Source organism: Thalassobacillus sp. C254 (assembly GCF_001310615.1).
In genome coordinates, this window is record NZ_BAXQ01000001.1 from 164,187 (window position 1) to 279,152 (window position 114,966).

At 41.0% G+C, this 114,966-nt stretch carries 111 protein-coding genes, 29 pseudogenes and 1 riboswitch (2 of these 141 running past the window's edge); of the genes and pseudogenes, 41 read left to right on the forward strand and 99 right to left on the reverse strand.

Annotated features, from left to right (window positions below; all coding sequences use genetic code 11):
* The 3 genes from JCM19033_RS00970 to JCM19033_RS24815 form a co-directional block, all read right to left on the reverse strand.
* Nucleotides 1-88: the 5' end (the start) of an SCO family protein gene (locus JCM19033_RS00970; protein ID WP_054634947.1), read on the reverse strand. Its footprint begins 515 nt before the window's first position; 88 of the gene's 603 nt are visible here — the first part of the coding sequence; its start codon is at nt 86-88; its stop codon lies beyond the left edge, outside the window.
* 80 nt (nt 89-168) lie between these two features.
* Complete coding sequence (locus tag JCM19033_RS24810) at nt 169-657, reverse strand: cytochrome c oxidase assembly protein (RefSeq protein WP_269757901.1); 489 nt, start codon at nt 655-657, stop codon at nt 169-171.
* Between the two features lie 46 nt (nt 658-703).
* Nucleotides 704-1,099, reverse strand: a complete 396-nt coding sequence (locus tag JCM19033_RS24815) for a cytochrome c oxidase assembly protein (protein ID WP_269757902.1) — start codon at nt 1,097-1,099, stop codon at nt 704-706.
* 210 nt (nt 1,100-1,309) lie between these two features.
* On the opposite strand from JCM19033_RS24815, the gene JCM19033_RS00980 reads away from it, so the two are divergent.
* The 4 genes and pseudogenes from JCM19033_RS00980 (at nt 1,310) to JCM19033_RS00990 (ending at nt 3,307) form a co-directional block, all read left to right on the forward strand.
* Nucleotides 1,310-2,137, forward strand: coding sequence for a Cof-type HAD-IIB family hydrolase (locus JCM19033_RS00980; RefSeq protein WP_054634948.1), 828 nt, complete (start codon nt 1,310-1,312; stop codon nt 2,135-2,137).
* Nucleotides 2,138-2,260: 123 nt separating this feature from the next.
* The gene (locus tag JCM19033_RS23020; protein WP_157049683.1) at nt 2,261-2,401 is read left to right on the forward strand and encodes a hypothetical protein; all 141 of its coding nucleotides are present in this window, start codon (nt 2,261-2,263) and stop codon (nt 2,399-2,401) included.
* A gap of 18 nt (nt 2,402-2,419) precedes the next feature.
* Nucleotides 2,420-2,740: pseudogene (locus JCM19033_RS00985) on the forward strand (peroxiredoxin family protein); the annotation flags it as partial.
* Nucleotides 2,741-2,836: 96 nt separating this feature from the next.
* Nucleotides 2,837-3,307, forward strand: a complete 471-nt coding sequence (locus tag JCM19033_RS00990) for a GNAT family N-acetyltransferase (RefSeq protein WP_306301175.1) — start codon at nt 2,837-2,839, stop codon at nt 3,305-3,307.
* 102 nt (nt 3,308-3,409) lie between these two features.
* Here JCM19033_RS00990 and JCM19033_RS00995 read toward each other — a convergent pair whose 3' ends face one another.
* Entirely contained in the window at nt 3,410-3,943 is a 534-nt protein-coding gene (locus tag JCM19033_RS00995) for an XRE family transcriptional regulator (protein ID WP_054634950.1), read from the reverse strand.
* Nucleotides 3,944-4,051: 108 nt separating this feature from the next.
* Between JCM19033_RS00995 and JCM19033_RS01000 the strand changes: the two are divergent.
* The 6 genes and pseudogenes from JCM19033_RS01000 to JCM19033_RS01030 all read left to right on the forward strand — a co-directional run.
* Nucleotides 4,052-4,728: pseudogene (locus JCM19033_RS01000) on the forward strand (AzlC family ABC transporter permease); the annotation flags it as partial.
* Nucleotides 4,729-4,846: 118 nt separating this feature from the next.
* A complete protein-coding gene (locus JCM19033_RS01005) occupies nt 4,847-5,128 on the forward strand; it encodes an AzlD domain-containing protein (RefSeq protein WP_306301176.1) in 282 nt (93 codons plus the stop codon).
* Nucleotides 5,129-5,677: 549 nt separating this feature from the next.
* Nucleotides 5,678-7,036 carry a hypothetical protein gene (locus tag JCM19033_RS01015; RefSeq protein WP_054634953.1) on the forward strand — a complete coding sequence of 453 codons (1,359 nt, stop codon included), beginning with the start codon at nt 5,678-5,680 and terminating at the stop codon, nt 7,034-7,036.
* Nucleotides 7,020-7,328 (forward strand): hypothetical protein, encoded by a 309-nt coding sequence (locus JCM19033_RS01020; RefSeq protein WP_157049684.1) that lies wholly within the window; start codon nt 7,020-7,022, stop codon nt 7,326-7,328. The genes JCM19033_RS01015 and JCM19033_RS01020 overlap by 17 nt, the downstream gene beginning before the upstream one ends.
* Nucleotides 7,329-7,569: 241 nt before the next feature.
* The gene (locus JCM19033_RS01025) at nt 7,570-8,934 is read left to right on the forward strand and encodes an SNF2-related protein (RefSeq protein WP_054634955.1); all 1,365 of its coding nucleotides are present in this window, start codon (nt 7,570-7,572) and stop codon (nt 8,932-8,934) included.
* Between the two features lie 23 nt (nt 8,935-8,957).
* Nucleotides 8,958-10,004, forward strand: a complete 1,047-nt coding sequence (locus JCM19033_RS01030) for a DEAD/DEAH box helicase (protein WP_269757926.1) — start codon at nt 8,958-8,960, stop codon at nt 10,002-10,004.
* A 349-nt stretch (nt 10,005-10,353) separates the two neighbouring features.
* Here JCM19033_RS01030 and JCM19033_RS01035 read toward each other — a convergent pair whose 3' ends face one another.
* From JCM19033_RS01035 to JCM19033_RS01070, 9 genes and pseudogenes are all read right to left on the reverse strand, one after another.
* Nucleotides 10,354-10,827, reverse strand: a complete 474-nt coding sequence (locus JCM19033_RS01035) for a BsuPI-related putative proteinase inhibitor (RefSeq protein WP_054634957.1) — start codon at nt 10,825-10,827, stop codon at nt 10,354-10,356.
* Nucleotides 10,828-10,944: 117 nt separating this feature from the next.
* The gene (locus JCM19033_RS01040; RefSeq protein WP_083465201.1) at nt 10,945-11,790 is read right to left on the reverse strand and encodes a YitT family protein; all 846 of its coding nucleotides are present in this window, start codon (nt 11,788-11,790) and stop codon (nt 10,945-10,947) included.
* A gap of 75 nt (nt 11,791-11,865) precedes the next feature.
* Entirely contained in the window at nt 11,866-12,645 is a 780-nt protein-coding gene (locus tag JCM19033_RS01045) for a prolyl oligopeptidase family serine peptidase (protein WP_054634958.1), read from the reverse strand.
* 171 nt (nt 12,646-12,816) lie between these two features.
* Complete coding sequence (locus JCM19033_RS01050; protein ID WP_054634959.1) at nt 12,817-13,140, reverse strand: hypothetical protein; 324 nt, start codon at nt 13,138-13,140, stop codon at nt 12,817-12,819.
* A gap of 108 nt (nt 13,141-13,248) precedes the next feature.
* A complete protein-coding gene (locus JCM19033_RS01055) occupies nt 13,249-13,791 on the reverse strand; it encodes a hypothetical protein (RefSeq protein ID WP_198153381.1) in 543 nt (180 codons plus the stop codon).
* A complete protein-coding gene (locus JCM19033_RS01060) occupies nt 13,728-14,144 on the reverse strand; it encodes a hypothetical protein (RefSeq protein ID WP_054634961.1) in 417 nt (138 codons plus the stop codon). Before JCM19033_RS01060 ends, JCM19033_RS01055 begins: the two co-directional genes overlap by 64 nt.
* 134 nt (nt 14,145-14,278) lie before the next feature.
* A complete protein-coding gene (locus tag JCM19033_RS23025) occupies nt 14,279-14,422 on the reverse strand; it encodes a lmo0937 family membrane protein (protein ID WP_157049686.1) in 144 nt (47 codons plus the stop codon).
* 185 nt (nt 14,423-14,607) lie between these two features.
* On the reverse strand, nt 14,608-14,985 hold the full coding sequence (locus JCM19033_RS01065) for a rhodanese-like domain-containing protein (RefSeq protein WP_054634962.1): 378 nt from the start codon (nt 14,983-14,985) through the stop codon (nt 14,608-14,610).
* Between the two features lie 19 nt (nt 14,986-15,004).
* Nucleotides 15,005-16,104, reverse strand: a pseudogene (locus tag JCM19033_RS01070) (AI-2E family transporter).
* A 316-nt stretch (nt 16,105-16,420) separates the two neighbouring features.
* On the opposite strand from JCM19033_RS01070, the gene JCM19033_RS01075 reads away from it, so the two are divergent.
* From JCM19033_RS01075 to JCM19033_RS24825, 3 genes and pseudogenes are all read left to right on the forward strand, one after another.
* Nucleotides 16,421-17,476, forward strand: coding sequence for a TAXI family TRAP transporter solute-binding subunit (locus JCM19033_RS01075; RefSeq protein ID WP_054634963.1), 1,056 nt, complete (start codon nt 16,421-16,423; stop codon nt 17,474-17,476).
* A gap of 527 nt (nt 17,477-18,003) precedes the next feature.
* A pseudogene (locus tag JCM19033_RS24820) lies at nt 18,004-19,160 on the forward strand (TRAP transporter permease).
* Nucleotides 19,061-19,618: a TRAP transporter large permease subunit gene (locus JCM19033_RS24825; RefSeq protein WP_269757903.1), complete on the forward strand. Its 558-nt coding sequence runs from the start codon at nt 19,061-19,063 to the stop codon at nt 19,616-19,618. The pseudogene JCM19033_RS24820 and the gene JCM19033_RS24825 overlap by 100 nt, the downstream one beginning before the upstream one ends.
* A gap of 130 nt (nt 19,619-19,748) precedes the next feature.
* Here JCM19033_RS24825 and JCM19033_RS01085 read toward each other — a convergent pair whose 3' ends face one another.
* From JCM19033_RS01085 to JCM19033_RS26965, 3 genes and pseudogenes are all read right to left on the reverse strand, one after another.
* Complete coding sequence (locus tag JCM19033_RS01085; RefSeq protein ID WP_054634964.1) at nt 19,749-20,603, reverse strand: MurR/RpiR family transcriptional regulator; 855 nt, start codon at nt 20,601-20,603, stop codon at nt 19,749-19,751.
* Between the two features lie 81 nt (nt 20,604-20,684).
* A pseudogene (locus JCM19033_RS01090) lies at nt 20,685-21,862 on the reverse strand (aspartate aminotransferase family protein).
* On the reverse strand, nt 21,859-22,086 hold the full coding sequence (locus JCM19033_RS26965; protein ID WP_306301177.1) for a hypothetical protein: 228 nt from the start codon (nt 22,084-22,086) through the stop codon (nt 21,859-21,861). The pseudogene JCM19033_RS01090 and the gene JCM19033_RS26965 overlap by 4 nt, the downstream one beginning before the upstream one ends.
* A gap of 453 nt (nt 22,087-22,539) precedes the next feature.
* Between JCM19033_RS26965 and JCM19033_RS01095 the strand changes: the two genes are divergently transcribed.
* A complete protein-coding gene (locus JCM19033_RS01095; RefSeq protein ID WP_054634965.1) occupies nt 22,540-23,700 on the forward strand; it encodes a KamA family radical SAM protein in 1,161 nt (386 codons plus the stop codon).
* Between the two features lie 92 nt (nt 23,701-23,792).
* Here the strand turns inward: JCM19033_RS01095 and JCM19033_RS24830 are convergent.
* Nucleotides 23,793-24,692 (reverse strand): annotated as a pseudogene (locus JCM19033_RS24830) (fumarylacetoacetate hydrolase family protein).
* A 102-nt stretch (nt 24,693-24,794) separates the two neighbouring features.
* On the reverse strand, nt 24,795-25,388 hold the full coding sequence (locus JCM19033_RS01105) for a hypothetical protein (RefSeq protein ID WP_054634966.1): 594 nt from the start codon (nt 25,386-25,388) through the stop codon (nt 24,795-24,797).
* A 192-nt stretch (nt 25,389-25,580) separates the two neighbouring features.
* On the opposite strand from JCM19033_RS01105, the pseudogene JCM19033_RS01110 reads away from it, so the two are divergent.
* Nucleotides 25,581-27,346 (forward strand): annotated as a pseudogene (locus JCM19033_RS01110) (B12-binding domain-containing radical SAM protein).
* A gap of 334 nt (nt 27,347-27,680) precedes the next feature.
* Here the strand turns inward: JCM19033_RS01110 and JCM19033_RS01120 are convergent.
* Nucleotides 27,681-28,376, reverse strand: a complete 696-nt coding sequence (locus tag JCM19033_RS01120) for an NAD(P)H-dependent oxidoreductase (protein ID WP_054634968.1) — start codon at nt 28,374-28,376, stop codon at nt 27,681-27,683.
* A gap of 159 nt (nt 28,377-28,535) precedes the next feature.
* On the opposite strand from JCM19033_RS01120, the gene JCM19033_RS01125 reads away from it, so the two are divergent.
* Nucleotides 28,536-28,985 carry a hypothetical protein gene (locus JCM19033_RS01125; protein WP_054634969.1) on the forward strand — a complete coding sequence of 150 codons (450 nt, stop codon included), beginning with the start codon at nt 28,536-28,538 and terminating at the stop codon, nt 28,983-28,985.
* Between the two features lie 324 nt (nt 28,986-29,309).
* On the opposite strand, the pseudogene meaB reads toward JCM19033_RS01125, so the two are convergent.
* From meaB to JCM19033_RS01170, 8 genes and pseudogenes are all read right to left on the reverse strand, one after another.
* Nucleotides 29,310-30,336, reverse strand: a pseudogene (gene meaB / locus JCM19033_RS01130) (methylmalonyl Co-A mutase-associated GTPase MeaB).
* Nucleotides 30,337-30,415: 79 nt separating this feature from the next.
* Nucleotides 30,416-32,572: pseudogene (gene scpA, locus JCM19033_RS01135) on the reverse strand (methylmalonyl-CoA mutase).
* A gap of 33 nt (nt 32,573-32,605) precedes the next feature.
* Nucleotides 32,606-34,674 (reverse strand): annotated as a pseudogene (locus JCM19033_RS27850) (methylmalonyl-CoA mutase family protein).
* A gap of 17 nt (nt 34,675-34,691) precedes the next feature.
* A pseudogene (locus JCM19033_RS01150) lies at nt 34,692-36,242 on the reverse strand (acyl-CoA carboxylase subunit beta).
* Between the two features lie 153 nt (nt 36,243-36,395).
* A pseudogene (gene accB, locus JCM19033_RS01155) lies at nt 36,396-36,909 on the reverse strand (acetyl-CoA carboxylase biotin carboxyl carrier protein).
* A 15-nt stretch (nt 36,910-36,924) separates the two neighbouring features.
* Nucleotides 36,925-37,566, reverse strand: a complete 642-nt coding sequence (locus JCM19033_RS01160) for a TetR/AcrR family transcriptional regulator (RefSeq protein ID WP_054634972.1) — start codon at nt 37,564-37,566, stop codon at nt 36,925-36,927.
* 33 nt (nt 37,567-37,599) lie between these two features.
* Nucleotides 37,600-38,941: pseudogene (accC, locus tag JCM19033_RS01165) on the reverse strand (acetyl-CoA carboxylase biotin carboxylase subunit).
* 275 nt (nt 38,942-39,216) lie between these two features.
* Nucleotides 39,217-40,059 (reverse strand): dimethylarginine dimethylaminohydrolase family protein, encoded by an 843-nt coding sequence (locus JCM19033_RS01170; RefSeq protein ID WP_054634973.1) that lies wholly within the window; start codon nt 40,057-40,059, stop codon nt 39,217-39,219.
* 259 nt (nt 40,060-40,318) lie between these two features.
* Between JCM19033_RS01170 and JCM19033_RS01175 the strand changes: the two genes are divergently transcribed.
* The 6 genes from JCM19033_RS01175 to JCM19033_RS01190 all read left to right on the forward strand — a co-directional run bounded on the left by JCM19033_RS01175 (nt 40,319) and on the right by JCM19033_RS01190 (nt 42,220).
* Nucleotides 40,319-40,612: a 4a-hydroxytetrahydrobiopterin dehydratase gene (locus JCM19033_RS01175; protein WP_054634974.1), complete on the forward strand. Its 294-nt coding sequence runs from the start codon at nt 40,319-40,321 to the stop codon at nt 40,610-40,612.
* An 82-nt stretch (nt 40,613-40,694) separates the two neighbouring features.
* Complete coding sequence (locus JCM19033_RS23040; protein ID WP_157049690.1) at nt 40,695-40,871, forward strand: hypothetical protein; 177 nt, start codon at nt 40,695-40,697, stop codon at nt 40,869-40,871.
* A gap of 143 nt (nt 40,872-41,014) precedes the next feature.
* Nucleotides 41,015-41,206: a hypothetical protein gene (locus JCM19033_RS24835; RefSeq protein WP_269757905.1), complete on the forward strand. Its 192-nt coding sequence runs from the start codon at nt 41,015-41,017 to the stop codon at nt 41,204-41,206.
* A 35-nt stretch (nt 41,207-41,241) separates the two neighbouring features.
* On the forward strand, nt 41,242-41,391 hold the full coding sequence (locus JCM19033_RS24840) for a DUF5665 domain-containing protein (RefSeq protein ID WP_269757906.1): 150 nt from the start codon (nt 41,242-41,244) through the stop codon (nt 41,389-41,391).
* 44 nt (nt 41,392-41,435) lie between these two features.
* On the forward strand, nt 41,436-41,891 hold the full coding sequence (locus tag JCM19033_RS01185) for a DUF948 domain-containing protein (RefSeq protein ID WP_054634976.1): 456 nt from the start codon (nt 41,436-41,438) through the stop codon (nt 41,889-41,891).
* Nucleotides 41,888-42,220, forward strand: a complete 333-nt coding sequence (locus JCM19033_RS01190) for a YtxH domain-containing protein (protein ID WP_054634977.1) — start codon at nt 41,888-41,890, stop codon at nt 42,218-42,220. Before JCM19033_RS01185 ends, JCM19033_RS01190 begins: the two co-directional genes overlap by 4 nt.
* A gap of 235 nt (nt 42,221-42,455) precedes the next feature.
* On the opposite strand, the pseudogene queF reads toward JCM19033_RS01190, so the two are convergent.
* From queF to JCM19033_RS01225, 7 genes and pseudogenes are all read right to left on the reverse strand, one after another.
* A pseudogene (gene queF / locus JCM19033_RS01195) lies at nt 42,456-42,952 on the reverse strand (preQ(1) synthase).
* Nucleotides 42,953-42,970: 18 nt separating this feature from the next.
* Nucleotides 42,971-43,690 carry a 7-carboxy-7-deazaguanine synthase QueE gene (queE, locus tag JCM19033_RS01200; RefSeq protein ID WP_054634978.1) on the reverse strand — a complete coding sequence of 240 codons (720 nt, stop codon included), beginning with the start codon at nt 43,688-43,690 and terminating at the stop codon, nt 42,971-42,973.
* Entirely contained in the window at nt 43,687-44,130 is a 444-nt protein-coding gene (gene queD / locus JCM19033_RS01205) for a 6-carboxytetrahydropterin synthase QueD (RefSeq protein ID WP_054634979.1), read from the reverse strand. The genes queE and queD overlap by 4 nt, the downstream gene beginning before the upstream one ends.
* Nucleotides 44,131-44,132: 2 nt before the next feature.
* Nucleotides 44,133-44,798, reverse strand: a complete 666-nt coding sequence (queC, locus tag JCM19033_RS01210) for a 7-cyano-7-deazaguanine synthase QueC (RefSeq protein WP_054634980.1) — start codon at nt 44,796-44,798, stop codon at nt 44,133-44,135.
* Nucleotides 44,799-45,237: 439 nt separating this feature from the next.
* Entirely contained in the window at nt 45,238-45,672 is a 435-nt protein-coding gene (gene dcd / locus JCM19033_RS01215; RefSeq protein WP_306301179.1) for a dCTP deaminase, read from the reverse strand.
* 309 nt (nt 45,673-45,981) lie between these two features.
* Nucleotides 45,982-46,281 (reverse strand): IDEAL domain-containing protein, encoded by a 300-nt coding sequence (locus JCM19033_RS01220; protein WP_054634981.1) that lies wholly within the window; start codon nt 46,279-46,281, stop codon nt 45,982-45,984.
* A gap of 504 nt (nt 46,282-46,785) precedes the next feature.
* A pseudogene (locus JCM19033_RS01225) lies at nt 46,786-47,354 on the reverse strand (peptidase C15).
* Between the two features lie 143 nt (nt 47,355-47,497).
* Here JCM19033_RS01225 and ggt point away from each other — a divergent pair.
* The 5 genes and pseudogenes from ggt (at nt 47,498) to JCM19033_RS21780 (ending at nt 54,119) form a co-directional block, all read left to right on the forward strand.
* Complete coding sequence (ggt, locus tag JCM19033_RS01230) at nt 47,498-49,153, forward strand: gamma-glutamyltransferase (protein WP_054634982.1); 1,656 nt, start codon at nt 47,498-47,500, stop codon at nt 49,151-49,153.
* 30 nt (nt 49,154-49,183) lie between these two features.
* Nucleotides 49,184-50,797 carry an L-lactate permease gene (locus JCM19033_RS01235; protein ID WP_269757907.1) on the forward strand — a complete coding sequence of 538 codons (1,614 nt, stop codon included), beginning with the start codon at nt 49,184-49,186 and terminating at the stop codon, nt 50,795-50,797.
* Between the two features lie 442 nt (nt 50,798-51,239).
* Nucleotides 51,240-51,389, forward strand: a complete 150-nt coding sequence (locus JCM19033_RS24015; RefSeq protein WP_198153382.1) for a hypothetical protein — start codon at nt 51,240-51,242, stop codon at nt 51,387-51,389.
* 184 nt (nt 51,390-51,573) lie between these two features.
* Nucleotides 51,574-52,229, forward strand: a pseudogene (locus JCM19033_RS01240) (TrkA family potassium uptake protein).
* 203 nt (nt 52,230-52,432) lie between these two features.
* Nucleotides 52,433-54,119, forward strand: a pseudogene (locus JCM19033_RS21780) (BCCT family transporter).
* Between the two features lie 172 nt (nt 54,120-54,291).
* Here the strand turns inward: JCM19033_RS21780 and JCM19033_RS01260 are convergent.
* Complete coding sequence (locus JCM19033_RS01260; RefSeq protein ID WP_054634986.1) at nt 54,292-55,704, reverse strand: phospholipase D family protein; 1,413 nt, start codon at nt 55,702-55,704, stop codon at nt 54,292-54,294.
* A gap of 272 nt (nt 55,705-55,976) precedes the next feature.
* Between JCM19033_RS01260 and JCM19033_RS01265 the strand changes: the two genes are divergently transcribed.
* From JCM19033_RS01265 to JCM19033_RS01280, 4 genes are all read left to right on the forward strand, one after another.
* Nucleotides 55,977-56,417 (forward strand): Rrf2 family transcriptional regulator, encoded by a 441-nt coding sequence (locus tag JCM19033_RS01265; protein WP_054634987.1) that lies wholly within the window; start codon nt 55,977-55,979, stop codon nt 56,415-56,417.
* Between the two features lie 171 nt (nt 56,418-56,588).
* On the forward strand, nt 56,589-56,993 hold the full coding sequence (locus JCM19033_RS01270) for a CrcB family protein (RefSeq protein ID WP_054634988.1): 405 nt from the start codon (nt 56,589-56,591) through the stop codon (nt 56,991-56,993).
* A complete protein-coding gene (locus JCM19033_RS01275) occupies nt 56,990-57,319 on the forward strand; it encodes a CrcB family protein (protein WP_269757908.1) in 330 nt (109 codons plus the stop codon). Before JCM19033_RS01270 ends, JCM19033_RS01275 begins: the two co-directional genes overlap by 4 nt.
* Nucleotides 57,320-57,524: 205 nt before the next feature.
* Nucleotides 57,525-58,358 carry an MBL fold metallo-hydrolase gene (locus tag JCM19033_RS01280; RefSeq protein WP_054634989.1) on the forward strand — a complete coding sequence of 278 codons (834 nt, stop codon included), beginning with the start codon at nt 57,525-57,527 and terminating at the stop codon, nt 58,356-58,358.
* Between the two features lie 16 nt (nt 58,359-58,374).
* Here the strand turns inward: JCM19033_RS01280 and JCM19033_RS01285 are convergent, their stop codons facing one another.
* The 9 genes and pseudogenes from JCM19033_RS01285 to JCM19033_RS01320 form a co-directional block, all read right to left on the reverse strand.
* Complete coding sequence (locus JCM19033_RS01285; protein WP_054634990.1) at nt 58,375-58,893, reverse strand: hypothetical protein; 519 nt, start codon at nt 58,891-58,893, stop codon at nt 58,375-58,377.
* A gap of 204 nt (nt 58,894-59,097) precedes the next feature.
* A pseudogene (gene mgtE / locus JCM19033_RS01290) lies at nt 59,098-60,460 on the reverse strand (magnesium transporter).
* Nucleotides 60,461-60,731: 271 nt separating this feature from the next.
* A riboswitch (M-box (ykoK) riboswitch) is annotated at nt 60,732-60,894 on the reverse strand.
* 112 nt (nt 60,895-61,006) lie between these two features.
* Nucleotides 61,007-62,320, reverse strand: a complete 1,314-nt coding sequence (gene aldA / locus JCM19033_RS01295; protein WP_306301182.1) for an aldehyde dehydrogenase — start codon at nt 62,318-62,320, stop codon at nt 61,007-61,009.
* The gene (locus tag JCM19033_RS26975) at nt 62,257-62,439 is read right to left on the reverse strand and encodes a hypothetical protein (protein WP_306301183.1); all 183 of its coding nucleotides are present in this window, start codon (nt 62,437-62,439) and stop codon (nt 62,257-62,259) included. Before JCM19033_RS26975 ends, aldA begins: the two co-directional genes overlap by 64 nt.
* An 83-nt stretch (nt 62,440-62,522) precedes the next feature.
* Complete coding sequence (locus JCM19033_RS01300; RefSeq protein WP_306301184.1) at nt 62,523-64,052, reverse strand: BCCT family transporter; 1,530 nt, start codon at nt 64,050-64,052, stop codon at nt 62,523-62,525.
* A gap of 116 nt (nt 64,053-64,168) precedes the next feature.
* Nucleotides 64,169-64,900, reverse strand: coding sequence for a hypothetical protein (locus tag JCM19033_RS01305; protein ID WP_054634991.1), 732 nt, complete (start codon nt 64,898-64,900; stop codon nt 64,169-64,171).
* A 119-nt stretch (nt 64,901-65,019) separates the two neighbouring features.
* On the reverse strand, nt 65,020-65,811 hold the full coding sequence (locus JCM19033_RS01310) for a P-II family nitrogen regulator (RefSeq protein WP_054634992.1): 792 nt from the start codon (nt 65,809-65,811) through the stop codon (nt 65,020-65,022).
* Nucleotides 65,783-66,533: pseudogene (locus tag JCM19033_RS01315) on the reverse strand (DUF1538 domain-containing protein). The gene JCM19033_RS01310 and the pseudogene JCM19033_RS01315 overlap by 29 nt, the downstream one beginning before the upstream one ends.
* A pseudogene (locus tag JCM19033_RS01320) lies at nt 66,530-67,221 on the reverse strand (DUF1538 domain-containing protein). Before JCM19033_RS01320 ends, JCM19033_RS01315 begins: the two co-directional pseudogenes overlap by 4 nt.
* Nucleotides 67,222-67,384: 163 nt before the next feature.
* Here JCM19033_RS01320 and JCM19033_RS01325 point away from each other — a divergent pair.
* From JCM19033_RS01325 to JCM19033_RS01335, 3 genes are all read left to right on the forward strand, one after another.
* The gene (locus JCM19033_RS01325; protein ID WP_054634993.1) at nt 67,385-68,059 is read left to right on the forward strand and encodes a DUF4328 domain-containing protein; all 675 of its coding nucleotides are present in this window, start codon (nt 67,385-67,387) and stop codon (nt 68,057-68,059) included.
* 162 nt (nt 68,060-68,221) lie between these two features.
* Nucleotides 68,222-69,187 (forward strand): LCP family protein, encoded by a 966-nt coding sequence (locus tag JCM19033_RS01330; protein ID WP_054634994.1) that lies wholly within the window; start codon nt 68,222-68,224, stop codon nt 69,185-69,187.
* 102 nt (nt 69,188-69,289) lie between these two features.
* On the forward strand, nt 69,290-70,048 hold the full coding sequence (locus JCM19033_RS01335; RefSeq protein ID WP_054634995.1) for a (S)-benzoin forming benzil reductase: 759 nt from the start codon (nt 69,290-69,292) through the stop codon (nt 70,046-70,048).
* Between the two features lie 122 nt (nt 70,049-70,170).
* Here JCM19033_RS01335 and JCM19033_RS01340 read toward each other — a convergent pair whose 3' ends face one another.
* The 5 genes and pseudogenes from JCM19033_RS01340 to JCM19033_RS01360 all read right to left on the reverse strand — a co-directional run bounded on the left by JCM19033_RS01340 (nt 70,171) and on the right by JCM19033_RS01360 (nt 75,176).
* Nucleotides 70,171-70,485 carry a thioredoxin family protein gene (locus tag JCM19033_RS01340; protein ID WP_054634996.1) on the reverse strand — a complete coding sequence of 105 codons (315 nt, stop codon included), beginning with the start codon at nt 70,483-70,485 and terminating at the stop codon, nt 70,171-70,173.
* A gap of 16 nt (nt 70,486-70,501) precedes the next feature.
* Nucleotides 70,502-71,098, reverse strand: coding sequence for a CPBP family intramembrane glutamic endopeptidase (locus JCM19033_RS01345; RefSeq protein ID WP_054634997.1), 597 nt, complete (start codon nt 71,096-71,098; stop codon nt 70,502-70,504).
* Nucleotides 71,099-71,188: 90 nt separating this feature from the next.
* A pseudogene (resA, locus tag JCM19033_RS01350) lies at nt 71,189-71,726 on the reverse strand (thiol-disulfide oxidoreductase ResA).
* A gap of 159 nt (nt 71,727-71,885) precedes the next feature.
* Nucleotides 71,886-74,359, reverse strand: a pseudogene (locus JCM19033_RS01355) (heavy metal translocating P-type ATPase).
* 172 nt (nt 74,360-74,531) lie between these two features.
* A complete protein-coding gene (locus tag JCM19033_RS01360; protein WP_054634998.1) occupies nt 74,532-75,176 on the reverse strand; it encodes an SDR family oxidoreductase in 645 nt (214 codons plus the stop codon).
* 135 nt (nt 75,177-75,311) lie between these two features.
* On the opposite strand from JCM19033_RS01360, the gene JCM19033_RS21790 reads away from it, so the two are divergent.
* The 3 genes from JCM19033_RS21790 (at nt 75,312) to JCM19033_RS01370 (ending at nt 76,037) form a co-directional block, all read left to right on the forward strand.
* Nucleotides 75,312-75,452 carry a DUF1659 domain-containing protein gene (locus JCM19033_RS21790; RefSeq protein ID WP_083465207.1) on the forward strand — a complete coding sequence of 47 codons (141 nt, stop codon included), beginning with the start codon at nt 75,312-75,314 and terminating at the stop codon, nt 75,450-75,452.
* Nucleotides 75,453-75,554: 102 nt separating this feature from the next.
* Complete coding sequence (locus JCM19033_RS01365) at nt 75,555-75,773, forward strand: DUF2922 domain-containing protein (RefSeq protein WP_054634999.1); 219 nt, start codon at nt 75,555-75,557, stop codon at nt 75,771-75,773.
* A gap of 78 nt (nt 75,774-75,851) precedes the next feature.
* Nucleotides 75,852-76,037 carry a YvrJ family protein gene (locus tag JCM19033_RS01370; protein WP_054635000.1) on the forward strand — a complete coding sequence of 62 codons (186 nt, stop codon included), beginning with the start codon at nt 75,852-75,854 and terminating at the stop codon, nt 76,035-76,037.
* Nucleotides 76,038-76,095: 58 nt separating this feature from the next.
* On the opposite strand, the pseudogene JCM19033_RS01375 reads toward JCM19033_RS01370, so the two are convergent.
* From JCM19033_RS01375 to JCM19033_RS01400, 7 genes and pseudogenes are all read right to left on the reverse strand, one after another.
* Nucleotides 76,096-77,087: pseudogene (locus tag JCM19033_RS01375) on the reverse strand (FtsW/RodA/SpoVE family cell cycle protein).
* On the reverse strand, nt 77,021-77,272 hold the full coding sequence (locus JCM19033_RS24020) for a hypothetical protein (RefSeq protein ID WP_054635002.1): 252 nt from the start codon (nt 77,270-77,272) through the stop codon (nt 77,021-77,023). The pseudogene JCM19033_RS01375 and the gene JCM19033_RS24020 overlap by 67 nt, the downstream one beginning before the upstream one ends.
* Before the next feature lie 145 nt (nt 77,273-77,417).
* Complete coding sequence (locus JCM19033_RS21800; RefSeq protein ID WP_083465210.1) at nt 77,418-77,576, reverse strand: DUF1540 domain-containing protein; 159 nt, start codon at nt 77,574-77,576, stop codon at nt 77,418-77,420.
* 109 nt (nt 77,577-77,685) lie between these two features.
* Entirely contained in the window at nt 77,686-78,039 is a 354-nt protein-coding gene (locus JCM19033_RS01385) for a hypothetical protein (RefSeq protein WP_054635003.1), read from the reverse strand.
* A gap of 44 nt (nt 78,040-78,083) precedes the next feature.
* Nucleotides 78,084-79,208: a cell wall-binding repeat-containing protein gene (locus JCM19033_RS01390; RefSeq protein ID WP_054635004.1), complete on the reverse strand. Its 1,125-nt coding sequence runs from the start codon at nt 79,206-79,208 to the stop codon at nt 78,084-78,086.
* A 177-nt stretch (nt 79,209-79,385) separates the two neighbouring features.
* Nucleotides 79,386-80,177 (reverse strand): FixH family protein, encoded by a 792-nt coding sequence (locus JCM19033_RS01395; RefSeq protein ID WP_054635005.1) that lies wholly within the window; start codon nt 80,175-80,177, stop codon nt 79,386-79,388.
* A 202-nt stretch (nt 80,178-80,379) separates the two neighbouring features.
* On the reverse strand, nt 80,380-81,198 hold the full coding sequence (locus JCM19033_RS01400) for a polysaccharide deacetylase family protein (protein ID WP_054635006.1): 819 nt from the start codon (nt 81,196-81,198) through the stop codon (nt 80,380-80,382).
* 291 nt (nt 81,199-81,489) lie between these two features.
* Between JCM19033_RS01400 and JCM19033_RS01405 the strand changes: the two genes are divergently transcribed.
* Nucleotides 81,490-82,704: a DUF418 domain-containing protein gene (locus tag JCM19033_RS01405; protein WP_083465211.1), complete on the forward strand. Its 1,215-nt coding sequence runs from the start codon at nt 81,490-81,492 to the stop codon at nt 82,702-82,704.
* 48 nt (nt 82,705-82,752) lie between these two features.
* Here the strand turns inward: JCM19033_RS01405 and JCM19033_RS01410 are convergent, their stop codons facing one another.
* The 15 genes from JCM19033_RS01410 to JCM19033_RS23045 form a co-directional block, all read right to left on the reverse strand.
* The gene (locus JCM19033_RS01410; protein ID WP_054635008.1) at nt 82,753-82,950 is read right to left on the reverse strand and encodes a hypothetical protein; all 198 of its coding nucleotides are present in this window, start codon (nt 82,948-82,950) and stop codon (nt 82,753-82,755) included.
* Between the two features lie 3 nt (nt 82,951-82,953).
* A complete protein-coding gene (locus JCM19033_RS01415; protein ID WP_054635009.1) occupies nt 82,954-83,277 on the reverse strand; it encodes a gas vesicle protein in 324 nt (107 codons plus the stop codon).
* 41 nt (nt 83,278-83,318) lie between these two features.
* Nucleotides 83,319-83,618, reverse strand: a complete 300-nt coding sequence (locus JCM19033_RS01420) for a gas vesicle protein K (protein ID WP_054635010.1) — start codon at nt 83,616-83,618, stop codon at nt 83,319-83,321.
* Nucleotides 83,619-83,631: 13 nt separating this feature from the next.
* Entirely contained in the window at nt 83,632-83,865 is a 234-nt protein-coding gene (locus JCM19033_RS01425; RefSeq protein ID WP_054635011.1) for a gas vesicle protein, read from the reverse strand.
* Nucleotides 83,855-84,694 carry a GvpL/GvpF family gas vesicle protein gene (locus JCM19033_RS01430; protein ID WP_054635012.1) on the reverse strand — a complete coding sequence of 280 codons (840 nt, stop codon included), beginning with the start codon at nt 84,692-84,694 and terminating at the stop codon, nt 83,855-83,857. The genes JCM19033_RS01425 and JCM19033_RS01430 overlap by 11 nt, the downstream gene beginning before the upstream one ends.
* Before the next feature lie 10 nt (nt 84,695-84,704).
* On the reverse strand, nt 84,705-84,899 hold the full coding sequence (locus tag JCM19033_RS01435; RefSeq protein ID WP_306301185.1) for a gas vesicle protein GvpG: 195 nt from the start codon (nt 84,897-84,899) through the stop codon (nt 84,705-84,707).
* Nucleotides 84,900-84,954: 55 nt separating this feature from the next.
* Complete coding sequence (locus JCM19033_RS01440; protein ID WP_054635013.1) at nt 84,955-85,716, reverse strand: GvpL/GvpF family gas vesicle protein; 762 nt, start codon at nt 85,714-85,716, stop codon at nt 84,955-84,957.
* An 11-nt stretch (nt 85,717-85,727) separates the two neighbouring features.
* Nucleotides 85,728-86,861 carry a gas vesicle protein GvpN gene (gvpN, locus tag JCM19033_RS01445; RefSeq protein ID WP_269757909.1) on the reverse strand — a complete coding sequence of 378 codons (1,134 nt, stop codon included), beginning with the start codon at nt 86,859-86,861 and terminating at the stop codon, nt 85,728-85,730.
* Nucleotides 86,858-87,055: a hypothetical protein gene (locus tag JCM19033_RS01450; protein WP_054635014.1), complete on the reverse strand. Its 198-nt coding sequence runs from the start codon at nt 87,053-87,055 to the stop codon at nt 86,858-86,860. The genes gvpN and JCM19033_RS01450 overlap by 4 nt, the downstream gene beginning before the upstream one ends.
* Nucleotides 87,056-87,059: 4 nt before the next feature.
* Nucleotides 87,060-87,338, reverse strand: coding sequence for a hypothetical protein (locus tag JCM19033_RS01455; RefSeq protein ID WP_054635015.1), 279 nt, complete (start codon nt 87,336-87,338; stop codon nt 87,060-87,062).
* 108 nt (nt 87,339-87,446) lie between these two features.
* Nucleotides 87,447-87,716, reverse strand: coding sequence for a gas vesicle structural protein GvpA (gene gvpA / locus JCM19033_RS01460; protein ID WP_054635016.1), 270 nt, complete (start codon nt 87,714-87,716; stop codon nt 87,447-87,449).
* On the reverse strand, nt 87,716-88,153 hold the full coding sequence (locus JCM19033_RS01465; protein ID WP_054635017.1) for a YtxH domain-containing protein: 438 nt from the start codon (nt 88,151-88,153) through the stop codon (nt 87,716-87,718). Before JCM19033_RS01465 ends, gvpA begins: the two co-directional genes overlap by 1 nt.
* Nucleotides 88,104-88,283: a hypothetical protein gene (locus JCM19033_RS24025; protein ID WP_198153384.1), complete on the reverse strand. Its 180-nt coding sequence runs from the start codon at nt 88,281-88,283 to the stop codon at nt 88,104-88,106. The genes JCM19033_RS01465 and JCM19033_RS24025 overlap by 50 nt, the downstream gene beginning before the upstream one ends.
* A 246-nt stretch (nt 88,284-88,529) precedes the next feature.
* Entirely contained in the window at nt 88,530-89,072 is a 543-nt protein-coding gene (locus JCM19033_RS01470; protein WP_054635018.1) for a YtxH domain-containing protein, read from the reverse strand.
* Between the two features lie 64 nt (nt 89,073-89,136).
* Nucleotides 89,137-89,283: a hypothetical protein gene (locus JCM19033_RS23045; RefSeq protein WP_157049692.1), complete on the reverse strand. Its 147-nt coding sequence runs from the start codon at nt 89,281-89,283 to the stop codon at nt 89,137-89,139.
* A gap of 288 nt (nt 89,284-89,571) precedes the next feature.
* Here JCM19033_RS23045 and JCM19033_RS01475 point away from each other — a divergent pair, with 288 nt between their 5' ends.
* Complete coding sequence (locus JCM19033_RS01475) at nt 89,572-90,210, forward strand: hypothetical protein (RefSeq protein WP_054635019.1); 639 nt, start codon at nt 89,572-89,574, stop codon at nt 90,208-90,210.
* A gap of 60 nt (nt 90,211-90,270) precedes the next feature.
* Here JCM19033_RS01475 and JCM19033_RS01480 read toward each other — a convergent pair whose 3' ends face one another.
* From JCM19033_RS01480 to JCM19033_RS01490, 3 genes and pseudogenes are all read right to left on the reverse strand, one after another.
* Entirely contained in the window at nt 90,271-91,191 is a 921-nt protein-coding gene (locus JCM19033_RS01480; RefSeq protein ID WP_083465212.1) for a glycine betaine ABC transporter substrate-binding protein, read from the reverse strand.
* Between the two features lie 70 nt (nt 91,192-91,261).
* Nucleotides 91,262-92,104: a proline/glycine betaine ABC transporter permease gene (locus tag JCM19033_RS01485; RefSeq protein WP_054635020.1), complete on the reverse strand. Its 843-nt coding sequence runs from the start codon at nt 92,102-92,104 to the stop codon at nt 91,262-91,264.
* Nucleotides 92,101-93,245 (reverse strand): annotated as a pseudogene (locus JCM19033_RS01490) (glycine betaine/L-proline ABC transporter ATP-binding protein). The gene JCM19033_RS01485 and the pseudogene JCM19033_RS01490 overlap by 4 nt, the downstream one beginning before the upstream one ends.
* A gap of 364 nt (nt 93,246-93,609) precedes the next feature.
* On the opposite strand from JCM19033_RS01490, the gene JCM19033_RS23050 reads away from it, so the two are divergent.
* Both JCM19033_RS23050 and JCM19033_RS01495 read left to right on the forward strand, forming a co-directional pair.
* Nucleotides 93,610-93,759, forward strand: coding sequence for a hypothetical protein (locus JCM19033_RS23050; protein WP_157049693.1), 150 nt, complete (start codon nt 93,610-93,612; stop codon nt 93,757-93,759).
* A gap of 29 nt (nt 93,760-93,788) precedes the next feature.
* Nucleotides 93,789-94,169, forward strand: a complete 381-nt coding sequence (locus JCM19033_RS01495; protein ID WP_054635021.1) for a GbsR/MarR family transcriptional regulator — start codon at nt 93,789-93,791, stop codon at nt 94,167-94,169.
* Nucleotides 94,170-94,256: 87 nt separating this feature from the next.
* On the opposite strand, the gene JCM19033_RS26980 is transcribed toward JCM19033_RS01495, so the two are convergent.
* The 25 genes and pseudogenes from JCM19033_RS26980 to JCM19033_RS01625 all read right to left on the reverse strand — a co-directional run.
* Nucleotides 94,257-94,628, reverse strand: a complete 372-nt coding sequence (locus JCM19033_RS26980; protein WP_306301186.1) for a topoisomerase C-terminal repeat-containing protein — start codon at nt 94,626-94,628, stop codon at nt 94,257-94,259.
* Nucleotides 94,628-96,423 (reverse strand): annotated as a pseudogene (locus JCM19033_RS27855) (DNA topoisomerase 3). Before JCM19033_RS27855 ends, JCM19033_RS26980 begins: the two are co-directional and overlap by 1 nt.
* A 146-nt stretch (nt 96,424-96,569) precedes the next feature.
* A pseudogene (locus tag JCM19033_RS24845) lies at nt 96,570-97,411 on the reverse strand (undecaprenyl-diphosphate phosphatase).
* Nucleotides 97,412-97,489: 78 nt separating this feature from the next.
* Nucleotides 97,490-98,216, reverse strand: a pseudogene (locus JCM19033_RS01515) (response regulator transcription factor).
* 202 nt (nt 98,217-98,418) lie between these two features.
* A complete protein-coding gene (locus tag JCM19033_RS01520) occupies nt 98,419-99,345 on the reverse strand; it encodes a phosphate/phosphite/phosphonate ABC transporter substrate-binding protein (RefSeq protein ID WP_054635024.1) in 927 nt (308 codons plus the stop codon).
* Nucleotides 99,346-99,479: 134 nt separating this feature from the next.
* Nucleotides 99,480-100,280 carry a Cof-type HAD-IIB family hydrolase gene (locus JCM19033_RS01525; protein ID WP_054635025.1) on the reverse strand — a complete coding sequence of 267 codons (801 nt, stop codon included), beginning with the start codon at nt 100,278-100,280 and terminating at the stop codon, nt 99,480-99,482.
* Nucleotides 100,281-100,292: 12 nt separating this feature from the next.
* Nucleotides 100,293-100,655, reverse strand: a complete 363-nt coding sequence (locus JCM19033_RS01530; protein ID WP_054635026.1) for an ABC transporter permease — start codon at nt 100,653-100,655, stop codon at nt 100,293-100,295.
* 17 nt (nt 100,656-100,672) lie between these two features.
* A complete protein-coding gene (locus JCM19033_RS01535) occupies nt 100,673-101,107 on the reverse strand; it encodes a hypothetical protein (RefSeq protein WP_054635027.1) in 435 nt (144 codons plus the stop codon).
* Nucleotides 101,104-101,352, reverse strand: coding sequence for a hypothetical protein (locus tag JCM19033_RS01540; RefSeq protein WP_054635028.1), 249 nt, complete (start codon nt 101,350-101,352; stop codon nt 101,104-101,106). The genes JCM19033_RS01535 and JCM19033_RS01540 overlap by 4 nt, the downstream gene beginning before the upstream one ends.
* On the reverse strand, nt 101,349-101,963 hold the full coding sequence (locus JCM19033_RS01545; protein WP_054635029.1) for an ABC transporter permease subunit: 615 nt from the start codon (nt 101,961-101,963) through the stop codon (nt 101,349-101,351). Before JCM19033_RS01545 ends, JCM19033_RS01540 begins: the two co-directional genes overlap by 4 nt.
* Before the next feature lie 18 nt (nt 101,964-101,981).
* Nucleotides 101,982-102,728 carry a phosphonate ABC transporter ATP-binding protein gene (phnC, locus tag JCM19033_RS01550; RefSeq protein ID WP_054635030.1) on the reverse strand — a complete coding sequence of 249 codons (747 nt, stop codon included), beginning with the start codon at nt 102,726-102,728 and terminating at the stop codon, nt 101,982-101,984.
* Nucleotides 102,729-102,955: 227 nt separating this feature from the next.
* Nucleotides 102,956-103,909, reverse strand: a complete 954-nt coding sequence (locus JCM19033_RS01555; RefSeq protein ID WP_054635031.1) for a sugar phosphate isomerase/epimerase — start codon at nt 103,907-103,909, stop codon at nt 102,956-102,958.
* Nucleotides 103,906-105,108, reverse strand: a complete 1,203-nt coding sequence (gene phnM / locus JCM19033_RS01560) for a phosphonate metabolism protein PhnM (protein WP_054635032.1) — start codon at nt 105,106-105,108, stop codon at nt 103,906-103,908. Before phnM ends, JCM19033_RS01555 begins: the two co-directional genes overlap by 4 nt.
* A gap of 12 nt (nt 105,109-105,120) precedes the next feature.
* Nucleotides 105,121-105,519 carry an ATP-binding cassette domain-containing protein gene (locus tag JCM19033_RS24850; RefSeq protein ID WP_054635033.1) on the reverse strand — a complete coding sequence of 133 codons (399 nt, stop codon included), beginning with the start codon at nt 105,517-105,519 and terminating at the stop codon, nt 105,121-105,123.
* Nucleotides 105,516-105,809, reverse strand: coding sequence for an ATP-binding cassette domain-containing protein (locus tag JCM19033_RS24855; protein WP_054635034.1), 294 nt, complete (start codon nt 105,807-105,809; stop codon nt 105,516-105,518). Before JCM19033_RS24855 ends, JCM19033_RS24850 begins: the two co-directional genes overlap by 4 nt.
* Before the next feature lie 15 nt (nt 105,810-105,824).
* Nucleotides 105,825-106,679: an ATP-binding cassette domain-containing protein gene (locus JCM19033_RS01575; protein ID WP_054635035.1), complete on the reverse strand. Its 855-nt coding sequence runs from the start codon at nt 106,677-106,679 to the stop codon at nt 105,825-105,827.
* A 24-nt stretch (nt 106,680-106,703) separates the two neighbouring features.
* Nucleotides 106,704-107,581 (reverse strand): annotated as a pseudogene (locus JCM19033_RS01580) (alpha-D-ribose 1-methylphosphonate 5-phosphate C-P-lyase PhnJ).
* An 11-nt stretch (nt 107,582-107,592) separates the two neighbouring features.
* On the reverse strand, nt 107,593-108,663 hold the full coding sequence (locus tag JCM19033_RS01585; protein ID WP_054635036.1) for a carbon-phosphorus lyase complex subunit PhnI: 1,071 nt from the start codon (nt 108,661-108,663) through the stop codon (nt 107,593-107,595).
* Nucleotides 108,664-108,667: 4 nt separating this feature from the next.
* The gene (phnH, locus tag JCM19033_RS01590; RefSeq protein ID WP_054635037.1) at nt 108,668-109,267 is read right to left on the reverse strand and encodes a phosphonate C-P lyase system protein PhnH; all 600 of its coding nucleotides are present in this window, start codon (nt 109,265-109,267) and stop codon (nt 108,668-108,670) included.
* A 215-nt stretch (nt 109,268-109,482) separates the two neighbouring features.
* Complete coding sequence (locus JCM19033_RS01595) at nt 109,483-109,692, reverse strand: phosphonate C-P lyase system protein PhnG (RefSeq protein WP_157049694.1); 210 nt, start codon at nt 109,690-109,692, stop codon at nt 109,483-109,485.
* A 24-nt stretch (nt 109,693-109,716) separates the two neighbouring features.
* On the reverse strand, nt 109,717-110,430 hold the full coding sequence (locus JCM19033_RS01600) for a GntR family transcriptional regulator (protein WP_054635039.1): 714 nt from the start codon (nt 110,428-110,430) through the stop codon (nt 109,717-109,719).
* Nucleotides 110,431-110,630: 200 nt separating this feature from the next.
* The gene (locus tag JCM19033_RS01605; protein WP_054635040.1) at nt 110,631-111,017 is read right to left on the reverse strand and encodes a response regulator transcription factor; all 387 of its coding nucleotides are present in this window, start codon (nt 111,015-111,017) and stop codon (nt 110,631-110,633) included.
* Between the two features lie 94 nt (nt 111,018-111,111).
* Nucleotides 111,112-113,245, reverse strand: a pseudogene (locus tag JCM19033_RS01610) (RNA degradosome polyphosphate kinase).
* Between the two features lie 507 nt (nt 113,246-113,752).
* Nucleotides 113,753-114,625, reverse strand: a complete 873-nt coding sequence (locus JCM19033_RS01620; protein WP_054635042.1) for a ComEC/Rec2 family competence protein — start codon at nt 114,623-114,625, stop codon at nt 113,753-113,755.
* Between the two features lie 134 nt (nt 114,626-114,759).
* A protein-coding gene (locus tag JCM19033_RS01625) for a chemotaxis protein CheW (RefSeq protein ID WP_054635043.1) crosses the window boundary here: on the reverse strand, nt 114,760-114,966 show its 3' end. Its footprint extends 234 nt past the window's final position; only the last 207 of its 441 coding nucleotides appear in the window; the start codon falls outside the window, past its right edge — the gene reads right to left on this strand; the stop codon is at nt 114,760-114,762.

Consider the following 114,966-nt stretch of genomic DNA (forward strand, 5'->3'; position numbering starts at 1 on the left):
TTTCTGCAGCCGGGCTGGCGTAAAGCCATCCGCATCCACTTAGGAGAAAAATCATTCCCATAAATATCAATAGTTGCGTGTTGCGCATAAGTCTCCCCCTGTATCTGCAATGACTGCCCATGTACCTCTGAAGCCAGGGCAGCCGTTGTTGCTTTTGTAGTATACGGTTTATTGACCCTTTAGCTGATTCAAATTGGCGGTAGGTAAATCACTAATCGTCAGTTCACCGTCTTGTGTCTTTTCTTTTGTAAGCCATTGTTTAAAAATCACTCCCATCATTACTCCATAGGTGATTTCCTGGACAATCTTCATTGTGACACCTGCCAGCTGCTGGTCGTTCAATGTATCAAGATATTGAAATCCATCTGACCAGTTAAACATTCCAGCCGGAACAGTGGCACCAGCCGGTAAACAATAGGCCATCACGTTTGCCCAGAAAGCAGAATCTGTATAGGTAGCATACAAAGGCTCCCCGGCAAAAATAATAAGAGCACACGCAGGAGTGATTAACACAGAGTTTCCAAAAATATATGCTATCCTGCGAAGCTCCGGAAGCTGGTCTTTGTCAGGCAGCGGGGCAATCATGTGCCACCACATAAGCCATGCACCGGCAAAAAGTGCTATTTCATAAACACTGTGCCAACCTGGAGAAAGCATAAGAGTATCAAAAACAAACGGAAAGTGGTAAAAAGAAAAGAGAGCATTAAAGGTAATCAGCTACGATCGGGCTCATAATAATTTTGTAGCTTACCGGTGACCGCTTTTTCCAGCGATGCATCACGGTCTGCAAAAACCACTTAGGCATCGAAGCAATGAACAATGGCACAGCTACAAAGTAAGCAAATAGCATTTGAGCCATATGGAGAGACAATATCATGTGTCCGGCTACATACAACGGGCTTCCCCATCCTAAATAAAGCGCCGTAAGAGCCAGGCCGAAATATACTTTTTGTTTCATCGGTACAGGCTTTGAATTGATAAAGTGAACGCTCCATTTTTCGATAAGTAAATAATATAAAACAATAAGCCCCAGCAATATGATGAAAAGTTCCGGAGTCCAAAGGGCTCGGATTGAAAAAGTAGAAAAGAATTCTCCCATCCTTTTTTCGCCTCCTTAATGTATGGTATGGAAGGTTACAGGTTAGACAAGGCTAACTCCATGTACTACTATAGCACATTTTTTAATTACTTCTGATAGGATTCTGCCCTATTTCTTTCTCGTTTTTTTACAATCCATTGAACAAGATGGGGCCAGCTTATTATCAGCAAATTCTTTGCTAAATCAATAAACAACAACGGAGGTATAATTATGGATAGACATTTAATTGTCCTTGACCTGGACGGAACTCTGCTTACTGACAATAAGACAATTTCAAAACGCTCCCTTCATACATTACGAGAAGCCAGAAAAGCCGGACATGCTGTGGCCATTGCAACTGGAAGGCCTTTTCGAGCAAGCCAGATGTATTACCAGGAGCTTGCTCTCGATACTCCTATCGTCAACTTTAATGGTGCTTTTGTACATCACCCAGCCGATTACTCTTTCAAAGGGAGACATTCCCCGCTGGATTTAAATGTCGCTCAGACCATTATTGATACGTGCCAGGCATTTAACGTCCAAAACATTATGGCCGAAGTAGTCGATGACGTATACGTTCATGACTACGATGAGCAGTTTGTTGACCTTTTTTCCATGGGAACAAGCCCGGCAGCCTATGGGAATCTAAAACATATCCTTGATAAAGACCCTACTTCTCTTCTCGTTTATCCAAAAGAAAAAGAAGACGCTGAACATTTACAAAGCCTTCTGGGCAACAAGCATGCAAAAGGTGTTCATCAAAGATCCTGGGGAGCTCCTTTTCACATGCTTGAAATTATCAAAACAGGAAACAACAAGGCCGCAGGCTTGGAATTGGTCACCGAATACTGCAACGTTTCAATGGAAAACGTTATCGCTTTTGGAGATGAGGATAACGACTTGGAGATGATAGAGGAAGCAGGAATAGGAGTGGCGATGGGTAATGCAATATCTGACTTAAAAAACATCGCCAATGAAGTGACCCTCACAAACGAGGAAGATGGGATTGCTCTTTTTCTTGAAGATCGTTTAAGCCTGCCATCCCCTTCTAAAAGATGAGAGAGAAGGGACTTTCTTTGTTCCCAGCCTATATCATTCACTTAAAATAAGAAGTCAGGCTTCATTTTTAATAATGAGACTTGTACTATAGGAAGAGAAGGATAAGAGAGGGGAGAATATGGAATGTTTGGCAAAACTAAAGGACTGAAGCAAGGAGATCCATGCCCGCCTTTTAGTCTCCCGGACATACACGGGGAGAAACATAATATTGAAGGTTTTCGCGAAGAGGCTGTTCTTCTTTATTTTATGCGAGGAACATGGTGACCGAACAGCCGAAAAGAGCTCGGGAAGCTCTCTGAGATTTATAATGAAATACGCAAGGAAAATGTTCAACTTTGGACTGTTTTTGGGCAAAAGCCGGATCCAGTACAAGAGTATGCTCAAAAACATAAAGTCCCTTTTCCTATGCTGATTGATGAAGACAGGTCCGTTATTAAAAAATTTGATGTCTACCAAAGCATCGGCATAGACGGGGCTAACATTGCAAAGCACAGCTTGTTCCTCATATCAAACGACGGTTTCATAACATACCGTTATGTGGGGAAAAGCCAATTTGATTTTCCTTCTGCAGCTAAAATTAAAGAAGTGATAAAACAATCCTGACCCTTTCCTTCAACCTGTGATAAGATAATAATGTTTGCTTATACTACTATTTTTCTCCTATATATTGCCTAGAATGCCTTTTGATCGATTTTCTTTATGAAGAGAGGGAGCAGGAATGAAAATTTACGAAGTGCCCAAGGATGCAGAACAGCCATTACGCGAGGAAATCGCCCGATTACTTATGGGCAGATGGATGCCCTAGGAGAAGAGAATGCTTACGACCTTCTCCTGAATGCAATCAATTTAGCTTTGGAAGAAGGATCACAAGCTCATATTTTCGTAGCTGAAAGTAATGGAAATGTGCTTGGGGTTGCTTTTTTAAATATTGGAGTAGGATTAAACAAAGGTGGATATTACCTTTGGCTTAATGATCTGTATGTCCATAAAGAGCATCGAAATCAAGGAATTGCAAAGCGTCTTCTCCTAAAAATAATTTATTGGGCTGAAAACAATGATATTAAAGGAATAGAGCTCGAAACAGGAGTTAACAATGCGGCTACTAAAGCCCTGTATAATTCACTTGGCTTCTACGATGTTGTTTCCAAGCGGTATGGATTCCGGTTTTAATGAGGCGGCCTTTTACAATGGCTGCCTTTTTTAGGATTGTTATGGGATCTTTAACAACTCCTCTTTATAGAAATCTCTCTTTTTGATAGTGAATAATCAACGTCATAACTGCCTGTTCTTCCCCCCCGTTTTTGTAAGAATGGTCAACGTTTGCCTGGAACCTGAAAGCGTTCCCTTTCTTAAGCGTATATACCTTTCTTGAATCATTACCTCTACTTCTCCCTCACTAATGAATAAGCTTTCTTCTACTCCATCCTGATGAGCATGAGAGTGATAGTGCCCGCCCCTTTTTAGTTTGATATAAAAGACTTCAAAGGACCGATCACGTTCCTTTGGCAATACAGGCTGAACGACAAAACCACCATGGCCTCCGTCCAGCTCTTGCAGCTCCTCTGCTCTAATATGTATAATGTCAGGCTTAGGCTCTTCAATGAATGTACTAAACGCTTCATCAAGGCCGGACGCAATCTTCCAGAGAGTACTAACTGTGGGATTGGAGATTCCCCTTTCAATTTGACCGAGCATTGGTTTGCTTACCCCTGTCATTCCTGAAGCTTGTTCCAACGTTAACCCTTTTCTCTTGCGTACTTCTTTTACCTTTCGTCCGATCAATGTATTTAGTTGATTTTTTTCCACTTCTATCACCTTGTGAAAATGTATGCTATAACATACAATAATATGGTATATTGTAACATACTTTTCTCTACATATAGAACAACAAAACGACTTGAGAGGAGCCTTGTCATGAGAACTGCTCTTGCCTTTCCCGAAAATACGCTTGCGTCGGGAATAAGAGATGGGCTGCCTATTGCGTTAGGTTACCTACCCGCAGCCGTAACATTTGGTTCTTGGCTGAAACCACAGGCTTATCGATGGGGGAAGCCCTAGCGATGAGTATTTTTGTATTTGCTGGCGCAGCACAGTATATGGCTCTTAGTCTCCTTGCCATTGGGACCGGCGCCTTGGAAATCATTTTCACTACGTTTATCGTCAATATCCGCCACTTTTTAATGAGTGCTTCTTTGAATGAGAAAGCAGTGCCTGACCATCCTTGGAAGAAGGCGGCCTATTCGTTTGGATTAACCGATGAAGTATTTGCTGTTACCTCCACAAAAGAAGGGAATGTAACCTCTTCATATATATTTGGTGTATTTATCGTTTCCTACTTAAGCTGGGTGATTAATACAGGAGTGGGCCACACCGTAGGGTCACTTTTACCTGAAACGCTCCAGCAAAGCTTAACCTTTGCCCTATATGCTTTGTTTATTGCCCTTCTCGCTCCTTCGCTCAAAAAACACAGGAAGGTCCTGGCTCTTGCGGTCTTTGCAGCTGTATTAAACGGGACGTTAGGTTTGTTTTTAGCCGAAGGATGGTCCATTATTTTAGCAACACTTCTTGCCTCTATTGCTATTGAATGGCTTGAACCTAAGAAAACGTCTCAGCAAAGATCAGATACTATTAAAGAAAGGGCTCATAAACATGTCATCTTCTCTTTTGCTTATCATTCTAGGAATGGCAGTAGTAACCTATATTCCCAGAATGGTCCCTCTCGTCTTTTTAAACGCTAAAGCCATACCCCCAAGACTTGAGGGTATTTTAAAAAACGTCCCCTTTGCAGCACTGGGGGCTCTTATTTTCCCTGGGATACTCTTTATACACGAATCCCCCTGGTTTGGCGTTCTTGGAGCAGCTGCTGCATTCACTCTGGCTTTTTTGGGCGGGAACCTTATCATCGTGGTCTTAGGGTCAATTTTAATTCTTACGCTTCTTACGCCTTTTTTTGATAGAACCACTGTCCCCTATGTAAATAGGTTCAGTTAATGACTAATGTTGATAAAATAAAAGCATGAAACTCCTTCGGGAATAGCATGAACAGAAGATCCCCGGGGTGTTTTTAAGCTGAAGACATGCACGTGCCCGTACTTGTACCCTAAGTTGCAAGCGAACATCTTTTTAGGAAAATCACCAACCATATGTAACAAAGTTATAAGAATAAAAAAAGAGAGAAAGAGAGACGAGATCTCGCCGAAACCCGTCTTTCCTGCCGCTGAAAAAGGCAGTCTACTTTCTTTTTCAGCCAAACAGACATGAATAAGCGGTTGAGTATTTCCTCCCAGATGACTAAAATATAACTACTGAACAAATAGGCAGGTGAACAAGAATGGTTTTCTCTTCCCTACAAGACGATCGTATCTCCCCATCAATCAGGCAGTTATTTACAGATCAGATTAAACAATCAGGGGAAAAACTCTTACATAAACAATTGCTTTTCATGGTCCATACTTCTTCATCTGTCTTTTCGGGACACGTCTTACAAGACTGTGAACATCATATCCCTGTCTTTGACCGTAAGGAGTTTACGAACTCCACATGCACGTGCAGTGCCCCGTTCCCATGCTCACACCTGTGGCTCTTGTGTTATCCAGCACACATTTAGGCGACGAAGAAAAATATGCACCTTATCATTCTTTCATGCTCCACGAGGCAGCAAGACAAGAAAAAAGGGTCGCTAATATTTTCCAAGGTTTTCAAGCACAAGAACATAACGGTGAAAAAAACAAAGATCTGGCTGGAGACTGGCGTTTTATTTACAATGGGCAAAGTGAACCCAGCAAGAAAATTATAAGCTGTCTTACTTTCATAGAATCTATCTTCTCTTTATTCCATTCTTTTCCTGACAATGGAAGAGGTACACAAGACAAACACCTGAAGGAATTATTGTCGTCTTTCTTCCTTGAATGTGAGATTTTGTTTTTCCAAACAGAGGATGAACCAGACGAATTTCATGAATGGCTGACAAACTATTTATTTGATCAATACGCTCTTTCTTTCTCTTTTTCCTATACTCCTTACCAGGCGTTACTGCTTTTATGGGCTGTCTCGCGTCAACAGCAAACTCAGCTACATAAGATCCAGGAGCGGACAGCAGCTATTTCTAAAGAATTTCCGTTTGATTTATCTCCTGCCCTGGCTGCCTCGGCAATGGCCATGCACAAAGGCGAAAAAGAAAAAAGCCTGAAATACCTCGTTCCCTGGAAAGGCAGGCTGGAGCCGGATGTAGTCTTATTTCACTTACAATCCATGTATGCTTCAAGTGATTGGAGCTTCTTAGAAGCCTTTTTACATGAGCTTTTTACTGATCAAGCAATTTATCATAAGACCCAGCTTCTTTTTTATAAGAGGGAGTTATTTTTACAAAAGTACAATCTTCCTCCAGAAGAGCTTGACCTATGGGATAAGTGGGTCGCCCGGCCGGGAGTGCTGAAGTTTAACAAACAGCAAAAAAACTCTGCACTTTCCAAAGAACGAATCCTTGAGTATATTCTTCCAAGGTTAGAAGCCAGCCTTCAAGAAGTCGAAACCAAAAAGCTGTATGTCCGGCTTATCTCCCAGGAAAAGTTATACTCTAGAGGATTAAGACATTTATTGAGCATTCAAAAGTCGCCAGGAAACATGACTGATGAAGAAAGGCAGCTGCTGGCAGCTGCTGAACAAGATTTTCCGGAACAAACGCTGGCCTTATATCACCAATACTTTTTACAATGCATAAAAAAGAAAAATATTACTGCATACCAAGAAGCCATCGTCCTATTAAAGAAAATGAAGCGAATCTATATTTCTCTCGAACGACCGGAAGCTTTCCAGATTTTTTTAAAACAAGTCAAACAAAGATACAGTACGTATCAAGCCCTTATCAGGGAGTTGAAAGCCATTGAGCCAGCTAAATAATATGAGTCTCCCTATCCTTCATATAACATACAGCCAGCCGGGCAAATGGGTGGCCTGGTGCGAGAAAGGGTCCATGTCTCCCGCCACTGCCTACGGCAGGTTTCCCTTTCTTTTTCCTATACAAGAATGGGCTCCATTAGTTTTTTATGAAGAAACAGAAAGTTATTTTGGGACAATGATCTCATCTGTGGAAACAAAAGTAACAGTACCGGTTAAAAATGGCGAGGGGGAAAGTGAATCAGGGTCTTTCAAACCCTTCTTTCCTTCAATCCCACAAGCAATCATAGTGTAGAAAGCCTGTCTTCTTTTTTGATAGAAGGCGTCGCAATAGAATATAATGACCTGTTTTAAAACGAACATCTGCTCTTAGAAGCCAGGCGGCACAAGGAAACATTCTGTTAGGAAAGGACGCTCAGTACTGGCTTGACTTCTTCCAGGAAATTATTTCACTTTTAAAAGACAAGTCGTTTTTTCCGGGACAAGACGGACATTGGTACCTGAAAGGCATAAACACCCAAAAGTGGTTTGAAGCTATGCCTCCTGCTGCGGCAGCGGCCGAAATATCTGACTCTCAAGAAAAGCGTTTTCCTCCATTTCTCTCTGGTAGCTCTTTTACACAGCTTACTCATCGGACGGCGGACTTCATTATAAGAAATACGTTAGGTAAAAACGATACACTGCGGTCATCGCTTATAAACGATATGGAGCACATGGATGCCCAACGGCATCTTGACCCTGGCTTTTCAAAAAATACCCCGTGTGAGCCTGAGCAAAAGCCGCTATTTTCTTGGTTTCAAACGTATCCATTCCAACTTGCTGTTTCTATTACTGAACCCGTAAACATGGCTAAAGAGTGGGAGATGGAAATCTTTTTACAGGATAAAACTTCCCCTGATGTTACAGTAAATATAGAAGACATTTCTCGTGGGCTTCACCCTTGGAAAGAAAACCCTGTTCCTTACTTTATCCGGATGCTGAAGGATCTTAAAGAGATTGCTCCTTCCCTTCGTGAATTTTCTCTCCATAAAGGAAGGATACGCTTATCAAGGGCTGAGGTTGGCATCTTTTTATTTCAAGAAGCGGGTGCATTGAAGAAGCAGGATATTGCTGTCCTGGTCCCTAAATCTGTCACGGTTAAAAACCAGCCCGATAACATAATCATGAAAGGGCAGCCTTACCATTCGACAGTAGACCCCCTGATCAACTGGGATGACCCAGAGTCTTTACAATATGACATTCAAATTGGGGATTTCCGGCTGACAAAAGAAGAATTTCTTCTTCTTATTGAGCAGCAGGAACGAATTCTTACCTGGAATGATCAATGGGTTGTATGGGATCCAGGCCTCATGGAAGCATGGTACAAGAAGATTCAGCAGCAACCTATGCAGCAAGTCATGAAAATGGCAGTACGAGACATGGAAAGCTCTTCCTCTGTTTCTAAAGAGGAGTGGTACTCTGCCTGGGAAGGAGATATATCAACGTTGTTGGAAAGAGCTTACCGGCAGGATCCTGTGCTACTATCTCCTCCAGCATCATTTAAGGGAAAACTTCGACCTTATCAGCTTGCCGGATACTCCTGGCTTATCCAGCAAAGGCAGCTCGGTCTTGGGTGCTGTCTTGCTGATGACATGGGGCTTGGAAAAACAGTACAGACGATTGCATATATGGTTACTGTTCTTTCCCAAAATAGCCGTCTCTTTTCCTCCCCTTTTCTATTACTTGCACCTACTTCTTTAATTGAAAATTGGAAGGAAGAATTTCAACAATTTGCTCCTTTTACAAATGTTCTTCTTCACTATGGAAAAGACAGGGCTGTGACAAGCGAGGAACTTCTCAGCCAGAACGCTGATGTGATCATTACTTCCTATGGCTGGCAGCTCGAGACGAGAACATCCTGAAAGCAATTATCTGGAACGGTCTTATTTTTGATGAGGCCCAATATCTTAAAAATCTGCAGTCAAAACAAAGAAAGAGTGCTGCAAAGCTGAAGGCTGTCCATAAAGTCGCGTTAACCGGTACGCCAGTTGAAAACCGCCTCCATGAGCTGTGGTCGATTCTTGACCTGTTAAACAGAGGATACCTTGGTTCAAAAGCTCAATTTGAAAAAAACATTATCCAACCCTTGCAAGATGATAATGAAGTAAAAAAGCAGCAGGCATTACAAAAACTGCAAACTCTTATTACCCCCTGCCTATTACGAAGAAAAAAGAGCGATGAATCCTTACACCTTCAGCTTCCAATGAAAAAGGAACAAACTCATTTACTTGGCTTAACAGAAGAGCAGGCGGCTTTATATCAAGCCGTTGTTAATAACTTACTCCGGGGAGTACAGGGAAAAAATGAGACAGCACGAAGAGGAGCTGTTTTTGCAGCCTTCACACATCTTAAGCAAATATGTAATCATCCAGCACAATATTTAAAACAAGAAAGATTAGAATCTCACCGTTCCAAGAAATGGGATTATTTTCTTTATCTCCTTGATAACATTAAACACCTGGATGAAAAAGTCCTTGTCTTTACACAATATACAGAAATGGGCTCCTTAATAGAAAAAGAGCTCAATCATCACATGGATATACCTGTATTCTACTTGTATGGTTCTTTGTCCAGGCATGCAAGAGAAAACCAAATTAAGATGTTCAAAGAACACGAGGGGTGTGCAGTATTCATTCTTTCCTTAAAAGCCGGTGGCGTGGGGCTTAATTTGACAGAAGCTACTCATGTTATTCATTATGACCGCTGGTGGAATCCTGCTGTTGAACAACAAGCAACAGACAGAGCATATCGCCTTGGCCAAACTTCAGACGTTACCGTCCACACTCTCGTTGTAAAAGGTACCATTGAAGATAAAATTGATCGGCTGATCAAGGACAAAAAAACACTAAATGATGAAGTACTTGCTAATGATCTTCCGCTGTTTGACAAATCAACAGAAGATGAACTAGCAAGATGGTTTCAATTGGAATAAGTGAGGAGGCAGGCGAATGAATAATATAACAAAAGAGCCTGGAAAACTTATTGGTATGGCACAAAACCTATTCCGTCACCCCACTCTGATGATAAAAACAATGGAAACCTTCCCCAGCCAGAAGATATAAATAGGCTTTGGAGCTCCTGCATAGAAAAGATTGCAAAGCATATATAAATAGTTTCCAGCCATCAATCGAGATTAAAAATGTTGTAACATAACCCAATGAAAAAAAAGGGGCTGTCTCAAAATGTTTTGAGCACGGCCCCTTTCTTCATCTAAATCACTGACAAAGACTAGCATTCGTTATCACTGACGCTTCTCGCATGCGCATTACTTAATTTTCACCTTATTCTATTGCGACTGTCTTGTGGATGGTCATTTCTTCTTCTTGAACAGCTTCATCATTCACTTCAGATGCGGTTACTGATAAGCGTACTTTATTCTCCCCGGGAGACAGCTTCCGTTTTTCAATATTTCCTTCCCAGGTATGACCTTCTTTTCCCTGAATCACTTTCTCTGTTAACACCTGGGTAAACATCATTCCCTCTGAATAGCGATAGAGTTCTTCACCATCTTCCGCTGTTACAACCACTTCCACTTGCTGGCTAGTGCGAAAAAATAAACGAAGAGGTTCTTCTCCAGTATTTTGAAGAGTTAATGACCAATCTACTGTATCTTCCCTTTCGTCGATCTCTGCAGAAAGCTCCCAGCCGTTGCCCATCGCTGTTTCTCCTTCCTTTGAAGAATCATCTTCATTCATTTGTGTTGAACCGCATGCTGCTGCAAGAAATAGTACTAACAACAAGCCCAACTGCTTCATGACGCTCCCCCTCTATCCTCTCCTGTTTCTCTATCATATCATGTGTAAAAACAGAACAATGCCTTCCCCCTAGATAGAAGAATAATACCCATTGGCTCATTAAGATCGCAATTTCCATTAGTTATCTTTGCGAAACACTCCAAGAATACTAGTTGTAGTAAGGATATTTGTGAACGCATCAGGGTCCACCTCCTGCAAAACCTGTTGCAGGGCATATAATTCATATCTGGTTATAACAATCATCATAACTTCCTTATCCGACGAGTCAAATCCACCCTTGGCAGGAATTCTTGTTATCCCTCTTGTAATGTGTTTATGAATGGCCGCTCTCAGCTCATCTGGTTTCTTCGTAACGATCATTGCTGTTACTTTTACATGTCTAGTATGAATAGCGTCAATAACCCTAGAACTTACATAAAGGGCCACCAGAGTATATAAGGCGCTTTCCCAGTCAATCAGAAAGCCTGCTCCTAATACAATCAAAGCATTGAGCAAAAAGAAATACGTACCAACGGGGCGGTCACTTAATTTTGCAAGAATAAGAGCTATGATATCAAGACCGCCCGCTGAAGCCCCCCATTTCAAGGCAAAGGCTGCCCCTACTGCGGTAATAACGCCGCCAAACACCCCGTTTAACAAAATATCAGGTGACAATTGTATGATCGGTAACGTCTCAAGGAAAAATGTAGTTAAAGCTACATGCATAAAACTGTAAAATGTAAAAAGCTTCCCAACTTTCAACCAGCCCAATATAGCAACCGGCACATTGAGAATAAATAGAAGAATACCCGTTGATAGTGGCAGGAATTGTGCAAGGAGCTGAGCGACACCCGTTAACCCGCTTGCAAAAACTTGAGCAGGAATTAAAAACATATTCAGCCCTATTGCCATAATGATAGCCGAGACTACAATAACTCCTACCTTTTGTACTTCCTGCATTAATGTTGAACTCTTCGTAATCATAAACTGACACCTCGGCAATATAAATAATTCGTCTGCTGCTTCTGTACATTGGTGAAAGAAGAGGACGACTTCACACTAAGTTTCTTCGTTCAAATCTTTCCAGCCATCCCATTTAACCATAGCTAACATGCCTTCTCTTGTAACCTTATGACCTGAAGCTGGTTCAAGGTGAAATACCGCATTGTCTTCCTGAACGACTATGGCTTCATGTAAAGCCTGATAAAATGCATAGGCACTATGATAAGGCACCACATCATCAAGTTTACCGTGCCAAAAAAAGAGAGGCCTGTCCTTAACTTTCTCTACCTGCGTTGATATATCGTAAGGGCGCAGCGCAGCTACCTGCTTTTCCGTTTCCTCAACACTTAGATTTAAAACACCTTCTTGAGTAAGTCGGCTGATTTGTTGATGGGCAAATGTTTCCCAGGACGGGTTTCCCATTAACACAGCTCCTCCTTTAACCCAATTAAATGCGGCAAGCGCACCGCTTGTCAGAATGCCACCCATAGAAGTGCCTGCCATAAATAAACGCCCGTCTGCTATTAACTTCCGCTCTTCTAAGGCATCCCGAACGGCACTTGTATCCCGGATCCCCTGAAGAACAATATCCCAAAATGACAGGCTTAGTTTTTTCTGAGAAATCCCTTCCCCTCTGTCCCCGTGATATAGCGCATCAGGGAGTATAACACGAAGACCTTCTTTAGCCAATAAAAAAGCATAATGAAGGTTATGCTCTTTTGCACTTGTAAAACCATGCCAAAAAATAACAGTTGGTAAAGGCAGCGACTTTCGTTTTTCGTCTGATACGATAAGGGAAGGGATTCCGCGAAGTTTAATATCTTGTACAGCAATCATTCTAGCACATCCCTTTTTCATTAGAATGGTTTTTTTTCTTTTTCTATGTATGGTCTTTGTCCACAAGGAAAAGGGCTGCCTGGTTCAGGCAGCCTTTTGGCTGAATATGAAGAAGACAAGGGAAGTAACTCCCTTGTCTTTTATCCACACGGTCATGGTGTAAAAATTTTATCACACGTCACTTACCTTAGCACCTGCCGGGGATTTAGCCGGATCTTCATCCTCGCGATCTTGAGCTTTATTATAATGGAACACTGAGGTTTGAGCCCCTTCAGCTACCATGTTGTTATCATCAATATCATAAGGATCAGAATGTCCTACCTTTTCATTTAATTCTTCATCTTCATCCTCTTTTGCTTGTCCTTTAGCTTTAGCTACTAACCGCTGTGATGCATGCATAACCTTTTCTTTTCTTTCTTCATTCTTCATTACGTAAGCTACAATTCCAGCAACTGCTGTTGCAATACTTGAAAACATTACTAATTTTTTTGCCATTACTCTATTTCCCCCTATCAGAATATTTATTATTTACTTACCCTACTTGTTTAAATATAAACACTTTTTCCTGACAGGGAAAAAATACTCTGGCTTAGACGCTGTAAACTATTTATCCCATAAAACAATTCTTTGAATGCTTTCCTCTTCTTCATCGCCTATAAACCAAAGGCTGCCATGGTTCACTTCATAGATATAGACTCTGTTTCCGTCTATTAATTCAGTTTCATGAACCCGGCCATAGACTCTTTGTACTTCAAATAGAGGATCCCCAGGAGACACGCCTTTGGATGTAGAATGATCAGCAGACGCTATCATAATATATGTAATATAACCGTCCATTACTTCAAATTGAACATCCGGCACTTGGCCTGTTCTTTTTATCCCATACCTATCTGTATACATAAACTCATTGTTTCCACCATAAAATCCTACATAGTCAGCTGCCTGGCCAAACCCTGTGTTCCAATGAATATCGAAATTCCTATCTACTGCCTGAACTGAATCCCCTACACTTGCTCCCTCAATTCCAAGAAGGTTTCCAGTTTCCAAATGAAGATGATCTGGATTATCATACCATGAGGCCTTCATACCCAGATCCTGCAGTGCTTCAATGTTGACTGCTTCTTGACCTTCCACTTCTTCAACCATTGAACGTTCTTTAATATAATCAAACGGCTCAGCAAATTCTTCCTCCCCGCTTCCATACTCTTCATATTTAGAAAGAGCCTGGATCGCTGCCGGTAATGGCAGGAATAACTCTCCTTCCTTAAAAAAGGGGTGTATATTTGGCGCTGCCCGTCTATGTATAATTCAGGTCCTTCTAAAGAAGATTCATAAAATGACTGTGCTTCTCTCTCATTTATTTCTTCAATTTGTTTTTGGTCCGCTATGCCCTCTCGATCTGCTTCTTTTGCCTGAGTGCTGCCTTCCCAACTAAAAGGAGCTGATAACTGGCCTGAAAACAGGAAAGCAGAAAAGATACCAGATATTATTGCATTCACTTCAATCCCCCCCTCACTTTATTGCTCTATTTAATTTGAGGCTTTTGTCCTCCATACATAAAAAAAAAGAGGGACAGGCCCTCTTTTCATTATAAAACGTTATCCATTTTTTTGAAATGTTTTCCTTGCTTTTATCAAGGCCTTCTTCCAGTTATCATCCTAAAGATTAAAACAACTAAGGCTATAACAAGTAAAATGTGGATTAATCCTCCGGCAATTTCAAATAAGAATCCTAACAGCCATAATGCGATGAGCACTCCAATAATCGTCCATAACATGTTAACCCTCTCCTTTGCTTCTCAGCCATCATAGCAGCAGATCACCTTTATTCTCACAGCTGCTCCAATTATTCCTTACCTTTCTCATTTCCTCTTTTCTTCTCCACTAAACTCACGATACTGAAGAGCTCTCTTACCTAAAAAAGAACCTGACGATAAGCTTAGCTTATCGTCAGGTTCTTATATCATGTCTGCTTGGAGTATAGTCCCTCTATGTCTCTTACTTGCCCTTCCCAGCCGGATTCTGTTTCACTTTCCCAGGCAAGCATTCCACCGGCAAAGTTTTTTACATTTTCAATTCCGTTGTCTTTAAAGTATAAGGCGACATGATGACTCCTTGTCCCGCTCCTGCATATAAAGATGTATTCCGCATCCTTGTGAAATTCTTCTATTCTCTCTGGGATGCTTTGCATTGGGATTAACGGGACGTTGGGAATATGCCGCTCAATATATTCCTCAGGCTCCCTCACGTCAATAAGAATCGGTGAAGACTTCTTTTGGTCAAAGATCTCCTTTAATTCTGCATAATCGAGTTGTTCGACACCATCTAGGTCATAGCTCATTTTTTCACCCTCTTTCCTATTACAATTTGCCGTCCTCCTCAGGGGGCTTTCTTAATTTCAACAATCGGTAAGTATGACTGACAATGACCTTTCCTACGGCATAAGTCGGCACAGCAAGAAGAAGTCCTATCAACCCTGCAAAACGGCCTGCCACCAGGAGCAGGAGGATAATTGTTAATGGGTGAATGGAAAGCTTTCTTCCCATCACCTGAGGGGCAATTACATTGCTCTCTATTTGCTGGACGACCACTACTATAATTATAACTAATAAGCCATTAATGGCGAATGCAACAGACCGACAATAACGCCTGGAAACGTTCCAATCCATGGGCCGATAAACGGAATCACGTTTGTAAACATGGCCACCAGTGCCAGAACGAGGGAGTAATCTAGTCCAATGATTAGATAGCCAATATAGACTAGCACGCCAACACAAAAGCTCACAATAATCTGTCCTTGTATGTAAGAACTTAATGCGTTATCCATATCTGATAACACTTTCCTGCCTTCCTGCTGATGTTTAAGCGGCAGCAGCTTCAACACAAAATTAGGGGCCTTCTCTCCTTCTTTTAACATATAAAAAAGAATGAAAGGAATGATAACAATTATTATAAGGAAATTGGCAATTGCCCCAAAAAGACTCGCTAAATTGCTGCCTAATTGTCCTGCAAAGTCATTTAAATACTCGGCTGCCTGACGTGTAAGTTCTTCAATACTCAGTTCTTCATTTTGTTCAATAACATTATTAATCCATTCATTGTTCTGAAGCTCAATAATCATATACCGTATTTCATTGATAAAAAACGGTACATTATTTACAAAGCTATAAAACTGACGCTGTAATTCGGGACCTACCAGGTAGATTAAAAAAGAAATGAGACTGGCCCCGCCTAAATACAAAAGAAGAATAGCTGCGACCCTTGGCATCCTCCTGCTTAAGACCTTTACAACTGGCCTTCCCAGATAATACAGCACCCCGGCCAGAATAATTGGGGCAAATAAGGTTTGAATCAGCACAACAATCGGGGTAAAAATAAAATCAATCAACGTTCCTAAATATATAATAATAAAAACAACTATAATCCCGTATCCTATTGTAAAAAATTTTCCCTTTGGCATGTTATCACCCACTGATATTATATGATAAAAATATAACTATTATATCATATATAGTAACCTCCTCTGCCTGTCTCACCTACTCTCGGATCATTGTTTTTCCTTCCGCAAATACCAGGAAAATAATGTTCCATGCTACTTTCGTGAAGTTCCTTTTGTAATATTCACAAATATCTGTCAAAAACAATGTATTTAGTGTAAAAAATATCCAAATGGACTAGGTCCTTTGGTAGTAATCCTTTACTTTTATAGGCAATTTTGCTTTAATTAAAGCGTGAACCTATGTTCACTTCAGACAAAATATAAAGGGGGAAACAAGATGAAATCTAAGTTTTCATTTTTGCTTGTCATGCTGCTTACTTTCGGCCTGTTTCTAGCAGCTTGCGGGGAAGCTGAAGACGGTGCAGATGAGGGTGCTGAAGACGCTCCAGACACTGAAGAAACAGAAGATGACGCAGCAGAAGATGATGGAGAAGCTGCCGGGGATGAAATGACAAGACTTCAATTAGGAACTGGGAGCACAGGGGGTACATACTACCCGCTAGGCCAGGAAATGGCTAATGTTATGAATAACCACGTTGAATATGAGGACTTTGATGTAAGTTCTGTCTCTTCTGGTGCCTCTGTGGACAACCTTGCTCAAATCTCAAGAGGAGAAATGCAGCTTGGTATGACTGTTCACCTTCCTGCACAGGATGCTGTAAATGGCGAAGGTGAGTTTGAGGGCCATGCTGTAGAAAACGTTGGATTTATGGGACACATTTACCCGGAGGTTATGCAAATTGTAACTACGGAAGGGTCTGGTATTGAAAGCGTTGAAGATCTTGAAGGAGCTAATGTAGCAATCGGACCTCCAGGGTCGGGAACACAGGAAGCTGCCCGCTTAATCCTTGAAGCTGCTGGTCTTGAAGACGGAGACTACAATGCTTATGAAGAAGGATTTGGCGATGCTGCCGGCCAGATTCAAGACGGTAATATCGATGCTTCCTTTGGATTGTTAGGTCTTCCAGACAGCACAATTGATGAGTTAAGCAATCAGCGTGATTTAAGAATTATTTCAATCTCTGATGATATTCTTGATGAAGTAGAAGCGAACAGCGGCTATGAAAGAATGGAAATCGAAGCTGACAGCTACGACTTTATGGAAGAGTCAGCTATGACTGTAACGGCATACGCAGTTCTTGTAGGATCTACTGATCAGGTAAGTGAAGAGCTAGGCTACGAAATCACTCGTGCCCTTTATGAAAACGCAGATGAAATCAGCCATACTCAAGGTCAGCATACTACAAAAGAAAATGTTATGAATGGATCTGATGATCTCCCTCTTCACCCAGGAGCAGAGCGCTACTTTGAAGAAGAAGGTCTTCTAGACTAATATCAGTAGAAACGGGCCGATCTGGTCCGTTTTTTACTTTCCCCCTTTAAATAATGAGAATATTATGGGAATTAAGGTATTTCCGCCTATTAAAATGAAGAGACATAGCGATTCATTTTTGTTATGATGATTGTGATTCCTTTCTCCTCCATGCTTACTGAAACTTCTACTCTGCAGCCTACATACATTAAAGGTACTTTTATACTACAAAAGGTGGTGAGTGAATGACTGACAAAGATAAACAGAACGAAAATAAATCAGGCAGCGGTGCCTCCATAACCGAACAAGTGGATGCCCAGGAGAACCAGTTGAAAGAGCAGGAAATCATATCTAAATATGATAAAGAGTCTGCCTATCGTCAGAACTTGATGAAATGGGGATGGGTCGTTGCTATTGTGGGGATCTCCCTCACTATTTTCCACTTATATACAGCAGTTAATGGTCCCTATGTTTCGATTGTACAGGGAGCTATCCATCTTGGTACAGGGTTGGCGCTGATTTTTATCTTATATCCGATCAAGCGCTCCATGACAAAAAAGCCGGGTGTCCCCTGGTACGATGTACTCCTTGCTGCCATAGCTTTATATTGTAATTTCCATATCATTTGGAATTATGAAACGTTAGTCAGCAGTTCAATTGTCGCTGGGTATACAGATTTTGATACGCTAGTTGCTGTCACGGCAGTCGTCTTACTGCTCGAGGCTACTCGACGTGCTGTCGGGCTTCCCATTGTTATCATCGCGCTGGGCGCGATTTTGTATGGGGTTTATGGCGACTGGGCCGGACTGGGCGCTTTCTCTCACGGCGGGTTTACATGGGAAAGATTGACAACACGTCTTTTCTTTACTACCGAAGGGATTTTTAGCACCCCGATACAAATTTCATCCACTTTCATTTACCTCTTCTTATTCTTTGGAGTGATGCTCGTCCAAAGTGGTATTGGAAAATTCTTTAACGACCTGGCCTTTGGAGCTACGGGCCGATTTACAGGTGGAACGGCAAAAGCTGCCGTATCAGCCAGTGCCTTCAAGGGATGGTAACAGGAAGTTCTGTTGCCAATACGGTAAGTTCGGGTTCCTTTACAATTCCCATGATGAAACGCGCAGGATTCAAGCCTGAATTTTCTGCTGCTGCAGAAGCCTCTGCATCTACCGGTGGACAGATTATGCCGCCTATTATGGGGGCTGCAGCTTTTATCATGGCAGAATACACAGGTGTGCCGTACAGTGAAATCATTTTAGTTGCTATCGTCCCTGCCATGCTTTACTTTTCTGGTGTATTTATGGGAACGCATTTTCAGGCCAAAAAACAAGGAATCTACGGACTCCCTAAATCGGAGCTTCCGTCCTTTAAGGGTATTTTAAAAAGAATGGACTTGATCGCTCCTCTGGTTGCTATCGTAGCACTGCTATTGATGGGCTACACAGCTACCTTTGCTGCCATGTCAGGTATCGTTACAGCCTTTGTGGTCAGCTTGTTCCGGAAAGATACAAGAATGTCCCTCCGCGATCTGTTATGGGCGTTTGAAAAGGGTGCTCGAATTGCCCTCCTGTCATTGCTGCGTGTGCCACAGCCGGGATCATCGTGGGCGTCGTTACCTTCTCAGGACTGGGCGGTAAACTTGCAGGCGCTATCCTGGATTTGGCTGCAGGGAATTTCTTCTTACTATTGTTCTATACAATGATTGCTTGTATTTTGCTTGGTATGGGTCTGCCAACAACAGCCAACTATGTTGTGACTGCCTCTATCGCTGCTCCAGCATTGATTCAGTTTGGTGTCCCAGATATTGCAGCTCACTTCTTTGTTTTCTATTTTGGTATTGTGGCAGATATTACACCCCCTGTTTGTTTGGCCGCTTATGCAGGGGCCGGGATAGCCAGGGCCAATCCAATGGCAGCCGGGGTAAATGCCTTAAAGCTTGCCATTGCAGCCTTCATCATCCCGTACGCCTTTGTGTACAATCCAGTGCTGGTGCTTGAGGATGCTACGGCTATGACGCTTATTCCAGCAGTATTGACTGCCTTGATTGGTATGGCTGGTGTAAGTGCCTCATTAATGGGTTACTACTTTGCTAAGCCAAATATCATTGAACGGATTTTGTTATTAGCCGGAGGCTTATGGCTATCTACCCTGGAAACTTAATGATTTCTCTACCAGGTATAGCAATTCTGGTTGTTATCGGTATTATCCACCATTTCCGCAACCGTGGAAGCAAACAGCAAACAGCATAACATCAAAAAACTGTGCGGTTTCACTCCGCACAGTTTTTCTATTAATCATGAAAGACATCAAATGTCCCCCATAATTCCTCTAATTCTTTTAAACGACCCTCTACTTTCTCATGCTCTGAGCGGGTGACCGCAGTAATTAAAGCACTCACTATGCTCAAAGGGGCGCTAAACGAGTCTATAAATGAATTAATCTCCGTTGACGCCAGGAGCTTTCGGTCTCCGTATGGTACAAGGGGCGACATTAAGTGGTCTGTAATGACCAATGTTTTAGCACCTTGCTGCTTGACATACTTTAACACTTCTACTGTTCTTTTTGTATATCTGGAAAACCCAAAGCCTATCACAAGGTCTTCATCAGTGATATCAAGCAAATGCTCTGAAACTCCATCAGCCTGTGTCACCATTTCTGTATTCTGCAAGACCAGGTCTAAATAAAATTCTAAGAAAAGACCTAAACTGGCCGCACTTCGATAAGCAATGATATAAATTCGCTTGGCCTGAATGATATCGTTCACTGCTTCATGAAAAACCTTGGAGTCCATTTGTTGAAGAGTTGTATTCAAGTTTTGAATATCATCTGCCAGTATCTCTGTTACAGCATTTTCAGGCTGATCTTCTTTATCAGTTGTTCTTGCAAAGACCTCTGCTGAAGTCCATTTTCTTTGCAGTGCTTCCTGCAAGTGACGCTGCAAATCTGGGTACCCCTTGTAATCTAAGAAGACAGCGAATCGAACTACTGTAGCCTCACCAACCTCCACGTTTTTAGCGAGCTTAGAAGCTGTCAAAAAGGGAGCCGTTTCTGGATTGTTTATTAAATAATTTGCGATTTTCTTTTGAGATTTGCTCATCTCATCCTGAAGATCAATGATGCGCTGATACACTTCACTTTCCAGCATGGTCTCTCATCCCTTTGTTGCCAAAACCTTCTGAACTGGTATAAAAGGAGGGAATCTATTTTTGCTCACACTTTCTGCATATTAAGATTTATAGGCAGGGTGGCTGCTTATCTTGGACAGCACCCGTTCATAGGCTTTAATGGTCTCATCCACTTCTTTTTTTGTATGAGCGGTTGATAGACTGTAACGATTTAAAGGCTTTGTATAAATCCCCTCTTTTAACAGCTCAATATCTATCTTTTTTCTTGTTTGCAGGTCTGTGTTTTGAAGGTCCCGGTAGTGTAAAATTTTCTTCTTATCAGTTAATACTACACTAAAAATTGAGCCCACGCCAACTGCCTTCATTGGAATTTTATAGCGTTTAAATGTTAATTCCAACCGCTGTTTTAAATAGGTGGTTAAGGAGAATACTTCATCACTTTTCTTCTCAAGTATTTCTATGGTAGCTAACCCCGCAGCCAGAATGGAAGGGTGCCCATTGTACGTGCCGCTGTGAAATAAAACATCATTAGCAGTAGAGGCTTTACTTTGACTGCTGTCAAAAACATCAGCTCCTTTTGCCGGCGCACTCATCATCATAATTTCTTTTTTACCTCCAACCATTCCAACAGGGTAGCCGCCTCCTACTGCTTTCCCTAACGTAGTAATATCGGGCTTCACATCATAAATTGACTGTGCGCTCCAAGGGCTACCCGAAAGCCTGTTTTCACTTCATCAAAGATTAATACCATACCGAGCTCTTCAGTAATCTTACGCAGGCCATGGATAAATTCCCTTTCAGCGGGGATAAAACCAGCCTGTACAGGTTCAATCATCACACAACCAATTTCATCTTTTCTCGCTTTTAAAATCTTTTTACAAGCTTTTAAATTATTAAAGGGAAGGACCACCGTATTTCTAACTGTTGATGGACACATGCCTTTTGATTCTGCTATACCTTTTGGTTCGTCTTCTTCTCCTGCGTCGTCGACTGACGGATTTACACTAACAAGCATTTGGTCATAACCTCCGTGGTAATGTCCCTCAAACTTGGCCACTTTTTGTTTGCCAGTAAAAGCTGCAGCAAGGCGTATAGCAAGAAGTGTGGCTTCTGTCCCTGAATTAGTGTAACGAAGAAGCTCCATGCTTGGATAATACTCTTGGAGCTTTTTCCCCATCTTGATTTCCAGCTCATGAGGAGTACCAAACAGCCATGTTCCGTCCTCTTCCATCTGCTTGATCACTGCCTTTTTTACTTCTTCATCCCCATGGCCAGTCATAAGGCTCCGTAGCTCATTAAATAATCAATATACTGATTATTATCTACGTCTGTAAGATAGGCCCCTCTCCCGTGCTTCATGACAATAGGATACGGAGCAAAGTGCTTAATGTTAGCTGTCACACCGCCAGGCATTACTTTTTTTGCCTCTTCCATAAATTCATAAGAGCCTTTCGTTCGTTCTGCCAGCTCCATGACTGGATGCTGCCTCTTCTCAATAGCCATTTTCTTTCATTCCCTCACTTTTTGAAATTAATTTTTCTTTTGATGAAAAGCACGAATTGTTAATTTCATTCTATGATAACACTACCCAAATGTGAAGGCAATTATTCATAATTTCTCAATAAATGAAATTATAATTTCAAAAAAAAGAGAACTTAAATGAAATATTAGTTTCATTGTACAAACAAAAAAGAAAGTCAAACTTCATATGCACATTGTATGTCCAATATACCGAAATTTCCCCTTCATTTTTCCCTTTTTTATTAAAGTTTTCTTTCTTTTTTGACGTTTTTGAACTCATATGTTTTAATCTATATAGCTGTAAATTGACTCCTTACTGAGTCATTTACATATTTTTTAAAGCCTTATAACTCTCTTATTCTATGAAAACAACCGTCTTACTAAGGCGGTTATTACCACAAGGGAAGGTGATCCTATGGCACAGCGAAGTACATTATGGATATCGATAAGATTAAAGAAATCCCAGAAGAAGAGCGGGCAAAACTGAAAAAAATTACTGACAAATTTGTTTTCCGGGTAAATGAGTACTATTTAAGTTTAATTAACTGGGAGGATCCTAACGATCCGATAAAAAACCTTGTTATTCCTAACGAAGGAGAACTTGAAGAGTATGGACGCTGGGATGCATCAGATGAAGATACAAACTATGCAGCACCAGGATGCCAGCATAAGTATAAAACGACTGCTCTTTTGATCTGTTCGGAGGTTTGCGGAGCCTATTGTCGTTACTGTTTCCGCAAGCGTTTATTCAGAAATGATGTAAAAGAAGCCATGTCAGACGTTGATCCAGGAATTGAATACATCCGAAATACTCCTGAAATCAATAACGTGCTGCTTACTGGGGGAGATCCTCTTATTCTTGCAACGAAAAAGCTGCGCTATATCATTGAAAAGCTCCGTGAGATTCCTCATGTAAAAATTATTCGCATCGGTTCAAAGCTTCCTGTATTTAATCCAATGCGTATTTATGAGGATGAAGAATTGTTACAATTAATCAGTGAGTACTCTACGCCAGACAATAGAATTTATATTATGGCTCACGTAAACCATCCTCGTGAAATCACGGCGGAAGCTAAAAAAGGCTTTGATGCATTGCATAAAGCTGGGGCCATTGTCGTAAATCAAACGCCAGTATTAAAAGGGATTAATGATAATCCGGATGATCTGGCAGAATTGCTTGATAAGCTTTCCTGGGCAGGAGTAACTCCTTATTACTTCTTTATTAACCGCCCTGTTGCCGGTAACAATGATTTTGTACTTACCTTAAAAGAGGCGTATGACGCTGTAGAAGCTGCTAAAGCGAAAACAAGCGGACTAGGAAAAAGAATTCGTTTGTCCATGAGTCATACTTCAGGAAAAATTGAAATTCTTGGCATTGAAGACGGAAAAGCATATCTTAAATATCATCAATCCCGAGATGAGGAATATGGTAAGTTTATGGTTCTCGACTATCCTGAAAATGCAGCTTGGTTTGATGATCTGCCAGGAAACGAACAATACTGGACGAAGCCTAAGAAAAAGGTGGAAGAAGTCGTTTCAGTAAATGAAATGCCTGATATGCCTCAAGCCGAAAAGCCCTCAAGAAAAAGAAAGTAACAACACAGTAAGTAAAGCGTAAGCTTGCGCGCTGGCTTAGAAACTTAAACACAAAACAACGTCCCGCTCAATCAATGAACGGGACGTTTGTTTTATTTTTTTATCCGATTTATCAATGTACCAATTTCATTAACAGTAATTTCAATCTCATCTCCTGGCTGCAGAAATTTCGGAGGTGTAAATCCTTTCCTACTCCTGCAGGGTCCCTGTAGCAATTACATCACCCGGTTCAAGTGTCATTCCTTTAGACAGGATATGTATAAGGGTTGGAATATCAAAAATAAGCTGAGAAGTATTCCCTTTCTGGCGTATCTCCCCATTCACTTTTGTTATCAGCTCCAACTTATCAGGATGAGAAACAGCATCTTTATGAACGATATAAGGTCCCATAGGACAGCTTGTATCTAAACTCTTTCCTAGAAAGAATTGTTTATGATTTTGTTGAAGGTCTCTTGCTGTAACATCATTGATGAGCGTATACCCGAAAATATAATCCATTGCTTCCTCTTTCGAGATCCCTCTTCCCCTTCTGCCTATAACTACTCCAATTTCACCTTCATAATCCAATTCACTTGTTACCTCTTTATGGGGATCAATTTCCTCTTCCTGACCAATAATCGTCGTGGGGGCTTTCGTGAAGACAATTGGGTGAGAAGGAAGATTTTCGGCGCCCATTTCTGCCGCATGATCTGCATAATTTTTGCCAATACAAAGGACGTTCTTTGGCGGCTGAGGGATAGACGCACGTCTCTATCTGATAATGAATAAATTCCATTCGTTTTACTTTCTTTCTGGTGAGAAGCCCACTCTACTACTTTCTTAATTTCCACCATCACTTCTGCGCCCTGTTCAATAATCCCTGCGACCGTTTCAGGAATGGAGACTTCATTTTTCATCGCAAACTGAGCCTGTTTTAAATCAATGATCTGCTCCTGTTCTGATACCACACCTGCTGTTTCATATTCTCCGATTCTTGCTGTCACAAACTTCATGTTCTGTCGCACACCTTCCTGTTTTCATATAGTAATAAATTAGCAGTACAAAAAAGGATTCTCTCCATTATGGAAAGAATCCTGCCTTTTTAGCGCTTTTCCTTATTCAGATCCGAGCCCTACTGAAAAATACGGGAACATGCCTTCAATATCTCTTGAGGCTTGTTCTAAAGAATCTTCTTGCTGAAGCTCTTCTACAATTGCTGACTGCCAATGTCCTTCGTAGCATCCTCTAAAATCAAAACGAGCATGGTTAGTAAACACTCCATCCCCTTCAATACATTCTGGAAATTCTTGTAATAAAGAAGGAGGATCTTCAATAAACAAACGGATATTTATCACTTCTCCCTTCACTTCTTCCTGCGCGGCAAAGCCAAATTCATATAATCTTTCGATTACTAAATAAGAAGAAAAAGGAATCAATACCTTCTGACCCTCTTCTACCTGTTCGAATCCTTGCGGAGTAACAATGGTTTCCCCATAGGAAGCCCTGTCTGTAAACCCTTCAGCTATCCAAAAGTAAAACCCAATCATCAGAATAGCGAGGAGAACCGCTCCGCCTCGTTCCCACCGTTTACTGCCTTCCTTCTTCAAATTTTTTATGCCTTTTTGCATGAGCCAGCCTAAACCTGACACGAGAATGATAATGGTTACTGAGAGAAGTAAATAAAAAAACCACGGGGTAAATGTCATCATATGTATCATATCCTTTTCCTTTTTCGCCTTCTTCTATGAAAAACCTCTGTTTTATCATACAGTTAAACAATGCCAGCCTGTAAAGACAACAGAAATATGGTATCATACTCCTAGCATAAATGGCGAACGATCTTCTTTTAAAAACATACCCACCTCTTTAAAAAGGTCGCGTCACATAGAAAGAGGGATCTTATGAAAGTCGTAATTAGTACGTTAAATGCAAAATATATTCATACATGTTTGGCTCTGCGCTGCTTAAAAGCCTATGCTGAACCTGATTATCAATTAGAAATGGCTGAGTATACCATTAAAGACCCGGCAATGAATATCGTAACCAGCCTATTTGAAAAAGAACCGGATGTCATTGGTTTTTCCTGTTATATTTGGAACATAGAAGAAACTATTCAGGTCGTAAGCATGCTTAAAAAAATCCGGCCAGAGCTCACGATTGTTTTGGGCGGACCCGAAGTTTCCTACGACACAAAGTACTGGATGGAAAGGGTTCCTGAGGTTGATTTCATTGTCATGGGTGAAGGGGAAGAATCATTTAAGCACCTTTTACAGGAAATAGAGGGAGAGCAAAAATACCATTTCCTTTTTGGAACAGCCTACCGAAAGGACGGAGAAGTTGTTATTTCACCTCCTCGTCCCAAATTTAACTTAAACGAAATGAATTCGCCATATCGCTTTGCAGAAGATCTTAGTGAGCTAGGAAAACGAATCACGTATTTTGAAACCTCTCGAGGGTGCCCTTTCAGCTGTCAATTTTGCTTATCCTCCATTGAAACCGGAGTCAGATATTTTGATATGGAAAAAATCAAAGACGACCTCTTGTACTTAATTGATAACGGGGCTAAAATGATTAAGTTTGTCGACCGCACGTTCAATATTAAGAGAGACTATGCCCTTGAAATCTTTGATTTCCTTATTAAAAACCATAAAGGGTGTCAATTCCAGTTTGAAATTACAGCAGATATCATGCGCCCGGAAGTCTTGGATTTCCTTAATAAAAATGCCCCCAAGGGCCTGTTTCGCTTTGAAATTGGTGTTCAATCAACAAATGATGCTACCAATGAGCTTGTAAAACGAAAAACAAAACTTCAAAAAAGCTTCAGCGGACAGTAACGATGGTAAAAGAGGGGGGCAAAATCGACCAGCATCTGGATTTAATCGCTGGTTTGCCGGAAGAAGATTATACGCGCTTTAAACAGACATTTAACGACGTATTTGAGATGCGGCCTGAAGAGCTGCAGCTCGGCTTTTTAAAAATGCTCCGGGGAACTGGCCTGCGTCTTCGAGCCGAAGACCACGGTTACGTCTATATGGATCACGCGCCATATGAAATGCTCAAAAACAATATACTAAGCTTTAGTGATATTTCCCGAATTAAGCGAGTGGAAGACGTGTTAGAAAAGTACTGGAATGATCATCGGATGGATCATACAATTGAATACCTGGTAGAACACACCTTTTCAACTCCTTTTGACTTCTTTCAGGATTTCGGTGACTACTGGGAAAAGCAGGGCTGGAGCAGAATAGGGCATCAGCTGGAAGACCTTTTCCTTCGCCTTCATGAATTTTTATTAGATATAGATACAGAACATTTATCTGTCATTGAAGGCTTAATGAAGTATGATTATTTCCTTCATCAAAAGCACAAACCTAGAAAGGTATGGTGGGAGCATACCTTATCAAAAAAAGAGCATTCCTCTCTCCTCAAAAGTCTGGCACATGCTCCGTCGCTGGCAGGGCCTTCCTTTGAAAGTCTTCAGGCGTCGGAAAAAGAACTTCATAAGCATTCGGTAACTGAGCTTCTTGATTTCTCATTAAGCCATTATTTACAAACTGGTACGTTCTTGAAGGAGCCAGAATACTTGATTGTGTATTACCATACGCAAACGAAAGAAAAACAAGTCTTTCATTTGCCCCTGTCCTCTGCAAAGATTGTAGAAGCGTAAAACGTAAAGCATTAATAAACTTCACCTAGTACTTCATTATGAAAAGAGAGGACCTCTCATCATATCCATTTGTCCAAAGAAGATCGTAAAATCCTCAGGGAGGGGAATTATGACCTTCTTTACATATTTAATGAAGCTGATTCCCTTACTGTAAACCTGCTTTTATTTTACGGCCTGGCAACATTCTACTTTTGGCTCTATACAGAAGCTTTTTTCCTTCCCTCCTGTGAAAAAGGGGAAGAAAAAAGCTGTAGGGAAAGTTAGGTATGTAGAAGAATATATTACTTATTTTGCAGACATGTTATTGTAATCAGACTGGAAAATGGGAGCAAGATTAGTTTAAATAATATTTCTTGATGTACTCTTTTGCCTGAGAAAGCATCTCCTCATGTTCTTCTTCACTTGCTAACACTACATTGCCAAAATGAAGAGGTGGGAGGGGAGTAAAGCCGCAAAAGGAAAAGATGGCTTCCTCCATTATTTTATTTACACTATCGGCCATCCCGCTTCCCTCATACTCTTCTTTAGGAGAGCCAGTTGTATAAATAACACCAACTTCCTTTCCTTTCATTTTTCCGATCGGATCCTCTCCGTCCAATTCATAAGCAAACCCATATGAAAGAATACGATCAAGATACCCTTTTCCCGCGGCTGGAAATGTTCCCCACCAAAGTGGAAAAATAATCGTTATCTTGTCTGCCCACTCCATATATCTATGTTCTTCTTTTACTTCTCGAGGATATATGCCTTGAAGAGAATCTTTATATTCTTTTCTTGATAACACAGGAGATAAGGCCAGCTGGTGAATATCTCTTACCATTACTTCTTCCCCGCTGCTTTGAAACGTTTCTTTCACTTTTTGTAAAATGGCTCCGTTAAAACTATCTTTGTCAGGATGCATAAATAATATTAATTGCTTTCCCATCCTCTCAGTCCTTTCTATTTTATCTACCTGGTTCATGATCTGAATTCTTACCGCAAATACCTTCCAGTCAGCTGGCTTTCCTGTTTGCCAGTCAATTTTTATCATTAGCCTGCTGTCATTCACTTTCTTTCCCTTTTTCTCGTTATTTTACCCATTTACGTATGTATGATAGATTTGGCCGTTTATAAGTCTAAAAAGAAGGATATATAACGAACGAATGACACAGATAAAATTTTATAGCTGGTAACGGAGGCGAAGATCATCATGAATAAACTACTAACAGGACTTGCTGTTTGGACACTGTTTATGTTTATTATGGGAATGCTGTTTCCCATCCAGACAACTTCAGGTGCAAACCAATTTGGGATGATTCTGCAAAGCTATACCATCTATGGATTTTTCTCCTTAATACCCATTGTATTCTTTGGCTCTATCGTATCCTTTATCGCTGACTTTCTTGCTCGTCAGGCTGAAAAACATTTCAATACGATTTCTTTTATCCTTCACCTGATCGGAGGATCACTTGCCTATTTATTCACTTACAATATTGACATTACAATTATGGCTATGATTGCAGCTATGTTATTCTTTGTAGCTGACCGAAGCTTTTGGATCATCAGCAGGATGCCCAACCGTCAGTATATGGCCAAAAACCTTCCTATCGTACTAGGTGTAGTAGGTGTAACCGCTATGGTAATGGGGTCTTCAATGTAAGAAATAGTGTAAAGACTGTTCCCAGTGCACCAAACAGTCTTTACGTGCTACATAATTTCTATCAAAACGACTTGGTTGTTTTGTTAGGAAGAGGGTAATAATTGGGCTTTCCCAAATAAAACCCTTGTACATAATGAAAGCCCAGGCTTTTTACAAAGTCTGCTTCTTCTTTCTTTTCAATCCCTTCTGGTACAGCTCGTGCAGCTATAGTCAGCCATTAAGAATACCCTCCTTAAGGTAAGCAGTAATCCTTTTTTCTTAGAACTATTTTACCATTATTTACTGAAGCTGAAACAAAAAAGCAGACCTCTCTATTAGAGAAATCTACTTATTTTTATTATATTCACTAAGCAATTTTTCAGCTGCCTGGGCAGGGGGGAGGGTCCCCTCTGTTACTTTCTTCTTCGTATCTGTTAAGATCTCTTTAATATAAGGGTTTTCATAGAAGTCCCTTTTTAACTGTTCTTCAATCAAAGAGTCCATCCATTCTGAAAGCTGATTTTGCCTTCGTTTCTGAAAAACACCTGACTTCAAAGTCTTTTCTTTATATTTGTTAATTATATTCCACAAGTCATCAATTCCGTTTCCAGTTAAAGCGGAAATTGTATAGGCTTTAGTTTCCCACCCTTGCGTAGCCGGCTGAAGAAAATGAAGAAGGCGATTATATTCAGCCTTCGCATTTTCAGCTGTCTGTTTATTTGGGCCGTCTGCTTTATTAATGAAAAGAGCATCAGCTATTTCCATGACGCCTTTTTTCATTCCCTGCAGTTCATCTCCTGCTCCAGTCAGCATCAGAACTAAGAAGAAATCTACCATGGAACGGACAGTTATTTCACTTTGGCCGACGCCAACTGTTTCTACAATAATAACGTCATAGCCTGCCGCTTCACAAATTAACATCGTTCCCGGCTTTTTCTGGATACTCCCCCAAGTGTCCCCCCAGAAGGAGAAGGCCTTACAAAGGCTTGCTGGTTTTTGGAAAGCTTCTCCATTCTCGTCTTATCACCAAGAATACTGCCTTTACTTACACTTGAAGAAGGATCTACCGCTAGAACTGCTACATGATGGCCCCTGTCACAAAGCTTTGTGCCAAGTGATTCAATCAGCGTGCTTTTACCGGCTCCTGGCACGCCGGTAATTCCTAAACGAATCGAATTTCCTGTATAGGCATTAAAAGCCTTAACACTTCCTGTGATTTATGAAAATACTTGGGTGAATTGCTTTCAACCAAGGTTATGGCCCTGGCGATAGTGGCCCTGTCACCGTTTAATACACCTTCTACATACTGCTCTACTGACAGCGTTCTCCTTCTTTTCGGGTGATTTCGGTTTTCCTGGTATTTATTTTCCATGTACACTTGCCCCTTTCGCTGCATGGACTCTCTTATCCTCCATCCCTTTTCGAAACATACAGGGGACTTTGCCGCTTCATTATATTTCCTCTTCTATTCTTTGATTCACTTCCTCTAGGACTTGTTTAGCTGCTGCTGGAATTACAGTACCTGGTCCAAAGATCGCAGCTGCACCTTGTTTCTTTAAGAATTCATAGTCCTGTGCCGGAATCACACCACCTATAACCACCACTATATCTTCTCGCCCAAGCTTTCTTAATTCAGCTATGACTTCTGGCAGGAGAGTTTTGTGACCTGCTGCCAATGAGCTCATTCCAAGGATATGGACATCATTCTCTACAGCCTGGACAGCTGCTTCTTGAGGGGTTTGAAACAACGGACCGATGTCTACATCAAATCCTAAGTCGGCAAATGCTGTGGAAATTACTTTTGCTCCCCTGTCATGGCCGTCCTGTCCCATTTTAGCTACCATAATACGAGGACGCCTTCCTTCTCTCTGGGCAAATTCATCCGTAAGCTCACGCACCTCCTTCATAAGCTCCTCCTCTCCATATTCTGCAATGTAAACCCCGCTGATTGAGCGAGTCACTGCCTGGTGGCGGCCGGCCTTTTCTTCAATAGCATCAGAAATCTCTCCAAGGCTTGCTCTTGCCCTCGCTGCCTCAACCGCAAGCTCTAGTAGATTTCCTTTACCCGACTCAGCGGCATCTCCTAAAGCCTGAAGGGCCTCTTTCACCTTTGCTTCACTTCTCTCTTCCCGAAGCTTTTCCAGCCTTTTTATTTGGGCAGCTCTTACTGCACTGTTATCGATGTCTAATATATCAAGAGGCTCTTCCTGTTCAAGACGGTACTTATTAATCCCAACGACAGTTCCTTGCCAGAGTCAATATGAGCCTGCCTCCTGGCAGCCGCTTCTTCAATTCTCATTTTAGGAAGGCCAGTTTCTATGGCTTTTGACATGCCCCCTAAATCATCCACTTCCTGAATATGATCCCAGGCTTTTTTAGCAAGCCGGGCCGTAAGAGTTTCCACATAATACGACCCACCCCAAGGATCAACCACATTGGTAATCCCGGTTTCTTCTTGTAAGTAAAGCTGAGTATTACGGGCGATTCTGGCAGAAAAGTCTGTAGGCAGGGCAATCGCTTCATCCAAAGCATTGGTATGAAGGGACTGAGTATGCCCTAAAGCTGCCGCCATTGCTTCGATGTTTGTCCGAACCACATTGTTATATGGATCCTGCTCTGTTAAGCTCCAGCCTGAAGTTTGAGAGTGGGTTCTAAGAGCCATTGACTTTTCGTTTTTGGGCTGGAAAGACTTCATTAATTTTGCCCAAAGAAGCCTGGCTGCTCTCATTTTTGCAATCTCCATGTAATAATTCATCCTATAGCCCAGAAAAAAGATAGCCGGGGTGCAAATGAATCAATGTCAATTCCTGCTTTCAATCCTGTTCGAACATATTCCAGACCGTCCGCAAGAGTATAGCCCAGCTCCAGATCTGCTGTAGCTCCGGCTTCCTGCATATGATAGCCTGAGATAGAAATGCTGTTAAATTTCGGCATACGTTCTGACGTGTATTTAAAAATATCTGCAATAATTCTCATAGACATATCAGGAGGATAAATATACGTATTTCTCACCATATATTCTTTTAATATATCATTTTGAATTGTACCGGTCAGTTGTTCCTGACTCACTCCTTGTTCTTCTGCGGCGACAATATAAAAAGCCATTACAGGGAGAACAGCCCCGTTCATCGTCATAGACACTGACATTTCATTTAAAGGAATGCCATCAAAAAGAATCTTCATATCCAGTATAGAATCCACAGCTACCCCTGCTTTTCCAACATCTCCTACCACACGGGATGATCTGAATCATATCCTCTGTGCGTTGCGAGATCAAAGGCAATTGACAGTCCTTTTTGTCCTGCTTCCAGATTTCTCCGGTAAAATGCATTGGATTCTTCAGCAGTCGAGTAACCAGCATACTGGCGTACCGTCCAAGGGCGTGTTTTATACATAGCAGGGTATGGACCTCTTAAAAATGGAGGAATGCCAGATACATAGTCTACATGCTTAAAGTCTTTTATATCCTCCTGACTGTATACCTTTTTTACTGGAATTTTTTCAACAGTTTCAAAGCTGCCCTCAGAAGCAGAAAAGCTTTCTAATTCCGGTTTGGCGGGATTCTCTTGGGGCCGATAGCTTATTTTGGTGAAATCAGGCCTGCTCATATGCTTCAGCTCCTTTCTTTTGTTGAAGTGTTTTCAGAAGTTCATAGGCGTTCGACCTAGAGAAACTGTGCCATCCAGCCCTTTTTCCATAAGAATGGTGTGCAGGGAGTCAGGTGTTTTACCTGCAATCATCACAGTAACGGTAGGATCTGTCTTTTTGATTCCTTCAATAATTTCAGGAGCCATGGTTGAGTAATCCTCTTCTTTTCCACACAAAACAACAAAAGGAGCTTTGGCTTTCATTGCTTTTTCAACTGCCTCTTGAGCGTGCAGTGAACCGTTTTCAGAGATTACTTTAAACCCGCCTGTCTGAAAAAATCCAGTAACAAAATCAGCTCGAGGCTTATAATCGCGAAGTTCTCCTAAGTTAACCAGGAACGTTTTCAATGGTTCTCCCGACTTTTCTTCAAAGGCCAGTGCATTTTTGCGGAGAGTCTCAAATCGTTCTGCTCCTCTTTTTTGTTCAATAGATGTAATCTCATTTCCTGGCACCTGCTTTCCACACCACGTTGCGATCTGGCCAAGGGTCCACCCTTTTTTCGCTCGCTCAATTCCCTCGTAAACGATTGAAGCTCTAGTTTCTCTTTCCTCAATATCTTCCGTTCTCTTTTTTGAGGTCGTCTTCTGCACAAATTCTTCAATCTCTTGACTGTCATCTTCCGGAATGACGCTTACTGGATTTTCCTCTATGTCGGGGTATTGATTCGTGCCAACAAATACCTTTTTGCGGTGATTTATATCAATTTCTTTTCTTGAGGAAATGTCTTCTACCCTTTTTTGTACTGCACCGTTTTCTATCGCTTTTGTCATTCCACCTTTCCGTTCTATTTCCTGAAACAATTTCCACGCTTTCTCTGCCAGTTCATTTGTCATGGTTTCAATATAATACGAACCCCCTGCCGCGTCTGCCGTTTTCCCTATATGTGCTTCTTCCTGCAAAATCACCTGGGTATTTCTTGCTATTCGGCGGGAAAAAGAGGTAGGTTTTTGGAAGCTTTCATCAAATGGGCTCACCTGTATACTGTCTGCCTGACCAATTGCTGCTGAGAAGGCTTCCGATGAAGCTCTTAGTATATTGACATATGGATCATACAGAGTCTTTGTCCAAGAAGAGGTTCTTGCATGGATATTCATCTTCCTTGCCTTTTCGTCCTCTGTATAGCTGCCATAACGTTTGCCCACAAAGAACGAGCTGCTCTCAGCTTTGCTATTTCTAAAAAATAATCTGACCCGATAGAAAATTGAAAACGGATCCTTTTCGCAGCCTCCTCAGGAGGAATTTTCCGTTCCTTTAATTCTTCTATATAAGTTACTGCTGTAGCCAGTGCATAAGCTAACTCTTCAACTGCGCTTGCCCCTCCATTATGATAGGGAGAAGTGGAAACAAGTATCGTTTTCACCGGGCACTCTTGTTCCTGACACCACCGAACGATTTCAGCCATCCCATTAAAAATCTTTTCAAGTTCATAAGTTAACTCTCCTTTTATTACCCAGGCACCAAAAGGATCAGCCGCTATACTTCCTTTCAGTTCTTTAACGCTTCCATCTAAAGCAGCTAAAAAAAGGGAAAAAACAGGAAGAGGATGCTCCCCGGTTTCAACATGAAAAGGAACGTCTGCCGCTTCTATGCTTTGTAAAGCCGTTTTTACATCCTCTGCATTACAAATGGAGAGTCCTTCTTTTCCCGCTGCTTCTTTTCCATCGAATGGATCGATTCCAAGCTTTACATTTTGGTCCAGCATAATGACCAAAGAATTTTGTCCTCGTTGAATATCATGCTTTAATGCACAGTGGAATCTCTCCGGCGTACTCTCTCTTATTTCCTGTGAAATCTCCCAGGGTGTTTTCACAGGAAGCGAAGTTGAAGTACCCCGAGTATAGGGAAATTGTCCTGGCATTACATTTATAAAAGGCAAGCCGGCAATATCCTCTTTTCTGTAAAGGGGATGGATCGTAATCCCTTCGTAAGTCTGGGTAAGAAGCTTGCGTTCATAGGATGCTCCTTTTAACGATTTCTCTGCTGTTTCCTTCCAGGAGACTGTAGCCGGAATAGGAAAGTCGCAAATTTGTTCCATTGTTTTTTTAACATCCTCTTGATTCATGTTTTTCACCTTCTTTCCTAGAGTGGAATATTGCCATGCTTTTTCTTTGGATTTTCTTTCTTTTTATTTTTCAGCATTTCAAGGGCACTTGCCAGTACCTTTCTCGTGTCTCTTGGATCAATGACATCATCCACCATCCCATTTCTCGCAGCAATATAAGTTGGCAAATCGTTCTCTGTATTCTTCTATTTTTTCCTTACGGGTTCTTTCAGGATCGCTGCTTTCCTTAATTTCTTTAGCAAAAATAATATTGGCTGCCCCTCCAGGCCCCATCACGGCTATTTCAGCGTTTGGCCATGCATATACTAAATCCGCGCCTATGGCCTTACTATTTAACGCAACATAAGCTCCTCCAAAAGCCTTTCTCAAAATGACTGTCAGCTTTGGCACTGTAGCTTCCGAATAGGCATAGAGAATTTTGGCCCCGTGACGTATAATTCCCCCGTGTTCCTGCTGCACCCCAGGTATAAAACCGCTTACATCTTCAAATGTAATAAGAGGAATGTTGAAGCAGTCACAAAACCTGATAAAACGAGAGCATTTATCTGAAGAATCAATGTCTAACCCCCCGGCCATCATTTTAGGATTGTTAGCCACCACTCCTACTGTTTCCCCGTTAATTCTTCCAAAGCCTACTACTATATTTTTTGCAAACCCCGCTTGAACTTCCATGAAATCTTCATTATCCACAATCTTGGCAATAACCTTTCGTACGTCGTACACTTTCATGCTGTCTACAGGGACGATATCCAGTAATTCATCCACCCGGTCCTCAGTATCCCTGGCATTGTTTTTTTCTGCCTTTGGCGGCTTTTCTTCAAAATTTGAAGGAAGATAACTGATGAGGCGTCTCACTTCTCCGAGTACCTCTTCTTCTGAAGCTGCTGTAAAATGGGCATTCCCGCTTTTGGTAGAATGAACGGCAGCACCGCCCAGATCTTCACTGTTAATGTTGGCACCGGTGACGCTTTCGATCACTTTTGGACCCGTAATAAACATCTGGCTTGTTTTTTCAACCATGAACACAAAATCAGTAATAGCTGGAGAATATACAGCACCCCCGGCACACGGGCCCATTATGACTGAAATTTGCGGGACGACTCCGGAGTATATAGAATTGCGATAAAAGACTTGTCCATAGCCATCCAAAGACAACACACCTTCTTGAATGCGGGCGCCTCCTGAATCATTCAACCCGATAATCGGTGCTCCGTTCTCCGCTGCCAAATCCATAATTTTCGCAATTTTTAGAGCGTGCATTTCTCCAAGGGCGCCTCCAAAGACCGTGAAATCCTGGGCAAATAGAAATATCGTTTTTTCATTTATTTTCGCGTACCCTGTCACGACTCCTTCTCCAGGTGATTCGGCACCCCCAAAATCCATCCCTCTGTTTTCAATAAAAGGATTCAATCTACGAAACTTCCCTCGTCTACTAACACGTCAATTCTTTCTCTGGCAGTAAGCTTTCCCCTGTCATGCTGGGCATCAATTCTCTTGACCCCTCCGCCTAACTTAACCTTTTCCCGCCGAAGTTCCATTTCTTCTATTTTTGAAAACATATCATCCATGCTGCATCCTCCTTAAAAACTGTAATTGTGTAAGTATTTGAAACCGTGCTAAAAAGCGGATTTGAAAAGCCGTCTCATTCCTTCTTCTTCTCCATAAAGCACGGCTGGGTATAAAAAAGGGCCTGCTTTCATAACAGGCCCTTTAAAGGTGTACTAGTTCGGCTTAACAAGAAAAAGGGGCTGTCCATATTCAACAAGTTCTCCATTTTCCACAAGAACCTCAACAATTTCCCCGCTTACTTCTGCTTCTAGTTCATTCATTAGCTTCATTGCCTCTACAATACAAACTACTGTATCCGGAGAGACTTTGTCTCCTTCTTTTACGTAAGGATCAGACTCTGGATTCGGCGCTTCATAAAACGTTCCTACCATTGGAGAGGTAATTTTCTTTAATGAATCATCATTATGTTTGCTTGCCGCTTCATTTTTTGGCTTTTCACTGCCTTGGTCTTGCTTTGGCTCTTCTGCTTTCGGCTGTTCCGGCTGCGGGGCAGGTACTGGCGCTGGTGCTGTCTGCACTGCTGCTTGCGGTACACTCACTGTCTGTTGGACACCTTCTTTGCGGATGGTGATTTTTTCTTTTATTTTCTCCGCGGATCTCAACCTCGCCAATAGATGAGTTGTCGATGGCTCTGATCAATTCTTTTATTTCATTTACTTTAAACATGTTCATTCACTCCTTTTAAAGGCTGCTGAAATTTGTAGGACGTAAAAATAACCTTTGATAGGCCGGATTTTCCAAAGCTGTTTTAGTGAGCACAGAATGCAAAATTAAATCTGCATAGATGTCAGCTATATCATTAACTGAATATTCTCCTGTATCTTTATACCATTTATAGGTCCAGTTTATCATTCCGAAAATCGCCATGGACATGATCGGAACAGGTATTTCCTTTCTAAACTCCCCTTCGGTAATTCCTTCTCTCACCACTGAAAACATTAGCTCTTTATACTTGTTTCTTTTCTTTTTTATTTCGGTAAAATACTCCGGAGCAAGATATAGACTCTCCTGGTAGAAAACTGTTACATGAGCTCTGTACATTTCAAACATTTTAACAAATGACCTTACAGTTGCGTACAGCTTCTCTGTTGGAGTTCCGTACCTCGAATGAGCTTCTACAGCTTTATCAAGCACATATGTAATAAATGAATCATGGATGGTATATAGAAGCTCGTCTTTTGATTTAAAATTATGGTAAAAGCCGCCCTTTGACGTCCGGCTTTCTCTCACAATTTTGTCCACTGTCACAGCATGAAAACCATATTCTTCAAAAAGTTTTAAAGCAGCTTCTGTGATGCGCTCCTTGGTTGGTTTCTCGGCCATGTTCATCACCTGCTCTTTCCCAAATTACCTCCCTTATAAAAGCTTTGTCTTATCGAGAAAGCTAGTATCAAAGGTGCCGTTTATAAAGTCTTCGTTTTCCATTAGTTTTAAATGGAAAGGGATGGTCGTGTCTACTCCTTCAACGACAAATTCCATCAACGCTCTTTTCATTCGTGAAATGGCTTCTTCCCTCGTTTTTCCTCTGACAATAAGCTTGGCCACCATGGAATCATAGAAAGGTGTAATCGTGAAGCAGGATACATTGCACTGTCAATGCGGACACCTAAGCCGCCAGGAGGAAGGTACATATCAAGCTTCCCTGGTGAAGGCATAAATCCTTTTTCCGGATTTTCTGCATTGATACGGCATTCGATAGCCCAGCCATCAATCACAATTTCTTCTTGACTTACAGAAAGCTTTTCTCCAGCCGCTGCTTTAATTTGTTCTTTTATAAGGTCTATGCCTGTGACTTCTTCGGTTACTGGATGTTCTACTTGTATTCTCGTATTCATTTCCATAAAATAGAAATTTTTGTGTTTATCTAATAAAAACTCTACAGTCCCCGCACCACAGTAATTAACCGCCTGGGCTGCTTTTACTGCAGCAGTTCCCATCGCTTCTCTGATGTCTTCGTCTAAAGCTGGAGAGGGTGCTTCTTCAACCAGCTTTTGATGACGCCTTTGAATGGAACAATCCCGCTCTCCAAAATGAACAACATTTCCGTGGGAGTCAGCCATAACCTGAATTTCGACGTGGCGAGGTTCTTCCACAAATTTCTCTAAATACACACCCGGGTTTCCAAATGCGGTGGCAGCTTCCTGCTGGGCCATAGAAATGGCTTTTTTCAGCTCTCCTGCTTCATAGGCTACCCGCATTCCTTTTCCTCCGCCGCCTGCTGTAGCCTTGACAATCACCGGGTATCCAATTTCTTCAGCGGTTTTGAGAGCTTCTGATTCTTCTTCAATAATTCCGTCTGTCCCTGGAACTATCGGCACTCCGGCCTCTGCCATTGTTTCACGTGCCACGGCCTTTGCTCCCATTTTATTTATCGCTTCAGGCGATGGGCCGATAAATGTAATATCATGGTCAGCACACATTTCGGCAAACTCAGCATTTTCAGCCAGGAAACCGTAGCCTGGGTGGATCGCTTCTGCCCTGTCTTCAGTGCCGTGGCTACAAGGTTCGTTTTCTTTAAGTAGCTTTCAGCTGATGAATGAGGACCAATGCAGTAAGCTTCATCTGCCATGAGGACATGCAGGGCTTCTTTATCCGCTTCAGAGTGAACGGCTACTGTTTCAATGCCCAGCTCTCTGCAAGCTCTGATAATTCTAACTGCAATTTCCCCTCGATTGGCTATTAACACTTTCGTAAACATTCCTTCACCCTCTTTGCCATTTCTATCATTTTTTTAAACGCTTACATCCGGTCAGGTTTAGACCGACTGGTCAGTCTGTAATTAAATTCTATGTAAAATTTTTCACTTTGTCAATTTCTTCTTTCAGGAATTTTTCTCTTATATAAAAAAAGTTGTAGTTTCTTTCTCCATTGTATTCTTTCCTCGTTTTTTGCTCAAGTTTTTTCTAATTTTACGTATCTCCTTACCCGTACACTTTAAAAATGGAAAAGCCTCACCGGAAATTCCAATGAGACTTACTGTCTGGAGATAGGAAAGGTAACACAACGAAAACATCCACCTGACTTAATAATTTCAGAAAAGGATACTTCGTACACCGTAAAGCCTGCATTACGTAACTCTTTATTAATTCTTTTACACTTGTCCTGGCTGATTACTGTATTATGACCGATTGAAAAGATATTGACACCAAGGTTAAACTGCTCTTCCTCTGTGACTTCTATGCATTTATACCTTGAACGTAATGTATCGGCCCACTCTTCAGACATTGCATCGGGATACAACAGCGCATATTCTTCGGAAAAAGGATTAAACACACAGTCTAAATGCAGATACTTGTCTTCGATTGGTACTTTCTCCACACTTCTCCCAGGAAATAAAACAGCAAGCTCTTCTATAGCAGAAGCTTCCGTTCTCCCGCTTTGTCCAACGTAGATATTATTCTTGCTTATTACCACATCTCCGCCTTCTAAGGCTCCTTTTGTAATCTCATAATATTTTATTCCATGTTCCTTCAACCAGCCTTTGAATACTTCTGTCTCTTTCTTCCGAATGTTTTGCTTCATTTTTCCTACAACCAGGATATTGTCAATCACTACTCCTAAATCCCTCGTGTAGACTTGTTCAGGCAGAGCCTCGTCTACAGCCAGTGTATGAACCTTTACCTGTTCTCTTTCAAACACCTCGATCATGTTATTATGCTGTTTAACAGCTTCTTTCTTATCAATATTTGACCCTGCATATTCTTCCTGTGTATCGTTGATGATTTCCTGAATTTCCATCGCTCTAGGAGAACATACGATGACCTCTTTTAATGTATCAAAATCTGTTTTTACCTGCGGCATACTCGCAACCTTCACTGTTTACCCCTCCTTGGTTATTTTATTATTCCTCCCTTCGTACCTTTTCACACTCTTTTTATTCTCATTATTACAGGCAGGAAATATAGGAAAAGAAATACAAGGTGAGTTCCTCTTGTATTTTTCAAAATTTTTTAATTTTTTGAGGCGGAGTAAGAGCTCTTTCGTTTGAAATTCTTTTCTTGGTGGTATAATGAAGATATGAAGAGAAAGCGGAAGCATCAAAGGATAAATTTGGATACTATAAGAAGGGAGACCGATGATATTAGACAATGAAATTGTTGAAGAGAAAGTAAAAAGTCTTAACGGATGGAAACGGGCGGATGAAAAAACCATAGAGCGAGTGTATACATTCTCGGATTTTCTTAATGGTATTCATTTTGTCAACAAAATTGCTGAACACGCCGAAACAGTAAACCACCATCCACATCTTACTATAAACCATACAGAGATCACTGTCCGATTGACCACGGTGGACGCTGGAGGAATCACCGAAAAAGATATCCGCTCAGCTTTTGAATATAATCGATTAATTTCCACAGTTCATGCATAAAATAAACAAGGTACGGAGACGCAAATTGATTTTTTGCATATAGTAGTAGTACAACAAGCTCCGACCAATTGAGGTGATAAAGATGAGCTATCAAGAGAGCAGAATGAAAAAACTTTTGGAGACCGACCGATTTCTCCATCACACGTTTGAAGAGATAAAGAGAAGCATTGGTGATGAGGATGAAGCCTTAAAAATGGTATTTGATGCTTACGTCCTGAAAGAGCCAATGATGAGGAACGCATACGTGCACTTGACGTAATGGCGAGGGTCTCCCTTAAATGGGGTGCCCTCTTTAATTTTTTTGTTCTCCTGCTTGTCCTCTTCTTTCTGTTTGAAACAGGAATGTACAGGGTAAGGAAGCCTTATACACGTCTTTTTGGTTTCAATAAGGAGGAGAACATAGTGGCAGAAGACCAAAATCATCAATCTAACGACAATCCACCTAAAGAGGAAAAACGTCTGGAGAAAACAAGACGACGCCCGGAGCATGAGGAAGTAACACGTCTGGAAAAAATTGCTGATCGTCTTGATGAAGTGACGACAAAAGGGCGCTTTAAGGATATGCTTATCACTTCACAAGTCCCAAAGAAGTAATAAAAACAAACCTGATTGCCGGGATTGCCCGCGGCGTGGGGCTTACGTTAGGGACAGCAATCTTTTTGGCTTTACTTATATTCATCCTTAACTTATTCGTTTCCGCTCCTCTTGTCGGCGAATATATAGCTGATATGTTGGATTTTATCGATGAACAAAGGGAAAATGGAGAACCTGGCGAATAAGTTATATATACCATATTTTAATTATGTGAGCAGGAGGAATTTTTATGGATCTATTAGGCATTGGAGTATTAGTTTTTGCAATCGCGTTTTTAATTTTAGTCATCTTCCTAATTAAAGCTTTGAACTCCCTTACAAAAGTACTCGGGGGAGTTGAGGAGACCGTCGGTAAGCTTCCTGATCAAATGGATGAAATTTCAAAGCAGACTGAAGTTATCCTCCATAACAGCAATGAGACGATTCTAGACTTAAACCAGAAAATGGATGATTTAAATCCAATTTTTCATATTGTAAGAGATACCGGGGAAGCGTCACAAAGACTTTCTTCTTCGTTGGTAGACATCACTAACTCCTTTAAGAAAGACTCCACTGAGGGCTCTTCTAAGGTAAAAGAGAAAAACATGGGCGGGTTGTACGGAGCACTGGCTCTCACTTATTTCCTTGCACAGAAAAGAAAAACGTTAAAGGATGAATTCCAACAACAAGGAGCAGGCAATCCATGATGAAGGAAAGCCATATCCCTAAACAGCCCAGCCGTTTATTTTCTCTCAGTGCCGGCGCAGGTTTAGGTGCTCTTATTGGAGCAGGGCTTACCCTGCTCTTTGCCCCTGCAGACGGCAAGACTTCCAGAATGAAAGCTACTGATACAGCAGGGAAAGTCAAAAATATCCCATCTAGATTAAAATCCAGAATTGAAGAGCAAAAAAGCCAGCTGCTGGTAAGAGGCAGTGAGGTATATGGAAAGATTCATGAAGATATGTCAGTCCTAAAAAAAGAAGCAAGATTATCTTTGCGTAAAGACGAGGAACATGAGCCGGAAAATAAGGAATAAAATAAAGGCAATCCTCTTTTGAGGTCTTCAGGGTGGTAAGAATCTTTTCTTACCACCCTATATTTGTCGTACTGATCCATTGCTTCAAAACAAATGCTTAACATAAATATTCAACCACAAAAAGGTGTCTCATCCAGATCATTAATCATGTGACCTTTCGAGACACCTTTTACTTGTTGTGCTATTTATTTCTGCAAGGTCACGCTCTGAAGAATTCCCTGCATAATGCTCGTTATCAGCGATTATCAACCGTTTCTGGATTCATATCATGGTTCATGAGTCTGTACTCTGCCATTTCTTCATACTTCGTGCCAGGCTTTCCATAGTTCACATAAGGATCTATTGAAATGCCCCCTCTTGGGTGAATTTCCCCCATACTTCGATATACCGTGGATCCATCAAATCCACCAGGTCGTTTAAAATAATATTCATTGCATCTTCATGGAAATCTCCGTGATTTCTAAAACTGAATAAATACAGTTTTAACGACTTACTTTCCACCATCTTAATATCCGGGATATAGCTGATATACACAGTAGCAAAATCAGGCTGACCAGTTTTAGGACATAGAGTGGTAAACTCAGGGCAATTAAATTTTACAAAATAATCTCTTTTCGGATGATGATTATCAAAGGTTTCTAACACAGAAGGATCATAATCAAACTGATATGTTGTATTTTGGCTCCCCAGATGTGTAACCTCAGTTAAGTCAGTTTCTTTTCTCCCTGACATCATAAATCTCCTTTCGTCTTACACTCCCTGCTTATTTCCCCATAACAAAGCGTGAAGTTGAGGCAGCACCTTCACATTATTGAAATCCTCAGATTTGGTCACTGTGTCTACCAGCCATTCATATTTAGTTAACAGCCGGTCCCTCACACTTTGATCATCTGCTTCTTTTACATCTTCATTCCCTGCTTGTAAAAAGAAAGGAATGTGGGGATATCTTTGGTGAACAGCGAGTGCATACTTTAAATCCTCTATATCAAAAATAACAATTTTAAAGCTAGCTTGTCCTTTGCCTTCTTCTTTTAACCTTTCAACATAAAAGTCAAGCTGTTGCCAGTTTGTTTTCATGTTAGAACTTGGAGGCTTGGGCGACAACGTTACTTCATCAATGTCGAGCATCCATTCCTGCCACGTGCTTCCCTGTGTTTCCACAGCCGTCTTGATTCCCTGTTGTTTAAGAGTCTGCACAAGGTGGCCGATCCCTTCATGGAGAGCCGGATTTCCTCCCGAAATCGTTACATGACTGTAACGTCCAGGTGCCAGGTCGTTTAACCGGTCCACAATTTCGTCTGTTTTCATCATGTCAGGTTTTTGGCTTCCATCCCATGTAAAAGCTGAATCACACCAGCTGCACCGGTAATCACAGCCAGATGTTCTCACAAACATTGTTTTTTGGCCAATGACCATTCCTTCTCCTTGAATGGTTGGCCCGAATATTTCTAATACAGGAACTTTCTTCATTCAGAGAAATCCTCCTCCTTCGGCCTGTATACCACGTAACTTGTCGGCGTTTCCCGAACAAAGACCTGGAGGCAGCGCGGCTTATTCAAACGCTGGTCAAGTTCCTTTTGGATTCTTTCCCAGATCACACGAGCCACTACTTCAGTCGTAGGAAATTGATTAGGATCTTCTTGAGAAGCATATTCATCATGGTCATTCAATAATGTATGATCATACCGTTTATGAACAATTTCTTTCAATAATTGAAAATTAACTAAAAATCCTGATTCATCAAGGCTGTCTCCCGCTATCGTAACGTTGATGACATACGTGTGACCATGAATATCCTGACACTTGCCTGCCTGCTCATTAGGAATAAAGTGAGCGGCAGCCATATGCATGTCCTTATTAAGTTCATATCGAAATTGATGGTTTACTTGGGGATAGGATTGGTAAAGCATAATTACTCACTCCCCTTTGCCTCTATATATTGTTGATAGCCTCTTTGACGAAGCACACATGCGGGACACTCGCCGCAGCCATCACCACGAATTCCCTCGTAGCATGTGAGTGTCTTATTCTTTACATAATCAAGTCTTCCCATTTTATCAGCAAGCTCCCATGTCTCTGCTTTATCAAGCCACATGAGAGGCGTATGGAGAACAAATTCATTGTCCATTGATAAGTTTAATGAAACGTTTAAAGACTTGATAAATATATCCCGACAGTCCGGATAACCGCTATAATCTGTTTCACATACTCCTGTAATTACATGTTTTGCGCCCTGCTGCTTTGCAAAAATGGCGGCAAAGGACAAGAATAGCAGATTTCTTCCCTCTACAAATGTATTGGGCGGCTGGCCGTCTTTTCCTTCTTCCATCTCGATATCCGCCCGAGTAAGAGCGCTTGGTGACAGCTGGTTCAGTAATTCCATATCCAGCACATGGTGTTCAACTCCAAGCTCTTTGGCAATATCCTTTGCTACATCAATTTCATTGCTGTGACGCTGTCCATATTGAAACGTAACAGCACTTACCTCTTTAAACCGCTCTAAAGCCCAAAAAAGGCATGTAGTGCTGTCTTGGCCGCCGCTAAAGACTACTACAGCTTTATCCTCCTGGAAACTCATCGCGCTTCCTTCCTTTCTCTCTACAAGTCATGCACTTATACCTAACGCAGTCTTATTCAAAACAAGCTGCCTGAAATTTATAATGGGCCCCGCTAAAAATCAATGGTCGTGCAGTCTTAAGCTTTCAGCCCTCCCTCTCTGTGGAGCATTTCTGCATCCGTAAGAGGTTTCCTGAAAACAGGCAGCCTCAATATCCGGCAAGATTGAAAAGCAGCCAGGTGAAGCTTACAGCAAAACCACAGTGGTTTTTAAGCAGAGCCTTACAATGAAGAGATCACAATTCTCTCTTAGTCAGCATTCTTAAATATTTTTACATCATAACGTAAAAAAACACCATCGTCCATTATAGCATTCTCACGCCTAGTGTTCCTATCAATTTCTCCCCATATGTACCGCTTTTCTAACAAAAAAGAGGCCTCCGCCTCTTTTTCAAGCTTCCCTATTCATTTGCTTCTTTATCTAAATATACCTGGCTTCCAACTGCGTTTCGCTGCCCCTGGTACTTTCCACTGTATGGATGGCCTGCTTTTTTATCCATTAACGCAAACACCAGCTGGGCTATTCTTCGGCCTGAGGTCAAACGGATAGGAAGGCGATTTGCATTGTAGAGCTCTAATGTAATTTCTCCTTCAAATCCAGGATCAACCCAGCCTGCATTTTGAATAAACAGCCCCATCCTTCCTATAGAACTTCTCCCCTCAACAAATGCTGTTAAGTGATCAGGGAGCTTTATGTACTCCGTAGTAGTTGCCAGTAAAAAAGAATTTGGAGGGATGACTACTTCTTCACTTTCAAATTCTACATACTTTGCTGGTTTGTCTAAGGCAATGGATTCAATAGAATTTTCATCTATTTTTAAGAAATGTGTTCCCAAGCGGATATCTACAGAAGCGGCTGAATTTGATGCTCTGTCATTGGAGTAATGGCTAAGCTGCCTTCCTCCATCATTTCTCGTATCGTTTGATCTGATAAGATCATCTTTGTGTCACCTCACCATGTTCTCTATTACCGATTTGCTTTATTGTGATGTATATTTTGGCTATCCAAACAAACCGTGTCACTGATCCACAACCCAATAATCATAGTCTTTGTTACAAGTATATATTTTATTGCTATCCTTTCCAAGAAGAAGAACAAAGCCTCAGCTCAAAAAAAACGCTGCCCCGTGTTAGGGGCGGCGCTTCTAATTAGTATCAAAATCTAGCTCTAATTCATAGCCCTGCTCAGATATTACTTTTCCGTGTTTGTAATTTTCCATGAGGTCGTAATAGCTTTCAGTCAGTACTAAAAATCTAGATTCATCTCTTTCATCCAATGCCTCATCAATCATGCGCTGCAACCGCTCTTTATTAAAGTTAAAGACGGCGTATTCCATCATCATTTTTGCGTACAGTGATTGAAGGACCTGTCTAGTCGGACGTCTGCCATGCTTCATGGACTTTACTTTTTTCATAAAGTGCTGTTCATGTGTTGGATGTAGCATGTTCGTCGAACCCCCTATCTGAACCGAAATATAGTTTCGTTTCCCTATGAATTGGCGGGTGACGCGCGGATGTAGAGGCTCGGATGTTTTTTTAATTGTTAATTAAAAGATACCCGCCTGACGCTTGCCTTAAACTCTTTCATTTGGTCTTCAGGAATAATTACTTAAGCCTCTGGGCTGTTTTTTCATAGATGTAAAATTGTTGTTGTTTATAAAATTATTTCCAATGGGCCTTACTTATACCTGTTCTCTTTACTTTTTTCTAAAAAATTACATGCATAACGAGTGTTGCCATTCCTGAGGTACGTAATTACTTCTCTTTCCAGCTGAATTTTTCCTCTCCTTACCCTGAATATATTCTGGAATTATGAACTTGTTTTGTGTCTACCCTTCTCCTTTCGTTTCAAAACGACTTGTATCTATATACCTGATGCTTGTTTACCTGTAATACCTTCTGCGGCTGCTTGCACGGCTATCATTAATGCTTTTTTTGATAAGTAAATGTCATGGAAGGAAGATGAGGCGGGCCAAGGTCATCTCCGGGGTGGCAGGAAAGTGGATAAACCCTGCTTTGGCCGTTATTTCTTTTTCTCTAAGAAAATAAAGAACCTGGTATAAAGTGGTATTACAAATATATGTACCTGCTGTATTTGAAATCTCAGCCGGTATTCCGTTTTGCTGAAGAGCCTCCAACATCTTCCGAAGGGGAGAGTTGAAAATAAACCGTCCGGACCGTTCATTTGAATAGGTTTGTCCACTGGCTTTTCCCCCGTGTTGTCCCCTTTTTCACCTTCTCCCTTTGTGTCTTGAATATTGATCCCTATCCTCTCAAGACTGATAGCACTTCTGCCATAAGCGAGCCCGCAGGAAATGATAATATCAGGTTTTTCTTTCTCTATTGCCTCAAGCAGTGATTGGGCGCACGTTTCATATATGACAGGCAGCTGTATGCTTTTAAGCTCTATATTGGCCCACGGCTGCTGTTCTTCCAGCTCTTTAACCAGCTGCACTGTTGGATTGACTTCCAAGCCTCCAAAAGGCTCAAACCCTGAACATAAAACTTTTATTTTCATTTTATTTCTCCCTTTCTTAATTTCTAGTTTTTTTCGTTTCAATGTTTTTAATTCTTATAGGAAGGAAATACACTCTGCAGAAAGCACTATAGGAGCAATTTCCTATATTTAGCAATTATTTATGCCATAAGGAGGTTTTTACTATGGAAAGCCACGTAAAAAAAGGAGGCCGTCACGAGTTTACCCAGACGGGACGTCCTGCCGTCCGAGGAACACAGGGAGCTGTGACCTCTCCCCATTATCTTGCCACTCAGGCAGGAAAATCAATTCTTCAGCAAGGAGGACATGCGGTAGATGCTGCGATCAGTATGAATGCAGTCTTATGTGTAGTCCTCCCTCATATGGCAGGTCTAGGCGGAGATTTATTTTCCATCATTTCAGACAGGAAAGAATCAAATATTCAAGCTATCAATGGCAGCGGCAGATCAGGCCTGAAGGCTGCTATTGGTTTTTACAAAGAAAAAGGTTATGACGAAATCCCCGACCGAGGCCCTCTGTCCTCTAATACGGTCCCTGGTACTGTAAAGGCGTGGGAAGACCTTCACCAGCAATATGGACGAATAAAATGGAAGGATTTGTTTACTGATGCCATTCATTATGCCCAAAATGGGTTTCCTCTCTCTTCTAAGGTAGCTCAGTTTATCTTTGATAAACAGGAGGTGCTGAGTCAGCATTCCAAAACAGCTGACATCTTTCTTCCTGACGGGAAGCCTGTCGCTGAAGGAGCGGTTTTCAAACAGCCTGATCTTGCACAATCGCTTGCTTTGATTGGGGAAAAAGGAGCAGAAGTTTTCTACCAGGGAGATCTCGCGGAAAAGATTGTTCAAAGTCTTCAAGAAGAAGGCGGAGTCCTTACACTTGAGGATTTCTCCAATCACGAGTCTACCTGGGAAAAACCAGCCTCGACGTCGTATGGTTCTTATGAAATCCATGAGCTTCACCCTAATACTCAAGGTCTGGCTACATTAATGATGTTAAACGTGTTAAAGAAATTTGACCTTCCCTCCATTGGGGATCACACTCCGGACTATTATCACCTCATGGCAGAAGCCGCCAAGCTGTCTTTTCATTATCGAGACGAATGGGTAACAGATCCTGAATTCTTGTCAATTCCTGTTGAAAAGCTGCTGTCTGAAGAGCATACCGATAAAATCTTTGAAAAACTTGATTGGAGAAAAGCTTACCCATTAGACAAGCTTCCGGAAATGCCAAAGGTGAGTACAAGCAAGGATACAACATTCATGGCAGCTGTTGACAGCGAAGGAAATGCCTGCTCATTGATTCAAAGTATTTACCATGAGTTTGGTTCAGGATTCGTTCCTGAAGATACAGGGATTCTTTTACAAAACCGCGGTTCCTTCTTTGAGCTTGATGCTGAGCATCCAAATGCATTAGAGCCTGAAAAAAGAACCTTTCATACTATTATACCAGCGATGGCTACTAAAGAAGGCAAGCCCTTTATGCTGTTTGGAACCATGGGAGGAGAAGGACAGCCACAGACCCAGGCCGCTTTGTTCACCCGCGTAGTGGAGTTTGGTTATGACATCCAACAGGCTATCGAAGCACCTCGGTGGCTTTACGGCCGCACGTGGGGTGAGGACAGCTCCTCTTTAAAGCTAGAAAGCAGAATACCAGATTCGATAGCGGGGGAACTTGCAAACCGCGGCCACGAAATTGAAAAAACTGAGAGCTTTTCTCAGCAAATGGGACATGCTCAAGGCATTGTGATCGATGAGAAAACCGGAGTCTATAGTGCCGGGGCTGATCCTAGAGGAGACGGGATTGCTTTATCCTGGTAATATTCTAATCTTACATTGGAGGTTTGCATCATGGAAGAACTACCGGTAGATTTTCTGCACTGGGGCGTAGCTGTACTGCCCCTGGTGCTTCTCTTAATCATGCTTGTTGTGCTGAAGTGGTCCGGACAGTTAGCCGGCGGGGTTGCTCTGGCTGTTGCTGCCGCTTCAGCCTTTCTATTATACGAGGCCCCGCTCGATAACGTGGCTGTAGGTGTCGGTCAGGGGCTGTGGGATGCTTTCTTTATTCTTCTTGTCGTCTGGCCTGCCCTTCTTCTTTATCAAACGACAAAAGAAGCAGGAGCCTTTACTGCCATACGAGAAGGAATCCAGGAACATAGCCGTAATTATTTGTTTCTCATCCTCGCTTTTGGCTGGGTGTTTGCCTCTTTTCTTCAGGGAATCGCAGGCTTTGGAGCTCCGATTGCTGTTGTTGCGCCTCTTCTGATCGGTTTAGGCGTGAAACCTGTCACAGCCGTTGTTATTCCACTTATCGGTCATGCCTGGGCCAATATGTTTGGCACGTTAGCCGTAGGGTGGATTGCAACCATTAACGTTATTGAGCTTCAGGAACAAAGTCTTACACTCTTATACACAGGTATACTATTATGGATTCCTAATATTATTGCCGGCTTTATGATCTGCTGGCTGTTTGCGAAATGGAAAGGTGTAAAAGAAGGCTTCTGGGTCGTTATTATCATTTCTGCCATCCATGGCGGCGGCCAGGTTGCCTTGACTCAGATTAACCCGACTTTAAGCAACTTTGTTCCAGCTGCCGTAGCCCTTGGTGTGTTATTTCTAATGGCTAGAAGAGACAAGTACAAGGAAAAAACAGATCTCGAAGATGAATCTGACATTCTCGAAGAAAGTGATTCCGATGACGACGAGCCAAAAGCTGACATGGGACTGCACAAAGCCTTTATGCCCTACTACGTCTTAACAGGGCTTTCCATTCTTATGCTTGGCATCCCGTTTATCCATGATTTTCTTGATCAGTTTGAATTCGGCCCTCCTTTCCCAGCTGTTGAAACAGGGTATGGATTTGAACAGGAAGCTGAAGAAGCCTATTCGCCGATCGCTCCTCTGACTCATCCAGGAATGTACTTGTTCATTTCCGTCATTTTTGGTTACTTCTGGTATAAAAAATTAGGAAAATATAACAACAAAGCAGGCAAGGATATTCTCACCGGGTTTAAGGACAATGCTGTCGGCGCATCACTTGCCATTTCTGCCTTTTTAACGATGACTCAGGTTCTTGAAAACTCCGGGCAGACAACAGTTCTCGCCTTAGGTATTGCTGAAGTCTCCCCTCCTGCTGTTTATGTTGCTTTAGCAAGTTTAATTGGGGTTATAGGATCGTTTATGACATCCTCCAATACTTCGTCCAATATCTTGTTTTCACCGCTTCACGGCTCAGTTTCCCAAACAATGGATGAGCTCAGGCTTTCTCATCTCATTGCAGCTCAGTCTGCCGGCGGGGCTATCGGTAACTCTATTTCACCGGCAAACGTTATCCTGGGGACGAGCACAGCAGGGCTCAAAGGAAAAGACGCGGAAGTATTTAAGCCTACTCTTCTCTTTTCCCTTATTTCTGTCTTCTTTGTAGCCTTGCTTTCTGTTGTGTTTCACTTTGTCTTTCCTGGATAAACGATGCATTGGAACAAAATCATCTCGTATATGACATGGCTCTCACCTAAACAGAGTGAGGGCCTTTTTTTACCTGGTTTTTGACCTACTTACTTATCCTTTCTTCCTCCAATATTTTCCCCTCTTAAATTTTTTCTTGTATAAAAATCTTCACATCGCTATAATAATAAACAAACATACGTTCGTATAATGGGAAAAGGAGTGAGAGTCATGCACGTGAAAGAGGAAGAACATATTATGCTTCACTATAGCATTCTCCTGCCTCTTGTAAAAAAGTGCTTGAGAGGGATCTGCAATTAATTGAAAAAGGTCCCTTTAAGCTGAAGGATCCTTATTATCTCTTGATTAATGAATCTCTTCGCTCCCTTCATGAGGATGCACGAAAAGTGAAATCATTTATGCACCAGCGGAAAATGAAAGCTTTTTTGTAGAGAATGATGGAATGTTTTCCCGTTATACGTACACTTGCCGTGGCTACGAAGGATCAATCAGCTACTTAAACGCCAATTTAAAAAGGCAGGCACGCCATTCGATGGATGCTTATTTCAAAGGAAAATCCCCATTAGAGCAAGAGTCTGTCCTTCATAGCTGACCTTTCCTGAGGAATGACAGCATTACTGAAAAAGGATCCCCTCCAGTCTTAAATTGACAAACCATTGTTTTCCACTTATCGTATCTAGTGGCAGTATTTATTTGACTGTAAGAGCTAGAAGCATGTGACTGGGCCGCACCGTCCCGGACCTGTGCTGCGAGGATGTTTTAAGAAAGAGGGGAACATGGTGAAAAAGCAATTTGCCGTCATAGGATTAGGACGTTTTGGCGTAAGTGTCTGCAGAGAATTATATAGCTCGGGCATGATGTACTGGCAATCGATGTGGTTGAAGACAAAGTCAGTGAGATGGTTAATTATTCTACCCACAGCGCAGTAGCAGATGGAACTGATGAGAAATCACTTCGAAGCTTAGGGGTGGGAAATTTTGACCATGTGATCGTAGCCATCGGCGATAACCTTCAAGCCAGCATTTTATGCACCCTGCTCTTAAAGGATATGGATATAATGCAAGTGTGGGTCAAAGCCCAGAACTACAATCACCACAAAGTATTAGAAAAAATAGGCGCTGATAAGATCATCCATCCCGAACATGACATGGGAAACCGCATAGCCCAGCACCTTATTTCTGATAAGGTTATTGATTCTATCGAACTATCTGAAGAATATGCCATTGTGGAGATAGGCGTTTCTAATTCTATACACAACCGCTCGCTTATTGATTTAGATATCCGAGCCAAATATGGCGTTACTGTTTTAGCAATTAGAAGAGGAAAAGATATTAATATTTCCCCGCTTGCTCATGACAAAATCTATAAAGATGATATTTTAATTGTAATTGGGCACAAAAATGATTTAAAACGTTTTGAAGCAGTTACGTAAGTTCCGTTTGTACTTAATTAAGATAGGGAATACTACAGCCATAATAAAAGAGTAAGTGAACGGTGGTAACACTTATCAAACGAGGCTGTACTATTCCCTTTTTCTTTCCCTTTTTCAAACAATCTGTCCTTTTCCCATTCAGCTCTCTGGTACATTGAATAATAATGCCCTGTTACCTACATCTTAATTATTGGAGGGAGATTATGAGTGAAGAAAAGTATACTTATGAAACAAAAAAGCCGGACATCGTCTTTACAGTGTCGGCTATTTTAGTGGCGGCATTTGTTGCCTGGGGGTTTATCAGTCCTTCCCATTTAGAAGCAACAGCCACGGCCGCCCTTAACTTTACAATCGAAACCTTTGGCTGGTTTTATATGATTGTTGCTGCTTTTTTTGTGGCCTTTGTTATTTTCTTAGCCGTCAGTCCTTTTGGAAAGCTGCGGCTCGGTAAACCAGAAGACAGGCCCGAGTATAAATTCTATACGTGGCTTGGAATGCTGTTTTCAGCAGGTATTGGCGTGGGGTTTATCTTTTGGGGGGTTGCTGAACCAGTACTTTATTATGTAGATACTCCTCTTGGCCAGGACGTAGAAACCGAAGCACAGGCAGCCCAACTGGGGCTTCGATACGGAGTCTACCACTGGGCGTTTCACCCATGGGCCATTTTCTCTCTTGTTGCTCTAGCTTTAGGCTACGTGCAGTTTCGAAAAGACCAGCCGGCCTTATCAGTTCAGCCTTTTACCCATTAGTAGGAAACAGAGCTTACGGAGCCTTTGGAAAAGGCATCGATATCTTTGCTGTTCTTGCAACCTCTACAGGAGTTGCTACCACGTTCGGTCTTAGTGCCATGCAAATCAGCGGAGGGCTCTCCTATTTAACAAACATCCCAAACAACGTTATCACCCAAATGATTATTATTGGGATCGTAGCTTTTTTGTTTATGTTCTCAGCAGCAACCGGCGTAAACAAGGGCATTCGTTACTTAAGCGTTATCAACCTGACAATCGGAGCGATTCTGCTCCTGTTTATGATTGCCGTAGGGCCAACCGTTTATATTTTTGAAAATATTACCACTACTCTTGGCGGCTATATTGCTAACCTTGTCCCTATGAGTTTAACGCTGACACCTTTTACTGACAGTGTGTGGCTGGGATCCTTTACAATTTTCTATTGGGCCTGGCATATTGCTGGGCACCATTCATGGGGCTGTTCATCGCCCGTATTTCAAGAGGACGAACAATCAGAGAATTTGTAGCTGGCGTCTTAATTGTTCCATCTCTTCTGGCTGTCGTTTGGTTTACAGCCTTTGGCGGCTCGGCTCTATATCAGGAGATCTTTCATGATGCAGGCATTGCCGCGATTGTCATGGATACTGTAGAGCTTGCTCTCTTTGCCACTCTGGCTGAATTTCCCCTTGGCGGCATTATGAGTGCGCTGGCGGTTATCCTCATTGTTATTTTCTTTATCACATCTGCCGATTCAGCCTCCTATACGCTGGGAGCCATGACGTCACAGGGAAGCTTAAATCCTACCTTGTATGTAAAGCTGGCATGGGGCTTCTTAATTGCCGGGACAGCAGCGGTCCTGCTTCTTTCCGGCGGCCTTGAGGGACTCCAAACCGCATCTATTGTGGCTGCCCTGCCATTTTCATTAATCATGCTTGTTATGGTTGTCTCTATGATGAAAATGTTTATCCAGGACCTAAAGAAAGAAAAGAACCAGGCTCGAGAACGTGAACGAAGACGATTGAAAGAAGAAATTCTTACGGAGCTTGAGGAAGAAATAGAGGACTTCAACCGTGATACATCGTCTTCACCAGCAGAGCAAAAGAAAAAACCTGGAAAAAAATTAATAAACAAAAAGAACAATCCAGAAGATAAAGAAAAGTAATAAGAAAAGGGGCTGGGACAAAACTGTCTCTAAAAAGGAATAAAAGGTGTCAGTTATCGGTTTTGATAGCTGGCACCTTTTTGTTGATCAGAAATGGGTTGATGGCTATAGCAAAAGCCCTCACCGACGGCGAGGGCCTTCTTATTAGCTGGATTTTGTGCCAGCCTCTTTATTAGTAGGTCGATAATTTCAGGAGCTTTTGGATACGGTAAATGAATTTTAAAAATCGGGAAGAGCTTTTGTATGTTTCATAAGCAGCGGTGTGCAAGCCATCTTCGTTGTTCCAGAGACGATTAAAAAACGCTATGGAATCCTTGATTGCCTCATTGCTGACATTGCCTTGGATCTTAACATTTGACTCCAGATTTAAATTTTTCAGGTTCCTTCGAGTGAAGTTTGCTGATCCTGCAATAATGATCGCTTGTTCACCCCGTTTTAAAATAAGCATCTTAGGATGAAACTGCTCTCCCTTTGTTTCATACCATCGTATCTTGATTTTGTCAGCAGTTCTGTTCTTAAGCTCTTCAGCTACTGGCACATTAGGGAGTCCTATTTTAGACTGACCGAAAGCTTCCATGTTCTGGTCAAAGATTATCTTTATTTTTACCCCGCGCCTTGCTGCATTAACCAGCTGTCTAATCATTTTTCTCTCTGATAAATAGAGAGTTGCAATCAGAAGCTCATCACCAGGCTGAGCATCCTCTATTATCTTCAAGGTATCCTTCCATATTTGCCCCTCGGTTAAGACCTGGACGGAGGATTCCCTTTCTTTTACAGGTGAAGAAGATCCTGGCTTCCAAACCGGAAGCTCATGAACTCCGCAATAATCAACGACTGCTTTTTCAGATTCCAATATGTCTTGAATCATTCTCCCTCTGAAAGAATAGCCAATATTTGCATGGTAGGCACTTGCATCATGAGGATTAGCAGAGGTTATTAGTCCCTCTTTTTCAGTAAGGATTACTTTTCGATGATTGGCTTTTATATTAAACATATACAAATAAGCGCGAAGCGTCAGCTGAGGGTGCACTGAGCTCACTGGATGGGGGAGCCATCCCTGACCTCTCACTCCAAGCCATCGTATATAGCTTCTCCAAAATCCTGAAAACAACGGATTGGAATCCCGGAGAAGTTCAAGCTTTGTTATCACTACCTCTACCCCATGCTCTTTTAACCTTTCAATATGAGGAGACTCATGAAATCCGTACACAGTGTTTACGGGATCAGTGATAAATAAAATTCTCATCTGAGGTTTATCTTGTTTCTTTCGGATAAGTTCCTCTGTTAATTGATCAGCCAGAGGAGGGAACTTTACTTTTTCTTTGTAGTAATCATTAAATAAAAACAAATCACAAACGATAAATTCCTCAGCCTCTTCTATCATTGAACATACTTTGTCATATAATGGTGTTTCCCAATGGCTTTGCTGTTCAGTATCATAACGCAGATTATAATGAAAACGGATAGCACTATCATTATGAATCTTTCCCCGGTAAGAAAGACCTTTGGGCAGCGGCTTATAAATACCGTACACCATGACTGCTAAAGGAATGAGCCAAAAAAGCTTTTTCAGTAATTTCGTCATACATGTAAGGCCGTCCTGGCGGTCCTGTTCCCTCCTTTACAACACCTGGCTATTATTTATTTTTTCACTAAAACTTCTTTTCCCCTTCTCTATCTTTCCCTAAACCCGAGCAAAGAGAACTGAAAAAGAACGTTTTTCCAGTTAAAAACTATGTAAGATAATTATACTTAGTATTGGTAAAAAAATTTTCACTGTATTACACTGATTTTATAGGATACAGGAGTTATTATATACTTTCCTTATCCCGCTTTCTTCGCAAAGGAAGGGATGTTATGCAACTTACAATCTATACCGATTATTCGCTAAGAGTTCTTCTTTATTTAGCTACTGTTCCCCGTCCCTCATTAACAAGTATTCGGGAAATTTCTGATAGCTATAATATTTCCTACCACCATTTAACAAAGGTGGCCCACGAACTAGCTAAAACTGGTCTTATCACTACCATAAAAGGAAGAAATGGAGGTATACGTCTTGCCAAAGATCCTGAGGACATTAACTTAGGATGGGTTGTCAGGCAAACAGAAGATAACCTGGACTTAGTTGAATGCTTTAACGCTGAAAAGAATACTTGCATTTTATCAGGTAGATGCCGCCTTAAAGGAGTACTTAAGGAAGCCCTTCACGCCTATTTAAGTGTTCTTGATAAATATACCCTGGCGGATATGCTTACAAATCCTGAGGAGCTGAGCCTTCTCTTGAAAACGCTGAAATAGTCTATTGTTGAGAATAGACTATTTTTTATTGCTTTTATCCTGTACCTGGTATATCTGAGCCCATCACACACTACCGCTCACGCTCACTTTTGTATGCTGCCTGCTTCCATGGTAATATATATTCTTATGAGGGTATTGTCACCCACATTTTGTGTCTGCAGGGGGAAAACCATGAAATGGATAATCATTGCTGCTGTATTTATTGGCGGGGCAGCAGGGACGTATTTTCGTTATATCATTAACTTTCAAACACTTTTCTTAGGATACCCAATTGGAACCATTATAGAAAATATTTTAGGAAGCTTTCTTCTTGGTTTGTTTGCCGGCCTTATTACATATATCTCCCTCAAAGAATGGGTAAAGGCAGGGTTTGGAGCAGGGTTTTGCGGCGGATTTACTACCATGTCAACTTTGGCTGCTGATACCTTTTTTCTAGCGGGGATTCACCCTGTAGTCCAGCCATTGGTCTATCTATCTATTTCTCTTATCGGCGGTTTGACATTTGCCTTTACAGGTTTCTTCCTTGGTCTGAAAATAGGAAAGAAGCAAAAAAGCCGTGAGGTGACCATACGATGAATATTCTCTGGGTGTTAACAGGCGGTGGATTAGGAGCCGTTGCAAGGTATCTGGCGGGCGTATGGCTTATGAGTCGTTTTCCCGAGCCTCCCTTCCCTGTAGCTATGCTCATCGTGAATCTTGTGGGTTCTCTGGGACTCGGCTTTTTCTTTGGTTTATATTTTCAGGCGATTCCCCTTGAAGCTTATGATGATTCATTGTACCTTTTCCTGGGGTTGGGCTTTTTTGGTGCTTTCACCACTTTTTCCACCTTTAGCACCGAAACAGTAACCTTCTATACAAGAAGAAGAAAAAGCAGGCAGCTTTCTATGTACTTTTCTCTATAGGCGGGAGCATTATTTTATTTTTAGCTGGTTATCTATCATCTTTATTTATGTTAACTGCCTTTTAAAGGTTCTTTTGCATTCCAACAATCTGCTTTGACTGCCAAGTGTGTTGCCCCATATCTTTTTGGAGAGCGTCATGTTTCCTGCCACCGCTTGTATTTATAGAGCTTAAAGAAAAGTTATTATTGGAAGAAGGTCTTTTAGAATGTTTAGAAAAGTATCCACCTCTTTAAAAAAATATAAAGACATTTACTATATACAAGGCAGAGTGGAGTTGTTCGGGCAAGTTTTTCACTTTTACCTGTACGCTCCCCCCGGCTTAATGGTGGATTCAGGGCCTCCCTGCGCGTCTGAGGCAGCCTTTCAGCTTGCTCAGGCTGTCAGGCCCTCCGGCATCTTCCTAACCCATCATCATGAAGACCATTCCGGCAATATAAAGAGTCTGGCAGAAGCAACTGGAGCTTCTGTTTACATGGGTGAGCAGACAAAAGCTGAGTTGAAAAAGGGCTTTGACCTTCCCTTTTACCGTAAAGCAATGTGGGGAAATCCTCACAGCTTCTTCGATGGAGAAGCAGCTGATAAACACTTGCAGATTGATTCAAAAACATTTGAAGTCATTTATACACCAGGACATTCGTTTGACCATTATGTTTTATATGATCCTGACACCACTCATCTCTATACCGGTGATTTATTTCTGGGAACTCATTTAAAATATGGAATGAAGGAAGAATCAGTTCCTGATATGATTGCGTCCCTTGAAAAAGTCCTCGCATTAAAGGTAGGCAACGTATTCTGCGGGCACGCTGGCATTGTACCTAAAGGAAGAGAAGCATTGGAAAAGAAAAAAGAGTTCTTGGAGTGGCTGCAGGAAGAAACACTTTATTACCACTATCAAGGTTTATCCTCCAAGGAGATTACCCGCCTGCTTTTTCATAAAGGCAAGACAAAATCCGTTCTTACGACAGGAGATTTTCTCCTCGCCACCTGGTTAACTCTATATTGTCTGCTAAGCAACTATAAAAAGCCTGCTCTCTAAACGAATGAGCAGGCTTTTAATATACTTTTCTTTTATTCATTCTATAAATTGACCACTTTCCCGCTTCTATACTAAAAATAGCAATATGACTAGGAGAAGAGGACTCGCTGTGTATCATCATTTCCGAAACTGCCTCTGCAATCTGAATTTTAACCTTGGCCTCTTTTTCAAACAAATACCCTTTCAGCAGCCGCTGCTCTCGTACAAGAGGCACTGTCAAATGTTTCGTAGAAAGAGCTCTCGGAAACTCTTTATATTGTACATATCCGGCCAGGTAACCATCTTCATTTTCAATGCGAGGAAGGAGGTGGTTCGCAGCATGGATGAGCCATAAATAGTAAAGGGTATCACTAGTAAACCACAGAGGAGAAACCTTATCTCTCCAATGCTTTTTCATGATGTCTAACAGCTGGATCTCCGTGCGTTGGTCAGGAGCAAGAAGCAATGACTCAGCCACAACGTTATTGACAGCTTCCTGAACAGCAATTTTCCAACTTTCCATGCCTTCGTTTGAAAATTGATTCCTTACGAACAAAAGAATCGCCCCCTTTACTCTTACTCTCATTCTACTTGACAAAAAAACCCTTTGTAAATAAAGATTTTGAACTATTAGCCATTTTTACACAAAAACCAATAAATCTATCCAGCATTTACGTTTTTTTGCATGTTTGGAATGAAAAAAGCCGGAGATTCATTGTAAGAATCTCCGGCTCACGCTTTTCACAATTCGTAGCCATATTTATAAATACTGAAGAAGAGAAGTTGCTATGCTGAAGTAAATCAGCAGTCCAAGTATATCATTTACTGTTGTAATGAAAGGACCAGAAGCGATAGCAGGATCAAGCTTTAATTTATTAATAATCAATGGAACCGTTGCCCCTATAACTGTAGATATGGTTAAAGAAAGGAAAATAGAAGTTCCGACTATAAAGGCTAATAAGATGTTGCCATCATATAAAATAGGGATCAAGCCCATGAGTACGATCGCACATGCTAAACCAATCATCATCAGTGCCAAGCTCTCTTCGAAGGATTTTAAAAAGACCCTTCTTCTCTAAAGAACCTGTCGCAAGACCACGGACCACAACGGCTAGTGATTGAGTTCCCGTATTACCAGCTGAATCCATAATTAACGGGATAAAAGCCGATAGTATTACAATTGCTTCTAATGTTTCCTCAAACTGGCCAATCACTCCAGCAGTTATCATACCAAAAAACATCAGCAGAATAATCCAGGGTGACCTCTTTTTAGCTGCTTCGAAAGCTGTAACATTTACGTCTGTTGCCCCTCTTGAAGCAGAGAATTCCCCAAGATCTTCGGTTGCTTCTTCTTCAATAACATCAATAACATCATCAACAGTTACAATCCCCACAAGTTCATTTGTACTTGTTACCACTGGTGCTGCCAGGAAGTCATATTTCTGGATAAGGTTGGCCACCTCTTCCTGATCAGTGTTCTCATGCACTGAGACCACTCGCGTACTGATGATATTTATAATCGGTTCATCCGTTGCTGCAATAATCAGATCACGAAGAGAAACAACACCTGCCAATTTATTATACTCGTCAGTTACATATAAGTAGTAAACTGTTTCTGCATCGGGTCCTTCTCTTCGTAGTAATTCGATCACATCTGCCACTGTATCAGTAGCCTTAATAGAGATAAACTCTTTGGTCATAATGGCCCCGGCTGTACCTTCCTCATAAGCCATAAGCTCTTTAACATCCTGGGCATCCTCTTTATCCATTGCTTTTAATATAGCAGATACTTTATCCTCCTGCAGTTCACCGAGAAAATCTGCTACATCATCTGCGTACATGTTGTTAAACATCTCTGCAGCATATTCTTTATCCAGCTCCAGGGCGATCTCTTTTTGATCATTTACTTCCAGCCCTTCAAAGATAGCTGCAAATTCTTCGGGGCTTAGGTATTCATAGACACGAGCTCTTTTTTCTTGATCCAGGCGGCTGAAAAGATCCACCTGATCAGCTGGATGAAGCTCTAAAAAAGCATTTCTAAATTGCTCAATGGCTTTGTTTTCCAAAATATCGAGTATATTATTCATATACTCTTCTCTGGTATGATCATTTAACTTAACCATTGCTCTCCCTCCTTCTTAAAAGAGGATAGAGTCCCTGATTCATTAATTTACTTTGTTTTTAAAAGTATCCAAAATGAGGGAATCGATCCTCGCACTGACTTAAAAGCCTTATATACTACACTGCACCTAAAACTGGAATCCGGACTGCTGTCCATAAAATTCCCTCACCTCCTAAAATTTTTCTGAAACGTCTTCTTTAACTGAGTAAAAAAAGCGCCCTCCACAAATGGAGAGCGCTTATTAAATCAGCACAAAGATGCTCAAAACAGAACATGCTACCCATTCGTAGAGCTTTAGCACTGTACGGCATAGGCTATGCCAGCTGCATTAAAAACCACCTTATATCGATGGTTCCTGTTGACCCATTGGCGTCTTTGGACATTTTTGGGCAGCAGCGTCTCTCCGTACAGGAGCCTCACCTAACGAGAAATATTACGTTTTTCCAACACAAACATGAATATACGCTGATTTCAGAAACCTGTCAATGCATTTTCTGCAATTTGCAAAGATTCTCTTTCGCTAGATGTCTTTTTCTTGATCGTTTACTTATCGTTCGTATTCCATATACGCTACGGTAGTAATAAGAAATTCTTCTAATCCACGTTTTCCATCAGCTCCGCCTATTCCTGATTTTCTCCAGCCAGCATGAAATCCTTGCAACGCTTCAAAATTCTCCCGATTCACAAAGACTTCACCAAATTCCAATTCATTAACACCCTGCATCACTTCATGATAATTTTCTGTAAAGATAGAAGATGAAAGGCCGTATTCTGAATCATTTGCCATGACGATAGCTTCTGAAAAAGAATGATACGTCGTAATAGGAAGAACCGGACCAAAAATTTCTTCCTGCATGATATCCATTTCTTGGCCTACATTGGTTAATATCGTTGGTTCAAAGAAATAACCCTTTTCTGTGTCTGCTCTCTGTCCGCCTGCCAGCACTTTAGCACCGGCTGCTTTTGCTTTTTCCACAGCTTCCGAAACAGAATCCAGCTGATTCTTACTTACAAGCGGCCCCATTTCGATGTCTTCCTTAACCAGGGGATTCCCGTAACGTATTTCCTTTGCTTTTGTTACAATTTTATCAATAAATTCATCTGCTACTTCTTCCTGCACATAAACTCGCTCAGCATTCGTGCACACTTGTCCGGAGTTAATAATGCGTGATTCAATTATTTTTTCTGCAGCAAGATCCAGGTCAGCATACTTACTGACGATAGCTGGAGCTTTTCCCCCAAGCTCGAGATTTACTTTTGTTACGTTCCGCGCGGCAGCCTCCATTACTTTTGAACCAGCTGGAGTACTGCCTGTTAAAGAAATCATGCTTACTTTCTTGTGTGAAGCCAGAGGAGTGCCAACAGAAGAACCGGTTCCAGTAACTAATTGAAAGATCCCTGGAGGCAGCTCTGATTCATGAATAACCTCTGAAAATTTAACAGCGGTTAACGGGGTTTGCTGACTCGGCTTAATGATAATGGAACACCCGGTTATCAAGGCAGGAGCAACCTTTCTTGCCAACACAAACATCGGGAAATTCCACGGTACGACTCCTGCAACCACTCCAATTGGTTTCTTTAACAAAATAATATTTTCATTTTGGCGGTCACTATTAATGACATCACCTTCGTATCGTCTAGCCCATCCGGCCATGTACCGGAAGTATTCAATTGTAATATCCATTTCATCGCGGGCAAGTGGCAGTGTTTTTCCTTGTTCCTTAGTGAGGAGCTGAGCAAACTCCTCTTTTCTTTCTTCAAGCCTGTCAGCAATAAAAAGTAAGTACTTCCCCCTTTCTATTGCCGGGCGTTTTCCCCACTCTCTTTGTGCCCGAGACGCCGCCTTAACAGCTTCTTCCACATCATATTCGTTTCCGTTAGGAACCTTCCCAAAATTTCTTCAGTGGCCGGATTTTCTACATCAATATATTCATGGGTTTTACTTTCTACAAAGTTACCATTAATGTACATTTTTTCCACTTTTAGTCCCTCCAAGGAAAGCAATCTGTAGTGTTATTTCCCCAGGACCAGGAAAAGAAAACGGGGAACAAACAGAGAAGTTCTTATTCTTCTTCCTTTTTCACACCAATAGGCTCTTGTTGATAACCCTCTTTCAAAGATCGATGGATAGCGAAAACCATTACTAACAAAATCACAGTAAAGGGAAGAGCGATGGTAATTGCAATTGCTTGTAACCCTTCAATGCCTCCACTTAGCAGTAAGGCTGCAGCGATCGCTGAAATCAATAATCCCCACACGACAAGAATTGTGTTTGCCGGTTCCAGATTTCCACGTGAAGAAAATACACCAAGTACATAGGTTGCTGAATTTGCAGATGTAATAAAAAAGATTGTAATTAATATCAATGCAGCAACACTTAACAGAAAACCTAGAGGCAAGGTTTCCAGGACAATAAACAGTCCCGCTTCCGGCTCCTCACTGATAAGCTGAGATAAACCCGCACCCATGGTAATGTCAAGGTGAAGTCCTGTTCCTCCAAAAGCTACAAACCACAGAGCAGAGACTGCTGTAGGTACTAATAATACCCCGAATATGAATTCCTGAACTGTCCTTCCTTTTGACACTCTAGCTATAAACGTACCAACAAAAGGACTCCAGGAAATAAGCCAAGCCCAATAGAAAAAAGTCCATTCGCCTACCCACTCATTGTCTGTGTAAGGGGTGGTAAAAAAGGACAAAGAAACAAAGTTACTTATATACGAACCGACCGTCATTGTAAAATGTTCCATAATAAATAGAGTGGGACCTACAATAATTACGGTCACCATTAAAATGCCGGCAAGGGTGAGATTTCCTATACTCAGGTATTTCATTCCTTTATTGATGCCGGTAAGTACAGATGTTAAAAACACAAGGGTAATGATGGCAATGATACTCATTTGCAGAAAGTTGTCATTCTCCAGCCCTATAACCTGAGACAGGCCTCCTCCCACCTGCATTGTACTCAGACCAAGAGAGGTAGCAATCCCTATTACTGTACTTACTACCGCAATAATATCTATCCATTTTCCGATAGGTCCTTTTACTTTCTCCCCTAGAATAGGATAGAAGGCTGAACTAATTAAGCCAGGGAGGTTTTTTCTAAACTTGGCAATAGCCAGTGCCAGTGCCACTGTTGCGTATATAGACCAAGGGTGAATCCCCCAATGAAACACCCCATAAAGAAGACCCGTCTCGGCAGCATGCTGTGTCCCCGGCTCAACTCCTTCAGGAGGATTTACAAAATGAGACATTGGTTCAGCCACACCCCAAAACACAAGACCCACACCCATACCAGCTGCAAATAACATTCCGATCCATGTATAGTAAGAATACTCAGGCTCATCGTCTTTTTTTCCAAGCTTAACATAACGATAGGGGCCGAGCCCTAGATAAAAACAGAAAAAAACGAGTACAGCGGTTGCCATTACGTAAAACCATCCAAATGTATCTATCACTACTTCCAAAGCGGAAGCCATGTTCATCTCCATATGCTCAGGCCAAATAAATCCCCACAAGGTGATAAGGGTCACAACTGCAGCAGAAACAATGAAGACCATGCCTGTTAAATTCCCATCTGACTTTTTACCCACCTTACGCTGCCTCCTTTTCAAGTGTTCTCTTTCTTATCTAACCTTCAACACGTCCAGACAAACATTATCAAGAAGCTTCTCATTACGAGAAGCTCCTTCCAATAAAACAGTGACATCTACCATTCAAAGAAAAATTTAATTCCCATAACAAACAGTGTGTACGACATAGCCCCAAGGGCAAACGTTGGAAAATGAGCGTTTCTTTCCGATGGGAGCTCATTCTTGAGGACGTTTAATATAATTGCCCCAGATACAAAAGCAAAGATGATAGAAAGAACAAAAGAAGAAAGGGTTACCATCATACCCATGATCCATCCTGCTATAATGCCTCCAGCCAGAACAAAACGTCCTGTCCGATTGTAACGTTCCTTATCTTCTCGCCATAAATCATGTGCGATGGCCATAAAATGAAGCCCAATCGCTGTAGAATAGAAGACAGCTTGAATGCCTTCCACCTCAGTGGCAATAACGATATAGGCGATCATAAAATTATAGATAGAAAAGAATATAACCTGTACCCAGAAAAAGGAACCTGACTTCCCTTTTTCACCCTGCTTCTCATTACGAGCATCCACAGCTTTTTGCATGCCGTAAAACATCAAAAGGCCCAGCAAACCAAAGAAATAGAGCTCCGACTCCATAACAAATTCTTCAGTGGTCTGGGCGCCAAAATCCTGCTGTTCCTCATGCAAAGCAGGCAGAATATAAACAAATACATAGGCACAAGCAACTCCGCCGGAAAACGAAAGCCACTTTAACTGCCTTACCCTGGCAACAGGCAATATATTATTTGCTAAAAGGTGAATCGTGATAAACACCAGTCCTGTAATAATCGCATCAATAGCCATGGCTTCTTCCCCCTGAAAACATGTCTGCCAAAAGGCTTGCTCTTTTTCTTCTTCCTGTGAAGAGAAAACCTTAAACCTTATTTCGACCTTTGTCAGAGGATGGGATTATTTAGGATGTATTATTTAGTGTTTTTCTTTGCTTTCATCTTCTTATCTGATTTAAATTTTTCATTAACCATCTTATTCAGAATGTGATTAATACCTACGGTCTTGTCCACTCCCAGGACAAAGGCAATTCCCTTTCCCGGCTTATCAAGTTCTGCTTTTTCTGTAATTGCCGTAAGAACCTGCTCAGTCTTGTTCCGGTCGATCAGTGTTAAGATGACTTCTTTTTCTGGTTCGATTGGGATTGAAAAGAGCTTTGCTTTTTCATGAATACCTGTTCCCCTGCCGTTTAAGATGGTCCCGCCTTCTGCGCCTGCCTCCCAGGAAGCATCTACTACTTTTTCTGATTGCCCCTTATTAACAATACTGACAATCAGATCGTAATGAATAGAGCTTTCTAAATACTCTTTTCCAGTATCTTCATTCACTATCCTCTCTCCCTCCCTTTCCGGATTCTTTTGTCCATCCTGAAGCTTATCCATCAAATGTACAATACCGCCTATGCCCTTTGTTGGAAGAACAAAGCTAATTCCATATCCAGGGCGATCCAGTTTTCCTGCAGGCACAATCCTGTTTAATGTTTCTTCTTCCTTCTCGTCTTCTATCAGTATAAGGACGACCTCTTTCTCAGGTTCATTAGTAATGCCCAGAATATTATTCTTTTCATGGATACCGGTTCCTCTTGCAAATAATATGGTCGCACCCTCAGCTCCCGCTTCCTTGGCAGCCTTTACTACTTTTCTTGCATAACCTTTTTTCAGAATCGAAACGACTAATTTATGCCTCAGATTTAATGTCATCTTCATTTTTCTTCTCCTCACGTCCATAAAGTAGGCCTAATGTTAAAACAGCTAAAATTGGAGCAAGGGCTACCATCGCAATCATACCAAATCCATCCAGCAAAGGATCTCTCCCTTCCACTGTCCCGGCGATTCCTACGGCCATCGCGAGAATAAATGTTACTGTCATTGGACCAGTGGCCACCCCGCCAGAATCAAAAGCGACAGATGTAAAAGTTCTTGAGGAAAACCTCATCATAACCAGAGCAGCCAGGTAGCCAGGAATAATAAAATACCACAAGGGTATTCCAACCAGAATTCTAACCATGGACAGGGCAATTGATATACCTACTCCAATTGACAAAGTAAACAATAACACTCTTTGGGAAATGTACCCGCCTGATACCTTTTCTACTTCGTGGTTTAGAATTCGTACGGCAGGCTCAGCAAAGGTAGCCACAAAACCCAGTACAAACCCGACTGGAATCAATATCCACCTGTTTGGCAGCTCGCCGAGAATTGCCCCCATGGCTTCCCCAGCCGGCAAAAACCCTATATGAACACCCTGAAGGAAAAAAGCAAGCCCAAAAGAACGTTAAAATAATACCTACACCGATATTAAGAAGCCTTTTCAAAGGAAGTTTCAGATAAATAAGCTGAAATAAAGCAAAAAATACGACAAGGGGGATTAATGCAAAAAAGACCTCAACTAACACATGGGAAAATCCATAAAATAAATTCTCAATCATCCACCAAACACCCCTATTAGCAAAACAGCAATAATCGGTCCGATAGATGCAAGGGCAACAAGTCCAAAACCATCGCTGGAAGCCGATTTTCCCCGGAGAACCGAAGCAACCCCTATTCCTAAAGCTAAAATAAACGGCACAGTCATTGGCCGGTGGTAACTCCCCCAGCGTCAAAAGAAATCGGAACAAAATGAGCAGGCGTGAAAGCAGCCAGTAAAAAGACAAGGCCATATCCTGCTGCAAGGAGGTAAGTAATTTTTATATTTAATATAATTCTGGCCATTGCCAAAGCGACAAAAACCCCTACTCCGGCTGCAACAGAATAAATAAGAAGGCTTCGAGAGACCTCTCCGCCGGAAACCAAATCCACTTGTAAGGCCAGTACCCTAACATCAGGCTCTGCCAAGGTAACCACAAAGCCTAATAAAAAACCGAAAAAGATAATTAAACTGATCTTTTTTGTCTTAGGCAGTGCGGCCCCTATCATTTCTCCTACAGGAAGCAGTCCTACGTGAACTCCCAGAAGAAATAAAATAAGACCAACACTTACCATCACAACCCCTGCCAAAAATTGAAAAAATATTTCAGCAGGCATCCATAAAAGTGAAAACTGAAGGATAATGACAACAAAAGTAATAGGAAGAACAGCTAACACTACTTCCATTACTGTGTTTTTAATATTTTGCACGTGTACCTCCTCAACTTTCCATTATTATACTCTTCTTACTTCCCCGCACTCCCCTCCACTCCCTGCCAATTATATTTTTTCTCTAACCTAACGACCCAAAATATTGTAGTATGGTCTATGGCAGGAATTTTTCCTGCTATGAAAAAAGTGCAAGGAGGACAATATGAAACAAGAAGCCCTACATAACAAACATTCAAAAGATCCTGGCCGAAGAGCAAAGGTTTCTGTTATTTTTATTGTTTTGACAATTGTATTTTCCATCATATCTATTGCAGCAAGTCTAATTGAAGCTGGTATTTTTAATGCGTACGATCCTGGCACAACGTTTGATCAGATTAGCAGCAGCGACATGGAAACACTCGGGATGATCAGTTTATTTATTCATCTGCCTAACACCCTCATATTTATGGTTTCAATCGTCTTTTACTTATTCTGGCTTTACCGGATGCATGAAAATGCCCGCATCATGGATCTTGAGGGAGTAGTTTATACACCTGGGTGGGGAGTTGCTTTTTATTTCATTCCACTCGTAAACCTGGTTCTCCCCCTCATATCTATGTTCCACCTTTATACCAGCCACCTGAAGCAAAAAAACAACAATCAACCAAATAAAGGACACACTTTGATTATTTTTGTCTGGTGGATCACGTTCATATCTTCTTACTTAGCATCAAATCCGGTAAATTTCTGGACAGAAGGAGAAACGATTGAATTCCTTCTGAACGACACCCAAAACTTTATTGTTTCAGAGGTTCTTTTCGTTCTATCAGGTATTTGTTTACTTATAGTGATGCGCAGATTAACCGCCCTGCAAAAAGAGCTTCTTGCGAAAAGATAAGTCTTGTTTTCTTCTATCCCTCTAATTAAGGATTTATCAAAAGTAAAAAAGGGGATAAGAGTACCATTGATCCTGCTTCTATCATACTTAGAAAAGGACTCTTGGCATGTGACAGTTATCACACAAATACTTAACATACGGTTTTCTTGAAAGGTAGATTACATGTGGAAAAAAATCACTCTTATATTTCTTTTATCATTCACACTGATATTTGGTGCAGCCGCAGGCTATGCTTTCTACCTTTATCAGCAAGCAGAACAAAGCATGGAACAGATGAATGAGAACTTTAGCGCAGAAACAGAACAACAGAGTACTCCCGAAGAAAGTGAATCTTTTTCCAGTGAACAGGAAGACGTGGATAATGACCTTACACAAGCTGACAGTGTAAGCTTCCTTTTAATTGGTATTGGAGACAGACCGGATGATCCAGGAAGAGCTGATGTGATTATGCCTGTTTCTGTGAATCAGGCTGATGAATCAGTTGTTATGTTCAATATTCCAAGAGACACACGAGTGGACATTCCTGGGAGGAATCAGCCGGATAAAATTAACCACACGTATGCCTACGAAGGAACTCCTCTGGTCGTTGAAACAACCGAAGAGTTTCTAGAACATGAGTTTGATTACGTGATCCAATCGAATATGAATGGATTTCGAGAACTTGTAGACGCCTTGGGAGGGGTTGAAGTAGATAATCCCTTTGAATTCGATCAAGGTGATGAAATAGGAGAGAATACTTACCATTATCCTGAAGGAACTATTGAACTAGATGGGGAACGAGCACTCCACTATGTGCGCATGAGGAGAGAAGATCCGAGAGGAGACCTGGGGAGAAACGAAAGACAGCGTCAGGTTATCGAAGCATTAGCTGAACGGGCTTCTTCTTTTCAATCTATTGTCCAGGCGAATCAATTGTTGGATATCCTCGGAAATAATATCGAAACAAATATGACCTTTGATGAGATACAAAGTATTTATCAGCAATACCAAGGGGCAGAAAGTAATATGGAAACATTTGAGCTAAGTGGTGAAAGTACAACAGAAAATGGAATCTATTACTATGACATTCCAGAGGAAGAAAGAAGAAGGGCTATTGCAGCATTTAAAGAACACCAGGAGCAGGAATAAAAGAAAGCTGTCAAACGAACAGCTTTCTTTTTTGGAAAAAGGATGCCAAAATCTGCTACCATGGCAACAAACCACTCTACTACCTCAAAGGAGGAATCGAAAATGAAGCATATTATTATTACAGGAGCTTCAAAAGGGATTGGACAAGCTGTCGCTTCCCGTTTTCTAAAGCCTGGTCATCACTTATTTTTGATATCGAGAACAAAGAGTACGGCTATTGTAGAAGAAGCCAAAGGAACAGGAGCAGCGGTTGACTTCTTTTCTGCTGACCTTTCTGATACTACCCAGACTGAGCAAGTAATGGAAGCTGTCTTTCAAGTTATTTCCCCCGAGGAGTCAAATGAAATTATTTTAATAAATAACGCCGGCATGATTGATCCCGTCTCTCCGGCTGAAAATACAAAACCAGCAGACATAGCAAAAAACATTCAAGTAAATCTAACAGCACCAATGATACTCACATCACAATTTATTAAGCACAGTAAGGAGTTTGAAGCGAACAAGAAAGTTGTAAATATTTCATCCGGCGCTGGAAAGCAGCCTATATATGGATGGACAGCGTATTGCAGCGCTAAGGCTGGTTTAGACCTTTACACGCAGACAGCCGCCCTCGAACAGGAAGAGCAAGGAAATAACCCTGTGCAAATCTATTCCTTCGCTCCAGGGATCGTGGACACTTCCATGCAGGAAGCGATTCGGTCAAGAACAAAAGAAGAATTTAAGGAAGTAGAACAGTTTCGCGCCTACAAGGAAAAAGGCCAGCTGCTTCCTCCGGAGAAAGCAGCTGAAGCGCTGGAAAACCTCTTAAACGATCCTTCTCTAAAAAACGGAAGTCTTCTTGATATTACTCAATTTCTTTAACAGTCTCCCCACCGATGTCAAACCAAACTACACATATCTGTTTGCTATGAAAAACGCTGTTATTTCCTTGGAAATAACAGCGTTTTTCTGAATTAACAAATATTTTTTATCATCCAGCCTCTTTACATGTTACGAAAAACCCTTTCCATCTCATCATAAGAAATAAACCTAGAGCCACGCCATACTTCTTTTCCACCTTTAAAGATCAGAATAGTAGGAGCTGCAAAAACCAGAAATTTCCCGGATACAGAAGGCACCTTTTCCAAGGAAATTTTGTTAACTATTACCGAGGAATACGCGTTCATGAAACTGGTCAGCTGCTGCTCAACTGCTTCACAGACCGTACACCGCGGCGCCTTGATTAAAAGTAAAAAGGCTCTTTGCATGTTATCATCAAGGACGTTCTCAAGTTCTTCTGCCGATGTGATCTCTTGCAAATCACTTCCCCCTTCCCTATCTTTCACTTTCTATAGGTAGAATTCTATATTTAATTGCATAAGAGATTACTCCGTTATATACAGCATGAGCCATAATCGGAGCCCATAACGTTCCTGTCTGAATAAAAAGCCAGCCAAGAAATAATCCCATCATCAGAACAATGGTATGCATAACCAAACTACCTTTGTATTGGGGAATATGCAAAGCCATAAAAACAAGAGAAGATATCAAAAGTGCCCATATTTCATTAAAGTGAATCCAAAGTAAGCCAAGAAGAACTCCTCGAAATAAAAACTCCTCAGAAACCCCTGCCCCCCAGGCGATGGTAGCTATGCCGAACCTTTTATTCATTAATTGCAGAATCAAGGTTGTTTGTTCATTTTTTGGAAAGGAAGCCCGGCTGAACTTATAGACAAGCCAGGTAAGGCCCGCAAAAATTCCTCCGCCGGCTATCCCTGCGATAAGCTCAAAAAAAATATTCTCCACGCCAAAAAGAGACAGGAGATAAAACCATCTTTCATCTCCCATACCAAAAATTAGGATCATAAAGCCAATGAAAATAAAGATAAAAAAACCTGCCCACACTGCTTTAAAAGTAATATCTCTTTCCATATTTTCGTCCCTGCCTATCTAAGATCACTCCCTTTTGAAAATGCCACCCGGCTTCATTAAAAACCGGGTGGCACAGCTAGTTGTTATGTCTTATGTGGAAGGAGCTATTCTTTCCATGTATTCTGCTACATGCTCTTCTGTCATTCCACCAGTGATAATATCCACTACTTCCCCTTCTGCGTCAATTAAAAAAGTAGAAGCAAGGGGCCTACACCATAATGGTCAAGAACAGCCTGATCTTCATCTAGTAGTATAGGAAATGTTAAGGCATGCCGGCTGACGAAACGATCAACCACCAAGTCAGACTCTCCAACATTTACTGCTAAAATTTCAACTCCTTGATCTTCATACACCTCATATTGGTTTTCCATGTATGGCATTTCGTCTTCACAAGGAGGACAAAATGTTCCCCAAAAGTTTAAGAACACACCCTGTCCTTCATAATCTGCAAGCTCTACCTGTTCCCCTTCCATATTGTAAAGGGAGAAATTCGGGGCAGCATCTCCTTCTTGAACAAGAGTTTGTTCTTCTTGTATAAAGTTTGTATAAAATACGTAGCAAGTGTTATGGCCAATACCCCAAGGACAGAAGAGCGCATAATAAATCTACGCTTCTTTGACATACTCATCCCCCAATTTTTCTATTCCAAGTTGATGGTTCCTATTTTCTCATGAATAGGACAGGCACTTCAATACATACACACTGTCTTCAGATAAATGTCACGTTTCAGTTGTATAGAAACATGCCTCAATAGAAAGCGAGGCATGCCTTAACGCCCTTCTTCATCTTACCTGGAAGGCACTGCTTTGAATCTTCGAAGCCTCAAAGTATTTAACAGCACAGATACAGAGCTGAAAGCCATGGCTGCACCAGCGAGCATCGGATTTAACAGAATTCCTGCAGGAGGGTACAATAAACCCGCAGCTACCGGAATCAAAAGAATATTATACCCAAAAGCCCACCCAAGGTTTTGCCAGATCATTCTCATCGTAGCTTTTGACAGCTTAATAGAAGTAGCCACTTTTTCAATATTTCCCTGCATCAACGTGATACTCGCAGTTCCATGGCCACGTCTGTACCTGTGCCAATAGCTATGCCGACATCGGCTTGTGCCAAAGCTGGAGCATCATTAATGCCGTCTCCAACCATTGCCACTTTTTTTCCTTCCCCTTGAAGTTTCTTTATCTCAGCTGCTTTATCTTCTGGAAGAACCTCCCCAATAAAACGTGTAATCCCAGCCTCTTTGGCAATGGCTTTAGCCGTTTTTTCATTATCGCCAGTAAGCATGACCACTTCTAAATTCATTTGGTGAAGAGAACGGACAGCGCTTGCTGCATTTTCTTTCAAAGTATCAGCAACAGCCACCAGACCTGCAAACTTCCCGTTAACTGCAACGTACATAGGGGTTTTCCCTTGTTCAGCTAACTCAGCAGCTTGTTCGCTATAGTCTGAAATATCTATGGTTCGTTCCTTCATCAGCTTCTCATTTCCAACTAATACCTTGTTTGAATTTAAATTTGCTTCAAGTCCGCGCCCAACAAGTGCCTGAAAATGATCAGGGTCCTGCAGGGAAAGTTTTTTTTCCTTTGCTCCTTCAACAATCGCTTTTCCCAGCGGATGCTCTGACCCTTTCTCAACAGAGGCAGCCTGTGTTAACAATGTATCTCCATCAAATCCTTCGGCCGGGAGAACATCTGTCAGCTTAGGCTTTCCTTCTGTAATGGTCCCTGTCTTATCCAGCACCACAACATCTACCTTATGGACGCGTTCAAGGCTTTCCGCATCTTTAATCAAAATTCCATTGTCAGCCCCTTTTTCAGTGCCCACCATAATGGCTGTAGGAGTTGCAAGCCCTAAGGCACAAGGACAAGCAATAATCAAGACAGCAATAAAAGTTGTCAAAGCAAAAATAAACGTCGGCTCAGGCCCGGCAAAAAACCATATGACAAACGTGAGAAATGCAATGAGTACAACCGCAGGTACAAAATAGGCAGATACAACGTCAACAACCCTCTGTATCGGAGCCTTTGATCCCTGTGCCTCATTTACCATCTTTATGATTTGTGAAAGAGCTGTTTCCTTTCCTATTTTCGTCGCCTTAAAAGTAAAGTGGCCCGTTTGATTAATTGTAGCACCAATAACTTCATCCCCTTCTCTTTTCTCTACAGGAAGGGATTCACCAGTTAACATGGATTCATCTATTGAAGAAGCACCCCGAGTCACAGATCCGTCAACAGGAACTCTTTCACCAGGCTGAACACTTATCAGATCACCAACCTGAACCTCCTCCACCGGCACCTCCATTTCTTCATTTCCTCTTACAATTCTCGCAGTCTTGGCTTGCATATTCATAAGCTTCCTGATGGCTGTAGATGTTTTCCCCTTGGCTTTCGCCTCAAAATAACGACCTAAAAGAATTAACGTGGTGATAACTGTTGTTACATCGTAATAAAGTTGATACGGAAATCCTGCAGCGGTCAGTGTATCCGGGAATAGGGTCATTGCCCCGCTGTACAGCCAGGCAGAAGTAGTTCCCATCGCTACCAATACATTCATATCCGCTGACCCATGCTTTAACACTTTATAGCTGTTGTGGTAAAAACGCCATCCAGGACCCAGCTGCACATATGTTGTTAAAATCAGCAATAAAAATGGGGAAGAGAGCCAGGCTGGGACCCAGTTTCCCCACCCATGCATCATATGGGGTATACTTCCAATTAGTACAATGGTGGTCACAACGGCACTCCATAAAAAGCTCTTTTTAAGGTGAGATGCCTCTTCTTCCTGAGGATCATTTTTCGCTTCTTTCTCTTGTACTTTTGTATTGACCACTGATGCAGAAAACCCGGCTTTTTCTATGCTTTTTTCTATCTCACCGGCCGGGACTGCTCCTTTGTATGTTTCCACTTGTGCCTGCCCGGCAGCCAGGTTTACACTGACGGCCTGAACTCCGTCTTTTTTGGATATCATCTTTTCTATTCGGTTCACACAGGAGGCACAGCTCATTCCTTCTATCTTAAATTGAAGATTTTCTGTCTGTTTGTCTATGTTATCTGCTGGTTCCGCTTCAAAGCCTGCTTTCTCCACAGCTTTTTGTACAGCGTCCTGATTTATTTCTTCCTCTGCTGTTACCATAGCTTTAGAGGTTGCCAAATTAACATGTACAGATGAAACTCCTTCTATTCTCGAAACAACTTTCTCTACTCTATTCACACAGGAGGCACAAGTCATCCCCTTAATGTTGAATTCTTGTTTTTGCAACTGTCTCTCCCCCTTTCTTCTCTATTTTAAAGAAAAAACATAGAATTGGGTTATTTTTTGCTTACCATCATTATTGTATTTTTTAAATATGAAGAATACATGAAGAATACCATTTTCTTATGCACGAAAAAAAGTCCCGATCATTACGACCGGGACTCCATCTCATTAAACCTTATACATGCTGAATAGCTTCTTCCAGCAGTGCTTCACCATTTAGAATCTCAAACACTTTGTGGTGGGTATTTTCCTTATCTACCGTTTCAAAAACGACATGACCTACGTCCCCACGAGTGATTTCCCCGTTTCGATGTCCGATTTTCTCCTCTATTAAAAGCTGCCCTGTCGGGTCATCATTGGTAAGAGGACCAGGTCTTACAATCGTATAGTCCAAACCGCTAGCTTTTAAGTGATCATCTGCTAATTTTTTTGCTACCACGTAGTGACGCATTTTTTCCGGGGCTTCCTCCGGATCATCTACATTAATTGAACTTATCATTACAAAACGATTGACTCCTTGCTTCTTCGCTTCATCAATTGTTTTAATTGCCCCCCATAAATCAATGAGCACCGTCTTATCTGCACCTGTATGAGGACCGGAACCGGCTGCAAATATCACTGCATCTATCCCTTTAAATGCATGTGAAATATCTCCTTCCAAATCTGCTATCACTGTTTCTGCGGCGCCAAGCTCTTTGAGCTCTGAAGCCTGTTCTTCCTTCCGAATCATCGCGACAGCTTCGTGTTTATCGGAATCCTTAAAGTGACGGAGACTATGTCTGGCCACTTTTCCATTTGCTCCAACAATAAGAACTCTCATTACTCCACACTCCTTTTTATATCAAGTGATATTTCCCTCCTTTTCACTTTGCCAAACCATACACTTATCTTTTACATTTCTTTTCCTCCTTCTTCAGTCATAGATGCTATTTAGATAGTGAAAGGGGGTGAGAAAATGAACGAATTGACTCTTGATTCACGTCTAACCATCGTTTTTGAAACAGGCACTGACCTTGAAGGGAAGCCCACGTATATGAGCAAACATTTTAATAACATTAAAACAGACGTTTCCAACGAAGTCTTATCAGTATTGTAGGGACCCTCGCACCACTGCAGGGATATACGGTTATCAGTTCTTACCGTGTAAATCAATATGATCTGGCCCAATAACCTTTAACACAAGAAGGAGGAGAACAAAATGACAAAACGCTTGGAATTACGTTTCGAAAACGAGCTGGGTAACATCGTGACGATCGCTCTCGATAACCCCCTGGATAATTTGACTGAAGAAACAGTCAGTGCTGCCATGGATGCTGTCATTGCAGGGAATGGATTCATATCAAGTGGAGGTAATCTCGTGGCAAAACGAGACGCTCGCATTGTGAGTCGTTCGGTAGACACAATTTTTGCAAGCTAATTGCATGGTTTTCTATGCCCCAAAACAATATTGTTTTGGGTTGATTTTTTACTCTGCAGGGAAAGGAAGGCACAGAAAATGGAGACTTGGTTTACAGCAATAGGTGATTACAGCTTTGCCGTGGTCATTTCTTTTTATCTGCTGTACCGGATGGAAAAGAAACTTGACACCTTAATCAAAGCTGTTGAAAATATGACCAGTAAGCTATCCTTACACTCTCAGTCGACAATTGAACCACAGGAGAGTTCAAAAAAAATAGGTTAAAAAAAGCCCTTTTTGGCAGCCGGTTAAATTAAACTCACCAGCGCCAATCAGGGCTTTTCTATTGCTTGTTACTATCAAAGAAATACGTCTTTGAATGATACCTTACACTTAAAACAATTCCTATGGCGAACATGGTAGCCATAAGAGAGCTTCCTCCGTAACTTAATAAAGGCAGGGTGAAGCCTGTAACAGGAAGAAGGCCGAGATTCATGCTACATTTTGGAACACTTGAAAAGCGAGCATTCCTATAATTCCAGCGCATAGATAGGTCCCAAAGCTATTATGACAGCGAAGAGCTGTCATCATAATCTGGTACAATAGGACAAAATACAGCGTAATAACGAATGCTGCCCCAAGAAAGCCATGTTCTCCTCCGATAACTGCAAATATAAAATCCGTGTGAGCTTCGGGAATGTAAACATCTGCTTCGGGATTGCCGTACAGCCTTCCTGATCCTATGGCTGTCATAGCCTGCATCGTATGGTATCCTTCATCTGAAAACTCGGCAGGGTTTAACCATCCATAAAACCTTCTCACCTGATAGTCAGAGATATTACTAAAAAAGTACTGTTCAACTAAGTGAGGAAAACGAAAAAATGCACCGATAAAGCCGATGATCATTAATATCGGCCCGCCAATGATGACTGACACCAATTTATATGAAATTCCTGAAACAAGAATTAAGGAAACAAAGATAGCAGCCGTCATCATTACCATCCCCATGTCAGGCTGGCGCTGAAGTAAAAACACCGGAGGAATAATAATGAGGATCATTTTGGCCAACAGCCAAAAATCAGCTTTCAGGCTATTTTCCGTTTTATTGAGGTTATGTTTGTAAATCACAGTGCTTAATGTAATGATGAGAAAAATCTTCACTAGTTCTGAGGGTTGGAAAGATCCTATAACAGGAACCCTGAACCACCTTACAGCCCCCGCAATGGTTGGTGCAATCGATTGAGGAGCAAGTTCTAATACAAGCAGCATTAGTAAGCCGATCCCGTACAGCACCCAGGAGATGTTCGCATAGTATTCAAAGTCAAAATGCAGCACGCAATTGCCAAACCAAAAGCTACAAAATAAAAAATCAGCTGCCGAACAGCAAAATTGTCACTATACTGTGGCATCTGCTGAGCATAAAAAATATATAAGCAGCTGACCACTGCAAATAAGAAAAGAACAAAAAGCATATTGATATCATACTGTTTTTCATTTGTTTCTGTATTTAATCCAGCCACCAGGCCATCACCTTAATTCTTCTAAAGTCTGATAAAAATAATACACCATTTTCCCCTTTACGTATAGAGGTAAGAAGTCTGTATCCTCCCTCAATTATGACTATATAATTACAAAAAGGGATGCTGAAAAAGCATCCCTTTTTTATTAATGTTGTTCAGGTTGAAAGGTTTTACAATCTGTTTCGTGTTGGTCTTCAGCTTCCTTTCCCGTGTGGCTCACTACATAAATTCGGTCTGCCGCACACTTATTACCTTCATCCCAATACGTACAGTTGCTTACTTCACAAAGCACATCCACTGCCATGATGAAATCCCCCTTTCGATACTTAACATGTCTTAAGCCACGTGAATCAATGCTAGTAAAACAAAGGAAAGAAGGATTTTACTGGTCATTCATGATAAAGAGGGTGTCCTTACTCATCATTCTCTTCGTTGTCTATTTCATTTTCATTGTTGTCTTCTTCATCACCAATTTCATTGTCGTTTTCACTTTCATCTAAATCAGAGTCCTCATCTTCTGAGCTTTCTCCTTGTTCGTCTTCATCCTCTGTTCCGTGAGCGCCATGAGCATCTTCTTCATTCTCTGGGGCTATCTCCAGCTTTTCATCAATGATGCCTTGCTGTTCGAAAGAAATGGTCTCAGTGTCTCCCATTACGTACGCATGACTATAAGGACCTTCCATTGGATTTTCTTCATACAATGGTTTCAATTCAGCTAAATATTCATATACCTCTTCGTTCAGTTCACCCTCTTCAAGCCAAACCATTGGAGCATGTTTACCTAGATGGCCAAAAGGAGCGGCTGCAATCGCTATGCTTGGTGTTTCCGTTGATACAAAGGAAACACTTTTACCTGGCTCATCAGCTCCCCATCCAAAGTCATTATCATCATCCTGTATTGAGCAAAAGCAATGGAAAGCTCTGTCGGATCTTGTCCCTCAATGCGTTCCACTTCACCGGCTGCCTCTAAATCCTCCACAATCTCCTCTGAAATCACATCTTCCGAGCCAAGGACGTACATTTTCACATCTTCTCTTCCTTCTATCGCTTCAGCGGTTTCTGAAGGAATCTCTCCTTCCTCTACATAGAGGAGCGGCTCATCCATATGCGAAATCCAATTTCCGGCTGTAATGGTCAGTTCTTTATGTTCTTCCTCCATAGAACCGATCAAAACAGTCTCACTGTATTCACCAGTGGTTTCGGCAAAATAATCATCAACCTGCTTGGCAAAGGCTGCGTGGTTGTTTTCTTCATTAATTGAGTCTACTTCATAATCGTTTAACTCCTCCTCAATGTTTTCACTTTCTTGACCAACAATAAGCACTTCTGTTCCATTTTCATTCCCCTGAGGGTTGAGACGTTCTATTTCGTCAAGAACATCATCTGACAGCTCACCATTTTCTGTAAGTAAGATCGGCCCGTTATTTGGGTGATGCACCAGGTGTAAGCTTGCCAAAGCTGCCTGCCACTCCCCCTCTGGAGCAAGAATGACTGTTCCTGGCTGGTTTTCAGAATGTGTAGCAGGCCAAAGTGTTTGAGATGCCATGATTGAAAAAGAGACAGGGTCTTCTTCATTAAGGCGGGTTACATTTTTTGTACTATCCGTCATTACATTCTCGGAAGCTTGCTCATTCAATTCCTCTGGCTCTTCAGCTATTTCTGAACGGTCTCCTTCTTCATTATTATCATCCGATTCAATATCTCCGTTTTCCTCTTCTTGGCTGTCATCATCTTCTTCATTATCAATGTCTTGATCGTTATTAATATCTTCACTTTCTTCTTCACCGTTTATTTCCTCAACATCTTCTCCGCTGGTTTCTTCTCCTTCTGCTTCATTCTCCAAATCCGAACCTGCTCCCTCATTACATGCCGTCGCAAAGATTAACACAGACCCCATGCTTAAGGTTCCAAACATACGCAAAGCTGTTTTTTTCATAAATATGTTCCCCTTTCTAAGTTGCTTATTCTCTCCCTTCCCGCTCACATTAACTTTTAAAATAAAAATTTATCAATTTTTTATATAACTCTCTAAATTCATTTCGTCTGTCCTTAAGTTTTGGGGGGTTCTACCAAAAAAGCCCGCCGAATGGGCAGACTTTTTCAACGTGAAAAATTATTTAACTTCAACACTTTCTGATATGTGCTCATGAAGTTCCTCATTCTCAATATGAATGACGATATGATACTCTCCTTCTTCTTCAAATAAATGATCTGCATGATAGCTCCCCGGATCTATTTCATCTGCTTTCACCCAGCTATGAGCCTCGTCTCCATGCTGCCAAATTTCAAACTGTACTTCAGCTTCTGTTAATGTTTCATTTTCCTTTTCAATGTCTGCGATTAAAGATAAGGATTCCCCGTCTTCTTCCCCTTCTTTTGCAGCAAAATCAACGGATAGGATATCAGAATCGTGCTCATGATGGTGGTCATGGTCGTGGTCATCTCCGTCTTCGTGATCCCCGTGGGCGGAGTGCTCCTCTTCAGCGTCTCCTGTCGAAATGGTTTGAGTCGGCATCCTATGCATACCTCTGGCTGTCACATGCGGCTGTATAACAAACTCACCAACTTCTTCAATGGTGTAAGGAGCAGTATATATACCCTCATTTACGTCAGTAGCTTCCACCATATCACTTTCTTCTTTTTCGCCTTCTTTCCAAACTTCAAATACAACCTCATTTGCGTCGTTTACTTTTTCGTCCCCCTGAGTAACAAGCGCTTTTAGCTCAAATTCTTCTCCTGGCTCTTGAGATTTCTCGGTTAAAATTTCAACTTCAATTGCTTCCACTTGTTCCTCGCCGCTTGCAGGCTGCTCTGATTGCTCCTGTGCCTCTTCTTGACCTTGACCACATGCTGACAATACTCCAAACGCTATCAAGGCTGGCAGTGCTGTATGTAAAACTTTCATTTTATTTCCCTCCTATGACTAGGTTGTCATAGCCTATCATATCCGAAACTCACATGGCCATACAACCTTCCTCGAGTATCGTTCACAATTTTTATTCATTTATTGATCAAAAGAGGTTTACCGTGGTCCATAACAGCTGTTTTCATTCACAAAAATGTCTGTCTGAGAACGGTCCTTAATCAGACAGACAAGGTGAAATGATTTACTTGGCCCTTGGGATATTAAACATCTCAGGGATCGTAACAAATTCAATTCCTTGTGCTTGAAGCTCTGGAATAATCGTCCGTAAGGATTCAACCGTTCCTGTAAGATCCTGATCCCAATTCCCGCCGTCATGCATTAAAATAACGTCCCCGGGCTGTGTATTGGTCAAAACGTTTGCTGCTATTTCATCTCCGGAAAGTTGACGCCAATCTTGGGAATCGACTGTCCATCCGACTGCAACGTTTCCAAAGTCGGCAAGTCTTTCCACAATGTCCTCGTTAAGATTACCATAAGGTGCACGAAATAACAGAGGGCGATAACCGACAGTTTCCTCTATGACTTGTTCTGCCTGGGGAAGTTCCCAATCTAATCGTCCTACTCCTTCCACTACAAGGTTAGGATGCCAGAAGGTATGGTTGCCAATAACATGACCTTCATTTTCCATTCGTAAAATCGTTTCCGGGTAACGTTCAGCTCTAGCACCCAGGACAAAAAAAGTAGCTGGGACGTCAAACTCTTGCAAGATATCAAGAATTTCTGGTGTAAATCTTGGGTCCGGACCGTCATCAAAAGTCAAAGCAACCTGGCTTACATCCGGAGACCCTCTGTAAATCACCGTTTCAGGGTACTGCTGGTGTAAAATACCAATGTCCACCGGTGATGGATCTCTTTCTGCATATTCAGGCCCCCCCTCTAATTGTGGAATGTCCTCCGGATCCTCAGGCTGTGGGGCCGCTGCCAATGAGGAGACGAATCCTAAAGAAAACAATAAACACACAAGGAAAACAGCTAATCGTTCACATATCTTCCTAATCATTGCACCACCTCCGTTTTGCTTAGTTTGAGGTAGATGCATTCTTTTATACTTCTTTCGTAGTTATCAATACTGAACAGTTATTTGTTCCATAACAAAAGACCTCTCTGCTGATATGAAAATGAGTTGGAACACTTACACAGATCAAATCAAACAATCTCTGTTTATAGCGCTAACCTCTTTTAACAAATCCTTTTCAGACGGAAGGGGCAAGGGAGTCTTCTTTTTTAGTTCCTTTACTGGGTAGAATCATGTACGATGACAAGGTAAGAATTTCTAAACAAGGGAGTGAAAATGATGAACCTGGAGGCTTCCAGAAGCAAAGAAAAAGTAGTATCCATTGACGTCATCAGAGGTTTTGCCCTTCTTGGCATATTGCTTGCAAATATTTTGTTTTTCAAGTCCCCTCTATTTCAAAAGCAGGGTGTTATTGTACCTGAGCCCTTAGGTGAAGCACCTTTTCTTGAGCAGACAGGCCATTTTGTTATTGAATTTTTTGTAAATGGAAAATTTTATCCTATGTTTTCTCTTTTATTTGGCTTAGGCTTTTATTTCTTTTATTCCAGAATTGTTCAAAGGGGTTTAGACGGAAATTCCTTTTTTAAGCGAAGAATGACTTTTTTGCTGATTCTTGGACTCATTCACCTGGTCTTCATATGGTCTGGCGATATCTTACATACTTATGCTGTGGCAGGTTTTTTTCTCCTTCTGTTTATTGATAAAACTCCAAAGGTAATTCTTACATGGGGCATAGCACTATTAGGGGTTTCGTGGATAGTATTAAGCCTGCTTTTTATCCTGTCGTCCATTGCTCTGACAATGAAAGGAAACGCCATGGGGGCTGACATACAAAATAACATTGCAGCTGCTTACCAGGTGTTTTCTGAAGGCACGTACGGGGAAATTCTCGCTTTTCGTATTCAGGAAGAAGTATTTTACGTTCTTCTTAACCTATTCTTAACCGTTCCGAATGTGTTAGGTATTTTTCTTATCGGTTTATATTTCGGAAAACAAGAGTGGTTTACTAAAGCAGAGGAGTATCAAAAGAAATGGAGAAACCTTTTCATTCATTCTTTCTGGAGCGGGGTATTGCTTACATCTATTTATACCTTCTTATTGTTTGATCTCTTTCCTATCCCATATTCCTTAGCCATAAGCTTGGCTGACGGCCTAAACATTATCGCCGGACCTTTGCTTATGCTCTGTTACGTCTCTTTCTTTGTTCTTCTTATTCAAAGAATAAAGAGCCTCAAAGCGCTCGTGCCCTTGGCTGCTGTTGGGCGTATGGCATTGACAAACTATCTTATGCAGTCTGTTATTCTTGTTTTTATCTTTTACGGCTTTGGTTTTGGTCTGTTTGGTTCTGTGAACATAGTGGAAAGCATCTTAATAGCCATAGGAATTTATCTTTTACAAGTCGTGTTCAGCACTCTATGGCTCTCAAAAAGAAGCCAGGGACCAATGGAAGCATTATGGAGGAAATGGACCTATCACCAAAAGGAACAATAGCACGATAAAAGAATGACAAAAGGAAAACTGGCAGGATGTCAATCAAACTCACTCTCTTTCTTGTCTTTTATTTTGCTCATCCTGGATCCCCACTTTGGCTCTCAGCACGTACTCTGACCTCAAAGTGGGGCCTCGCTTTCCCCGTCCAAGCTTTTTTTCCTCTGTCCTCCCCACGATAGATTGATCCTGATTTTCTAAATCCCTGATTATCTGCTTCAGGTCTTTAAAAAAATCCTTCTTTTTCATCAATCAGCCTCCTTTGTTTTCCTGTTCTTCCAGCTGTCCTTCGACACGTTCTTCCAGCTGTTTAATTCTTTCTTGAAGCTGCTGATTCTCCTCCTCTATCCGTATTGCTTTCGAGGAATAATGCGGATCACTTTCCCACCAGTCAATACCCATTTCTTTCGCTTTATCTACAGAGGCTACAAGAAGACGAATTTTAATCGTAATCAGCTCTACCTCCGCTAAGTTCAATTTAATGTCACCTGCAATGACTACCCCTTTGTCCAGGACCGTTTCCAACACATCTACGAGGTTGCTTGATTGGTGAGCTGGATGTTTGATCTCATCCATGGGATCACTCTCCTTTTCATCATATGATTAGATTTTGCTTATTACATCAAATTGCCTAGTGGTCCAAGATCAATATTCAAATCATCATCATCTAAGTTGAAGATTTCCTTTAATTCTTCCATCTTCTCCTCTAAATTCATTAGAGCTTCCCCTACTTTTTCTATTTCTTCATCCGTTAAGCTGCCATTTTCCACGCGCCTCATTGCCTGACGTTCGACTACTTGGCGCAGGAGTTCAATGACGGTCATAACAAGCTGGGACAACCCTTCTTCTGCCTTTTCCGGATCCAGAGAAATTCGTCCAGATGGATTATGTTTTTCAACTAGCTCTTGGTCTGCCATGATTAATCACTCCTTACTCACCTGTAAAATTTATTCTTTCTTCATTGATTGTCTTTTTCAACTCTTCCTCACGTGCCTGAATCAAAGTTTCTACCGAAGAAAGCAATATCCTTAAATCCAGATAGACCAGGTCTACCCCTGCTATTGAGATGGTTATATCACCTCGTAACACCACTCCTTTTTCAAGAACTGCATCTAATACATCTAGAAGAGAAACGTCTTTTGTCTGTAAGGATTCACCCGCCATTTGTTTCACCTCGTTCCGTAAAGTTAGAAAAATGATACGCGGGCCATGGTCCGGTGATTTCAAAAGTGAAATTCTCATGGTCATCTTTTATTTTTTTAATGAATGCAAGCGTCTGTTCTACTTTTTCTTTGGGTATTAAATAAGCTCCATTCCAGCACATATCATCTTTTCGTCCAGTGAGGTTTCTTTCCCAGTTTTTTTTCACCTCTTCTTCTTTGCTATATGAAGTCATTTGTTCATGAAAACACTCACAAAACCTGTCAATCTCCTTGTCAGCTTCATTTTCAACAAATTGACTCATTTTCTTTTTTTCAAAATACTGTTTTCCTCTGGGAAGATCTTTGATTTCTTGTTTCTTTTTTTCTATTTCTGGACTGCTAACCTCAACCTCCTCAATAAATTTCTTTTTGGCTGTGTAGATTTTAACGTTCCATTCCTGTTGATTTTTCAGTTTAATAAACTGAGCCATAATGCCTTCTTTGTTAGTGTCCATGACCTCTTTTACTCGATCTTCATTTTCATAAAGCGTCCCGAACTTCAAAGGAATGACCGTATATCTGTTATGTAAAGCATTCATCTTTTCATGGTGATGAAATGCTTTATCCTGCAGCCACCCCATGTTTTCTACTTTTTTCTGCAACACTTCTTCAGAAAAATCTTCATGTTTGACCAGGCATGTAATGGCAGTAATCTGGTCAAACACGATGCACTCCATTGAATGCTGTGGGTCAATTCCTTTCAAATGGGGTAAAGGATTTTCTTCATATTCCTCCGTTGGAATAAATGCATATAAATAGATAAGCTTACTAGTGCCCGCTTCAACTTGCATGATGCTCCCCCTATTCTTCCAGGCTTTCTCTTAGTCTCTCCTGTTCAGCTTTCTTGGCAATACGGTATCGTGCCAGCAAAACCTCTTCCTGCTCCTGATAGGCTTCTTCTGAAATTTCTTCCATCTCAAGCATCATTTGAAGGTGAGCGAGTTTTTTTTGGATGTGTTCTACGTCGTATAATTCTTTGTCCACTTCTTCTTTCACCTTTTCACCAACCATACAACTGTGTCTAGAGGCCAAGTGAACAATTTACGAATCATTACACACCCTCCGCTGCTTTTAATTTAATATCAATAAAGTTATAAGCAGGCCAAGGACCAGTATATTTAAAGTCGATTTGTTCTTTCCATTTCTCATACAATTCATTTACCTTTTTATCAAATTCTTCCTCTTTTTCTTTATCCACAAGAAATGCTCCATTCAATAGCATTCGCTCACTAATCGCTTCATTACTCTTTGCGGCATCAGCAATTTTAGCAAGAGGATTAAATATTTCTTCTTCAAATTCCACCTGCAAAGCTACCATGAAATTACGTGCTGCTTCTCCTAGGCGAATTTTTTCATAATAGCGTGCATCCTTATTTCGCTGAGCCACATTGGACTCCAGATGCTTTAAAGCCGGCTGTTCCTTAGCCTGTTTTTCTATCCACTCTTTCTTTCCGATTAACTTAAGTCCGACTTCAATTTTATTGTCTATACGTGGAAAAATCTCATCACATTGAGGAAGAAGTTTTTCTAAAAGAATCTTTACATCTTCTTCACCTTTTAACACATTTCCAAAGCTCATAGGGATCACGGTAAATTGCTCCATCACAGAAGCTACCATTTCCTGATGTGCCTTCACATTCTGACGTGATGGTTCATAGATTTCTACTGGGGCATCGGCAACTACCATGGATACACCCTTATGAGAAATGGTATAGACTTTTCGATGTTCGCCAGCTAATTTTGCTTTTCCGAATGTTTTCTCTTCGTTTGTCTGAATTATACAAAACAGATATTTTCCTGACTCTGTACTCATTTTGCTTCCCCCTAGCCCTTTCTCAATTCCTCTTCTACCATATCTTCTGCTTCTTCAATGCTGTCGCCTTCGAAACATTTGGATACGACAGCCCCCAGTACATCTTTACATAGCCGTACGAAATCCTCATCCGATGAACGAATGGAAATATCATTTTTCGCTGCTATTTCACTGATCATAATTGAAGCTCTATAGCTTGGTCCTTGTTCATCTTCCTCAGCACAACGCTGCCTTATCTTCTTCACTAGATTGACAATCAGCTCTGCTTCATCATCCGATATATCTGTTCTTTCTTTAACAATGTCAAGCTCTGTATTGCTGTTATGACCAGCATCCAACTCCATTGTTATCAAACGGTCTAATAATGCATCCTGAGATTCATATACTCCAGCATACTCTTCTGGATTGCTCGTAAAAATAACTTTGAAATTCGGATGGACACGGACAAAGCTTTCATTTTGTTTTGTTCCATATAACGGCAATATTCCTTCTTCCAAAACAGATAAAAATAAATTATTCGTTTCAGGACGAGAACGAGTAAATTCATCATAGACTAAGGTGTAACCATTTTTGACAGCTTCCACCAAGCGTCCTTTGCTCCATTTTTCATTAACTTCTTCCTGTTTTTTATACACAGCCCTGACATAGTTATCAATGACTTTACTGCTCGTATATCCTGTCATGCCCCCTAAGAGATCAGAGTTGGACATTTCATGATTTCCCTGCAAAAGCATGATAGGCTGGTCGTATTGACGAGCAATATGAAGTGCCAGAGACGTTTTCCCTACCCCGGCTGGACCGATAAAATGGACAGGGTATCCTGCTTCCAGATACATCTTTGACCGATTAGAAATTTCCTTGATTTTAGAAGTTTCTACAAAGTTCGCCATGTCTACATTTCGGTTATGCTCTCTTTGTTTGGAAGTAATACTATCCTGTGATTGATTGTTTTGTTTGATGTTCTTGCTATCTTCTTTCTTTTGCTGGATGTTCTCCTTTGCTTTCTCTTGCTGCTGGTCTTTCTGCTCAGTCTTCTTGCTTTTTGTTTGCTTTCTCTTTTGTTCCTCTGCAGATGGGTAGGTTTTACGTTCTCCTGTTTTCGGCTTGTTTACTTTAGGAGAACCAATCTTTCTTCTTTCACTCACTGTAGGTTTTTTCCGGCTGCTTGTATTTTTTTTGCCGGAGTCCGATTTCTCTTTCTTCGTACTACTAGATGCTTTCTCTTTTGAAGAGGAGGTTGATTCTTCTTGCCCCTTTTTCTTCTTTTGCGGCTGTGCGCTTCTTTTGTCTTCAGCTTGTTCGTTTTTTCTTCCTTGGTGTCTATATTTTCTGCTGCCATCCTGTTACCCCCTCTCTTCCGCTTCTAGTGTTGCCGTTCTCTGTCTTAAGCTTTTCCTTTCAAAAGCTACGATTTCCATGTCCTCGTTAACACGCGCTTGATAAACTCCAATCAATTGATCCCTGCCGTATTTTTTCATATATTCTTTTTCTTCTATGACTTCCAGTTCTACTTCCCAATGTTTCTCTTCAGTGACTATGGATGTTATACGATAAACCGGGTAAACATTCTCACGAAAAAAACTTTTAACAGTATTAATTACTTCTTCAAGTTTACTAGCCATTCATCTACACCTCTGTTTTGGAGACTAAGCTTCTTATGAAAAGCTTGTTAAATTATAAAGAGAACCGGCATATACGAAATTCGTATATGCCAGAATTGTTATTTATTCCTACGCAAAGTTAAGCTGGTTGGCTCCTCGCCCATCGTCTCCGACTTCTTCATCAATTTCTCCCTGTACTTCATCTCTTAATAGCCCAACTGCTTCTGCATAGCGCAGCCAAGTATCCACACTTGCAATAACAACGCGAGCTTCAATGGTAATAAGTTCAATACCCACTAGAGAAATACGAGCATAAAGATCAATGACAACTCCCTTATCAAGAATTCTGTCAATGACTTCTGCTAGACTTGAAGTATCTGTGCTTTTCTGAATAGCCATTATTTTTCACTCCTTAATCTACTTTTTTTAATATCCGTTGCCCCTTTAATATCGTTGGCTCCTTTTACATCCATCGGGCCTTTAATATCACTGGGCTTTTTAATTCCCTCATCGTCATTGGAGTCATCAGGATTAGTCAAGGCATTATCCTTCAGCTCTTCTTTCATGTTTTCGCCTTGGTCCTTTAACTTACCCTTGATGCCTCCTGCTTTGTTTTGTGAGTCATTTCCTTTGCCCTGCATCTCATCTTTAGCTCCTTGGAGATTTTCTTTGGCCTCTTCACCTTTTTCTTTCAGCTGCCCCTTCGCATCTTCAAGGTTTTCTTTGGCTTCTTCGCCTTTATCATGAAGCTCATCCTTGACTTCCTCTTTGGTCTTTCTTACTTTTTCAAAAAGGTTGTAGAACTTTTTTGCCGACAGCTGTCGCTGCAGCTGCATTCTTTGTCTTAGGCATGTCGTCAACCGTATCTTTGGCCTGATCCTTTATTTCTTCTTTGGTGTGTTCTTTTGCTTTTTTCGCTTTTTTACGCACTTTTTTTATTAACAAGTGATAAGGAGGCACCAGCAAGCCCTATGCCTCCAGCTACAAGGGCAGCACGTTTTCCATTACTGTTATTTTTATTTTGATTGGAATTTTCAGCCATAAAAGAGTCAATACCACCTTTCTTGCCCTATCGGTACAGGTGTAGAAGGCAGATGGAGTCATCCTTCTTATCAGTGCCGATATTACAGAGATGAATCGATAATAAAGGATGGTTATTCCCACGTAAGTAAGTTCACTGATGTCTTTCTTCCACCGGGAATATACAACTCTTTATCGCTGTTCATCTTCCTCATCGTCATCGTCGTCGTCTTCAAGCTCATCTTCATCGTATTCATCTTCATCCTCGTACTCGTCTTCCTCATATTCCTCTTCTGATTCCTCTTCTTCTGATTCCTCATGTTCTTCACCAGAATCTTCTTCCATCTCTTCGCCTTCTTCATGGTAAACTTCTTGATTCTCATTTTCTGTATCTTCATCCATATAGGAAGTATCTTCTTCACTAGCTTCGTTGTTTGGCTCCTCCTCTTCTTGAGAAGCACCATTTTTAGAGAATCTGGATGCTTTGTCTTTTAGATTATCAGCAATAGCTTCCTGTTTTTGAGAAGTCCAGTTTTGAACATCCTGCTGTACCTGGCCTACTTTCCCTTTAAGCTTTTCCACTCCCTGGGTGGATTGATCTTTCAAACCCTGCACTTTATCTTTTCCTTTTTGAGTTGTACGCTCATACGCCTCTTTTCCTTTTTGTGCTGTCTTTTCATAATTATCAGTGATGCCTTGGCGCACTTCTTTACCGCTCTTAGGAGAGGTCAGCATTGTAGTAGCCGTACCAACAATTCCTCCTACAACTGCACCCTGAATAAATTCCTTACTTTTTAATTTATTTCGCTACCTTTTTTCCCATTGTGTTCTCAGATTTGCTTTGGGTTTCTTGTGATTTTGATTTTGGTTTTGGATTAGGATCTCTTCTGCCATATTCAGTTGTTTGATTGTCGTCTCTTTTTTCTCCTACAGGTTGAGTTGGCATTTCATCTTCCTCCTTACTGCTTTTCGATTCTTACTTTGGCTATACCCCTCACTTCATCTTTCAAACTAAAAATGGTGAAAGACAAGTCCAGAAACAGCTTATGATGAATTTGGCAGAAAACATGAAACCCTTGTCCTAAAAGGGCAGGTTATTGTTCGCCCCACTGGGCATTCCATATATTGGTCATAAGAATTTCAGATTTACTTCCCTGAAATTAGCTTTGCCTTATCCTCTTTATCGGGGTATGATTTTAGTACCACATATTGTCCACAAAGAGGTGATTAAGCGATGAATCAGTACTGGAAGATCAGTGATTTTGCCAAGGAAATCGGCAAGCATGTTAACACTGTAGATGGCTGGTTTAAAAAACTCGAAGAAAGAAATATTCATTACATTAACAGAACTGATAATGAAAAAATTTATGAGGAATTAGATGTCAGAATAGGGTTGTTTATAAAAAAACAACGTGACAAAAAATGGTCTCTCGAAGGCATCTTTAACGAACTTCCCAACCATTTTGAACTCCGGCCTTTCCCACCGGATGCCGAGCCTGCTTCCCCTCAGACTATTGACTTGCACTCACTTAAACAAGAACTGCTACGGGAAATACATAATACAGCCGACCAGATTTCCAGAGCTAGAATGGAGAGACTGCAATCAGCTTATGATGAATTGTTAAAAGCACTTCCAGAAGCTAAATCAAAAGAGGAAGAAAGAGAAGAGAGAATTCATGACCTCCTTCTTCGCCGGCAAATTGAAGAAGATCTTGAAACGGAAGCGTTAACTCGCTGGAATACGCTTCCTCTAAGCGAACGACAAAAAAGAGCTCTTTTTCTTCGTGTGGAAGATACAATGAAAAGAGAGCGTTTTGTGAAAGCATATGTAAATATTAAGTTTGAAGAAAAGTTGAGAAAAAGCTTAATATAATGGGAATTCAAAAAGTCCTGCAGATAAAAGATCTGCAGGACTTTTCACTTCAATTTTTGTCTATTCTTCTCCTAACCATTCATCAACCAGTTCACGATTGTCTTCAATCCACTCTCTTGCCCCTTCTTCCTCATCGTCAGCATCGTTAATTACCGACATAAGTTCGCCTAAAGAGTCGTCATCCATATGCCAGGCATCAAACCATTCTACAACCTCTGCATGGTCATCCTCAAACCCGGTTCTTGTCATATAATAGATATCATCTGGATCACCATAAACATTCTCTGGATCATCCAGATACTTTAAATCATAATCCGCAAAGGCCCAATGAGGATTCCAAAGAGTGACCACAATGGGTTCTTCGTTTTGGTAGGCACTGTCTAATTCAGTCATCATTGCTGGTTCTGAACTGTCAACCAGATCGTAATCAAGATCATATTCTTCCACAGCTTCATTGGACAAACGCATAAGACTGGCTCCCGGGTCAATACCGATGATGCGTCCATCCATTTCATCTGCGTGGTCATTTAGTTCTTCAATGCTGTCTATGTCTACATATTCAGGTACTACTAGCCCAAGGCCTGTTCCTTCATACCATATTTCTCGAAGTTCAATTTGATCCTCATATTCTTCATAAAGAGGCTCATCGGTAATAGGAAGCCATACTTCAGGAGCAATATCAAGGTCCCCCTGAGCAACCCCCTGCCATACCGGTGCTTTTTCAAGCATTGTCAGCTCTACATCATATCCTTGTTCTTCAAGGATGACTTTCCACATATTAGATACTGCCACGTTTTCTGCCCAGTTATTTAAACCAATATTAAGAGTTCCTCTCTCTTCGTCACCTTCAGCAGCTTCGTCTGTCTCTTCCTCTGGAGCACCCTCTTCAAGCTCATCAACGACATCTCCATCTCCGCATGCACCAAGAACCAAAGCAAAACTAACAGCTCCTCCAAGTGCTAAAAAGCGTTTGTTCTTCATAAGTAAAAACCCCTCTTCTTAGTCAATGATTTATTTACAATTACCTGTTTCATAAAATACAGGTAAGAGTTTATTCTTTACTATTTCTTCGGCCAAGATTTTGAGATATTCTGTCCAGCATGATTGCAAGAATGACAATCGACAATCCTGCCTCAAACCCGGTACCCACCTGAATTTGCGTTACCGCTCTGTATACATCAGTCCCAAGTCCAGGAGCACCTACCAATGAAGCGATGACAACCATGGACAAAGCAAGCATAATACTTTGATTAATACCAGCCATTATCGTCGGAGTAGCAAGAGGCAGCTGGACTTTTTTCAGCTTTTGCCACCTGGTTGAGCCAAATGCGTTTGAAGCTTCCACCAGTTCATCAGGAACCTGGCGGATTCCTAAGTTTGTGAGCCGGATTGTTGGCGGCATCGCAAAAACGACAGAAGCTATAATTCCAGGAACCATTCCAATACCAAAGAAAAGGATAGCTGGAATTAAATATACAAAAGCAGGCATCGTCTGCATGAAATCCAGGATAGGAGTTAAAATGTTTTTTACAGTATTATTTTGAGAACTCCATATCCCGATAGGAACACCTATGACAATTGAAATAAATACTGCCGTTAACACAAGGGAGAGCGTTAAAATCGTACCGTCCCAGTATCCAAGGTTGTATATTAAGAGAAGACCAAGGCCGGTAAATATTCCTATCGGCCACCTGCTGGTCCACCACGCCAGCGCAGTGAATATTGCAATCAGAAGTAAAGCCGGAGCAAATGCAAGTATGGAAGCAATGCCGCTTACAATCCAGTTTATAAGGATAGCCGCTCCCTCAAAAATAAAAGCAAAGTTATCTGTTAAAAAATCAACGAATCGATCTACCCAAGCTCCCAGGGGAATTTGGTACATTAGTATGGTCATTTAACTCCCCTCACTTCGTTTAAATGTTCATCGCTTCCTGATAGTGCTCCTATTACTTTAGACCTGACAATAATTCCGAGAATCTTGCCTTCTTCATTAATTACCGGAACCGGCAGGGGAGACGAGGCCATTTTGTCAAACATGTCATTTAGTAATGTATCAGGCGCCACTTCCGGAAGATCCGTAAGTAAAATGTCTTCAAGAGATTGATTATTTTTCACTGCATTTGCAGCATCGTCCACTGTTACGGCCCCAACGTATCGTTTCTTTTTATCAGTAACATACAAGCTTGAGACGCCAGCGTCCTTCATCATCTGCAAAGCAACACGGACTCCACGGTCTTTTGGAATAGTTTCGGGCCGTTTCATGACATGTGAAGCCGTCAGCACCTTTGAAAGGTCTACGTCTTCAACAAATCTTTCAACATAGTCATTTGCCGGATTCATCATGATTTCTTCTGGAGTCCCTATCTGTACAATTGCTCCATCTTTCATGAGCGCAATACGATCTCCAATTCTTAACGCTTCATCAAGATCATGAGTAATAAAGACGATGGTTTTCTCCATTGACTCCTGTAATTCAAGAAGCTCATCTTGCATGTCCTTTCGGATCAAGGGATCGAGAGCACTAAAAGCTTCATCCATTAACAAAATATCCGGATCATTAGCCAAGGCCCTGGCAAGTCCCACTCTTTGCTGCATTCCACCACTTAATTCAGATGGATAGCTTTGTTCGTACCCTTTTAACCCGACTAGCTCCAGTGATGTTGTAGCCTTTTTCTCTCGTTCACTTTTAGGGACGCCTTGAACCTCAAGCCCATACTCTGTGTTATCGAGCACAGTTCTATGAGGAAATAATGCAAAGTTTTGAAACACCATACTCATTTTTTCCGTCGTACTTCTCTAAGCTTATCTGGCTTCAGTTTCACGATTTCATCATCGTCAATGTAGATTTCTCCAAAAGATGGATCTATTAATCGATTTAACATTCTGACCAAAGTTGATTTTCCGCTTCCAGACAAGCCCATGATGACAAATATTTCACCATTCTTGACTTCAAATGTAGCCTGGTTAACCCCTACTCCCATTCCAGTTTCCTTTAATATCTCCTCTTTGGTTTTTCCCTGTTTCAGCAGCTCCATTGCTTGTTTAGGGGACTTCCCAAAAATCTTTGTCAACTGATTTACCTTGATTTTGGGCTTAGACAAACTTGACACCTCGTTTCAACATCGTCTAGTTCTTTTTTCCTAATATAGAACACCTAGCTAATTATACTCTTTGCAAAATTACGAAACAAATTCCATATAGTGAGTTTTTTTGCGTAAATTTTGTACAGTATATACTGTACGCAATACACCCATATATTTTCTATCATTTACATGTAAATACCTAAGTATTGCTGGAAATAGCTTTAATTTACTTTTAGTGTTAATGTACTTACTATAAAAGAAAGTCATAAAACGTATTTAGATTAAAGCCTTACCATTAATGAAAGGGTTGTCCTACATGCCGGAATCAAAAGAATTAAATGAAGAGTTTCTTTTACAGTCCAAGGAACGGTCAGTGGAATCGCTAGCAAGAAGCATGAATTATAACGGTATTCCTTTGTCAACAGGCCGGATCTACGGCTCGCTGTACTTTTCAAATAGGCCTTAACTTTAGATGAATTAAAAGAAGATCTGCAAATGAGCAAAACGAGCATGTCTACGGGAGTAAGATACCTGCTTGATATGAGAGCAGTGAAAAAGGTTTTGAAAAAAGGCGAACGCAAAGATTTGTACCAGTTTAAGGATGACTGGTATCAAAGCTTTGCTGATATGTTTGCAGAACGCTGGAAGCATGTATCCGACATGAACATTGAAGAATTAAATGAATCAAAAGAGGAACTTCTTACATTGCGGGAAGAAAGCCCGGAAGAGGAAATAAGAAAAGAAGCTGATCATCTCCTGAAAAAAGTGGAGTATGCAATTGAATACTATGATTGGCTTGCAGAAATAGCAGAGGTTTTTGAGTCCGGTCAAATTTTTGAGATGATTCCTAAGCCCTCTTTAAAAAAAGCACCGTGATAAATATGGGTTAATGAAAAAGTCGATAAAAAAGCCCTTTACCTGAGGGAGGTAAAGGCTTTTTAACAACTGTTTTATATCCCATGTTTAATTGACATGCTGTTTTCTTTTTTGTTTCTCAAACTGAAAAGTGATCGTCCCCTGAGATTTTTCCTTCCAAGTGAGATAAGCGTTAAACTCGCTTTTCCCTTTAAACCCTTTAATTAGATTTGTTTTTCCGCTGCTTAATAATTTTTTTATATTTGTTTCACTGATTTTCTTTCCAAGGAGCCTTTTACTTACAATAAAGTCACAGCCATTTTTGTTATAAGCACTGCAGCCATACAGTTTTGTTTTATCCACGACCCCAGCTCCGCACTTAGGACACTGCCCAAGAGATACACTGTTTTCCCTGTTGTCCAAGGCTTCTGTGGATTCAGAAATATCCCAGGAAGAAGAGTTATTGATTGCATCCTTCACTAATTTATCAGATAGTTTTTTGGCATTATCGATAAAAGCTTCGCATCAGCCTTTCCCTGCCCTATTTCACTTAAACGCTGTTCCCACCTTGCTGTGAGCTCTGCCGAAGCAAGCACAGTACCATTCACTGCTTCCACAAGAATGAAAGCTTTTTCTGTAGGGATAATTCTATGTTTTTCTTGTCTGATATAGGAAAGAGCCTTCAGTCGTTCAATAATACCAGCTCTCGTTGCTTCCTCTCCAAGCCCTCTTGTTTCTTTTAATACAGCCTTTAATTGCTGATCTTCAATTTTACGTCCGGCATTAGCCATGGATGAAATGAGTTCTCCCTCCGTGTACCGTTTAGGAGGCGTGGTTTTGCCCTCTTTCACTTCTGATCTTGCACAAAGACCGGTTTCGTTCTCCTGCAAAACGGGCAGATAGACATCTCTTTCATCCTTCTTCTGGCTTTTTTGAAGGGTACTTCTCCATCCTTCCTTTATCATCTGCTTGCCCTTCGTGTAAAAGAGGTGAGTTTCTACTCGGGTCACAATAAGCGTATGATAAAATTCTGCAGGATAATAATGAGCTGCAATTACCCGCTTAACGATTAAATCATATATCTTTCGTTCGTCTGCGGACAGCTCATGTAAAGAAGGAACATTTTCAGTAGGGATGATCGCATAATGATCGGTGACTTTTTTGGCGTTTACATATCTTCTGTCCTTCATTACATCCCTTTGGATGTTTGAAGCTATGTCTCTGTATGGTTCCAGCTGTTTCACTTGCTGAAGAAATTGAGGAAAGGACCGTGCTTCCTCTTCTGAAATAAATTCACTGTTCGTCCTCGGGTAAGAGATTAAGGACTTTTCATATAATGATTGAGCCAGATCAAGAGTTCTTTTCGCAGAAACTTAAATATCTTGTTTGCTGTTTCTTGAAGAGTAGAAAGTTTAAAAAACTGGGGAGGCGGCTCTTTTTTCGTTTCCTTTTTTACCTTTTCAATTCGTGCTTCTTTCCCGCTCGTCTCCTCTTTTATCTTTTCGGCGAGCTCCTTTTGAAACAGTCTGCTCTCATTGTCTTCTGTCTGATATTTTCCTTCAAAAACTTTATTTTCAAAACGAAATTGTCCAATCACTTCATAAAAGGGCTTCGATTCAAAAGACAGGATTTCTTTTTCTCGGTTGACAATCATGGCCAGCGTCGGTGTCTGCACCCTTCCGGCTGAATAGACAGAACGACCTCCGCCATTTTGTTGAATTAATAATGTATAGGCTCTGCTCATATTCATCCCGACAAGCCAGTCTGCATGGCTTCTTGCCAGGGCTTCAAAATAAAGAGGACGCGTTTCTTCAATATCAATTAAGTTCTCAAACGCTCTTTTTACTGCCTTTTTTTCCAGCGACTGAGCCCATACTCTCTTTACCGGCTTTTTCACTCCGCTTTGCTGGATCACAAGCTCGACGATAAGTTCTCCTTCTCTCCCAGGGTCGCCTGCAGCAATGATTTCTTTTACCTTAGGGTTGAGAAGAACTTCTTTGACAGCCTGGTACCTTTTTGCTTTTTCCTTTATCACTTTGTATTTAAATGTTTCAGGAATAATGGGCAGTGTATCAAGCTTCCATTTTTTGTACTGAGGATTTAATTCGTCAGGTCCGACCATTTCAAATAAATGACCAGAACACCAAGTCAAAAAGGCTCCTTGCGGAAACGTATCACAAGGAGAAATTTCTATATAATGACCTCTTTTTTTATGTTTAAACGGGGCTGCAAGCTTTTGAGCCTGGTTCCCCTTTTCAGCAACAATGGCTTGCATCTATTTCTCTCCTTATCGTTCTTCAATCAATTGAATAGTTTCATTGATTATCAGCTTAGAAAAATCATACACTACCTTTCTCAATAAGGGAATAAAAATGCATCACCTGCTCTTAAATAATTCTCTTGCATTCTTTTGTGCTATTCTTATGCAAATATCAATAAAAGAATACCTACACTTAAGCAATAAACCGCAAAGTAAATCAGCTTGCCGCTTGTAACCACTTCAATAAACAGTTTTATTGCTAAAATTGACACTCCTAGTGCAAACAGGAAAGATAAAATGTAAAACTGCATTTGTCCAGGCTGTGAAAACGCCGCAAGAATTTCATCAAATGTTAATACGACACTGCCTAAACTTGCTGGGATAGATAAGAAAAAAGAATACTTCAATGCGGCAGCAGGATTAAACTTCCTTGCTAACGCAGCAACTATGGTAGCTCCGGAACGGCTAATTCCAGGAGCAAGGGCAAAAGACTGTGCCATACCGACTATGACCGCATCCGTAATGGTGATCTGCCTTCATCTTTTGTCCCTCTCAGCTTTCGAATGATATAAAGAGCAATACCAGTTATCAAGAGAGCTGCCGCCACATAGTGAAGTTGTGTAAATTCAGCTCCAAAAGTATCGTAAAAAAGACCCCCTATTATTACCGCAGGAATAGTTCCAATAATGATGAGAACGCTAAAGCGAAACATCTCCTTATCTGTTTCTCGTCTTTTTGCAACATAAGAGATTGTTCCTGTTATTAACTCTGTCAAATCCTTTTTAAAAACAATAAATACAGCAATCAGCGAAGCAGCATTTAGAAATGTTTCAAGATGAAGGTCCGGAACCCCTATTCCAAAGAAGTGGGAAAATATTCTTAAATGGCCACTAGAGGAAACAGGAAGGGGTTCTGTTAACCCTTGAATAATTCCTAGCAGAATATACTGAATAAGATCTAACATATAATCTCCCTTTTTGTAGTCATAGACTTTTGTTGTCATTCTTGCTTGGTACCGATAAAAACTTAGAAAAAATATATCTTTATCCGGTAAAATACAACAGAGCTTATAACAGATAATTTATAGATCTATTTCTTTTTCCTGATAGAGCGGTTCTTCCATTTTGTATCCCAACCCTCTTACCGTTTTATATAAACGGGGTTTTTCGGATTGGGCTCGATCTTTTCTCTTAAATGACTTATGTGTACGTCAACTATCCTTGTATCACTTGGAAAACTATAGTTCCATACAAAATTTAACAAATGTTCTCTACTAAGTACCCGATCCTTATTTCTAACTAAATAAGTCAGAAGCTCAAACTCCTTTAACGTTAACTTAACCAACTGATCTTTTAAATACACTTCATATCTATCAAGATACAAATGTAGTGACCCAACTTCCAGCTTTCTAGTATTGCCCTCCCCCTGAATGTCTTGGGTTGAGCTGTTCTTCTCAAAACCGCTCTTACCCGTGCCACTAATTCTCTGGGACTTATCGGCTTAGTTAAGAAAGCATCAGCTCCGATCTCTAAACTTAACACTTTATTAATGTGATCTTCTTCTGAAGATAATAGAAAAATAGGAGTGAAAACCTTTCCTTGTCTTAATTTCTTACAAAACTCAAGGCCGCTCAGTTTGGGTACCTTTATATCCATGATAATAACGTCAACGCTTCCACTCCTTAATATACTTAGCGCAGATTGACCATCGCTTGCTACTATTACAGTGAATCCAGCTTGTTTAAGATATCTTTTAAGCATAGTGACCAGGGAAACATCTTCATCAACAATAAGAGCATTCAGGTTCATGACCTTACCTCCTCTTTTCTTTAAAAGGAAAAATTTACTTAGAATGGTAAAAAGAGAACCCAGTCCTTTGAAAATAGGACCAGGCACCCTACTGATAAAAATATAATATTCCTTTTACATGGTTTGAGTTATTCCAATAATTCTTCAGGTGACATTTCTAAAGCATCGGCTGTTTCACGAATAATATCATATTCCTCATCTTCTACAGGTAAAAATCCGCCTTGATAATTAGATTCCTCCATAAATTCTTCCATGGATGGATCTTTATGCATAGTGTGGAACGCTTCAGCCACCGCTTCCTTAAAACTTTCCGGCAGATCGCATGAATGGCATCTGGACCCCGTGGAATATCATCCGTTTCAGCAATAACTTTTACTTGATCGAGGTTGTCATGATCACCGTGGGTATCAGAGATTCTTTCTACTATAAAATCACCCACTCCAGCTGCATCTACATCTCCATTTAATAATGCCAAGAGGGCTGTATCATGACCCCCTGCAAATATCGTATTGGCAAACATATTATCAACTTCTTCAGCCGAGAGACCTAACTCGTTAATAATATGGCCCTTAGGAAAAAGATGACCAGAGGTTGAAGCTGCATCGACCCATGCAAAATCTGCCCCTTCAAGATCCTCTAATTCCTCAATTCCATTGTCTTCCAAGGTAACAATATACGATTGATAGGTTGCTTCATCTTCCGACTCCACTCCCATGGCAAATGCTTCGGCATTACCCCTGTCAGCTGCGAGAATATAAGAAAAGGGGCCGTAGTGAGTTGCATGGATATGTCCATTTCTCATCGCTTCAATCATGGCATTATAGTCAGTCCCTTGAAAGAATTCTACTTCTACCCCTAATTCATTTTCGAGATATTCTTCTAAAGGCTCATACCGGTTAGAAAGAACTTGTTGATCTTCAGCGGGCAAAATTCCATAAACAAATGGATCTGGCCAGTCTTCTCTGTCCGAGCTGTCTTCTGATTCATCCTTTCCACCATCGTTTCCTTCAGTCTGTGAAGTTTGGTCTGTACTGTTAGCACCCGCTTCTTGATTTTCTTCCCCACCACAAGCAGTTATCATTAAGACTGAAGCCAACAAACAAGTGCTTAGTAAATATTCCTTTTTCATGACAAACCCTCCCAAAGGCTTATGTATTTGTAACAATTTAAAAGTAACACAGAGATGTTAAGGGAAAATTAAGACTTGTTCAACAATCAGTATTCTTTTATAAGATAATGTAAATTTCAAACAATAGGCAGAACCTATGCCTCTGCTGCTGTATTTTTGAAAGGCTTTTCTCCCAGCATAGCTTCAAGAATGTCAGCTACTCCTTCTTCCTCATTTGATAGAGCTATGATGTCTGCTTCAGCTTTCAAGGCGCTCGGAGCGTTATTCATTACGACCCCGATCCCTGCTTCGCGAATCATTTCCCTATCGTTAAAGTAGTTTCCAAAAGCAATCACCTCGTTTGGATGAATGCCTAGCCTTTCACATATAGTTCTCATAGCTGCTCCTTTATTAACGTGAGACGGCATAACATCAATTGTGTCTTCTCCGCTTCTAACAATTCGATGAGTTGTTTCGATAGAGCACACTTCATCAAAAATACTGTTCAGCTTTTCTTCTGCACCTGTAATTGCCATTTTCATTACGGGGTCTTTTATCGTGGTAACATCTTTTATTTGTTGAAGATGTTCAAAATGACCGATCTTCTCAGTATCAGTGAAACAACCTTTGATCGTATTAAGGTGATATGCCTGTTTTAGTGGCCTGGCCCATTCAATAAATGGATGTAAATCTTCCATTTCTAACCCTTCTTGATAAAAAATTTCATCGCTTCTTGGATCAAATACACACCCGCCGTTTAACGAAATCACAGGATCTTCTAAGTTAAGCTGCTTCGCTAAACTTCTGCAGGAAACTGGATGCCGGCCGGTGGCAAGCATGACCTTAGCTCCTTGCCTTCTCCATTCTCCAAAGACCTTTACCGTTCTTTTCGTGAGTGAATGATCATTACGGAGTAAAGTTCCATCAATATCAGTTATAATCAATTTTATATTCATCTCATCACCTTCTTAACTCATAGCTTTGGACGTGACAGTATCAGCTCTTTGTTTCAAAAATCTCGTAATCATTTCTATTGTTAAGATCATGGCAAAAATAACTAATGTAATAGCAAGCATTTGATCATAAGCAAGGAGACGGGAAGCTCTGACAAGTTCCCATCCGATTCCGCCAGCCCCCACCACCCCAAGAACAGCAGCGTAGCGAATATTTATATCAAAGCGGAAAACAGACCAGGATATAAAAGCGCTCATGATTGTAGGCATGATTGCCTGGGTGATGACTTGAAATTTGGAGGCCCCTGCTGCTTGCAATGCTTCTACAACACCCATATCTATCTCTTCTAGGTTCTCTGCATAGACTTTGACAAGCATTCCTATGCTATTTACTGCTAAAGCCAGGATCCCCGGTGTGGTCCTAACCCAACCGCAACGATAAAAAGAAGAGCCCAAATTAATGCAGGAACCGCTCTTACGAATGCAGCAAAGCCTTTGATACCGTAGCTGATAGACCAGTGTGGAGCAAGATTTTTGGCTGCAAATAGAGCTAAAACTACCGAAAATACAATGCCAATTAAAGTGCCCATAATCGCTACCTGTAATGACTCAAGAGCAGCGGAAAAAATATTAATAGGCTCATCTATCACTGGAGGAAGCATGGTCCCAAGGATGTGTGAAAATCCATCAAAAGCCGCTAGCATTCTGGCTGGAACAATATTGAGCTGCAAGATACTAAAGAAAAAGAACACCACTGCAACGATACCGATCAACTGCTTTGTGGTTCGTTCTTTTTCTGCCTTTATTGGACTCGGAACATGGTTACTCATAAAATCCTCTCCCTAATCTTTGCTGTGGTAAATTCAACCAACAGAATCAAGGCAAAGATCATAAGGATCCCAACCGCTGCTTGTTGGTAGTGGAATAAGCTAATTCTTTCACTTAAGGCCAAGCCGATCCCGCCTGCCCCAATCATGCCCAAAACGGCCGCTTCACGAATATTTAAGTCCAGCTTGTATAAAGACCATCCGACAAACCCCGATTTAAACTGAGGCCATACTGCTTGTCCAATCACTTGAAACCAGCTGCGCCCGTGGATCTGACAGCTTCCACTTGTCCCATGTCAATTTCTTCAATTAGATCAGCATACGCTTTCCCTAAAATACCAATTCCTGAAAGACCAATAGCTATTGTTCCTGCAAAAGGTCCTAATCCGATGGCAGAAACAAGAATGATCCCCCATACAATGGCTGGGACTGCTCTTAAAAATGAAATGACAGATCGACTAGTGAACCCTAAGAGCGGATGGAACGTTGTATTTTTTGCAGCAAGAACCCCAAAAAACAAAGAAAACACTACTGATACGATCATGCCAACATAGCTCATATAAATCGTGTCTAAAGCAGGCATAATAAACATGGAGATCGCTGAAAAATCTGGCGGAAGGAGATCTGTAAAGAGAAATGTAAAAATGTTTGAAGCGCCAGAAAACAGGTACAGTATACTGAAGTTTGTTTCAATCCAAGCCCAGATAATAGCTGCTAAAATAATAGAAAGGGTTAATGCTCTATTTTTTGCAATCATCTTTTTTCTTCTTACGTAGTCTTGATATATTCCCTCTAAATCTACCGAAGAGGAGCTCAGTTTTTCCCTTTGTTTGACTACTTTTTCAGCTGGCATACTCATGCAAAATATCCTCCTTTCTTATGCCTTGTAAATCATTTCTGTTATTCCATTTGTTAACTCTTTTGGCTTTCCATCGAAAACGATACTTCCGCCCTTAATCCCGATAATGCGGTCTGCAAATTCTTTAGCAAAATCCACTTGATGCAGATTGACAATTGTAGTAATGTCATCCTCTTGGGATATTTGCTTTAAATAGGTCATGACATTTTCTGAGGAAGTTGGATCCAGGCTTGCAATCGGCTCATCAGCTAGTAGGATTGATGGGTTTTGAGCAATAGCTCTAGCAATACCTACTCGTTGCTGCTGACCCCCGCTAAGTTCATCTGCTCGTTTAAATGCCTGGTCTTTGAGACCTACTCGCACTAATATATCAATCGCTTTTTTTGTATCATCCTTACTATATCGGCCTAACCCTCCCTTAATCGTAGACATGTAACCTAATCGCCCGTGAAGAACGTTTTGTACAGTCGTAGATCTTTTGATCAGGTTATACCCTTGAAAAACCATGCCGATTTGTCTTCTGACTGATCGCAGCTTCTTTCCTTTTATCTTTAATATATTTTCATTATTGAAAATAATCTCTCCGCTTGTCGGCTCGTTTAATCTGTTAATAGACCGTAAAAATGTACTTTTCCCTGCCCCGCTTGGACCGATAATTGCAATAAGCTCTCCTTTTCCAATCCTTGAAGTAATTCCCTTTAACGCTTCTGTTCCATCACCATACACTTTTTTAAGATCTTTGATTTCCAGGACTGCCTCACCCATGTATCTAACCTCCATCCAAATTTTACAGCAGACAAACGAGATTTAATCTATTATCTTCTCTATCCGCCCATCCACAAAGAATATTAGCACACGGCTATTAACCTATATTTGAGTCCAGGTAAGTATGTTGTTAATATTTTTAATTTTACGTAAAGATAAGCGTATCTTTTGCTGTAAACAAAAAAACGACTGCCGGAGACCCTATCTCCGACAGCCTAAATTAATTGTTAGTCACGAACCTTTGAAACAAAGCTTGCTTCATTCGCCTTCCATCTTGAAATGACTTCGGGCCAGTCTTTCTCATATATATTTCTTAGTTCATGAATAAACATGCCTTTATATTCCTTCATTGTTATTTCCTTTATTACCTCAAAAGGAACATCACCATTTCCAATCGGCATATGCATGTCCCCTCTTCCCTGAGGGATTAGTTCATGTTGGTTTTTTTCTGTAGAGTAGGATGCCTTCCCAAAATTATCGTGAATGTGCATATGTATGACGTAGGGGGATATTTCAGTCAGAACATTTTCTAAGGAAAAGTCATAAAAAGGACAAGCTAAATACAAATGGCCAATATCCAGTGTCATTCCTACGTTTGGTTTCCCGATTTCCCTTACCTGTGAAACTAACTCCATAGGATTTACAGCATAACAGTAAGATTTGTGGTCAAGAAAAGGTCTCATGTTTTCCAGAGCAATCTGCAGGTTACCTTTAGCTGCGTCGTTTGCTGCTTTTGTTAGAACAGAACACTCCTCTTCAAGAAAACGAGCTTTTTCCTCACATGTGTACTCAACCCAGTCTCTTGGATATAGAAAACTCTCTTCTGCTATATACCTCCCTGGGTGATATACTAATGTTTTTCCTTGCAGGCATGATGCAATTTCTATTGATGCTAGAAGGACCTCTTCTTCAAGGTTACCTTTTTGTTGTTTATTAAACAGGTTTAAAGAATGAGGAGCATGGAAGGAATAAGACAAATGAAAATCACCAAGAAGAGATTGGTAGCTTTTAAGCTTGCCCTTATTTACTTCTCCGTTTCTAATCAGCTCCATTCCCTGAATTGGAAGTTCTACGGCAGTAAAACCCATTTCACTTACCTTTACCAGCTTTTCCTCTAATAAATGTAAATCAGCAACATCCTTGTAGTTAGGAATAGTAACGCCTACAGGGTTGGTAATCACAATAACCCCTCCTCAACTTTGTTATATGGGGTAAGTCCGTATCTCATTTCACAGACTTGTTTTCCTTTCACAAAGACCTGCTCGACTATTGGATAAGAGTCTTGAAGATCTACCATAATAATATCTGCATTTTTTCCTTCCTCAAGAGAACCTGTCTGCTTACCGATGCCCAGAGCCTCTGCGGGATTGATCGTTACCATGTTAACAGCTTGAGGAAGCGGTATCCCCAGTTCAGTGTGAAGAAAGAAAATAGATTGTAATAATGAAGGTGGATAGTAATCGGAACAAAGTATATCCACTGCTTTGTTTATTATTGCTTCCCTGGCTGATAGATTATTACTGTGGGAACGGCCAAGTAATACGTTTGGAGCTCCCATTGCAACCGCCATCCCTCTTCTTTTAGCTTCGGAAGCTACCTCTAGGGTAATCGGAAATTCACTTATAACTGCATTCCAACTTTGTGCTAATTCTACTTTTTCAATCGTGTCATCATCGTGTGATGCTAGGGGAACCCCCTTCTCTTCTGCTAAGCGGGCAATATCTGACAATACTGCAGGGTTTACTTTCCCCATGCTTTTCTTATGCTCTAACCAATGCTCTATCTCTTTCTCTGTTAAATTTTGTTTCCCCATCATGTATCGTTTTTGTACTTCCAGATCACGGTACTGTCCCTGCCCTGGAGTATGATCCATAAAAGAAAGCTGGTCTATTTTCTCTTCTTTCAGAAATCCTTTTACAAATTCTGCTCCTACAAAATTTGTAATTTCAAACCTTAAATGAATGAAATGGTTCATTAGCCTGTTAGAATTAGTCAAGTTCCTAATCTCTTCTAGAAGGGCAATTACGTTTTCATTTTTTCTAACCCATTTTTTGGGATCCTCAAGCATGCTTAACGAGTGGTAGGTAGTTGTAATTCCTTGTGCAACTAACTTTTTTTCAAGTTCAAGAAAAGCTTGTTTTGCAGGAAAGATGGTAGTGGGTCTAGGCTGCATCTCCATTTCTATGGCGTCACTATGGCTGTCTATTAAACCTGGAAGAATCCATTTTCCTGAAGCGTCGATTTCATGGCTGGCTCCTGTAGACCTAGAATGAGGCAGAATAGAAGTGATCATTCCATTTTCAATTTCTATGGTCCCTTGTGAAATTTCAGCTGAGGGGGTTACAATGGTACCGTTAATGATTCTAACGTTATTAATCATCCTCATTCTCCTTTATTCGATAGTTTCTTGAACAGGTGTCAAGTCCAATAGTTGATCTGATAAATGAGCCATTGTGTCCCAATCATGAAACACACCGATGACAGCTGTGCCTTCTTTTTTTACGTCTACTAAAAGCTTCAGCACTTTTTTCTCCATCTCTTTATCCAATGAAGCGGTAGGTTCATCAAGTAAGAGCAGTCTTGGCTGCTTGATAAGAGCTTTAGCAATGTTAATACGCTGCTTTTCTCCCCCGCTGAACGTGGAAGGATACATGTTAAAAAGCTTCCTTTCTATACCTAGCTTCTCTAAAATAACAGCTGCTTTATCTTTCCTATCCTCTTTACTTATTTTCTCGCCTTCCAATTCATCTGCGACAGCATCAATGGCACTTACTCTTGGTATGACTCTCAAAAATTGAGAAACATAACTGATTTCTTTCTTTCGCAAAGAATGATTTGCCGTTCGCTGGCAGAAACAAGATCTACCCATCCTTGCTGTTGGGATTGATAGTGTATACTTCCTTTGCTTGAAAGATAGGTTCGATAAATACATTTTAAAATAGAAGATTTCCCTACACCGCTTGGTCCGGCAATCCCAAGGCATGTTCCCTCGTCTAAGGAAAAGGTTAAATCTTTGACAGGCTGAATCATAGAACCATCGCTACCCGTGAATGTTTTGTTTAATGATTTTACCTCTAACATATCTTCATTTCCTTTCTATATAAGAGAATGAACAAGCAGCTTTGTATATTCGTGCTGAGGATCTTCCAGTATTTGATCTGTCAGGCCTTCCTCAACGATCCCTCCTTGATGGAGAACAAGTGTCCTGTCCGTAAGCATTCGGATAACACTTAAATCATGAGAAACCACGATCATTGAAACCTTCAGTTCTTTTTGCAGAGAGCGAATTAAATCAAGAACTTTTGCCTGAACAGATAAATCTAGGCCGGTGGTTACTTCATCAAGTAATAGCATAGGCGGCTCATTGGCGAGAGCTTTTGAAATTTGGACTCTTTGCTGCATCCCCCCACTGAAATTCTTGGGAGGCTCGTCCATTCTTACACGGCTGATTTCTACTCTTTCTAACAGTTCTACAGCACGCTTTCGTATGTGTCCGACATGATAGCAGTCTGCTGCGATTAATTTTTCAGCAATGTTGCCTCCACTTGAATAGTCCATCCGTAAGCCCAGGTATGGATTTTGGTAAACCATACCCATATGATGATTTCGAAGCTCCCTTTGCTTTTGAGCAGAGGTTGTAAACACATTTTCCTTGCCATGTTCAAAAGTTTGGACAAACATTTCCCCATTTGTTGGTATCTCTTCCAAGTAAAGAGAGCGTACGAGAGTACTTTTTCCTGATCCGCTTTCTCCTACAATGCCTAGGATCTCACCATGATAGAGATCAAAATTGATATCGCGGCAGGCCCATATTGTTTGACAACCAGAACAACGATTACCTTGAAACGAGAATCCTTTTCTATTCCTGCAGCTTTCACATCCATCACCATATTTTTTTATGAGTTTCTTACTTGCAGTAAAGGTTCTTCCTGCAAGTAAGAAACCTTCGATGCATGCGATTCCCTGCTTTGGATCTTATTCATTCACTTTCCCTCCTGGTTCACTTCTTCGCTTTCCACAATAAGCAGTATCTGAGCACTGGTAGAGGATCTCGTTTGTTTTTTTATCCATTGTTTCTTCAAGAAAAGAATGTGAGCAGCCACAGTGTTTACATTTCTTCCCCTCAAACCTTTCAATTTCAAAAGGATGATCCTCGAATTGTAACGGGACAACATTCGTATAAGGCGGGACAGCATATATCTTTTTTCTCGACCTGCGCCAAGCAAGGTTAAAAAAGATGACTGGTGAAGTTTTGGATTGTCCCATCTCGGAATGGGGCTTGGGGCCATGACATACCTGTTATTAACGAGTACAGGATAATCTGCACCATACACGCTGTTACCCCAACGTACAATGTCTTCATAAACTTCCAGCCACATAGCCGTATAATCTTTTTCAGCGTGCTGTCTTTTTGTCACTTCTTCTCTCGGCTCTACTTTGCGTAAAGGCTCAGGCTTGGGCACTTGCAGGATTAATACTTGATTATTATTTAATGGTTCTTCTGGAATACGGTGCCTTGATTGAATAATCGTTGCTTTGGTGGTGTCCGTGGCAGTCCCGGCATTTGTTGTGTCATTGATAAGTTTTCGAATACTGACTGCGTTAACACTGTCATCACTGCCTTGGTCAATCACTTTTACAAAGTCTTCGTCTCCAAGTAACGATAACGTTAATTGAAGGCCTCCCGTTCCCCATCCTCGTCCAATGGGCAATTCCCGAGATGCAAAGGGCACTTGATACCCTGGAATAGCGACCGCTTTTAACGTTTTTCTTCTTATTTCCTTTTTAGAAGCTTCATCCAGAAACGCATAATTATAAGGCTTTCTTTTTGGCTGCTTTGCAATCTTACTCATCCTTATGCCCCCTATTCATCTTCATCCTTGGCATTTCTAATTCGATCCAATGCGGATTGAAAGGTAACATAATGGGGGAGCTTCAAATGAGAGACAAAACCATTTGCTTCCACACTGTCTATGTGAGTTAACACAAACTCTTCCTGTTCTGCAGGAGAACTTCCCCCGTCTGTAATACTTCGATCCAAAATCGCCATTGAGATCGCTTTTAATTCGTTCTGGCCAAAGCAAAACCCATATCCTAGAGTAAATTCCACATTACCTGTGCTTTTGTTTTCTTCAAATCTATTAATCGTTTCCACTTCAGTAACCAGTACCTCTCCTGCATACACTTTTTCCCCCGGCTGGAAAGGATGAGGAATATACACAGGGACATACCCTACTCGAAGCTCTGCTATCGTCGGGTGGACTGCGCCGAACCCTCTCATACTGCTATAGGCAAGAGCCATCATAGCTCCTGTTTCACCTCGGGCTAACGTTTGCAGCCTTGCAGAACGGGGGGCCGGAAAGGACATATTATCCCTTGTGATATCAAACGGTTCTTTACTTGTTGAGGAGGATGTCTTTTCTACCAATTCTTCATTACGAAGGATATCTATTACTTTTTGAAATATCGCTTCCTCATTTTCCCATTCCGTAGGATCTATATCATCATGAAGAAAATCTTCTATTTGTTCATTTGTTAAGTCGAAATTTAGCAGTCTGTGAGTGTAATCATACGTAGGACCCAATACTTGTCCTCCAGGAACGTCTTTAAACGAGGAAGAAATTCTACGAATCACTCGCATACCATTCGTATCTACCGGCTCTGAATAATGGTTTCTTTCTAATGTTGATCGGTATGCTCTCAGCAGAAAAACTGCTTCAAACGTATCTCCTTCTCCTTGCTTTAGCGCTAAAGCAGCAAGAGACGGACTATACATTCCCGCTTCACTCATGACTCTGTCTATCAGGAGCCTCATTTGTTTTTGAATATGAGAAGGATCCAAAGGAAACTCGGAATTTGTCAACCGATAGGACTTAACTAGTTTTTCTGCTTCCTCAATAGCCTCTTGTCCTCCTGTAACTGCTACATAAGCCATGTGTTCACCTCATTTTTGTAATTGTTGTTGTTCTGGGCAGAGCACATATTTCCCCTTCTTCTGTATAGAAAATAAAGTCTATCCCTAACGGAAATTCTTTGTTGATCCTCTCTCTTACTTCCATCCATTTCTCGTTCAGACCGGTAATGGCCATAAAAATTTCTTTATTTATTCCTGGTCCTGTCAATCTATATCTTGTTTTGTCATAACCATCAACCCTAATGATCAAGGTGCTGCTCGTTTCAGGAGATGCAAGTGTACCCACATTAAGCTCTCTCTCTAAACTATTAAGATCAATTTCATAATTCTCATAAAAAAATAAATATTGTGCTTCCTTTACAGGAGTATGTTTCGCGTATGTAGTCTCTGAAATAGCTTTTTTCAGTTCCGAATGATCATGAACATAATAAGAGACTTCTTGATCGAGTAAGGTTTGAGATAGCAGCATTGAAGTACCTATACTTTTTAAAGAATCATCATTGTCATAGTATTCCGTGTTTAATGCTCGTACTCGCCCAGGATTGGAGAATACATATAAAAGATCCCGGTAAACTTTTTGAGTTTCAGTAATCAAGGATGAGCGAGATTCAATTTGGTCAAACATTAAGATCCTCCTTTGTGTCAAACTCAACCTTTGTTTTTAGAACTGCCTCTGTTTCCTTCTGCTTATCCTTTTTTTGCTTTTTTTCTTCATTTATTACTATTTTTTTCAAGTTTCAATTTCTGGCAGCTTCATCTGGAGGGCGAGGTCTATGACTGCAAGATAATACGCTCGTTCTATCTCATCTCCTAAAACGGCTCCAAAACCGTAACTATCATCTAATTTAACAATGCACTCTGTAAGGAGGCTTCCCCGGAGTAAAAAGGTTGACCTTTCACACTATCTCTTCCTTTTACCATCACAAGGCTGTTTTGAGGAGGTTTTATGATTTCAATGGTGTAAACCTCTTCGATAGGAGCTAGCAATTCTTTGACAACATCTAACTCTGCTTCTGTGAGTGTTACTTTCCAATCAAATTTGGTCATCATGTCGATTCCTTTCTTTGGATAGTGCTAAAAACCAACAGAGACATTACAAAGGTCGCCCCGAAATTTAGCCCTTGTAAATTCCATTCGATTCCCTCGCTGATCGCACATCACGCTTTCTATTTGCAAAAGGGGCGTATTAGGTGAAATATCAAGATGGATTGCCTCCTTGGCGTTTGGGTATACGGCCTGAAATGTTGAAGCAAGTCGCTTGGGATAAACACCATAATCACTTTCAAGTATGTGATACAAAGAATGAAAGTTGTGCAGGTACTTTTCTAAGTCTTCGAATAGAAAACAAGGAAGAAACGTATCACCTTTTGCTACCGGGATTTCATCTGCGTAACGAATGATTTCTAAGTGATATACCTCTTGTTCCCTTGTTAATCCCAAAGTGTCTTTTACTTGGAGATGAGGCAGAACAACTTTTTTACTTTGAAGCTCAGCTCCAGGAACATTACCAGCTCTACGGATGATATCGGAAAACCGGGTTAGAGGAGAAACTTCATAATGAAAATTCAACGGAGGATTGACTACAAAATATCCAACCCCCTTTTCAGCACGTATAAGACCTACCTGAATTAACCGATCCAATGCTTGCCTTACAGTATAGCGATTGGTAAGAAACCTCTGACACAGTTCAGCTTCCGAAGGTAATCTGTTATCTTTGGAATAGAGTCCTGCTTCCACTTCCTTTTGAATAAAATCAGCTACTTTCACGATTTTTTCCTTTGTTGGCATTCAGTTCACCTCCAATACACTTCCACTGTAACTTGTTTACATGTAGAGAAAGTAAAGACAACTTAAATCTTTAGTAAACTTCATTAATATAATTAAAAAGTAGCCATCTATGGAAGCTGAACTGCTGATAAATTTACATGAATCAAGCATTCTAATTGACCAAACAGAGTAGATCGAATCGAACAAAAAAAACGATCCTGCTAGGATCGCTGCACGTAATTGTTTATTAAAAGTTTGTCTATCCTTGCCCCTAATTCTTTTAGGGTAAAAGGCTTTTCTAGTATTTCATAATTAGCACTTACATTATATTCCTTTTGCTTACTATTGGTTGTAACAAACAACACTGGAATTTCAACCCCTGAAAAAAATATATCTTGACAAATGGTTACAGGATTTTCTTTACTTAAATCAAGACTTAGAATTATTAAATCATAGGAGGAATCAATTTCTAAGGATAGCTCTTTTCCCGTATGAAAATGTTCAATTGAATGGCCTTTAAATTCTATATTATAGCCAATCAACAAAGCATGAGCTGGTTCATCCTCCAGCAATGCAACCTTATAGGTTATATTTTCTACAACATTCACTGTTCATTCCCCTTTTACTATTGATACTACATCTTTTTAACTGAAAGCATGTGAAGGAGGTGGTTAATACCATTAAATAGCGTAGACTTTTTTCTTATCCTTCCCTTTCCCCTGTATCCCCCTCTTTTTCCGTGGTTGGCAAAGGATGAATAAGGTCCATAATTTCCAGTTGACTATTAATAATAGGAGCGTCATTAGAAGGCTTAACATAATGATATTTGCCTTCATTATCCTGTTCTCTTGCTTTAACATTGTCGGACAAGTAAAGAAACAGCCATTCTCTCACTCGTTTTTTCAGGGTAGGATGTAGAATTGGGAAGAGGATTTCTATACGCATCTCCATATTTCGAGTCATCATATCTGCAGATGAGAAGTATGTCTGTTCTTCACCGTTGTGATAAAAATAAAAAATCCTGCTATGCTCTAAAATCTCCCTACAATGCTTCTTACCTTTATATTCTCACTTACTCCTTTTATACCAGGACGCAAACAGCAAATGCCCCGTATAATTAAATCAATTTTCACCCCTTGATTGGAAGCCTCGTAAAACTTTTTAATTAGAATATTATCAGTTATTGAATTCATCTTGACAATGATATGTCCATTTTGGTGAAGCTTGTGATATTCCATTTCTTTTTCAATTAACCTTATAAAATCTTCCCGGATGTCAAAAGGGGCAACGGAGATGTAATTGTATTTCGGTTTGGCTGTATATCCGCTAATGTAGTTAAAAAAGTTCGTAGCATCAATACCAAATTCTCTTTTTGTCGTTATGAGGGCCACATCAGTATACAGTTTTGCTGTAGCGTCATTATAATTTCCTGTTCCTAAATGAACAAACCTTTCTATTTTACCGTTTCTTTTTCTAACAACCAACGTAATTTTACTGTGAGTTTTTAAATGAGTCATACCATAAATCACATGGCACCCTGATTTTTCCAGTTCTTTAGCCCAACTGACATTATTCTCTTCATCAAATCTTGCTTTAAGTTCTACAAGGACAGTCACTTGCTTTCCATTCATAGCGGCTTGTTTTAATGCTTGAATGATAGAAGAATCTTTGCTTACTCTGTAAAGGGTTTGCTTTATTGCTAAAACAGTTGGGTCTGTAGCTGCTTCATTCACCATTTCCACTACAGGCTCAAAAGAATCGTACGGGTGATGAAGTAAAATGTCGCGTTCTAAGGCAGTGGCAAAAAGTTCTTTTCCTGAAGACAGCCCAGACGGGATGCGGGCGGGCAACGGTTCTTCAACTAAGGAATCATAATTCTTCTCCCCCCACTTATAAAATGAAAATAAAAAGGTTAAATCGAGAGGACCTTCAACAATAAATGTGTCATCAACATGTATGCCTAGTCTTCTCTGCAAATAATAAAGAACTTTTTCATCATATAGAGGGCCTTCTATTTCCAGCCTGATCTCTGCTCCCCATCTTCTTTTTTTATCTCCTCTTCAATGACACTTAACAAGTCTGAAGCCCCGTCTTCATGAATAGTTAAATCAGCATTTCTTGTAATGCGGAATGGAGTTACACTGTTAATTTGGTAGCCGCTGAATAATTTGTCCATAAAATATGTAATTACATCCTCAAGTAAAACAAAGACTTTCCCTGTTGCACAGGACACTTCCACTAACCTGTCCATCACACTTGGCACCTGAACGATAGCAAGCTTCCCATTCAATTGTTTGGCTTGATCTGTCTCCTCATTCTCGTCATTGATGATTATTGCAAGGTTCAGAGTTTTGCTTAAAAATTGTGGAAAAGGACGATAACTATCTATAGCTCTAGGAGTGACTACCGGATAAATTTCCTCGTCAAAAAACCATTCAAGTTCCTCCTTTCGCTGACTGGAAAGAGAGCCTACTTTTGTAATTATGATATCTTGTTCCTTTATTAAAGGAAGAAGCGTTTCATTGTATATTTTATACTGCTTTGAAACGAGCTCACTCGTCATTTCAGCAATATGTGCAAGCTGCCGTTTGGGCGTCAAGCCAGACTTATTATCCGGCTTTTTAAAACCTGCTTTCACCTGGTCTTTCAAACCGGCAACTCGAACCATAAAAAATTCATCTAAATTTGCACTGAATATTGCCAAGAATTTAAACCTGTCCAATACGAAATTGCGTTCATCCTCAGCTTCCTCTAAAACCCTGCGATTAAAAGCCAGCCAGCTTAGTTCCCGATTATTATATAAACTTGGGTCAGAAAGTTTTGGTGTCTGATCCACTGTATCTTCCGTCCCCTTTCCCTAATTGTTTTATTAATTCGATAATAAACGAGAAAGTTTGCACAATCCATTGCCCAAATATAAATTTTTGTTAATTTTTTGTAAATTAAATGAAAGCGGTTACTATTAAATAATATAATCTACACTATCGCTTTATAATGGCTTAACGTTTCTTTGGTATTATGAAGGTGCGTCCATGAAAGCAACTCTCTTTCAAGGCGTCCCCCTTTTATCCTTTGCACTAGTTGCAAAGGATATTTCTTTTTCTGCAAGTATAACTGTGACAGATGTTTCTGAGAGGATATTATACATAAATAGAATCATGGTCATAGGTAAGAAACTATCAAAACGATGGGTCTCAGGGTTATTGGATTTATATAATTATTTCTCCTGAATCTCATACCCTTCCTTCAAGTACTGAAACTGCTGGAAGGCAGTGATGCACCCTAAACCTGCCTATCGTATTCAACTATACTAACAGAACCGAAGACACTCATTGCGAGTTTTTCAGGAGGCTTCCAGTGCTTCTTGAAGCTCTTCATTTTCATGTTCTGCTTCCAGCCAGTATTCCTCACCATCAGTAACAACTAAGATTGTTCCATGCTCTGGTGTTCCAAATACAGGAATGCCTGCCTCCTCTACTCTCTCAATAACTTCATCATGTGGATGACCGTATTCGTTTGCTCTTCCTGCGGAATACAGAGCTACTTCTGGAGCAACAGCCGAGAGAAAGTCTGGATTCGTAGAGGTGCTTGAACCATGGTGGCCAAGCTTTAATATATCCGCATGCAGCTGTTCTCTGCTTTCTTTAACCATAGCTGCTTCTCCTTCCTCCTCAGCATCTCCTGTGACAATAAATGAAATGCTGTCATAGGAAATACGCACGCTTACTGAATCCTCGTTTAAATCTCCTGTCAGTTCATCTGGGTGAAGAACATCCACTGATAAATCTCCGATAACATATTCTTCTCCTCTCCTTGGTTCATGGTAATTAGCCTCTGACTCTATGATAGCGTCCAAAGTTCGTTCAAAGGTTGCTGTTGTATGTTCCCCTCCTGACATCCAGACCTCATCCACCGGAAAGGACGCCAGCACCTCTTCCATTTGTCCGATATGATCAGCGTGGGGATGAGTACCAATGACAAGATCGATTTCTTCAATCCCTGCTTTCTGTAAGTATGGTACTACTTCTTCTCTGTCATGGCGTCCGGTATCAATTAATATTGTCCCTTCAGGTGCCTCAAATAAAGTCGCATCTCCTTGGCCAACATCAATATAGTGTACAGCTAAAAGGTTGTCCTGAGTTATATCTGATGGTGGTTCTGTCGTTTGACAACCAGAGATTAGAAGTAAAGCAGTAACCATAAAATAATATTTCATTCTACCCTTCCTTTACGTTGTTTCATAATCGTTCGGTTATTAGATAAAACAGCAAACAGAGCATTTTATACTTATGTTAACTCTAAAAAAGCAAGCAATCATTAATGAAAGCTTGCTTCTTATTGCTGATTCTATTATTCACTTAATACTTTTTCAAGATGTAAGAGGGTTAAGAAACGTCCATCCAAGTTAACAATCCCCTCTAGATAGTCTTCTTTCACTCCACCTATAATTTCAGGCGGAGACTCAATTCTATCGACTGGTATATCCAGTACATCATTCGCTCCGTCTACAACTAATCCTGCTTCTATTTCCTCAAGGGTAATCATTAAAATCCGTGT

Bases quoted from the DNA above. Each gene is read 5' to 3' on its own strand.
- JCM19033_RS24810 (WP_269757901.1), bottom strand. From the start codon at position 657: ATGCTTTCTCCAGGTTGGCACAGTGTTTATGAAATAGCACTTTTTGCC.
- JCM19033_RS24815 (WP_269757902.1), bottom strand. From the start codon at position 1,099: ATGGGAGAATTCTTTTCTACTTTTTCAATCCGAGCCCTTTGGACTCCG.
- JCM19033_RS00980 (WP_054634948.1), top strand. From the start codon at position 1,310: ATGGATAGACATTTAATTGTCCTTGACCTGGACGGAACTCTGCTTACT.
- JCM19033_RS23020 (WP_157049683.1), top strand. From the start codon at position 2,261: ATGTTTGGCAAAACTAAAGGACTGAAGCAAGGAGATCCATGCCCGCCT.
- JCM19033_RS00990 (WP_306301175.1), top strand. From the start codon at position 2,837: ATGAAGAGAGGGAGCAGGAATGAAAATTTACGAAGTGCCCAAGGATGC.
- JCM19033_RS01005 (WP_306301176.1), top strand. From the start codon at position 4,847: ATGGTCCCTCTCGTCTTTTTAAACGCTAAAGCCATACCCCCAAGACTT.
- JCM19033_RS01015 (WP_054634953.1), top strand. From the start codon at position 5,678: ATGCACGTGCAGTGCCCCGTTCCCATGCTCACACCTGTGGCTCTTGTG.
- JCM19033_RS01025 (WP_054634955.1), top strand. From the start codon at position 7,570: ATGCCTCCTGCTGCGGCAGCGGCCGAAATATCTGACTCTCAAGAAAAG.
- JCM19033_RS01035 (WP_054634957.1), bottom strand. From the start codon at position 10,827: ATGAAGCAGTTGGGCTTGTTGTTAGTACTATTTCTTGCAGCAGCATGC.
- JCM19033_RS01040 (WP_083465201.1), bottom strand. From the start codon at position 11,790: ATGATTACGAAGAGTTCAACATTAATGCAGGAAGTACAAAAGGTAGGA.
- JCM19033_RS01045 (WP_054634958.1), bottom strand. From the start codon at position 12,645: ATGATTGCTGTACAAGATATTAAACTTCGCGGAATCCCTTCCCTTATC.
- JCM19033_RS01050 (WP_054634959.1), bottom strand. From the start codon at position 13,140: ATGGCAAAAAAATTAGTAATGTTTTCAAGTATTGCAACAGCAGTTGCT.
- JCM19033_RS01055 (WP_198153381.1), bottom strand. From the start codon at position 13,791: ATGGTTGAAGAAGTGGAAGGTCAAGAAGCAGTCAACATTGAAGCACTG.
- JCM19033_RS23025 (WP_157049686.1), bottom strand. From the start codon at position 14,422: ATGTTATGGACGATTATTGGAGTGCTCATCGCATTATGGCTGTTAGGA.
- JCM19033_RS01065 (WP_054634962.1), bottom strand. From the start codon at position 14,985: ATGAGCTATGACCTAGATGGTGTCGAACAACTCGATTATGCAGAATTA.
- JCM19033_RS01075 (WP_054634963.1), top strand. From the start codon at position 16,421: ATGAAATCTAAGTTTTCATTTTTGCTTGTCATGCTGCTTACTTTCGGC.
- JCM19033_RS01085 (WP_054634964.1), bottom strand. From the start codon at position 20,603: ATGCTGGAAAGTGAAGTGTATCAGCGCATCATTGATCTTCAGGATGAG.
- JCM19033_RS26965 (WP_306301177.1), bottom strand. From the start codon at position 22,086: ATGGCTATTGAGAAGAGGCAGCATCCAGTCATGGAGCTGGCAGAACGA.
- JCM19033_RS01095 (WP_054634965.1), top strand. From the start codon at position 22,540: ATGGATATCGATAAGATTAAAGAAATCCCAGAAGAAGAGCGGGCAAAA.
- JCM19033_RS01105 (WP_054634966.1), bottom strand. From the start codon at position 25,388: ATGATGACATTTACCCCGTGGTTTTTTTATTTACTTCTCTCAGTAACC.
- JCM19033_RS01120 (WP_054634968.1), bottom strand. From the start codon at position 28,376: ATGATAAAAATTGACTGGCAAACAGGAAAGCCAGCTGACTGGAAGGTA.
- JCM19033_RS01125 (WP_054634969.1), top strand. From the start codon at position 28,536: ATGAATAAACTACTAACAGGACTTGCTGTTTGGACACTGTTTATGTTT.
- JCM19033_RS01160 (WP_054634972.1), bottom strand. From the start codon at position 37,566: ATGGCCGAGAAACCAACCAAGGAGCGCATCACAGAAGCTGCTTTAAAA.
- JCM19033_RS01175 (WP_054634974.1), top strand. From the start codon at position 40,319: ATGATATTAGACAATGAAATTGTTGAAGAGAAAGTAAAAAGTCTTAAC.
- JCM19033_RS23040 (WP_157049690.1), top strand. From the start codon at position 40,695: ATGAGCTATCAAGAGAGCAGAATGAAAAAACTTTTGGAGACCGACCGA.
- JCM19033_RS01185 (WP_054634976.1), top strand. From the start codon at position 41,436: ATGGATCTATTAGGCATTGGAGTATTAGTTTTTGCAATCGCGTTTTTA.
- JCM19033_RS01190 (WP_054634977.1), top strand. From the start codon at position 41,888: ATGATGAAGGAAAGCCATATCCCTAAACAGCCCAGCCGTTTATTTTCT.
- queE (WP_054634978.1), bottom strand. From the start codon at position 43,690: ATGAAGAAAGTTCCTGTATTAGAAATATTCGGGCCAACCATTCAAGGA.
- queD (WP_054634979.1), bottom strand. From the start codon at position 44,130: ATGCTTTACCAATCCTATCCCCAAGTAAACCATCAATTTCGATATGAA.
- queC (WP_054634980.1), bottom strand. From the start codon at position 44,798: ATGAGTTTCCAGGAGGATAAAGCTGTAGTAGTCTTTAGCGGCGGCCAA.
- JCM19033_RS01220 (WP_054634981.1), bottom strand. From the start codon at position 46,281: ATGCTACATCCAACACATGAACAGCACTTTATGAAAAAAGTAAAGTCC.
- ggt (WP_054634982.1), top strand. From the start codon at position 47,498: ATGGAAAGCCACGTAAAAAAAGGAGGCCGTCACGAGTTTACCCAGACG.
- JCM19033_RS01235 (WP_269757907.1), top strand. From the start codon at position 49,184: ATGGAAGAACTACCGGTAGATTTTCTGCACTGGGGCGTAGCTGTACTG.
- JCM19033_RS24015 (WP_198153382.1), top strand. From the start codon at position 51,240: ATGTTTTCCCGTTATACGTACACTTGCCGTGGCTACGAAGGATCAATC.
- JCM19033_RS01260 (WP_054634986.1), bottom strand. From the start codon at position 55,704: ATGACGAAATTACTGAAAAAGCTTTTTTGGCTCATTCCTTTAGCAGTC.
- JCM19033_RS01265 (WP_054634987.1), top strand. From the start codon at position 55,977: ATGCAACTTACAATCTATACCGATTATTCGCTAAGAGTTCTTCTTTAT.
- JCM19033_RS01270 (WP_054634988.1), top strand. From the start codon at position 56,589: ATGAAATGGATAATCATTGCTGCTGTATTTATTGGCGGGGCAGCAGGG.
- JCM19033_RS01275 (WP_269757908.1), top strand. From the start codon at position 56,990: ATGAATATTCTCTGGGTGTTAACAGGCGGTGGATTAGGAGCCGTTGCA.
- JCM19033_RS01280 (WP_054634989.1), top strand. From the start codon at position 57,525: ATGTTTAGAAAAGTATCCACCTCTTTAAAAAAATATAAAGACATTTAC.
- JCM19033_RS01305 (WP_054634991.1), bottom strand. From the start codon at position 64,900: ATGGCTATTGATGCGATTATTACAGGACTGGTGTTTATCACGATTCAC.
- JCM19033_RS01310 (WP_054634992.1), bottom strand. From the start codon at position 65,811: ATGAAGATGACATTAAATCTGAGGCATAAATTAGTCGTTTCGATTCTG.
- JCM19033_RS01325 (WP_054634993.1), top strand. From the start codon at position 67,385: ATGAAACAAGAAGCCCTACATAACAAACATTCAAAAGATCCTGGCCGA.
- JCM19033_RS01330 (WP_054634994.1), top strand. From the start codon at position 68,222: ATGTGGAAAAAAATCACTCTTATATTTCTTTTATCATTCACACTGATA.
- JCM19033_RS01335 (WP_054634995.1), top strand. From the start codon at position 69,290: ATGAAGCATATTATTATTACAGGAGCTTCAAAAGGGATTGGACAAGCT.
- JCM19033_RS01345 (WP_054634997.1), bottom strand. From the start codon at position 71,098: ATGGAAAGAGATATTACTTTTAAAGCAGTGTGGGCAGGTTTTTTTATC.
- JCM19033_RS01360 (WP_054634998.1), bottom strand. From the start codon at position 75,176: ATGAGAGTTCTTATTGTTGGAGCAAATGGAAAAGTGGCCAGACATAGT.
- JCM19033_RS21790 (WP_083465207.1), top strand. From the start codon at position 75,312: ATGAACGAATTGACTCTTGATTCACGTCTAACCATCGTTTTTGAAACA.
- JCM19033_RS01365 (WP_054634999.1), top strand. From the start codon at position 75,555: ATGACAAAACGCTTGGAATTACGTTTCGAAAACGAGCTGGGTAACATC.
- JCM19033_RS01370 (WP_054635000.1), top strand. From the start codon at position 75,852: ATGGAGACTTGGTTTACAGCAATAGGTGATTACAGCTTTGCCGTGGTC.
- JCM19033_RS21800 (WP_083465210.1), bottom strand. From the start codon at position 77,576: ATGGCAGTGGATGTGCTTTGTGAAGTAAGCAACTGTACGTATTGGGAT.
- JCM19033_RS01385 (WP_054635003.1), bottom strand. From the start codon at position 78,039: ATGGTTTGGCTTGAAGAGGGTGAACTGAACGAAGAGGTATATGAATAT.
- JCM19033_RS01390 (WP_054635004.1), bottom strand. From the start codon at position 79,208: ATGAAAAAAACAGCTTTGCGTATGTTTGGAACCTTAAGCATGGGGTCT.
- JCM19033_RS01395 (WP_054635005.1), bottom strand. From the start codon at position 80,177: ATGAAAGTTTTACATACAGCACTGCCAGCCTTGATAGCGTTTGGAGTA.
- JCM19033_RS01400 (WP_054635006.1), bottom strand. From the start codon at position 81,198: ATGATTAGGAAGATATGTGAACGATTAGCTGTTTTCCTTGTGTGTTTA.
- JCM19033_RS01405 (WP_083465211.1), top strand. From the start codon at position 81,490: ATGATGAACCTGGAGGCTTCCAGAAGCAAAGAAAAAGTAGTATCCATT.
- JCM19033_RS01410 (WP_054635008.1), bottom strand. From the start codon at position 82,950: ATGAAAAAGAAGGATTTTTTTAAAGACCTGAAGCAGATAATCAGGGAT.
- JCM19033_RS01415 (WP_054635009.1), bottom strand. From the start codon at position 83,277: ATGGATGAGATCAAACATCCAGCTCACCAATCAAGCAACCTCGTAGAT.
- JCM19033_RS01420 (WP_054635010.1), bottom strand. From the start codon at position 83,618: ATGGCAGACCAAGAGCTAGTTGAAAAACATAATCCATCTGGACGAATT.
- JCM19033_RS01425 (WP_054635011.1), bottom strand. From the start codon at position 83,865: ATGGCGGGTGAATCCTTACAGACAAAAGACGTTTCTCTTCTAGATGTA.
- JCM19033_RS01430 (WP_054635012.1), bottom strand. From the start codon at position 84,694: ATGCAAGTTGAAGCGGGCACTAGTAAGCTTATCTATTTATATGCATTT.
- JCM19033_RS01440 (WP_054635013.1), bottom strand. From the start codon at position 85,716: ATGAGTACAGAGTCAGGAAAATATCTGTTTTGTATAATTCAGACAAAC.
- JCM19033_RS01450 (WP_054635014.1), bottom strand. From the start codon at position 87,055: ATGGCAGCAGAAAATATAGACACCAAGGAAGAAAAAACGAACAAGCTG.
- JCM19033_RS01455 (WP_054635015.1), bottom strand. From the start codon at position 87,338: ATGGCTAGTAAACTTGAAGAAGTAATTAATACTGTTAAAAGTTTTTTT.
- gvpA (WP_054635016.1), bottom strand. From the start codon at position 87,716: ATGGCTATTCAGAAAAGCACAGATACTTCAAGTCTAGCAGAAGTCATT.
- JCM19033_RS01465 (WP_054635017.1), bottom strand. From the start codon at position 88,153: ATGCAGCTGCAGCGACAGCTGTCGGCAAAAAAGTTCTACAACCTTTTT.
- JCM19033_RS01470 (WP_054635018.1), bottom strand. From the start codon at position 89,072: ATGCTGACCTCTCCTAAGAGCGGTAAAGAAGTGCGCCAAGGCATCACT.
- JCM19033_RS23045 (WP_157049692.1), bottom strand. From the start codon at position 89,283: ATGCCAACTCAACCTGTAGGAGAAAAAAGAGACGACAATCAAACAACT.
- JCM19033_RS01475 (WP_054635019.1), top strand. From the start codon at position 89,572: ATGAATCAGTACTGGAAGATCAGTGATTTTGCCAAGGAAATCGGCAAG.
- JCM19033_RS01480 (WP_083465212.1), bottom strand. From the start codon at position 91,191: ATGAAGAACAAACGCTTTTTAGCACTTGGAGGAGCTGTTAGTTTTGCT.
- JCM19033_RS01485 (WP_054635020.1), bottom strand. From the start codon at position 92,104: ATGACCATACTAATGTACCAAATTCCCCTGGGAGCTTGGGTAGATCGA.
- JCM19033_RS23050 (WP_157049693.1), top strand. From the start codon at position 93,610: ATGCCGGAATCAAAAGAATTAAATGAAGAGTTTCTTTTACAGTCCAAG.
- JCM19033_RS01495 (WP_054635021.1), top strand. From the start codon at position 93,789: ATGAGCAAAACGAGCATGTCTACGGGAGTAAGATACCTGCTTGATATG.
- JCM19033_RS01520 (WP_054635024.1), bottom strand. From the start codon at position 99,345: ATGAAAAAGGAATATTTACTAAGCACTTGTTTGTTGGCTTCAGTCTTA.
- JCM19033_RS01525 (WP_054635025.1), bottom strand. From the start codon at position 100,280: ATGAATATAAAATTGATTATAACTGATATTGATGGAACTTTACTCCGT.
- JCM19033_RS01530 (WP_054635026.1), bottom strand. From the start codon at position 100,655: ATGCTTGTCAAAGTCTATGCAGAGAACCTAGAAGAGATAGATATGGGT.
- JCM19033_RS01535 (WP_054635027.1), bottom strand. From the start codon at position 101,107: ATGAGTAACCATGTTCCGAGTCCAATAAAGGCAGAAAAAGAACGAACC.
- JCM19033_RS01545 (WP_054635029.1), bottom strand. From the start codon at position 101,963: ATGAGTATGCCAGCTGAAAAAGTAGTCAAACAAAGGGAAAAACTGAGC.
- phnC (WP_054635030.1), bottom strand. From the start codon at position 102,728: ATGGGTGAGGCAGTCCTGGAAATCAAAGATCTTAAAAAAGTGTATGGT.
- phnM (WP_054635032.1), bottom strand. From the start codon at position 105,108: ATGATTAATAACGTTAGAATCATTAACGGTACCATTGTAACCCCCTCA.
- JCM19033_RS24855 (WP_054635034.1), bottom strand. From the start codon at position 105,809: ATGTTAGAGGTAAAATCATTAAACAAAACATTCACGGGTAGCGATGGT.
- JCM19033_RS01585 (WP_054635036.1), bottom strand. From the start codon at position 108,663: ATGGCTTATGTAGCAGTTACAGGAGGACAAGAGGCTATTGAGGAAGCA.
- phnH (WP_054635037.1), bottom strand. From the start codon at position 109,267: ATGTTTGACCAAATTGAATCTCGCTCATCCTTGATTACTGAAACTCAA.
- JCM19033_RS01595 (WP_157049694.1), bottom strand. From the start codon at position 109,692: ATGATGACCAAATTTGATTGGAAAGTAACACTCACAGAAGCAGAGTTA.
- JCM19033_RS01600 (WP_054635039.1), bottom strand. From the start codon at position 110,430: ATGCCAACAAAGGAAAAAATCGTGAAAGTAGCTGATTTTATTCAAAAG.
- JCM19033_RS01620 (WP_054635042.1), bottom strand. From the start codon at position 114,625: ATGAAATATTATTTTATGGTTACTGCTTTACTTCTAATCTCTGGTTGT.